Source organism: Pseudomonas sp. S1_E05, assembly GCF_056337105.1.
In genome coordinates this window covers 3588806-3701299 of the sequence record NZ_JBFRHM010000001.1, presented here as the reverse complement: position 1 = coordinate 3701299, position 112494 = coordinate 3588806, and the positions used below count along the sequence as shown (strand labels likewise).

Sequence of the window (112494 nt, the reverse complement as noted above, 5' to 3'; positions counted from 1 at the left end):
TCCGCACCAAATGGAATTGGTCTGTAACAAGGCCTTTGACCACGAATTCGAATAAGAACTCACCGCTAGCCCAGGATTTGTCGAACAGCGTCTGACGCGCGACGGGCCAGCCCTTATTCAATCCAAGAAAAATGCCAACCCTTGGCAGGGTGAAGTGTTGGCGATCAAAACCCAACTGCATTGCGCTTTAGAGGTCGTGAGATGAGTAAAAACAGGTACCCCAGATTACTAGGCCTCGTGCCGCTGCTCGGCACATTGTTGCTGGGAGGCTGCAACATGACCTTGCTCAATCCAACGGGCCAGGTTGGCCTGGAACAGCGAAACCTGATCATCACCGCGACGCTGCTGATGCTGTTGGTGGTGATTCCGGTCATCGTCATGACCTTCCTGTTCGCCTGGAAGTACCGCGCGTCCAACACTAACGCGACCTACACGCCGAAGTGGAACCACTCCACCAAGATCGAAATCGCGGTGTGGACTGTTCCGATCCTCATCATCATTGCCCTGGGTTACATCACCTACAAGTCGACCCACGAGCTGGACCCTTATCGTCCGCTGGATTCCGACGTGAAGCCGGTGACCATCGAAGTGGTCGCGCTGGACTGGAAGTGGCTGTTCATCTACCCGGAACAAGGCATCGCGACCGTCAACAAGATCGTGTTCCCGGCGCACACGCCGATCAACTTCAAAGTGACCTCCGACGCCGTGATGAACTCGTTCTTCATCCCGGGCCTGGGTGGCCAGATCTACGCAATGGCGGGCATGCAGACCAAGCTGCACCTGATCGCCGACCGTAATGCTGAAATGGAAGGCATCTCTGCCAACTACAGCGGCGCTGGCTTCACCGGCATGAAATTCAAGGCTACCGCCACTACCCAGGAAGAGTTCGATGCCTGGGTCAGCGAAGTCAAAAAGGCACCTAAAAAGCTTGAACAAGCTGAATACGCAGCCTTGGCCAAGCAGAGCCAGAACAACCCGGTCGAGCTCTACTCCTCGGTCACTCCGAACCTGTTCCAGATCATCGTCGACAAGTACGAAGGCATGAAACCAGGTCCGAAACTGAACCACGAGAAGAAAGAGAAAGAAGTGGCCGCCATGGACAACTCGCATCCAGCTGCCGGGGCAGAGGAGTAAACGATGTTTGGTAAATTAAGTTGGGAAGCGGTCCCGTTCCACGAGCCGATCGTGATGGTGACCATCGCCATGATCGCCCTCGGTGGTCTGGCGCTGTTCGCTGCAATCACCTACTTCAAGAAGTGGACCTACCTGTGGACCGAGTGGCTGACGTCGGTCGACCACAAGAAAATCGGCGTGATGTACATCATCGTCGCCATGGTCATGCTGCTGCGCGGCTTTGCCGACGCCATCATGATGCGTACCCAGTTGGCCATGGCCACCGAAGGTTCGCCTGGCTACCTGCCGCCTGAACACTATGACCAGATCTTCACCGCTCACGGTGTGATCATGATCATCTTCATGGCGATGCCATTCTTCACCGGCCTGATGAACCTTGCAGTGCCGCTGCAGATCGGCGCACGTGACGTTGCCTACCCCTTCCTGAACTCCCTGAGCTTCTGGCTGCTGGTTTCCGGCGTGGTGCTGATCAACCTGTCCCTGGGCGTCGGCGAATTCGCCAAGACCGGTTGGGTTGCCTATCCGCCGCTGTCGGGCCTGCAATACAGTCCGGGCGTGGGGATGGATTACTACATCTGGGCGCTACAGCTATCGGGGCTCGGGACAACGCTGACGGGGGTCAACTTCCTGGCCACCGTGCTGAAAATGCGCACCCCTGGCATGAAACTGATGGACATGCCGATCTTCACCTGGACCTGCACCTGGGCCAACGTCCTGATTGTGGCTTCGTTCCCGATCCTGACCGCTACCCTGGCGCTGCTGACGCTTGACCGTTACATGGATTTCCACATTTTCACCAACGAACTTGGTGGCAATCCGATGATGTACGTCAACCTGTTCTGGGCGTGGGGTCACCCTGAGGTGTACATCCTGATCCTGCCGGCGTTCGGTATCTTCTCCGAAGTGATCTCGACCTTCACCGGCAAGAAACTGTTCGGCCACCACTCGATGATCTACGCCTCGGGCGCGATCTCGATCCTGGGCTTCATGGTCTGGCTGCACCACTTCTTCACCATGGGTTCGGGTGCCAGCGTCAACGCCTTCTTCGGCCTGGCGACGATGCTGATTTCCATCCCGACGGGTGTGAAGCTATTCAACTGGCTGTTCACCATCTACCAGGGCCGTCTGCGCTTCACCAGCCAGGTGATGTGGACCCTGGGCTTCATGGTGACCTTCGCCATCGGCGGCATGACCGGCGTACTGCTGGCCATTCCGGGTGCTGACTTCGTGCTGCACAACAGCCTGTTCGTGATCGCTCACTTCCACAACGTGATCATCGGCGGCGCGGTATTCGGCTACATCGCCGGTTTCGCCTTTTACTTCCCTAAAGCGTTCGGCTTCAAGCTGCACGAAGGTTGGGGCAAGGCAGCATTCTGGTTCTGGATCACCGGCTTCTTCGTTGCATTCATGCCGTTGTATGTCCTGGGCTTCATGGGCATGACCCGTCGCCTGAACGCCACCACCAACCCTGAGTGGGTGCCGTACCTGTACGTCGCCATGTTCGGTGCGGTGATGATCGCCGTGGGTATCGCTTGCCAGTTGATTCAGCTCTACGTGAGTGTGCGTGACCGCAACAAGCCAGAGAACATGTGCGAACACGGTGACCCGTGGAATGGCCATACCCTGGAATGGTCGACTTCGTCGCCACCACCGTTCTACAACTTCGCCGTGCTGCCAAAAGCCGACGTGGTCGATCCGTTCACCGAAGCCAAGGAAAACGGCACTGCGTACCAGGCTCCGGCCAAGTACTCGCCGATCCACATGCCAAACAACACCGCTACTGGTGTGGTCATGGGCGCTCTGCTGACCGTGTTCGGTTTCGCGATGATCTGGCACATCTGGTGGTTGGCCATCGCCAGCCTCGCCGGCACCGTTATCTACTTCGCGATTCACGCGGCCCGTGATGATCAAGGCTATATGGTGCCGGTCGACGTGATCGAGCGCATCGAAGCCGAGCAGCACAAGCGTCTGGTAGCAGCAGGGAAAATCCCGGCCACTGCCACCCGTGTTGAAACCTCGTTGGAACAGGCTTAAACCATGTCGAACTTAGTGACCAATGCTGGACACACCCATGTCGATGAACATGGGCACGATGACCATCACCACGACTCGGGCGAGATGACCGTATTCGGTTTCTGGCTCTACCTGATGACCGACTGCATTCTGTTTGCGTCGATCTTCGCGGTATACGCGGTACTGGTTAACAACGTAGCGGGTGGCCCGTCGGGCCACGACATCTTCGAACTGCCATATGTACTGGGCGAAACCGCTCTGCTGCTGTTCAGTTCGATCACCTACGGCTTCGCCATGCTGGCGTTCTTCCGTGGCAACAAGAAGCAGGTGCTGGGCTGGTTGGGCATGACCTTCCTGTTCGGCCTGGGCTTTATCGGCATGGAGATCAACGAGTTCCACCTGCTGATCTCCGAAGGCTACGGCCCTAGCCGTTCCGGCTTCCTGTCCGGCTTCTTCACCCTGGTCGGTACCCACGGTCTGCACGTGACCAGCGGTCTGATCTGGATGGCGATCATGATGTACCAGGTCCAGAAGAAAGGCCTGACGGCGACCAACAAGACCCGTCTGAGCTGCCTGAGCCTGTTCTGGCACTTCCTGGACGTGGTCTGGATCTGCGTATTCACCGTTGTTTACCTGATGGGGACTATGTAAATGGCTAACCCAGCTCACTCCCACAATGGCCACGACGAAGCCGGCCACGGCAGCGTCAAGTCCTACGCCATTGGCTTCATCCTGTCGGTGATCCTGACCCTGATCCCGTTCGGTCTGGTGATGTACCCGACACTGCCGAAGTCGATCACGCTGATGATCGTCCTGGCGTTCGCCGTGATCCAGGTGCTGGTGCACCTGGTGTACTTCCTGCACCTGGACCGTTCGCAGGCGCAGCGTAACAACGTGATTGCCTTTGTGTTTGCCGCGATCGTGATTGTCCTGCTGGTTGGCCTGTCGCTGTGGATCATGTTCAGCATCCACACGTTCATGATGGCGAAGTGAGGTAAGTCCGCATGTCCTTGAAGCACTTTATCCAAATCACCAAACCGGGGATCATTTTCGGTAACGTGCTTTCAGTGGCAGGCGGATTTTTCCTGGCCTCTAAGGGCCATGTCGATCTGGCGGTGTTCCTGGCGGCCATGATCGGTACTTCGTTGGTGGTGGCTTCCGGTTGCGTGTTCAACAACTGCATCGACCGCGACATCGACGTCAAGATGGAACGCACCAAGAACCGGGCGCTGGTCCAGGGTCTCATTTCCCTGAAACTGGCGCTGGTTTACGCGACCATCCTGGGTGTCGCCGGCGTAGCGTTGCTCTACACCGTGGCCAATCCACTGGCAGCATTGTTTGCCGTGATCGGCTTCATCATCTACGTCGGCTTCTACAGCCTGTACCTCAAGCGCAAGTCGGTTCACGGCACGCTGGTGGGCAGTCTGTCGGGAGCGATGCCGCCGGTGATCGGCTACGTCGCGGTGAGCAACACCTTCGACATGGCCGCGCTGACCCTGCTGGTGATGTTCAGCCTGTGGCAGATGCCGCATTCCTACGCCATCGCGATCTTCCGTTTCAACGACTACCTGGCGGCCTCGATTCCGGTGCTGCCTGTGAAGCGCGGGATCCAGACGGCGAAGAAGCACATCCTGCTCTACATCCTGGCCTTCCTCGTGGCGACCTTGATGCTGACCTTCAGCGGCTACGCCGGCATGAGCTACCTCGCCGTCGCCGCCGCCATGGGCATGTACTGGTTGTACATGGCCTGGACCGGCTACAAAGCGGTGGATGACACGGTCTGGGCACGCAAGCTGTTCGTGTTCTCGATCTTCACCATTACCGCGTTGAGCGTGATGATGTCCCTGGACTTCAAAGTGCCGACCGAATTGCTGCTGACGTACGCGCACTAAGCGTCAGTTGCATGAGAAAAAAACCGCCCCTTGAGAGGGGCGGTTTTTTTATGGGCGCACCTATCGCAGGGATCGTTGGGCTGGCGTGGAGAGGAACGCTCTCTTCACACTGCGCCATGCGCTGTGAGCTACTCGGGATATCGGGTGGCGACCCATGCGTCGCAAGTCTCGTTCGGTTTCCCTGTAGAGGGCCTCGTATTTTTCCCTGTGTAAGGTCTCCATCGACTTCCTGCGACTGGGTGCAACGGTGATCGCAATCGAGTTTACATCCACCTTCCTTTGGGTATCTCGACTGACCACGATCTCGATGGCGGTCGCTTGCAGGCCAAGCGCATCCAGAATCCGTTGGGTAGACCGCCCATTATTCTTGCTGGCCAGGAAACGATCGAGCAAGCCTTCACTGCCACCTTTCTGCAACGAGGCTACGTACTCATCCTTGACGTCCCAGCGAACGATGAGTTTGGGCAGGACACCATGGAAGTCGTTCGCCGTCGAGATGATTCGGTACTGTTCGAGCGTCACGTCGGTAGCATGGACTTTGGTATCAGGGGCCCGATAGTTTTCCATCAGCCTCCAGCGTCCTGACAGGAATTCGTTCTCGAAGCGGTACGTTCCGCTCTCGTGTTTGTAGGCAGAGTAAACGGTATGTTGTCCTTCCCTGCTGTGAGTAAATTCCTCATCAACGGCTTTCTGCCGAGTCTGGGCGTCAGCAATGCTCAGGTCCCGGCGCCTGAATGGCCGTGAATCCTTGGGATATCCAGGCTCATCAGCACCCGGGAGATCATGAATATTTTCCTGGAAATCGCTAGGGTTCCGGCCGTCCACGTCACGAAAGCGCAGTGGATTGTTGCGCACCATCCGATACAGGTTCAGCCCGTCGATATCCCCCGCCGGGTCCGGGTTGATCCAGCGATTGAGCCACGGCGCGTAATAGCGCGCGTCAAAGTAGTAAAGCCCGGTCGGATCTCGTTCGCGGCCTGAATAACGGATCGTCTTGCCGCTGGCATGGGTCTGGCTTTTGGCCGCCCACCACGCGCTGCCGCCTGTGGGGTAATAGCCCTCGTGGCTGATCACCTCGCCGTCTTCATCGAGCTCCAGGGCGCAACTGCCCAGGTGATCGTCGACGCTGAAACGCGACTGCACGGGCGGCAAGGCCCGACGACCGTTTTCCCGCCATTGCAGTTGTTGCATCCGGCCGCGCCCGGTTTGCACCGAAATGACGTGCAGCACCTCGCCGGTGGCGGTGTCGCGTCGGATCTCCAACCCCGGCAGGTAGACGACTTGCGCGACATGCACGGCGGCCTTCGCCTGCTTGACGCTTATCTTGCGGACACGCTGGCCGTCACCGTGGTAGACGAACACGTGCTCATCATCGCCGCTGTCGCGGGTCACCTGGGTCACGCGTTGCAGTTGATTGCGGGCGTCCCACATCAAACCCTGTGTCCCCTCCAGGCACAGCAGATTGCCGTTGAGGTCAAAACTGGTGTCCAGGTCCGGCGGGTTGCTCGCATCGGCCATGTACAGGCTGCGATTGCTGTGTGCGGCGATCTTCATCACTCGTGTTGGCGCATCACCGTGCTTGAGCGTGCACATATTGCCAGCGGCGTCGTAGGTATAGAGCTGCCGATAATTGCGCAGGCGACTGGCGTCGCCCGCACCCGGTACGACCAATTCCGGCAGGCCCGGTTGGATGGAGGCCAACACGCTTTCCCGGCCCGTTGCCTGCACTAGCTGATCGAGGCTGTCGTACTGGTACGTGTTCACCGGGTCGATCTGCTGCGCGTCAAACCACTGGGTCGGTTGCGCCTTGTCTTCAATGCTCAACACGTTACCCACGGGGTCCTGGGTCATGTGCAGGTCCTGGAGGACCTTGTCGGGACGTGCCGTATGCAGGTGCACCAGGCGACCGCTATCGGCCTCATAAATCGTCTGGGTGGTGACTCGATTGCCGGTCGTTTGGGATTCGATCTGGCCCGCGACGTTGTAACGGGTGTCGCTGATGACGACTTGCCTGGCTTCGCCCTGCGGGATGAGGTCAACGTGTGCCAGTTGCCCCGCAACGTCGTAAGAAAAACACTGCTCGTTGCCGGCGGCGTCGACCTGGCTGAGCACCGCGCCCAACGCATCGTGGCGCCATTGCGTGAGAAACGGCGGGCCCGGCTCCAATAACGCATCGCGCTCGGCCAACGAGGCAGGCCAGTCGGGTGAATCGAGCTCCTTGAGCAACTGTTGGGTCTGCGCAACGTTGCGCCCGGATACGTCATAGTGAACGAATAGCCTTTTACCGGCGGTGTCATCGTGGCGGACCAGCCGGCCCCGGCAATTGTTCGAGTCGTCGCTGCCGGCATAAGTAAAGCGTTCGACGCACCTGGGCGCAGCGGGTGGCAACTGTTCATGCACGCTGAGCGGACGCATCAGTGGGTCGTAAGTGATCTGCCGAAAGGCGCCGCGCCCATCCCAACGCTCCTGTACCTGGCCGCCGCTGCCGAACAGCTCTGCGCACCAGCCGGCATCCACGCTGTCGAGGTTCAGTACCTGGCCGGACAGGCTGAGGTGCCGGCGCTGATTGGGCGTGCCGGACTCACCTTCCAGCGCCCCTAGCCGCGCATCCCATCGCGCGCGTATTCGCCCGGCAGCGTCGTAAGCCTGTCGCTCGGTGCGCGTTTGCGCAGGATCGCTGTCCTTGCCCCGGTAATAGGCCACGCTCGCCACGTGCAATTGGCGAGGATCGGTGACGGTCAGCGTGGGCGTATTCCAATGAATGGATGAGGTCATTGGGCGCGTCTCCAGAGGTGGAGCGCTAAGTGTAGTTGCGATGCAGCAAGTCCGCGGCTGGGCGAAAATGCCGGGAATGAACGTCCACGGGGATTGTTTTATCGTGGGGCGCCGCCATCGCCCAGGGCTCTTAACGGTCGAGCAACCGAAAAAACCGCTCCCGCACCTGGAAATTATCACTGTGCGCCACATTGAACCGCATGAACTGGCTCGCCTGCGGGGCCTTGCTCAGTAAGGTGCCGGGGGCCAGGACCAGGTCGATGTCCATGCCTTTGAGCGCGAGTGTTTCGGCATGCAGCCCATCGGGCAGGCGCGTCCAGATGTACAGGCCTTCATGGGGTCGTGATGACACCGAGCAGCCGGCCTCGATCAGCCAGCCGGACACGCGACTGCTCGATTCGTAGAGCCGGTCCAAGGTGCGACGGGTGTGCTTGGCGTAGCTGCCATCGCTGAGCATGGTGCAGACGATCTGTTCGGCCAGTTCCGACGTCATGCCGCCGCAGGCCATTTTCAGGGTGACCATCCGGGCCGCCAGTTGTGGCGACAGCACGGCGAAGCTGACGCGGCTGTTGGCCGTCAGGGTCTTGGAGAAACCGGAGATGTACGTGACGTTGTCCAGCCCGCCTGCGGCCAGGCGCGGGGTCATGCGCTGTTGCAGGTCGCAATACAAATCGTCTTCGACGATGTGGAAGCCATAACGATGGCTCAACTCCAGCAAGCGATACACCTGGGCCGGGGAGAACGAGTGGCTGGTCGGGTTGTGAAGAACGTTGTTGGTCAGGTAGAGCACGGGGCGCTGGCTGCTCACCAAATGCTCGAAGGCCTCCATGTCCATGCCGTCGGCACTGCGTGGAATGGTGATGACCCGGGCGCCGTGCAACGCCAGGTTGGTGTGCATGGTGATGTAGCAGGGGTCGTCGAGCAGCACCGTGTCGCCGGGTTTGACCAGCAGGCGCATCAGCATGTCGATGGCCTGCACGGTATTGGCCGTGGTCACGATCTGGTCCAGCGGGACCTCGATGCCGATGGCCGCCAGTTTGACGCGCAGTGCCTCACGCAATGGCACGTAGCCGGCGGCGACGCCGTATTCGCCCATCTGCAGCGATGCGGCGCGCAAGGTGCCGCGCACGGCCTTGAGCAATTCTTCGGCGGGCAGCCAGGACGAAGGCAAGAAGCCGGCGCCGGGGCGCAGGGCGCCGGTGTCCTGCAGCACGGCGCGACGCACCACGCTCAGGGTGTCCTGGGGTTGCAGGTCGGGGCCGGCATCGGTCTTGATCGTCAGCGTGGAGCGGTGCACGTAATGCCCCGAACCTTGGCGCGACACCACCAGTCCCTTGGCCCGTAGTCGGTCCAGCGCATCGACTACCGTGGATTTGCCCACGTTCATCAACTCGGAAAGTTCGCGAATCGGCGGCAGTCGCGAGCCATGAGGCAGCCCGCCCTGACTGATCGCTACCGACAATTGATCGACGATCTGCTGGACCAGCGGCACCCCCGGCTGGAACTCGAAGGCGGCGATCACAGCGCGCTGAACCTGCATTTTACTGGTCCTTTTGGCAGTAAAGTTCGTTTGATTCTATACGAACTTACTCTGATGAAAACAAACGGCTCTCTCTACCATCACCTCACAGACTACCCAGATTGTCGGCGCTCGTCGCCTGGACAATCGCTGGTTCCAGAGGTGTTGCATGAGCGTTCAAACAACGGCGGCCGTCGCCAAGCCGGTGATCAACGTCCGGCTGTTCCTGATCCGCATCATCACGGCGGTGTCGCTGTTCGCAGTACTGGGCAAGGCCAACGTGTGGCTCGATACGGCCACCAACAGCATCCTCGCCCTCGGGTATCGGGCGTTGCTGTTGCTCTTGCCGTTGACCTTGCTGGTGCTGGGCCGGCGTTCCCTGAGCGTGACCCTGACGTGCGCGGCCCTTGGCCTGGTGTTGTTGGCCGTTACCAGCAACCAGGGTGTGGTGATGTTCGCCGCGGCGTTGTTCGCCTACGGCATTGCGATTGCCGGCTACCTGATCAAGAGCGAAGCGGCGCAAACCAAGGAAGGCGCGGCGTACAACCGCGTGGCGATGAACATGGGCAGCCTGCTCGCCGGGCTGATCCTGCTTTCACCGCTGCTCACTCCGAGCATGTTCTTCCTCGGTGCGGCGGCGTTCGTCCTGCTGTGCCTGCCGATCGCGGCGGGTGCGACCTTCACCTCCCAGCCGGCGGTGACGAGCCCGGTCACCGTTGATGGCAGCGGCTGGCGCAACAAACTGCCGTGGGTGATCGCCGGCATCATCATGGGCATCAAGTTGTTTGGCGTGTTCTCGATCCTGCCGCAGGCAATCCTCCTGGAAACCGGTGAGTTGCCCGCCTGGTACGGCCTGATGCTGATACTCAACAGCGCCGTGGTGGTGTTTGCCCAGGTGCCGATGATGAAGCTGATCGAGCGCACCGGGCGCTTCAAGGTACTGGCGGTGATCGGGATCATTGCCGGCGGTTTTGCGGTGCTGTCGTCACCGGCGGCGTTCCACGTCCAAACCCTGGCCGGCGCGCTGATCTGGGTGGCGCTGCTGTCCCTCGCCGAATGTGCGTTCAGCTACCTCGACTACTTCTCGGTCAAGCAAAACAACATGTTCATCAAGGAAGTCTCCCTGGGCATCGGCGCCGGGCTGACGGTGCTCGTCATGCGGGTAGTGCCGATGCCGTACAACGCGTTGTTGCTGGCTGCCATCGGAGCTGCGGGCATCCTGGCGTGGTACTGGTTCAACCGTAAATCCATTGCGTCGCTGCATGACTGAACGTCTGCATCTTTCTTCTCCACAGGTCGGAGGCTTCATGAATACGACGTCATGCGTAGTAGTGGTCGGGTACAACGGCAATCGGGTACACGATATCCGCAAGCTGCGCGACCTTTGCAAGGCGCTCTATAACGCCCGGCTGATCCTGGTCGTCGAACGGATCCAGGCCGATGACGACCAGGTGGCGGATCACGTCTGCACGGCCTCGATGGCGACGCAGGACATCGCCGACTCGGTGGATCTGGTGGCCGGTTGCCTGGGCGTCGACCACTGGAAGCTGATAGGCGTCCTGCCGTTTTCCGACCGTGGCGTGCTGCTGGGGGCGGCCTTGGCGACCCATTTCGGCTTGCCTGGCATTACCTCCGGCGAGGCACGGGCGGGCCTGGACAAACAAATCTTTCGCCAGCTCGAAGTGGCGGTCGACCATGCGCCACAGGGTTACCGCCCGGTGTTCTCCGCTCGGGTCGAAAGCCTTGGCGAGCTGCGCCAGCGGGTGGTCGAGCTGGGCGGTAAAGCGTTCATCAAGCCGGCATGCGAAGGGGCGAGCCGGGGCTGCCGGGTGATTCATCATCCGTCCGAATGCGATGAGGTTTGGCAGGCGCTCAAACCCTACCGCGAGGGTGGCATTGTCCTCGAGGAGTTGATTCAGAACGCCCGGGAATATAGCTGGGATTATGTGGCGGGCAGCACCTGGGTCACTGAGAAAACCACCACCGAAGGTGCCTATCGGGCAGAGATCCAGCAAGTCGTACCGGCGCCGCTGGCCACGGATGTCCAGGCCCGCCTGGCTGCTGCCGGCCGACATATGGCCGGACTGGTGTCGCTGGACAACGGCGCCTATCACAACGAAATCTTCCTGCGCAGCGACGGCCTGACCTCGGCAGTGGAAACCAACATGCGCCCCGGCGGCATGCATATCTGGGACCTGGCGCGGTTGGCATTCGTCGACTTCGATCCCTGGGAGCGCTGGGTCAGGTGGGCCGTCGAAGGCACGGTCGAGCCTCACGATCCAGTGGCGCGTGGTTATTGCGGCATCCGCCTGTTGCGGGCGCCGGCCGGTGGTTTGTTGCGCTCGTTACCGGACATCGACGCGCTGGCCCGGGAGATGAACATTCAACTGGTCGAGGCGCTGTACAGCAAACGACTCGGTGATTCGGTCACCGCCCTGGTGAGGGACAACACCTCTTTTATCGGCCACATCGTGCTGTTCGACGAAGACTACGCGGCACTCAGCGCCAACCTGTTGCGCCTTGCCGAAGCCATCGAGTCGCGTGTCGAAATCACCGCACTGGCGGCACCGGCGAGAGCCGTGGGTTGAGTCGTCGGTATATCAAGTTTTGGGACAAGAGGATCGGTTCAGATGATTGTGCAAACAAAAATGTCTTGTGATGAACGCTTCATTGCCCTGGCAAAGGAACTCGACTACGACATTTACGGAGAGAACACCGTGGGCGGGCATTACTCGCCGCTGGTGAGGCATCACGATGAGCTGTACGTCAGTGGCCTGGTGCCGCGCACGAACGGCAGGATCCAGTATCCGGGCCGGGTAGGCTTGGAGCTCGGCATGGCGGACGCCCAGGCAGCGGCCAGCATCAGTGCCATGCGTGGCCTGGCGCTGATCGTCGACACCATCGGCTCTCTGGACAAGATCAAGTCGCTGATTCGCATCACGGTCTACGTAAAATGCACCGCGGATTTCGTTGACCTCAGCGAGGTGGCCAACGGTGCATCGGATGTCTTCAGCCACGTGCTGGGCGATGCCGGAAAACATACCCGCACCACGGTCGGGGTGTATCAGTTACCGAAGAATGCGGCTGTTGAAGTTGACATGATTGTGGCGCTTCGGCCGTCGGTTATATAAGTGTTAGTTGCCTGGCTTTACAGTGACTGATTGTTCGCCTAGTGTCTTGTCACTTGAGTCGATAATAAGTCGGTGTCTACAGATGAATAACACAAAAGGTGGTTTTTTTTCGTATAAGGATTTTCGCCAGAGCCTGGCTAATCCACCGATCAGTGCCAAAGTCTGGAAGGACAGCGAACTGGCCGACATTCGCCGCAGTCTGGGATCCAGCGAGATCGATATCGTCGCGCTGGCTCATGACAACAGTGTCGAAGGCTGCAAGCTGACGCCAGGGATGGCGGTGTCCATGCAATGGTTGAAGCCCGGTACGGCACTCAATGGCCATGCCCATTCGTGGTGGCACCTGTTCATCATCCAGTGCGGCAGTGGCGCGCTGACCCTGGGGGATGCCGATGCAGTCAGCGTCAGCCAGGGTGATGTCCTGCTGGTGCCCGCCTGGACCCGGCACGGTTTCGTCAACACCAGCGCCACCCAGCCACTGGCTATGCTCAACCTGAGCAACATGCCGCAAATCGCCCAGCTCTCCAGCTCAACAGACGCCGTGGCCTGATTTCCCCCCGCCCAGTTTTGCCCCGCTGCCTGCCAGGGAGTCCGCATTCGCCGACTCCCTTTTTGTTATTGGCAGACATTTTCTGTATCCGTATAAACAGATAATTTCTGTATCTGTTCAGACTTTAACCATCTAAATACGATCGCTCCCAAGGCAACGGATTATTGTGCTTAATGCAAGGGAGCGTTCTATGGAAAGTTCAAAGTTGAAGTTGTATGTTGGCGCCGATTTTGTCAGCGCCTTTGCGATGTCGGCATTTGTGGCGCTAAAGGAAAAGCAACTTTCATTTGAACTTGTCACGCTGGATTTAAAAGCGCGTGAGAACTATCAAGCCAGTTACCGTAATGTGTCGTTGACCTGCAAGATCCCGACCCTCGTGCACGAAGGTTTTGCCCTCTCGGAATCTTCCGCCATTGGCGAATACCTCGAAGAACTCGCGCCCGGGCATCCAAAGTTGTATCCCCAAGGCATCCAGCAACGTGCCCGTGCCCGTCAGCTACAAGCCTGGTTGCGCAGTGACCTGCTGGTGATCCGCAAGGAGCGCCCGGCTGATCTCATTTACTTCGGCAAAAAGAACACCGCGCTGTCCGACGACGCCCAGGCCGCGGTCGCCCGGTTGTTCTTCGTCGCCGAGCAGTTGCTGGAGGAGGGTGCCGATCATCTGTTCGGCAACTGGAGCATCGCCGACACCGATCTGGCGATCATGCTCAACCGCCTGGTGGCCAACGGTGATCCGGTGCCTGAACGTTTGGTGACCTACGTCCGTCGACAGTGGGACCGCGACAGTGTTCGCGCATGGATGGACATGGAGCGCGTAGCGCCAGCCATTGCCCCTTGAATCACCCGGATTTCGTGAGGCAATCACCAGGAGCGCTGCCATGCAAGGACTGGAGCAAGAACGATACAAAGCCTACAACTCACGCACCATACGCGACACGCCGTATTGGCAGAAACTGACACCCGCGTTGCAGGAAGCCATGGACGTGGTGGCGCGGGTCATGCCGTTTAGAACCAACGAATACGTGCTGGGCACGTTGATCGACTGGAACAACATTCCGGACGATCCGATGTTCCGCCTGACCTTCCCGCACAAGGACATGTTGCTGCCCGAAGAATATGCGTCGCTCAAGCAGTTGATCGAGCGCGACGATGCCGTCGCCATCAAGCGGCGGATCGAAGCGATCTGGCTGCGCATGAATCCGCATCCGGCCGGGCAACTCACGCACAACGCAGCAACTCTCGACGCAAAAGTCCTGCCGGGCCTGCAGCACAAGTACCGCGAGACCGTGCTGTTTTTCCCCGGCGCCGGGCAGACCTGTCACGCCTACTGCACCTTCTGTTTCCGCTGGGCACAGTTCATCGGCGAGGAAGAGCTCAAGTTCAACGCGCGTGAATCACAGGAGCTGGTGAATTACCTGCGGGTGCACACCGAGGTTACCGACGTGCTGATCACCGGGGGCGATCCGATGATCATGAACACCCGGTCGCTGGCAGGTTACATCGAGCCCTTGCTCGCGCTGCCGCACCTCAAGAGCATTCGTATCGGCACCAAAGCCGTGGCGTACTGGCCGCAACGTTTTGTCAGCGACAAGGATGCGCCGCAGCTGCTGGAGCTGTTTGAGCGCATCGTTGCAGCCGGCAAGCACCTGTCGGTGATGGGCCATTACAACCATCCGGTGGAGATCCGCCAGGACATTGCCCGTCAGGCCATCGAGCGAATCCGCTCGACCGGCGCGACTTTGCGCATGCAGGCGCCGGTGATCCGCCACATCAACGAAAACCCCGCCGACTGGGCTGCGTTATGGACCGAAGGCGTGCGGCTTGGGGCGGTGCCCTATTACATGTTCGTCGAGCGCGATACCGGGCCCAGCCACTACTTCGCGATGCCGCTGGCGCGGGCGTTCGAGATTTTCCAGGCGGCCTACAGGACCGTGTCAGGGCTGGCGCGCACGGTGCGCGGACCGTCCATGAGCACCTTCTACGGCAAGGTGTTGATCAACGGCATTGAGGTGGTCGCCGGGGAAAAGGTCTTCGTGCTGCAGTTCCTCCAGGCCCGCAATCCGCAGTGGGTATTGCGCACCTTTTATGCGCGCTTCGATCCGCTTGCGACCTGGTTCGATCAGTTACGACCTGCGTTTGGCGAGGCGTCGTTCTTCTTTCAACTGCCGCCGGCAAACGCGCCTGAATTGATACCGGTCCTGCTGGAAACGGCGTAGGACGATTCACCTGGAGACAAGGACATGAGCAGTATCGGGTTTGATCAGCGAGAAGGTTTTATCTGGCTCGACGGTGAGTTTGTCGAGTGGTCCCAGGCACGGTTGCACGTGCTGACCCACGGTCTGCATTACGCGAGCACCGTGTATGAAGGCGAGCGTGTCTACAACGGCAAGGTCTTCAAACTGCGCGAACACAGCGAGCGGCTGTATCGCTCGGCGCACCTGATGGATTTCGTCATCCCCTTTGAACGGGCCGAGCTGGAGTCGGCCAGCCATGAATTGCTGCAACGCAACAGCGTGGTCGACGGTTACCTGCGCCCCGTAGCATGGCGTGGCAGTGAAATGATCTCCACCTCGGCGCGTTTCAACCGTGTGCACGTGGCGATCGCCTGCTGGCAATGGCCGAGCTACTTCGATCCGGCGGCGCGCATGGCCGGCATCCGCCTGAAGACGGCGGCTTGGCGACGCCCGCCACCGGATACCAGCCCGTTCGAAGCCAAGGCCTCGGGGCATTACCAGATCGCCACGTTGAGCAAGCACGACGCGGAAAATCACGGCTATCACGATGCGCTGATGCTCGACTGGCGCGGTCATGTGGCCGAGGCCACCAGTGCCAACGTGTTTTTCGCCAAAGGCCGGACGCTGCACACGCCCAAGCCGGATTGTTTTCTCGATGGGATCACCCGCCAGACCGTCATCGAGCTGGCCAGGGCGCTGGATTACCAGGTGGTCGAACGCAGGATTCTTCCCACCGAGCTGGGTGATTTCGACGAGTGTTTTCTCACGGGCACCGCCGCCGAAATTACCCCAGTGCAGAGCATCGACGAGCAGCACTACCGACCGGGCACTGCCTGCCGCGACTTCATCGCCGCGTACACCCAAACCGTTAACGCCTGATAAACCACCAGGAACACCACCATGTCAGATCAAGGGACTCTTGTGTCTACACCTTACGTTTCGCTCGGCCATCGCCAAGAGGAATTGGCCTCGCGCGGCTGGACGGTGCTGACTGCTGGCGAATTTGCCTACGATGTTGTCGGCACATTGCAGGCGTTCGGCCGGATCATTCCGCAATTCAATGGGCAAACTGCCTACCCCATCACCCGTAAGCCAGGGTATGAAGCCTTGCCGTATTCCCAGAGCATGAATGGCATTGGCCCGCACACCGAGGCGCCGGTCTACGGCCCGCCGCCGCGTTACCTGGCGCTGCATTGTCATCAGCAGGCGACCTGCGGCGGTGGGCATACCGGGTTGGTGGACGGCATCGAGTTCCTGGCCCATCTGGAGCGCACCGAACCGGAATTGCGCGAGTGGCTCGACGAAACCCCGGTGGAATTTGTGGCCACCGCCAAACCGGGGGAAGCGGCACAGACGCGGGTCAAGGAATACATCCTCACGCCTACAGAAGATGGGGATATTTTCCGCTTCAGCTACAACCAGTTTCACTACGGCGATGTGAACCCGTCCGAGGAAGACCTGCAGCACTCGAACGTGACGAACAGCCGCTCGCCACTGGCCCGTTTTGCGACCCTGGGGGAAGCCTGGTTCGTCGAGCACAACACGCCGGTGCTGATCCCCGATGGCTGCATGTTGATCTGGGATAACTGGCGCATGATCCACGCCCGCAGCCGATACACCGACCCCGGACGAAACCTGACCCGCTACTGGCTGGCCTGACTCCCACTTTTTCCATTGGCGTACCCCTTACCGGGTACGCGTCCTACAGGTATCGCCTCATGCAAACAGCAATCGAGATCGCCAAGGTCGATCATCAACTGGTGGTCCGCCTCAACCAGGCCTGGACCCGACGCGCCACGGTGTGTTCGCCGGACAAGTCTGCCGTCGACGAAGTGTTCGATCCCGCTCGTCCGGATTATCCAGAGTGCATGGTGCCGTTTTTCCACCACCCGGAGTTCCAGGCGCTGGATGACGAGCTGAAAAGCAACGTCGTGACCTGGGGCTGGATTGGCTACAACCTGCGCACCGTGACCGCTGAAGAGCACGTGGTTAATCCGGCACTGAGCGTCATCGCCAACCAGTATCTGGGAAAGGACAACTGGCATTTTCGCGAGGCGATGCAACAGACACTGATCGACGAGCACTACCACACCCTCATGCACCTGCGAGCCATCGAGCGGACCCGAGAGGACCGTGCGCTGAACCACGACCTGGACCTGCCACCCTCAGTCACCTACCTGCGCCTTGTCGCATTGCAGCAAACCCTGACCGAACAATGGCAGCGCGACCTGGCGGCGATCACCTTCGCGGTGGTGGCCGAGATCAGCGTCAACGCCTACCTGGATCTCCTGGCCGATGACCAGAGTATCCAACCGCAAAACCGCCGGGTTGCCGAACTGCACAACCGCGACGAATATGCCCACAGCAAGGTACTCGCCGAAGTGGCGAAGGTCATGTACGCCAACATGGAATCCGAGCAACGGGTGTTTTTCACACAGACCCTGTCGGTAGCGCTGAGTGCATTCGTGGCACAGGACTACTCGATGTGGGAGGCGATCCTGACCCAACTGGGTGTCGCGCAGGCGGAGCGGATCATTGCCGACACCCGCGAGAGCAACCGGAACGCCACGATCATGCGTGACTACAGCGGGCTACAGCGGTTGGCCGAGGATCTGGGCATCCGCGACCAGATCGATTTCGACTTCCGACCGACACACAAATCGGCTGCCGTGGCCTGATCAGGAGATGAATATGTCCGTTCCTGAGTACGAAGTGTTCGCCATTCGCGTCGGCGCCAATGCCCAGCGCACGGCGCGGGAGAACTTTCTTTACGACGCCTGTTGTGGTGATCCGAACGCCTCGATGCCGCTGGATTACTACTTCTGGGTCATCCGCAACCCGCAGCAGGTGATCGTGGTCGACACCTGTTTCCAGCCGGCCACGGCGGATCGGCGCAACCGACAGATGTATTGCCTGCCGGAACAATCCCTACGCCAACTGGACATAGATCCGTCGCACGTCGAGAACCTGATCCTCACCCATTTGCACTGGGATCATGCCGGCAACCTGGGGTTGTTTCCCAACGCCACGGTGCATTTGCAGGAAGCCGAATTGCGTTTCTGCACCGGTCCGAAAATGGCACACCGTACGGTGAACAAAACCTATGAGGTGGAGGATGTGATGTCGGCATTGCCGCCGCTGTTCGAGGGGCGGTTGCGGTTGCATGGTGGCGTGGTCGAAGTGGCGCCGGGTGTGACGCTGCACCCGGTGGGCGGCCACACGCCGGGCAGCCAGGTGGTGCGGGTCAACACTGCACGCGGGTGGATTGTCCTGGCCTCGGATGCGGCGCATTTGTGGGCGAACATCCGCGAACGCAGCCCGTTTCCGATTCTGGATGACCTGGCGCAGACGCTGGAGGCGTTCGATGTGATCGACGCGCTGGCGGATGGCGAGGACCACGTCATTCCTGGGCATGATCCGCTGATCGCCGAGCGATTCCCGCGTTGGAATGGTGAGCCGCACATTATCTGTTTGCATCAAGCACCAATGCTCCACCCCCTGTAGGAGCGAGCGTGCTCGCGATGGAGGCCAACGATAACGCTGGCTGCCTGACACCCTGTGGAGTCCCGGCCACCATCGCGAGCGTGCTCGCTCCTGCAGCGAGGTGTTCAGGTCGGGTTTTTTAACATCTGCCCCAACGTCGCCAGCGCCTCATCGATCTTCGGCGAATACGGCATCCCGCAGCCGATCCGCACGAAATGATTGAAGCGTTGGTTGTTGGAAAAGACATCCCCAGGCGAGATCTGGATCCCCACCTTGAGCGCTTCATGGAACAGCCTCATGGATGAACAGTGTGGTGGCAGTTCCACCCACAGCAACGCGCCGCCCCGAGGTTCGCTGATGCCGGTGCCTGCCGGGAAATAGCGTGTGATCGATTCACTCATCTGCTGGCGTTGTAGCGTCAGGGTTTTTCTCAACCGGCGCAGATAACGTTCGTAGGAGGGTGTTTTCATGAACGCGCTCACCGCCAGTTGCGTCAACGCTTCGCAACCTCGGGACTGCGTGTGTTTGAGCATCTCGACGCGTTCGTGCCATTTCCCCCCGCTGATCCAGCCCAGGCGCATGCCCGGTGCCAGGGTTTTATTCAATGAGGCGCAATGGATCACGTTATCGCTGTGGTCCCAATGCTTGAGCGTCGACAGCGGCTGATCGGTCTCCACCAGGTCGCCGTAAGTGTCGTCTTCGATCAGCACCGTGCCGTGCTCGGCGCACAGTTGCACCAGCCTGGCCTTGTTAGCGTCGGGCATGATGCTGCCCAGCGGATTTTGCAGGTTCGGCATGACGACCACGGCGCGTATGGGCTGCGAGCCTTGCAGCAGTTGCTCCAACGCCAGCAGGTTGATACCCGATTGCGCCGTTGCCGGAATTTCCTGCACGTGCAGGTGGAGGCTCTCGAGAATCTGCAGCAGTCCATAGAAGGTCGGTGACTCCACGGCCACCGTGTCACCGGGATGGCTGACCGCGCGCAGCGCCAGCGTGAGAGCTTCAGTGGCGCCGTTGGTGATCACGATTTTCTCCGCGGGCAGAATGGCTTTGGCGGTCAGCGCACGTCGAGCGAGGACATTGCGCAACGCAAGGTTGCCGCAGGTCGAGCCTTCTGTATCAAGTAAATGCGCGTCCCGACGCAGCGCCTTGATCATCTGGTCCTGCAAGGTCTTCAAGGGGTAGAGCGATGGCGCGCAGTAGGCAGTGGCGAAATTGACCTTTACCGCCGCCTGCTCGCTGGCCTTGAACACCGATGACACCTGCGGGTGAATGCCCAGGTAAACACTGGTGTCCAGGGGCGGGGCAGGTGTGATCGCAACCTGTCTGGGCGAGGTGTCTGGCTGGCGAATGTAGTTGCCCGAGCGCGGTCGCGCTTCGAGGACGCCGCAGTCCTCAAGTTCGCGGCAAACCTGCACGGCCGTCGACAGGCTGACGGCATGTTTCTCCATCATCAGCCTGATAGAGGGGAAACGTTCACCGGTTTTCAAGGTGCCGCTTCGGATCGCGTCGAGATAGTGGTTGGCCAACTGACGGTACAAGGGCGTGGTGTGCATGATGACCTCAGCAATCGCACCACTGAAGTCTTGGGCTGGAAAGAAAGTCGATGTTCCCCGCAGGCGGACCCGTGGTGCTCAAGGGTGAAGGGAAGTGTTTAAGCATGTGTCGTTACTGTGAGAGTAATCGGGCTTTGGCAGGAATCGCGGGCAATAAAAAGCCCCGCTCTAGGGCGGGGCTTTCAGTCCGACGGTGGCGGGACTTCGAGGGAGTTACTGCGCGGTGATGCTATAGCCGTCGAAGGCTGTTTGCTGTTGGAGCGCGGTGATGATGTTCTTGCGGTTGACCGCTTGTTCGGTGCCCGCATTATCCAGGAAGGTCTCGCTTTCAAGCTCGGCTTCATCGCCTTCACCGACGAATGCAAAGCCGAGGAATTCCAGCGCTTCACGGTCAACGCTCAAGCGCGAGCGCGGGGTGCGCAGGGGCAGGGTGACACTGATGCCGTCCTTGCTGATGGTGAACACTTCGGCTTCTTTTTTGACTCGGGCAGCCTTGCTCTTGCCACCGCTCGGGTTGCTGATGGCCTGATGCGTCTGGTTCAGCACTTTGAGTGCCAGGCCGTAGACGATTTCCTGGAACGCCGGGTCGTCCTTGAACGCAGACAGGATGCGGCTGATCGGGAATTTGCTGCTCAGGTCTTCCAGCGCCGCCGTATCGGCTGCTTCGGCATCCTTGAGCTGTTTGAGCTGGCCCATCAGTTCATAGGCGGTATCGTCATCAAAGCGGTCATGCGCCTGGCGAATCGCGGCACGCAGCTCGCGAATCTGGTCACTTTCCCGAGTGGACTGGAAAGCGTCCAGCACCATCTCGCTAATGGTCTTGGCCTGGGACACATGTTGTGAAAGATTGATGGAGTTTTCGTATTCCGCTTTGGACGACAGGGTGACTACGGATTCAGCGGTATTGGAATCGGACATTGAAATTTCACTACTTATTTCAGCTTGAATAGAGACGAGAAAGCGCGCGGGCTTTTTCCGGCCGACTAATCTATTGGACCGGGGCGGGGTTGTCACCCCTGTAGGAGCGAGCCTGTCGAAACGTCGAAACGTCGCGATGGTCGTGAACGATGACGATGGCTGGCACCCTGCGGCGTCCTTGAGTCCATCGCGGACAAGTCCGCTCCTACAGGGGATGCGTTATCCCCGTTCCCACGATGGGGTTTACAGGGTTGGGGTGTTGAGGTTCATTGATCGCACTGCCCACTGTTCCGCTGTCTGTTGGTTTACCGCCAATGTGAAGCGAAAGGTCGCGCCGCGCCCGGGCACGTCGACCAGCTGGATATCGCGGCCATGCAATTGCAGGATCCGGTGCACGATCCTCAGCCCCAGTCCGCCGTCACGGCGCGCGCCGCCGATGTTGAACGGCCGCAGGAACAAGCCTTCGCGCAGTTCCGGGGCGATACCCGGGCCGGTATCGCTGACGGTCACCTCAATGAAAGCTCCCTGAGGTCGCAGGCTCAGTTCGATTTCTCCACCCTGCGGCGTATGGCGCAAGGCATTGTCGAACAGGTTGGTCAGCACCCTTTCGATCAAGCCCAGGTCGGCGCAGGCTGCCGCCACGTTGGGGGCGAAACTGGCCTTGAGCTCCACTTGGCGCGCCTCGGCGGTCAGTTCGAATTTCTGAAAAATGTCCTGAACCAGATCGGTCAGCGAAAAGCGCTCAAGCACCGGTTGCACAAAACCGTGTTCGAGCCTTACCAGTTCCAGCAGTGACTGCGCCAGGCCGCCTACCTTGCGGCTCTGATCCAAGGCGATGCCCAGGTAACGCCGCCGGTCGGCTGGGGACAGCGTCGTATCCTTCAGCGACAGGGTCTCCAGATAACCATGCAATGAAGCCAGCGGCGTACGCAGGTCATGGGAAATGTTCGCGACCAGTTCGCGTCGCTCCTGATCCTGGCGGGTCAGCGAGCGCCACTGTTCGCTAAGCCGTGCCTGCATCTGGCGGAAAGTCGCATCGAGAATGGCAATTTCGTCGTGGCTGGCGATCTTTTCCACAGGGAGTGCGGCAGCGGCTGCCATTGGCGTGCCATCAATGTCGAACCGGCTGACGGTTTCCGTCAAGCGGCGCAACGGCCGGGTGATCAACGCGAACGCGGTGAGACCTGCGATCAGGCAAAGCAGGGCGACCAGGGCGATGGACAGCAGTGCAGTGTTGAGGGCCGCGCTGGTGGCACCGCGTTCGGCCAGGCGATCATGATCTTCGCCCAGTAGCACCACATAGAGATAGCCGGCGGCTTTGCCGTCAACCTTGAGCGGCGCAGCACTGAACACCTTACGGGCATCGACGCTGCGCGGGTCGTCGCCCAGGATCGGCAGGGCATCGCCCTTGAGCAGGCGCTGGATAGGCGCCAGGTCGACACGCTCGCGGTGAATCCGTCCTTCGGGCGCCGCGCTGCCGACGATCTTGCCCTCGGTGTCGAGCAGATACACCTCGACACTCGGGTTGACCAGCATCAGCTTGCTGAACAGATCACGCACGGCATTGGGCATCAGGCCCTGGGTGTCCATCAGCACGGTGTCGCGGGCGATGTGCTGGGCGAGGTCGCGTGACAACCCCTGCACCACTTCCTGCTCGTGCATCTGGTTGGAGCGCACCTGCATCCATGCCGACGTGCCGCAGCACACCAGCAACAGCACGGCGAATACCAGCGACAAACGCTGCGTCAGGGTCAGCCTCATGGCTGTTCATCCGGGGCGGCGAATTTGTAACCCCGACCCCACACCGTGAGGATGCGCATCGGGTCTGCCGGGTCGGCCTCGATCTTGGCGCGCAGGCGGTTGATGTGGGTATTGACCGTGTGCTCGTAGCCTTCATGGCTGTAGCCCCACACGGCATTGAGCAGGTCCATGCGCGAGAACACCTTGCCTGGCTGGCGGGCGAAGAAATAGAGCAGGTCGAACTCCCTTGGCGTGAGGTCCAGTCGCCGGCCATCGAGGGCGACCTCGCGGGTGATCGGGTCGATGGACAGTCCGTCGATGATCAAGCTGCCGGCGTCCATCTTCAGGTTGCGCGCCATGGCGTCCACTCGCCGTAACAACGCCTTGACCCGGGCCACCAGCTCGAGCATGGAGAAGGGTTTGGCCAGGTAGTCGTCGGCACCCAGCTCCAGCCCGAGAATCCGGTGCACCTCACTGGAGCGCGCACTGGTGATGATGATCGGTGTGTAGCGGGCCATGGCGCGAGCGCGCCGACAGATTTCCAGGCCGTCGACACCCGGCAGCATCAAATCGAGAATCAATGCGTCCCAGCTTCCTTGCTCCAGCCGTCGCATACCTTCGTTGCCGTCGGCGCAGTGCACCACCTCGAACTGCTCGTCACGCAGGTGCAGGCAGATAAGGTCGGCGATATGCAGGTCGTCCTCGACCACGAGAACGCGTTTGGTCTGTTCCATCCAGTTCAATCCTTCGACGCAATGGGCACATTGTGCGGGTTTTCCAACGCCAGAGTTATCACGAATTATTTAACTTCTCGTGAGGATTTGGCGATCAACTCAAGCCTAGGCTGTGTTCCACGAAAGGCACTTTGTATTGTTGGAGGCGGCCATGTTTTCTCGGCGACATTTTCTTCTCGCGGGCGGTGGGCTGGGGGTTGCGGCGGTGGTCGTCGGTGTATTGCCAAAATTTGCCGCGATCAGCGCACTGATCAGCGAAGCCAATGCCGGGGAGGTCTTCGAGGTCACCCACAGCGACAGCGAATGGCGTTCAAAACTCAGTGCCGAGCAATACGAAATCCTGCGCGAAGAGGGCACGGAACGCGCCTACAGCAGCGCCCTGAACAACGAACACCGCGAGGGCACGTTCGCCTGTGCCGGTTGCGAGCTGGCGTTGTTTTCATCGGCGACCAAATTCGACAGCCGCACAGGCTGGCCAAGTTTTTGGGCGCCGCTGGACGGCGCCGTCGCGACGCGCCAGGACCGCAGCTTCGGCATGGTGCGTGACGAGGTCCACTGCCGGCGCTGCGGCGGGCACCTGGGGCACGTTTTCGATGACGGGCCGAAACCCACGGGCCTGCGCTATTGCATGAACGGCCTCGCCATGACATTCGACCCCAAAACCGTTTGATACGTTTTTTTCATTCTGGAGTAAGCCCATGAAATCCATGTTCACCTGGCGTCGTGCCCTGTTGGGCCTGGCCGCTGCCGGCGTTATCGGGCAGTGTTCGGCGTTTTCCCTTGGCGGGGCTGAAGAGGCGGTGCTTCTTCCTCCTCCCGCGATTGACGAAAACACCCAGGCCCACACTGAAACAGCGATCTTCGCCGGTGGCTGCTTCTGGGGTGTACAAGGCGTGTTTCAGCATGTCAAAGGCGTGAAGAGCGCGGTGTCGGGTTACGCCGGGGGGGCGGTCGGTACTGCGCAATACGAGCGGGTCAGTGAAGGGGATACTGGCCATGCGGAGTCGGTACAGGTGACTTTCGACCCCACGCAGGTGAGCTATGGCACCTTGCTGCAAATCTACTTTTCCGTGGCGCACAACCCCACTGAACTCAACCGCCAGGGACCGGACCACGGCACGCAATATCGTTCGGCAATCTTCGTGCAGAACAGCGAGCAGCAACGTGTCGCCCAGGCTTATATCGACCAACTGAGTGCGACGAAGTCCTTCGAGCAGCCGATCGTCACGCGGCTGGAACGCTACAACGGTTTTTACCCGGCGGAGGAGGAACACCAGGACTTCCTGACCGAGCATCCGACGTATCCCTACATCGTGATCAACGATCTGCCGAAGGTGGCGCAGTTGAAGCAGTTGTATCCACAGCGCTACCAGGAAAAACCGGTGCTGGTAAAAGCGGGGCCTTGAGGGCGGGAGTTCAACTGGAAATCACATTCTTGCCTGCCGTTTTCGACCGATACAACGCTTGATCGGCTCTGGCGAGCAAACCGGTCTGGTGTTCTTCGTCGAATCGCTGCACCACCCCGATGCTGAGTGTCAGTTGGAAATCGCCGACCGGGGGAAGGTCGGCAAGTTTGCTACGAATGGTTTCAGCAAGAGCCCTGGCGTCGGCCAGGCTCGTATTGGGCAGGACCATGATGAACTCGTCACCGCCCCAGCGCACCAGCAGGTCGCCTTCACGAACGCATTGTTTGACCTTATCGACCACCCGCACCAGCGCTGCGTCCCCAAGGGCGTGCCCGTAGTGGTCGTTGATCGGCTTGAAGTCGTCAATGTCCATGGCAATCAGCGACAGTGGCTGGCGAAAACGTTGGGCGCGCTCACATTCCTGGGGCAGGGCGGTGCTCAGCAGATGTCGGTTGGCGGTCGCTGTCAGCGCGTCGGTTTGCGCCAGTTTGCGGTTTTCTTCGAGCTGGGTTTGTAGCTGCTGGTTCACCCGGGACAGCTCCTGGGTGCGCGCTTCAACCATGGCTTCCAGGGATTCATTGCGTCGCTCGAGGGCTTCGACCAGTCGCTTCCTGTCATCGATACTGCGATGCGCGCCGACCATGCGCGCGACAGAGCCATCGTCATTGCGGGCAATCACGTAGCCTCGGTCTTCGATCCAGATATAGCGCCCATCTTTGGCGCGGCATCGGTACTCGGCCTGGTAACCGGTCGAGCGTCGTTCCAGGTAGGCGTCGAACAGGACCATGACCCGAGGATAGTCGTCGGGATGTATCACGCTTTCCCAGGTCAGCACGGTGTTTTCCAGGGAATGCGGTTCGTAACCCAACATTTCATACCAGCCAGGGTTGCGATAGACAAATCCGGAATTGGCGTTCCAATCCCAGATGCCATCGCTCACCAACTCCAGGATGGTGTGCAGCATGTCTTCGTTCAAATCCGATAGATTGAACTTCAGCGTTCCAATTTCCGACGCTCCATCCATCAACGTTCTCCCTGACGAAAATGTTCCGCGTGCCCAGCAGATTAGTCGAACAGTTGTTCAGCCGCCTAGTGCTTGCCCCACATCTGCATGGCGAAATCGACAAAGCGACGCAGTTTCGGCAAACGGTAGCGATCTTGCGCGTACATCAGGCTCATCGGCCGGCTAGGGGGCAAGAAGTCTGGCATCAGGGCAATCAATTTGCCGTTCTCCAGATCCTCCTCCACCAGCGCATCAGGCAACATCACGATACCCATGCCTGTACGGGCAGCCTGGTGTAGCCCGGCGGAACTATTGATCAGCATCGGTCCGTTGACCGCGACGGCAATCTCGCCATCGGGTCCACTCAGGCGCCATTGTTTTTCCACCGAGTGCCAGTCGTCGCCGGCCGGGTAGGCGAACGACAGACAGTCGTGCAATTGCAACTCCTCCGGGGTTTGCGGATTGCCACGTCGCGCCAGGTAGGCGGGTGAGGCGCACATGGTCAGTGGATAGTCGATCAAGGGGCGTACGATCAGATTGTGCTGTTCCATATGGCCAAGGCGAAAGGCCACGTCGAAACCGTTTTCCAACAGGTCAGGGCGGCGATTGGTCAGGACCACATCGAGTTTGACGTGCGGGTACAACAGCGTGAACTCGCTCAGGGCCGGTGCCAGTTTTTCCGTGCCGAACGTCAACGGGGCAGTGATGCGCAAGGTGCCGCTCGGCTCATCCAGTGCCTGCTCGGCCAGGCGCTCGGATTCGGCCACCAACCCCAGTACCTCCAGGCAGCGCTGATAGTACGCGGTGCCGAATTCCGTCAACCGCTGGCGCCGTGTCGTACGGTTGAGCAAGCGCACGCCAAGACGTTTCTCCAGGGCTCGCAGGTGATTGCCCACCATCGTGGTAGACATTTCGCACTGCAAAGCTGCGGCGGTCATGCTGCCTGTTTCCACCACTCTGACGTAAACGGTCATTGCCTGGAACAAATCCATTATCAAGCCTGACTTTTAAATGAATGAAGTTTTGCAGAGTTTATCCATTTCAGGTGGCTAACCATACTGGCAAAAACACCAACCTGATGGAGCCTGATGCCATGACCGCCGCCTGCCTGATGAGCACTTACCAACCACTGGCCCTGAGCTTCAGCAAAGGGCTGGGCACGCGTTTGTGGGACCAGGTCGGGCGAGAGTACCTGGACGCGGTGGCAGGGGTGGCGGTGACCAACGTCGGTCACTCACATCCGAAAATCGTCTCCGCCATCAGCGAACAGGCCGGCCTGTTGCTGCACACCTCCAACCTGTACAGCATCGACTGGCAGCAACAGTTGGCGCAGAAACTGACGCGATTGGCGGACATGGAGAAGGTGTTTTTCAACAACTCCGGTGCCGAGGCGAACGAAACCGCGTTGAAACTGGCGCGTCTGCATGGCTGGCACAAAGGTATCGAGCAACCGCTGGTGGTGGTCATGGAAAACGCTTTCCATGGCCGCACGCTCGGCACCCTGTCGGCCAGCGATGGCCCGGCAGTGCGCCTGGGCTACAACAAACTGCCGGGGGACTTCGTCAAAGTGCCATTTGGTGACCTCAAGGCGTTGGACAAGGTGCAAAAGGCCCATGGCCCGCGTATTGCCGCGGTCCTCATGGAACCGATCCAGGGCGAGAGCGGCGTACAGCCGGCACCACCCGGTTACCTCACGGCGCTACGCGATGTGTGCAGCCGGCACGGCTGGCTGCTGATGCTCGACGAAATCCAGACCGGTATCGGCCGCACGGGACAGTGGTTCGCCTTTCAGCATGAAGGCATCGTCCCGGACGTGATGACCCTGGCCAAGGGCCTCGGTAACGGCGTCCCCATCGGCGCCTGCCTGGCTCGTGGCCGAGCCGCCGAACTGTTCACCCCAGGCAGCCACGGCAGCACCTTCGGCGGCAACCCGCTGGCTTGCCGCGTGGGTTGCACCGTGCTGGAGATCATCGAGGAACAGGGGCTGCTGGAGAACGCCAAAGTGCAGGGCGTACGGCTGCTCGAAAAATTACGCATCGAGTTGGCCGACAACCCCAACGTCCTGGCAATTCGCGGCCAGGGCTTGATGATCGGCATCGAACTCAAGCAACCCATCCGCGACCTGGCCCTGATCGCCGCCCGGGACCACGGCTTGCTGATCAACGTCACACGCGGCAAGACCATTCGCCTGCTGCCGCCGTTGACGATCGATGAGCGGGAGGTGGATATGATTGTCAGAGGGGTGGGGCGGGTGGTACGGGAGGGGTGAATATCAGTAATGGTATCTGCACATGACGATGCAGATTTCACCGCCTTCGACGGCGTAGACCAATCGGTGCTCTGCCGTAATCCGACGTGACCAAAAACCGCTCAAGTTGTGTTTGAGCGGTTCTGGCTTTCCGAGACCATCGAACGGTTCGCGCTGAATTGATTTGATCAACAGATTGATGCGCTTCAAACCTGCTTTATCGTTTTGTTGGAACCACAAATAGTCTTCCCAACCTTCAGGAGTGAATTCGATGTTCATTCTTCGATAAGTTGCCTGGTTTTTGTTTTCCCTGCTCGCAGGTTGCTGATCGATTTGATCAGACGCTCAGCGTTGGCCGGTGAGCGCAGGAGATACGCTGTTTCTTCGAGGGCGTTGTATTCCGCCAGGGACATCATTACGACTGGCTCGCCTTTCTGGCGAGTCACCAGCAATGGTGCTCGGTCTTCGTTAACTCGATCCATGGTTTCGGCAAGGTGCGCGCGTGCGGTGGTGTAGTTAATGGTTTGCATATTGTCGTCCTCGCTTGATGCGACGAACGTACAGAAATGAGTACAGGTTGACAAGGCGATACCTACCAATGGTTGTTTCGCAGACGACGTATCTGCGTTCGCTCTGAAGTATCGCTCAAGCCGATTCGAGACGTTTCTGTGACTGATGTAGTCCAGGTCCTAGCGTAATCAAGCAGACAACACGGACAACTGTAGGAGCAAGCTCGCTCCTACAGGCCCTCGGGTTCAGGGGGGATCATCCGGGTTTTCGGTGCGCCGTTGGCATTGTGCTGGTAGATCGCCTGCGGTTGCCCCTGTTCATTGAAGAACACCTGGCCAATCCCCGCCGAGTTCCACAGGCGCTCGCCCGCTTCGGCATGCTCGGGCACATGCGGCACGATGCGCATGCGCCTGCGTTTGGTCAGCCAGTTCAGTGGCGAGCGTGGTGAGTAGAGCCAGCGGTTGAGGCGGTCGAACCATTCCAGCAGGGCGGGCGGGAATTCGTTCTTGATGCCGCTGCTGGTGATTTGCCAGATCCGTGGGCCGCCCTTGCGGTGGCGGATAAACACTTCGTAAACGAAGGAATAATGCACGTCGCCGGACAGCACCACGTAGTTTCCCGGTGTACGCGAGTGTCGGAAAATGTTCAGGATCACCTGCGCTGCGCCGCGATGGGCCATCCAGTTTTCCGCGTCCACCAGCAGCGGGTAACCCAGCCAGCTGAAGACCCGCTGCACGGTCTCGATCAGTTTGACGCCGAATATCGGAGCGGGCGAAACGATGATCGCCGAAGGGTGATCCAGCAGTTCCTGTTGCAGTTCACACAAGGCCTCCCAGTCCAGCAGACCCGAGGGTTGCTTGAGTGTCATTTCGCTGCGCCAGCGCCGGGTGCGGGTGTCGAGCACCACCAGCGCCGGGGTGGTGGGCAGCACGTAATGCCAGTGCTGGAACTTCAGCAGTTCGTCGATCAAGGCGTCCTGCACCGGGCTGTCGAGGTAGCCGTCGTCGCCGGTGGTACTGAAACCATCGGCCTTCTCAAGTAAGGCGCCGAATACATCCGGGTTGTTGCCCCAGCCCTGGCACAGCAGGTAGGCAATCAGCGCGTTACCGATGATGCGTTTGGAGAACGGATGCCCGTAGGCCGTTTCTTCCCATTGCGCGGAAAGGTTCCAGTCGTCGGTTATGTCGTGATCGTCGAAAATCATCAGGCATGGCAGGTGCGCGAAGGCCCGGGCGACACGGGGCAGGCCAGCCTTGAACGCATCGATGCGCGTCTGCTCCAGGGCATAACGCTCACGGCGCTCGGGGATCAGCTTCGGCGGTTTAGGCGCGATCAGCGTCCAGGGCACTGGAGACCAGACCAGCAGGTACATGGCCATGACTTCGGCGAAGGTCACCAAATGGTTGTCGGCACTGCTGCTGGTGAAAATCGGCTTACGTGTGCCGCCGAAAAATCGCTCGCGCAGGGTTTCGTTGCTTCGCAGCGCCGGTAGCAAATCCGCACGGTGGTAGTAGCTGGCCGGGTGTTCGTAGAGCTTGGCGCTGTCACTGACCACCGCGCCCTCCAGATGCTCGCCAAACAGGCCGAGGCGCTCGATCAACGCATGAATCGCCCGCAGCATCGGTCCGGCGACATCGTCGGCGTACACCTGATCGCCGCTCATCAGCAGCATCGCGGGCCGCTCTGTTGCTTCATGCGTCGAAGCCAGCAAGCCGTCCACACAAAGCAAACCGTCAACTGCCGGGTGATGCGGTTTTCGGCAGGAACCGTGCAACAACTGGTCGATACGCGAGCGCAGGACAACATTCGGACAAGTCGCCGCGCCGTACACCAGATGGGGCGCCCATTCAGCAATGCCGCTCAAGCCGTCGATCAGCAGGTCGTAATCGATCAACGTGTCGCAGGGCAGGGCGCTGTCCAGCGGCACATCGATCAAATGCACAAAAGCATGACGACCGACCGGGATCACCGTGCACTGCCCGGCATCCAGACGGATGTCGCCAACACCTTGCAGACGTAACGTCAGCGCCAGCGCCCGACTTCCTACGAGCCACAAGACCAGCCGCGTAGGCTCCAGCCGTCGCAGCATGGGCCCTGCGAGAACCGCTGGCAGTGAAGAATCATCGTCAGGTAATGGCAGAGATACGGACATCCGGGTTCAAGACTCGTGGCGCTTGGGTGGCCGATGATACCGCAGAGCGCAGAGGAGCCAGGAATGGCTGTGTTGAAACAGCATGATTCGCCGGTGATTCGTGGCGTCTTATTGCCGTTTCGCCATTGGCCACCAGCCAGCGAAACAACTCGCTGACTGACACCGTATGGCTGCGCTCGATCCAGCGTACCAGCGCCGGGCCGTAATGTTCGCTGTAGCGGCTGAGCACCAGTTGCCGGCAGTCCGGGGAAAACCGCAGGGTGATTTCCCGGCAGTGCAGCGCCGCCTCGTCCTCGCGGGTGGTGCGTTGTTGCAGCAGTTCAAAAACCATCAGCCGATGCTCCTGTGCAGTGTGGCTTGGATGCCTTTGGCGATCCCTGTTTGCCCTCAATCACAAAACCGGCGCGATGCTCGGCCACCACGTTGCGCAGCGCGCTGTAATAATCCGGCAGTTTTTTCAGGCTGTCGGTGAGCGGCAATGCCTCAGCGCGGCCGTCTACGATGTCACCCACGGTATTGACGGTCGAGAGCGTGTCCACGGTGTCGCTGTTGTCGCCAAACGGATCGACGACAAAACTCAGCACCCGACCGGCGGCGTCGCGGCTGTTGGAGGTGCCGAGCAGCGGCAGCTCGACGATTGGTCCGTTGCCGATACCCCACACGCCAAAGGTCTGACCGAAATCGGCCTGGTGACGGGCGATGCCCAGTTTGCCTGACACGTCGAACAGGCCCACCACGCCCACCGTGGTGTTGATCACGAACCGCCCCAGTGTGTTGGCCGAACGCTGCGGATTGCCTTGCAACAGGTCGTTGATGAACACCTTGGGTTCGCCGAAGTTGTTGACGAAGTTATGCACACCCGTCTGGAAAAAATCCGGCAGGTGACGGTAACCCCGGGCAACCGGCGCCAGGGCGTAGTCGTCCACCACTCGGTTGAAGGCGAAGATCCCACGGTTGACCGATTCCGCTGGGTCATACACCGAATAGTTCACATCGGCGCATCGAACATCGGCCTCCACCTCCGGGGCCGGTGGCTGGTTGCTGCAACCGGCCAGGCCAACGACGATCACGGCAATTGAAGTGTTGCGGGCCAGCCAGGGAGCGGGAGCATAACGCGACATTAGGGGCAAGTCTCGTGGGAAATTCGCCGAGATGCTGGGCCCAGAGCCTTGCGTAAAGATGTCCGCTTTATTGCGCCGCTGACGTTTTGTTGCACGATTGAAATATATGACGCGCCGCCGCGAATGGTTTTGAATGACGGTTCTATTCGCGCCTTTTAAGTGACCCTTGGTGAACAGCCTGTTGATTGTCGATGACGACGTTGAAGTCCTCGACCTGCTGAAAAAATTCTTCGTCCAGCACGGCTACCGCGTCGAAGTCGCCACCGACGGCGCGTCGCTGTGGGCAGCCATCGAGCGGCAGGCGCCGGACCTGATCATTTTGGACGTGATGCTGCCAGGGGACAGCGGGCTCATCCTGTGTCAGCAACTGCGCATCCGCCATGCGGTGCCGGTCATCATGCTCACCGCCATGGGCGAACTCAGCGACCGCGTGGTCGGGCTGGAACTGGGGGCCGACGACTACCTGACCAAACCCTTCGACGCCCGTGAACTGCTGGCCCGGGTGCGCGCCGTGCTGCGCCGCGTCGACGAACGCCGCCCTCTGGCCGAGGAGCGACCACGGCCACTGATCGACTTCGCCGACTGGCACCTGGACGTCACCCGCCGAGAACTGCGCTCGCCGGACAACGTGATGATTCCGCTGTCGGCGGGCGAGTTCGACCTGCTGCTGGTGTTTGTCGAGCATCCGCAGCGCATTCTCACCCGCGAGCAGTTGCTCGACCTGGCTCGGGGCCACAGCCACGACGCCTTTGATCGCAGCATCGACGTGCAGGTCAGCCGCCTGCGCCGCAAACTGGAGTCCGACACCAAGCGCCCGGCGATGATTCGCACGGTGCGCAACGGCGGCTATCTGTTCACCCCCAGCGTGACGCGGCGATGAACTGGCTCAAGGGATTTCGCCGCGACACGGTAGCGCGCTGGGTGGCGCTGACCATCATCCTGGCGATGCTGATTTCCCTGGCGCTCAACGGGTTGTTTATCCAGCTGGCCGGGGTGTGGGCCCGACCGCCATTGACCGAGGTCGGCATTCTGGAAAATGCCGCGACCGTTGCCCGCCTGATCGATGCGGCGCCGGTAGCGCTGCGGCCGCAATTGGCGCAGACGGTCACAGAGAGCGGCTTCGAGGTCAGTTGGCACGCTGATCGGCACGATCTCAGGTTACCGGAGGTGGACGATGACATCTCCGAAGAAGGCTCCAGAATTCTCCTGCCGTTGTTACACGCCACGAATCGACGCATTGAGGCCTATGAACCCGGCGAATGGCCCGAGGGCTCGGCGGATGCGCGGTATGTGCTGGTGATCGAACTGTCGGATGGTTCGTGGCTGACGTTCTCGGCACCGTCGCGCAGTTGGGGGCTCGATGAAACGCCGCGCACCTTGATCGTCGTTCTGCTGGTGCTGATCTCGACCGCGTTGGTGGCGCTGATCGCCACGCGGCGCCTGGCCAAGCCGTTGGAGCAATTCACCGAAGGCGCCAGACGTTTTGGCGTGGACTTCCGCGCCCCGCCCATCGAACCGCTGGGTCCGCAGGAAATCCGCCAGGCGATCCTCGCGTTCAATGCCATGCAGGCCCAGTTGCAACACTTTATCCGTGACCGTACACAGATGCTCGCCGCCATCTCTCATGACCTGCGCGCACCGCTGACGCGCATGCGCCTGCGAGGTGAGTTCATCGAAGACGCCGAGCAACAGCAGCGGCTGTTTCGTGATGTGGATGAAATGCAGGCGATGATCAACTCGGCGCTGGAGTTCTTCCGCGATGATGCGCGGTTGGAGCCGGCGACCCAGTTCGACCTGGCCGAATTGCTGCACACGCTCAAGGACGATTACCGCGACCAGGGCATCGAGGTCGCCTTCAGCGGTCCGCATCGGTTGGTGTATTTCGGTCGGCCGCTGGGGCTCAAGCGAGTGATGACCAACCTGCTGGATAACGCGATCAAGTACGGCGCGGAGCCTGAAATGAAGCTGGTGGCCGATGCCGGGGAAGTGCGGATCAAGGTGCTGGATCGCGGGCCGGGGATTCCAGAGCAGAGCCTTGAGCAGGTGTTCACGCCGTTTTTCCGCATGGAAGGTTCGCGTAACAAAAGCACCGGCGGCGTGGGCCTGGGCTTGTCGGCGGCGCGAGCCATTGTGCTGGAACACGGCGGCAAGCTGACGTTACGCAATCGCTACACGGGTGGTTTACAGGCGCTGGTGGTGCTACCAGAGGTGCACACATCCCTGTAGGAGCGAGCATGCTCGCGTTGCAGTAGTGTCTGGCCGGTTGCTATCGCGAGCAAGCTCGCTCCTACAGGTCCAGCGTTAACGCAGAACCATCGTAGGAGCGGGCTTGCCCGCGATGCGGTGTGCCCGTCACCACGGCAGTGTCTGGCCGGTTGCTATCGCGAGCATGCTCGCTCCTACAGGTCCGGCGTTAATGCAGAACCATTGTAGGAGCGGGCTTGCCCGCGATGCGGTTTGCCCGTCACCACGGCAGTCTCTGGCCGGTTGCTATCGCGAGCAAGCTCGCTCCTACAGGTCCGGCGTTAATGCAGAACCATTGTCGGAGCGGGCTTGCCCGCGATGCGGTTTGCCCGTCACCACGGCAGTGTCTGGCCGGTTGCTATCGCGAGCATGCTCGCTCCTACAGGTCCGGCGTTAACGCAGAACCATTGTAGGAGCGGGCTTGCCCGCGATGCGGTTTAACCCCTCACCACAGCAGTGTCTGGTCGGTTGCTATCGCGAGCATGCTCGCTCCTACAGGTCCAGCGTTAACGCAGAATCATTGTGGGAGCGGGCTTGCCCGCGATGCGGTGTGCCAATCACCACAGCAGTGTCTGGCCGGTTGCTATCGCGAGCAAGCTCGCTCCTACAGTGGTGGAGTCCTCACAGAGTTTGGCGAATACTCAAGCCTCCCAACCCGCCTCACTCACCGCCGTCTGCACCAGCGGGTGCAGTTCTGCCCCCTGGTGCTCGGTCTGCCAGGCCAGCAACTCTTTGCGCATGCCCGGGGTCCAGAACATCTGCAGGTGGTTGCGCACGCTGAGCACGGCCTGTTGCTGGTCCGGCTCGTTGGCGAAGTATTGGGCGATCTGGTTGGCCATCTTGATCAGGTTGGCTGTACTCATTGGCGCGCCTCCGCTTTATCGCCCCGTGCCTGACGGCGTTCCTTGAGCAGGCGTTGCTGTTCGTCACTGAACGCCTGGTAGCGTTTCTGCCATTCGGACGGGTGATAAACGCGGCTGACTTCCACCGCCGTGACCTTGTATTCCGGGCAGTTGGTGGCCCAGTCGGAGTTGTCGGTGGTGATCACGTTGGCGCCCGATTCCGGGAAGTGGAAGGTGGTGTACACCACGCCCGGCGCCACCCGCTCGGTCACCCGCGCGCGCAGCACGGTCTGCCCGGCGCGGCTGCCGATGCCCACCCAGTCGCCTTCGTTGATGCCACGGCTCTCGGCGTCGGTCGGGTGGATTTCCAGGCGGTCTTCGTCGTGCCAGGCCACGTTGTCGGTGCGCCGGGTCTGCGCGCCCACGTTGTACTGGCTGAGGATGCGCCCGGTGGTCAGCAGCAGCGGATAACGGCTGTTGACCTTCTCTTCGGTGGGCACATACCCCGTGAGCATGAACCGCCCTTTGCCACGCACGAATTCCTCGATGTGCATGGTCGGCGTGCCGTCCGGCGCCGCTTCGTTGCAGGGCCATTGCAGGCTGCCGTGGCGGTCCAGTTCGGCGTAGCTGACGTTGGTGAAGGTCGGCGTCAGGCTGGCGATTTCATCCATGATTTCCGATGGATGTTTGTAGTTCATCGGGTAACCCAGCGCATGCGCCAGGGCCACGGTGCCTTCCCAGTCGGCTTTGCCGCCCAGCGGTTCCATGACCTTGCGCACCCGCGAGATACGCCGCTCGGCGTTGGTGAAGGTGCCGTCCTTCTCCAGGAACGAGCTACCCGGCAAAAACACATGGGCAAACTTGGCGGTTTCGTTGAGGAAAATGTCCTGCACCACCACGCACTCCATCGCCGAAAGGGCCGCCGTCACGTGTTGGGTGTTGGGGTCGCTCTGGGCGATGTCCTCGCCCTGGCAATAAAGTCCCTTGAAACTGCCGGCCAGCGCCGACTCGAACATATTGGGAATACGCAGGCCTGGGTCGGGTTGCAGGGTGACGTTCCACGCCTGCTCGAACTGGGTGCGCACGCCGACGTTGGAGATGTGCCGGTAGCCGGGCAATTCGTGGGGGAACGAGCCCATGTCGCAGGAGCCCTGCACGTTGTTCTGCCCGCGCAACGGGTTCACGCCCACGCCTTCGCGGCCGATGTTGCCGGTGGCCATGGCGAGGTTGGCGATGCCCATCACCGACGTGCTGCCCTGACTGTGTTCGGTCACGCCCAGGCCGTAGTAGATGGCCGCGTTGCCACCCGTGGCGTAGAGGCGGGCAGCGGCGCGGATGTCGGCCGCCGGCACACCGCAGATCGGGCCGAGCACTTCCGGCGAGTTTTCCGCACGGCTGACGAACTCGCTCCAGCGGGCAAAATCACTGGCCTCGCAACGGGCGTCGATGAACGCCTGATCTTGCAGGCCTTCAGTGAGGATCGTGTGCGCCAGGGCATTGAGCATCGCGACGTTGGTGCCGGGGCGCAGCGCCAGGTGCAGCTCGGCTCGAGCGTGTACGGAGTCCACCAGGTCGATGCGCCGTGGGTCTATCACGATCAATCGTGCGCCCTCACGCAAGCGGCGCTTGAGCTGCGAGCCGAACACCGGGTGCGCATCGCTCGGGTTGGCGCCCATGACCAGAATCACATCGGCCTTCATTACCGAATCGAAGCTCTGGGTCCCGGCCGACTCGCCAAGGGTTTGTTTCAAACCATAACCGGTCGGCGAGTGGCAGACCCGCGCGCAGGTGTCGACGTTGTTGTTGCCGAACGCGGCGCGCACCAGTTTCTGCACCAGATAGGTTTCTTCGTTGGTGCAGCGGCTGGACGTGATGCCGCCAATGGAGTCGCGCCCGTAGGTTTGCTGCAAGCGACGGAATTCGCTGGCGGCGTAGGTCACCGCCTCATCCCAGCTGACTTCCTGCCACGGATCACTGATGTGCTTGCGGATCATTGGCTTGGTGATGCGATCCGGGTGGGTGGCGTAACCCCAGGCAAAACGACCCTTGACGCACGAGTGGCCGTGGTTGGCCTGACCGTTCTTGTCCGGCACCATGCGCACCAGTTGATCGCCCTTCATTTCGGCGCGGAACGAACAGCCCACACCGCAATAGGCGCAGGTGGTAATCACCGCACGTTCCGGCTGGCCCATCTCGACCACGCTTTTTTCCATCAGTGTGGCGGTCGGGCAGGCCTGCACGCAGGCGCCGCAGGACACGCATTCGGAGTCCAGGAAGTCCTCGCCACCGGCCGCCGAGATCCGCGACTCAAACCCGCGCCCTGTGACCGTCAGGGCGAAAGTGCCCTGGGTTTCTTCGCAGGCGCGCACGCAGCGGTTGCAGACGATGCACTTGCTCGGGTCGTAATCGAAATACGGGTTGGAGGTGTCTTTCACATCCGCCAGGTGGTTCTCGCCCTCATAGCCATAACGCACCTCGCGCAGGCCCACTTGCCCGGCGACGGTTTGCAGCTCGCAGTTGCCGTTGGCCGAGCAGGTCAGGCAATCGAGCGGGTGGTCGGAGATGTACAGCTCCATGACGTTGCGGCGCAGGGTCGCCAGTTTCGGCGTCTGGGTGTGCACGGTCATGCCTTCGGTGACCGGCGTGGTGCACGACGCCGGATACCCACGCATGCCGTCGATTTCCACCAGGCACATGCGGCAGGAACCGAAGGCTTCCAGGCTGTCGGTGGCGCAGAGTTTGGGGATGGTGGTGCCCATCAGCGCGGCGGCGCGCATCACCGAGGTGCCTTCGGGCACTGTGATGCTGCGGCCGTCGATATTCAGGGTGATTTGCACCTGGCTGTCGCGGGCGGGCGTGCCCAGGTCGATATCGGTTTTCGGGTCGAAGAGAGTGATCATTGCTCGGCCTCCGAGGCGTGCAGACCGAAGTCGGCAGGGAAATGCTTGAGGGCGCTGGCCACCGGATAGGAAGTCATGCCGCCCAATGCGCACAGCGAACCGTATTGCAGGGTGTCGCACAGGTCCTTGAGGATGATGGCCTGCTCATCGCGACCGCTCTGGTCCGGCGCTGCCAAGAGGCGGTCGATGACTTCGACACCCCGGGTGGAGCCGATCCGGCAGGGCGTGCACTTGCCGCAGGACTCCTCGGCGCAGAACTGCAAGGCGAAGCGCGCCATGTGCGCCATGTCGAGGCTGTCGTCCGCCACCACCACGCCACCGTGGCCGAGCATCGCGCCCATGGCGGCAAACGCTTCGTAGTCCAGCGGCGTATCGAATTGCCCCGGCGGCACCCAGGCGCCCAGCGGGCCGCCGACCTGAGCGGCTTTCAACGGCCGCCCACTGGCGGTGCCTCCACCGTAGTCCTCCACCAGCTCGCGCAGGGTCAGGCCAAAGGCCCGTTCTACCAGGCCACCGTGGCGAACATTGCCCGCCAGTTGGAACGGCATGGTGCCCAGCGAACGGCCCATGCCGTAATCGCGATAAAACTGTGCGCCCTTGGCCAGAATCAACGGCACCGACGCCAGCGTCAGCACGTTGTGCACGAGGGTCGGCAGGCCGAACAAACCTTTGAGCGCCGGAATGGGCGGCTTGGCACGCACGTAGCCGCGCTTGCCTTCCAATGAATCCAACAGCGCGGTTTCTTCACCGCAAATGTAAGCCCCGGCGCCCACGCGCACTTCCATGTCGAAGGTCAAACCGCTGCCACCGACGTTCGCGCCCAGGTAACCGGCCTGGCGCGCCAGGTTGATCGCCTGACGCAACACCGCCACCGCATCCGGGTATTCCGAACGCACGTAAATGTAGCCATAGGTCGCGCCGACGCAGAGGCCGGCAATCGCCATGCCTTCAACCAGCAAAAACGGATCGCCCTCCATCAACATACGGTCGGCAAAGGTGCCGGAGTCGCCCTCGTCGGCGTTGCACACAATGTACTTCTGCGCAGCCGGAGTGCCGCGCACCGTGCGCCACTTGATCCCCGCCGGAAACGCCGCGCCGCCCCGGCCACGCAGGCCGGAATCGAACACCGCCGTGGCCGTCTGCTCGCCGCCCAATTCGACGGCCCTTTTCAGCCCCTCAAAGCCTCCGTGGGCTCGGTAATCGTCCAGTGACAAGGGCCGGGTAATGCCGGCGCGGGCGAACAGCAAACGTTGTTGCGTCTTCAGATAGGGTAATTGCTCCACCAGCCCGAGGGCCAGCGAATGGTGGGAGGAAGGGTTTTGCAGGGCCTCGAGCACCGACGGCACGTCGGCGGCGGTCATCGGCCCGAAGCCGAGCCGGCCTTGCGGGCTGTCCACTTCCAGCAGCGGCTCCAGCCAGTACAAACCACGGGAGCTGGTGCGTTGCAGTTCCAGCGGCAGGTTGCTTTCTTTCGCCTGAGTGATCAGCGCCGTCGACACCTCATCGGCGCCCACGGCACGGGCCAGGGAATCGGCTGGCAAATAGAGAGTGGGCATCATGCGTCCTCCCGGCAGGCGTCCAGCAACGCATCCAGCCGCTCGGCACTGAGCCGCGCATGCACCCGGCCATCGAGCTCCAGGGCCGGCGAGCAGGCGCAGGCGCCCAGGCAATAAACCGGGCGCAAGCTGATGTTGCCATCGGCGCTGCTGCCGTGATCATCGAGCTGCAAGCGCTCGCGCAACTGCGCCGCCAGCTGCTCGGCCCCACGGCTCTGGCACGACTCGGCGCGGCACAAACGCAGAATGTGCCGAGCGGGCGGGGCGGTGCGAAAATCATGGTAAAAACTGATCACCCCGCGCACCTCCGCCTGACTCTGGTTCAGCGCGTGGGCAATCTCGGGCACGGCGGCATCCGGGATATACCCGATGCGTTCCTGAATATCATGAAGAACCGGCAACAGCGCCCCCGCCGAGCCCGCATGGCGCTCCAGCAGGCTGTTAACCACGGACAGGTGCAAACTCTCATCAGGCATTGCGCAATCCTCACGGTCACGGACACACCAGATGGTTGTCGGTTGTCCGAAAGTGTCGGCTGCGGCACTCGCCACGTCACGATTCGTGGCATCTAACGGCCGGCGGCCAGGGCACCCTGAGCGGGCATCTTGTTGTGCCCGGCACGGTCTTCGCCGCGCCTCTGAAGGGCATAAAAGCCAGATTGCCACGACGCCCTGGCTTTAAACGCACCAAAGCGACGTGCTCAGTTCTGTCTACGACTCTCCATTGAGTCTAGATGAGGACCCAATGCCCGGCAGGGCTTGTCGATATAGCCTGTATACCAACCGCCAGGCTTGATAAACAGCATCAGAAGGGTAGGCAAATCTACGGCGCAGAGCTGGCTGCGCAAAAACCTTGAAACACATTAGCCCCAACCCGTGGGGATCGCATCGCCCTAATCGCGAGCGGGCTCGCTTGTTCCACATTGCCCTGCGTTACACAGGGCCATTGTGGGAGCGGGCTTGCCCGCGATGGACTTCAACGATAACGCTGATAACCAGACACCCCGCAACAAAGCCCTTCCAGCCGGAACTACGCTTTCTAACGGGCGCTCACAGGATGTCCTTCAAATACTGCCTCAAAGCCCCCACCGGAACACCAAGCTCCCCCATCGTCCCCACACAACTCACCTCAGCCGCCAACCGCTGCAACTCCCGCCCCAACGGCTTCTCCACTCCACCCACAGCCTCCATCGCCAACCCTACGCATTCCCCCACCTTCATCTGGATCCCCGCCACATCGCCACGCTTTACCAGCAGCTCAAACACATCCCGCTGGTAATCCCCCATCACCAGGTCATCGCGCAAAATCGGGCTCTGGTCTTCCGATTCATAAGCCAGTTTCAGGGAGAAGAGGGCGACGGTTTCTAGCTGTGATTCCATGGGCCAGGCCTTTTCAAGGGGGTGGTGGGTTGTGGGCGCGCGATTGTACCGCTGTGGATAAAAACGTGGCACCGGGTTATCCACAGCCGCGTGATGGCCCGAAACCTGCCTGTCTGACCCGCGACAGGTCGTTACTGACTACGCGAACGGCACATCTGAGCCGAACCGCGTGGGTGGCTACCCCGATAATCGGACGTGAATGGACGAAATGGCGAGGTTCAGCATGACGAGTGTAACGACAGAGCAGGTCAGCCCGCAGACGCTGAGAAGGGTGATCGTGGCCGCCGGGATCGGCAATTTTGTCGAGTGGTTCGACTTCGCGGTCTACGGCTTTTTGGCGACCACCATCGCCCAGCAGTTTTTCCCCAGTGGCGACGCCAGTGCGGCGTTACTCAAGACCTTCGCCGTGTTCGCCGTGGCGTTTGCCTTTCGGCCGCTGGGCGGGCTCTTTTTCGGCATGTTGGGTGACAAGATCGGTCGCAAGCGCACCCTGGCGATGACGATTCTGTTGATGGCCGGGGCGACCACGTTGATCGGCCTGCTGCCCACTTATGCGGCGATCGGGGTGGCGGCGCCGATCCTGCTGTCGCTGATCCGTTGCGCCCAGGGCTTTTCTGCCGGGGGCGAGTATGCGGGCGCCTGTGCCTACTTGATGGAGCACGCGCCGAGGGACAAGCGCGCCTGGTACGGCAGCTTCATTCCGGTGTCGACGTTTTCCGCTTTCGCCGCAGCGGCGGTGGTGGCCTACGCACTCGAAGCCTCGCTGTCGGCAGAAGCCATGGGCAGTTGGGGCTGGCGCCTGCCGTTCCTGATCGCCGCGCCGCTGGGGCTGGTGGGCCTTTACCTGCGCTGGAAACTGGACGAGACGCCGGCCTTCCAGGCGGTGACCGAGGAACACTCCGTCGCGCATTCGCCGCTCAAGGAAACCCTGCGCAACCATGGTGCAGCCATCTGCTGCCTGGGCGCATTCGTGTCACTCACGGCGCTGTCGTTCTATATGTTCACCACCTACTTTGCCACCTACTTGCAAGTCGCCGGTGGGCTGAGCCGCGCCACCGCGTTACTGGTGTCGCTGATCGCCTTGTTGTTCGCGGCGGCGATCTGCCCGCTGGCCGGGCTGTATTCGGACCGGTTTGGCCGGCGAAAAACCGTGGCAACCGCCGGCGTCCTGCTGATTGTGGTCGTGTACCCCTCGTTCCTGATGGCCAGTTCCGGCTCGTTCGCCGCGTCCGTCGTCGGCGTGATGTTGTTGGCGATTGGCGCGGTGTTGTGCGGCGTAGTCACGGCGGCCTTGCTCTCGGAAACCTTTCCGACACGCACTCGCTACACCGCCTCGGCGATTACCTACAACATGGCCTACACAATCTTCGGCGGCACCGCGCCATTGGTCGCCACCTGGCTGATCACCACCACGGGCAGCAACCTGTCGCCGGCGTTTTACCTCATCGCGATTGCGCTGCTGGCGTTGGCGGGTGGGTTGGCGTTGCCGGAGACATCGCGCATTTCCTTGCATGACGTGCCGAGCGATGAAAAACGCGCCGGCATCAGCGCGACGGCGTAACGCCACTCAAAACCTGCGGGCGCACGGAGGCGCCTTCAGTCAGCGCAACGCTGTGAAGAGCTCGCCCGCACCTGCAATTGTGGGGCGAGGATGATCGATTTGGCGGGCTCGCCCTGGATGCGCTTGAGCAACAGCTCCACGGCGTGCCGGCCCATCTCCGCCAACTGCAAGCGCACGCTGGTGAGCGGCACGGTCAGTTCGTTGGCCAGGGTGATGTCGTTGAAACCCACGACGGCAATGTCCTTGCCCGGCATCAGTCCCTTGTCACGGGCGGCACCCATCAGGCCGATGGCCAGGAAGTCGTTGACCGCAAAAAACGCCTGAGGACGTGGGGTGAGCCCCAACAGGTACTCGCCTTGTTGATGGCCGGTAAGGCTGTCAAAAGGACCATTAACGGTCCACTGCGGATTCAACGTCAGGCCCTGCTCACGGTAGTAGCGAATGAACCCACGGGTACGATCAGCACCGGTGGACGCATGGCGCTCGCCCGCCAGTATGGCCACGTCACGATAGCCCAGCTCGAACAAATGTTGCGCCGCCAGCCAGCCGCCCAATTCGTCGTCGCTCGCTGCCGCCAGGTGGCCGGCAATCCGCCGGCTGGCCAGCACGTAGGGGATGTGTTTGCGTGTCAGCAAGTCCAGCAACGGCTGGCTGTCGCCCAGGTGCGAATCCGCCACGATCAGCCCGGCCACCGAACGGCGCAAGGCGTGCTCGGCACGGGCCAGTTGGCGGGGTTGCTGGTCGTCGGTATTGGAGACGAAGGTGAGGTAACCGGCCTGCTCGGCGGCAGTATCGATGCTGTCATAAATGGTCGCCATCACCAGGTCGGTGAGGCGGGGCATGAGCACGCAGATTTCCTGGCTCTTGCGCAATTTCAGGTTGGAAGCCTGGGTGTTTGGACGGTAATCCAGGGCCTCGGCCAGTGCGCGAATACGCGCCACCACCTCGGGCGACGCCGCACGCTCTACGCCGTTGGGGTCGCCATTGAGCACGCGGGACACCGTCGAGACGTGCAACCCGAGTTCAGCCGCCATGGATTTCAGCGTGGCGGGGCGAGATTGATTCGGCATGTGTGCGGGGCTTCCGACCGTCTGTTGTTAAGCCCCGGATTCTAACCCAAGGGCTGCATCCCCCCGGAAAAATCCTTTACCCAAACGATTGACTAAACGTTTTTCGGAATCTACATTCGGTCAACCCAAACGTTTGGGTAACACAATAAAAATACGCCGGACGCGGCCGACTTTTTGACCTCTGCCCTCATTTTGAAGAGTCAGACACCCATGAAAAGTGCAGCTATTCCGTCTTTCCGCTACCAGATTTTCTTCCTGATCATGCTGATGGCGTTGCTCAACTACATTGATCGCGGGGCCATTTCCTACGCTTCAGCGAGCATTCTTCCCGAGTACGGTTTCGACAAGGCTGACTGGGGCAACGTCCTGGGGTACTTCGGCTATGGCTACATCCTGGGCGCCTTGATTGGCGGCATCCTGGCCGACCGCTTTGGCGCCAAGCGCATCTGGCTGATCGCCGGCGCCACCTGGTCGATTTTCGAGATCTGCACCGCGTTTGCCGGAGACCTGGGGCTGGCCTTCATGGGCGGCTCGGCCATGGCGGGCTTCGCCACCATCCGCGTGCTGTTCGGCTTTGCCGAAGGCCCGGCCTATTCGGTGATCAACAAGAGCGTGGCCAACTGGGCGACCCCCAGGGAGCGCGGTTTTGTGGTGTCGGTGGGCCTGCTCAGCACGCCCCTGGGTGCGCTGTTGACTGCGCCGATTGCGGTCGGCCTGCAAACCCTCACCGGTGACTGGCGCAGCATGTTCGTGGTGTTGGGCGTGGTCAGCTTGGCGCTGTTGATCTTCTTCATGACGCGCTTCACCAACACCCCCGACGAGAACCCGCGTGTGTCCCGGGCCGAGCGCGACTACCTGCGCCAGGAACGCGCGGCGGCGGGCAATGCTTCAGCCCCTGCGGCGGCCACCACGTCGGTCTGGCATTTCTTCAAGAACAAGGACCTGCTGCTCAACGCGGTCGGTTACTTCTCGTTTGTGTACGTGACCTTTTTGCTGCTGACCTGGACGCCCAAATACCTGCAGGACCAGTTCCACTACAACCTGTCGTCCCTGTGGTACATGGGCATGATCCCCTGGACCGGTGCCTGCTTTACCGTGCTGCTGGGCGGCAAGATTTCCGACCTGCTGCTGCGCCGCACCGGCAACCTGAAAGTGGCGCGCAGCTGGCTGGCTGCGACTTGCCTGCTGTTGACCACCCTGTGCTTCATCCTCGTATCGCAAGCGCAGACCGTATGGGGCGTGATTGCCCTGATGACCGTGGCCAACGCCCTCAACGCGCTGCCCAATTCGGTTTACTGGGCCGTGGTGATCGACACCGCGCCGTCCAACCGCGTCGGCGCCTACAGCGGCATGACCCATTTCATCGCCAATACCGCGTCGTTCATCGCGCCCATGCTGACTGGCTACCTGACCTTGCACTACGGCTACTCGTCGATGTTCGTCGCGGCGGCGGTCGCTACGGCACTGGGCATGAGCGCGATGCTGATGGTGCGCCCGGGCGCTCGGCAGGTTGCCGCTTCCCCACTACCCGCCGCTGTTTGATGGAGTCGTTTTTATGAGCCTGGCCAAGCCCGTTCATGTTGGACCCTTTCACGGCCAGTCAGTCGTCACACTGGCCAAAGACTTGCGCGCCGGCACCCTGACCTGTGTGCAAATGACACAAGCCGCCCTGGACAGCATCGAACGCCTGAACCCGACGCTGAACGCCTTCGTTCACGTCGATGCCGCCGTGGCGCTGGCCCAGGCGCGCAAGGCTGACGCGTTGCTGGCGCAGGGCATCGACCTGGGCCCGCTGCATGGCATCCCGGTGGCGATCAAGGACAACATCGACACGTTCGACCACGTTACCACCTATGGCTCGGCGCATTTCGCCGGCTTCCGGCCCAGCCGTGACGCGTTGTGCGTACAACGCCTGCGTGAGGCGGGGGCGGTGATCCTGGGCAAAACCCTGACCCACGAATTCGCCTACGGCCCGACGGGTGATCGATCGCTGCAAGGCGCGGCACGCAACCCGTGGGACGCCACCTGCATCACCGGCGGCTCCAGCGCCGGCAGCGCGGCGGCGGTGGCCAGTGGCATGGTGCCCTTGGCGCTGGGCACCGACACGGGCGGGTCGATCCGCATTCCGGCGGCATTGTGCGGCGCGGTCGGCTTCAAGCCGTCGTTTGCCAGCGTGCCGCTGGACGGCGTGTTCCCGCTGTCCAGGAGCCTCGATCACGTGGGGCCCATCGCCAACCACGTCGAAGACGCGCGCGCGTTGTATGAAGTGCTGGCAGGGCGTCCATGCAAGCAATCGCCCCCGGATCGCCCGCTGCGGGTGGGCTGGATCACCACCGGCAGCTTCGGCTCGGTGGACCCCGAACTGGATCGACAAATCTACCTGGCGGCGTCGCGACTATTTGGCGACGCGCTACAGGAAACCGCGGAACTGCAACCCCTGGCCGCCGAAATGAAACAAGCCTTGCTGGCGCTGCAACGCGCCGAGGCCTTTGAGGTGCACGCCGAACGCATGCAACAGGCACCACAACAATTCGACCAGGAAGTGCGCGAGCGCTTGGAGTTATCAGCCGAAGTCCGAGGCTGGCAATACATCCGCGCCCAAGCAAAACAGGCCGCACTCAAAGCGACCATGGCACAGCTGTTTGAGCACTACGATTTGCTGGTCTCCCCCAGCGTGCCCATCACCGCAACACCCATCAATGCCCGCGAAGTGCAGGTCGGCAACCAGACCCTCGACGTTCGCGCCGCCGTCCTCAGCTACACCAGCCCCTGGAACCTCACTGGCCTGCCTGCCATCAGCCTGCCCGCAGGCCAGGTAAACGGAATGCCCGTCGGTCTGCAAATCATCGCCGCTGCCGGCGACGATGATCGACTGCTTCAAGGGTGAGCCGGCGATTTCAGGCGGACTGAAACCGCGCGACCGGTTCCTCGGTGGCATTAAACAACCATATCCGTAGGACTTTTGGTCGCTCCTACCGCGAACTTTCCTGTTCTTTCCTCAAGCCGCAGATTTCGTGCTGCATTGGCTTAAGCTCCCGCCGCATTATTCCCCCAGCAGCTTGATCAAGGCTCGCTGGGGGCTCTGTTTGAGATCCGAAAACGGAGAGTCGACTGACGGTCGCAAGCGTTCCGGACGCGACCGAATGCAAGGGAGAAAACACTTTGAACGAAGGCTATTTCATCGGTAAAGGCGACAAGACCACCTGCGGCGGCGTGGTCATGGATGGAAACTCTCGAATCAATATGCACGGCCTGTTGCAGTCCTTTGAGGGTGATCGGGTCTCCTGTGGAGTGGATGGGCAGACCTACGGAATCGTCGGCGGCATTCCTTTTATGAGCGGTAACGGTCGGCGGATGGCCGGCACCCTGCACAGCGCCAGCAATTGCCCCTGCAAAGCCCAGCTGGTGCCCTCTTTAACCGCGGCAAGCTACCGAACAGAGGGCCGTGCAGCGCAACCACACAGCCGGGCCACCCAATCGGTCTCGCCCATTGCGGCTCGGCACACCGCAGCACCACCACAATCCACATTCGCAGCAGCCACCCGCTCGACCCCGGCAACATTCGGTGGCCCAGCAGGCCAGGAACCCGGCTTCTACATCGTGCCCAAAAACACGACCCGTCAGGCGCTTGAGACCACGCTACTCCCCTCGCCCGACGCCGCCGTGATGAACAAATTCAGGACACTCAACCCGGGTCGTGAGGATGTCAAAGCGGGCTCGATGATCGTGCTCAGCGACCCGAACAACTTCCAGTGCACCCGTGAAGAAGCGTGGCTGATGGAAGCCGCCGCCAAGACACAGAACGCCCTCAAAACGCTGAGTGCCGATGAAGCGGACTTCATGGCTCGTCACTATGCAGAAATCTCCACGTTCCTGTCGCACGGCTCGACTGGTGTTGGCCTGGCCCCTGCCTCGTTTGCCAGCCACCTGAAAAACGTCGAGTACCTACTCAAAGACATGGAAAGCCTGCACCACAGATCATTCCAAACCCACGGCCATCTGCGATCGCCGGAGTTCTTCGCCGAACGCCAGCGCCTGCTGAAGATGCTGGACAACAGCCTGAACGGCCTGACCAAAATCAGCACCGGTTTCCCGGACCACCCTAACCTTAAAAGCGCGCTGGGCATCTCCACCAAAAGCCTGGTTCACCAGTGGAGCAAGGCTGGGATAGCAGGACAGATACCCGGTTACGCGACACATCTTGAGGGCGTGGCCAAGGCGTCCAGGTATGTTCAATACGGCGGATGGATTGGTACGGCGATTGGGGGTGGGGCTTCGTATATGAAGGTTCAGGATGTTTGCACGGCGGGGGAAGCTGAGGCTTGTGAGCGGGTGAAGTTTACGGAGACTGGGAGTTTTTCTGGTGGTTTCGCTGGAGGGGCTTTGGTGGGAATGGGTGTTTCGGCTGGATTACCGGCGACTATCTGCGTGGGACTAGGTGTGCCGACCGCGGGAGCTTCGTTAGCAATTTGTGGAGTACTAGTTGCCGGAGCGGCAGTTGTTGGAGTTGGTGCATTAGGAGAAACAATAGGAGAAAAGATAGGCGACAAAATTTACGAGGCGAGTAAATGAGTTTAAATACAGTTGATACCATATTCCTCACGGCAGGCCTGGTTAACTTTTTCGGAATATTTATTTGGTTTGGAATTGCGCTATACCTGTCTTACACTCATATGGAGAGTATGCTTATCTCTCTGAAAAATTGCTCAGCAATAACACGTCGAACGCCACTAAAACACTTTGGCCCGGTAGGCAGACTTCTATTGTTTGGGGGGATCTCAGGAATAGTGACCTTTCCCGGGTTTTATCTGAAACATGGTGGTGTCAGCCTGGACGATTTGAAAGCACTGCCTATCGCACTGAAGCGACAACTAGCACTAATGCAATGGACTTTATGGGCATTAATCGGCTTAATGCTTTTACTTTTCTTATTCGGGAAGTTTGCAGGAATTATCGATTGAATTCAGTAGAGATAGTGATTTCTGAAGATTCTGGACAACAGCCTGAACGGCCTGACCAAAATCAGCACCGGCTTCCCGGACCACCCCAACCTCAAAAGCGCGCTGGGCATCTCCACCAAAAGGCTGGTTCACCAGTGGAGCAAGGCTGGGATAGCAGGACAGATACCAGGTTACGCAACGCATCTTGAGGGCGTGGCCAAGGCGTCCAGGTATGTCCAATACGGCGGGTGGATTGGTACGGCGATTGGGGGTGGGGCTTCTTATATGAAGGTTCAGGATGTTTGCACGGCGGGGGAAGCTGAGGCTTGTGAGCGGGTGAAGTTTACGGAGACTGGGAGTTTCGTGGGCGGCGTTGTAGGAGGCGTAGCAGTAGGTGGAATCCTTTCAGCAAGTAATTTAGGTGGCCTTTGCATTGCTCTAGGCGTTCCATCTGGCGGTACAGGAACAATAGCGTGCGGACTCCTAATTTCTGGTGTTGGAGCCTTTGCTGGGGGAGTGTTAGGTGATAAAGGTGGCGAGGGTTTCGGGGAGATGATCTATGAGTATGTCAAATGACCACCGCCCTTTCCGTCGCAAGCCTTTTGTGTGGCGTAGTACTTATCGGGATGTTTTTTTGGATCGTTTTTGCGCTGTATCTTTATCGTACCAAGATAGAATTTTTATTAACTCTTCTCAAAAATAACGCAGCGATCAGGGAACGTATGATTTTCAATTTCGGCATCTGGGGAAAAATCGCACTTATTGGGGCGGTCGCTGGAATTGTTACGTTCCCTAGACTTTTCGTAATTAGCGGAGGCATCAGCAGTGAAGAACTGACAAGTATACCCCTGCCTCTCAAGAAAAAATTAGCACTGCTTTCTTGGAGTTCCGTGATATTGGTTACGTCCTTGATTTGCGCTGTGTCAATCACTGAGGTCATTAAAATGTACGGGATTTAAAACACCCGAAAGCCATTCGATATGCGCGCAGGTAGCAGTAACCGCTTTTATAGTCCGACGCGCCCACTTAAGATACTCCACAACAGCCTGAACGGGCCTGACCAAAATCAGCACCGGCTTCCCGGACCACCCGAACCTCAAAAGTGCACTGGGCATCTCCACCAAAAGCCTGGTGCATCAATGGGCCAAGGCTGGGGTAGCAACATGCCTTTTTTGTAGGAGCGAGCCTGCTCGCGATGGTCTTCAACGATAACGCCAATACCCAGACACGCCACCGTCCCCATCCCAACCAAACCCACCCCACAACCCAACGCCAGCCGCTACCCCGCAGCCTCTTCCCTCAGTCGCCCGCGTCGCCGCACGCCCCCCGATCCCACTCCAACACCTTCACCGCATCATCCACCAACGCCTTACTCATCGACGCCAGATAATGCGCAGCCCAAGCGTGATAATCCGAATACCGCGCATAAGCCGCATCCTTGCTCAGCGCCTTGGCCAGAAACAGAAAATCAGAAGCCATGCCCAACGCATCCACCAGCGGCACACCGCGAGTGACATGGAACAGCGGATCGTCAGAACCGGTGGAGTAAATGGCCGGGGTCAAACCGATGGTTTTGAGTTCGGATGGCTCGGTCATTCGACACCTCCGCAAATGCAGGGGTGATGGGGGAGGGTGATACGTGGACGGGAGAGCCAGATTACAGACGGATTTGTCTTGGTCATGATCAACTTCCTTGATTGAAAGAGCTGTCACGAGCCTTCTCACGGGCTTGGGTGACAGCCGTGCGCGGGGTGAGAAACCGGCAATCAAGGTAACCGGTAGACCCGAAGGTCTCCCACGCACGGCCGCCATAAAGCCTAATCGCGGACGAAAAAAAACGCCACGACAGGTTTTGCGGCGCTCTTGCGCCTTGATTGTTGCGGGCTCTCACACCCGGCCGCTGAATTGGCAGCGACGTAATGAGGTTATCGCGCAGATTCTATTCACGCAATCGTGGAAATGACTGGTCATCAACTGGCTTTTTTGCGCATAAAATCCAATTAAATCAATACATAAGCAGCGCTTTGGTAAACCGATCAAGGTCCGATACGAAACTCGTTGCAACAAACCGAACCACCTGTCGCGGGTTACATATTCCCACTTCGACGCGTTGCCGATTTACGCCATAATCTTGCGCTTCTTATCGAACTCTAAACCGGTGGTTTCGCCACTCGACTAGTCTGTAGTCGCCTCCACCCAATCTTTAACAGCCATGGAGAAAGGCAATGCCGGATAATGGGTACCCGCATCATCTAAAGGTATCGGCCAAGTATGTTTCCGGACGTCTCTGGGCATCTGACTTGCCTTCGACCCTATGAGCCAAGCCGCCCTGGTCAATCCGACCCTGCTCACCTGGTCCCGTGAGCGCGCAGGCCTCTCCGCTGAGCAGGTGGCGAAAAAACTGCCCGTGAAAGCGGATCGAGTGCAGGAGTGGGAAGCGGGCGAAACTAAACCGACATTTCTCCAGGCGCAAAAGTGGGCAAGCCTCGCTCATATCCCCTTCGGCTTTCTGTTTCTTCAAAAGCCGCCTGTCGAGCAACTACCTCTCCCTGATCTGCGGACAGTGGGCGGGTTAACCCCTGAACGTCCCAGCCTGGAATTGCTCGACACGGTAAGAGACGCCATACGCAAACAAGACTGGTACCTCGAATACCTGCAGCAGCACGAGCATCAACCGCTGCCATTTGTAGGTCGTTACACAAACCGATCCTCTGTCGGCGACGTCGTAAACGATATCCGCAAAACCCTGGGCGTAAATCCCGAAGCCACCAAGCTTGATTACGATAAATACAGCCGCGCCTTGATCGACGCTGCTGAAAAGGCCGGCATTCTGGTAATGCGCAGTGGGATTGCTCTGGGCAATACCCGTCGGAAACTTGAAGTCAGCGAATTCCGCGGCTTCGCGATCTCCAACACCTTTGCCCCGGTCGTTTTCATCAACAGCTCTGACGCTCCCGCCGCCAGACTGTTTACCCTGCTTCACGAACTGGCCCACATCTGGATCGGCAGCAGCGGCGTTTCGGACGGGGATAACGCAAACGGTCGAGACGAAGAACGCTTCTGCAATGCCGTCGCAGGCGAATTCCTGGCTCCCGAGACCCAGTTCCGCGCGCTCTGGAATGCTCATGCCGACTGGGAAGCCAACCTGGCGCCGCTATCCACCCGTTTCCACATCAGTAAACTCGCCATCGGCCGTCGTGCGTTGGACCTCGGATACATCAGCCAAATCCAATACAGCGATTACTATCGAAAAATCCTCAAAGCCTTTCAGGATAAAAAAGATGGCGCGGGTGACTACTACCGCAACGCCACCGCCAAAAACAGTCCGCGCCTGAGCAGGGCCGTGCTGACCGAGACAATGAGCGGCCGGATGCTGCTGCGCGATGCGGGCCATCTGCTCGGCGTGCAACCTGCCAAATTAAGGACCCTCGCCAGCAGAATCACGGAATGAAGCATCTACTCGACGCAAACACGCTGATTGAAGCCAAGAACCGCTATTACGGCATGACTATTTGTCCTGGCTTTTGGCAATGGTTGCTGCTGAAAAATGAAGCGCTGGATCTAGCCAGCATCGTGCCGGTCATGGATGAAGTGACAAAAGGGAATGACGAACTGGCGGGATGGGTGAGAGAGAACGCCGGATTCTTCCGAATCATTACCGACGAAGACACTCAGCAGGCATTTGCGCTGATCGCTGGGCTGGTGGCTGATCAATCCCCCAGGATGAGAGTTGGCGCCATGGAAGAGTTCCTCGCGGGTGCTGATCCGTGGTTGATTGCGAACGCAATGGTAACGGGTGCCACTGTCGTGACCCATGAGGTATTGAATCTCGAGTCCAAGCGGAAATTCATTATCCCCAATATATGCCAGCAACTCGATGTGCCTTTTCTAAACACCTTTGAACTGCTGCACAGGCTTGATGCGAGATTCGTGCTTTCAGCCTAAGCACAACGCGCCTCTGTAGGAGCGAGCATGTCGAGGCGTCGAACCGTCGCGATGGACGCCAACGATAACGCTGAAAACCAGACACCCCGACAGCGCATCCAACTCCAACACACCTTCATTGTGGGAGCGAGCCTGCTCGCGATGGTCTTCAACGATAACGCCAATACCCAAGCACGCCACCATCACCAGCCCACCTCAACCAACCCCGCCCCCACAGCCCAACGCCTGCCGCTACCCCTCAACCTCTTCCTCAGCCGCCGCCCGCGTCGCCGCACGCCCCCGATCCCACTCCAACACCTTCACCGCATCATCCACCAACGCCTTACTCATCGACGCCAGATAATGCGCAGCCCAAGCGTGATAATCCGAATCCCGCGCATAAGCCGCATCCTTGCTCAGCGCCTTGGCCAGAAACAGAAAATCAGAAGCCATGCCCAACGCATCCACCAGCGGCACACCGCGAGTGACATGGAACAGCGGATCGTCAGAACCGGTGGAGTAAATGGCCGGGGTCAAACCGATGGTTTTGAGTTCGGGTTGCTCGGTCATTGGACACCTCCGCAAATGCAGGGGTGATGGGGGAGGAGGAACGTGGACGGGAGAGCCAGATTACAGACGGATTTGTACTGCACATAGTGAAGCTCCTTAATTTCAAGAGCCGCCACAATTCGTTACCAAGCGAATGGGTGGCAGCTGTGCGCAGGTTGGTAAACCGGGAAATCAAGGAAACCGGCACGTCCGAAGACGTCCCACGCACAGCCGCCATAACGCAGATCGCAGGCGAAAAAAAAGCGCCTGCGAACGCAGAGCACTGTTGCGCAGTGATTTACCTCGGGTTACCAAGCCCGGCCGCTGAATTGGCAGCGACGTAAGGAGGTTATCGCCCGAAAGGCTTTCCCGCAACCGTCAGCATCACGGATGATAAATCAGCCCCACGCCGGAAAAAACTCAGAGGAATCAAGGCACAACAGCACTTCTGTAGGCATGCGGGTGTATATCACGAAAACCATTGAAACAAACCTCTGTCAGGTGGCAACACTTTGCCTCTACCGGCAAACCGCTGCACTTAAAACCCCCTGCCAATCAGCAAACGCCACGCAAAACAACACTCCAACCAATTGGCCTGCCTTTTGCTCAACCGCTCATTACCCACAAAGGAGCGGCAACATGATCGGAAGCAACCTCCCCATGCTGGACTACGTCAAAGAGTTCAGAAAGTCACTGGAAAACGGAACAGTAAAGACCGCCCGATTCGAGCTAACCAACGCGACCCCGGAAGCACAGGCGAAGCTCGATCAACGGTTTATCCAGGACGAGATAGACCTAAAACAGCTGATAAAACACCACCAGGCCAACCCAAGCTGGGCAACGTTCGATGATCAGAACAATTCCGTCGAATTCCCCGATGTGCAGTCCCTCAGCAAGAGCGATGCGTCGCACATATTAAACGGCCTCAAGCACCTGATGGAGATCGGACGTTTGGAGGGGAAAACCATCAACGCTACAAATGGCGGTCTGTCGACTAACGACGTAGCGGACTATAAAGACTGGTTGTTGGCTCGTATGGGGGTAGATGAAACGGCGTAAGCCCCGAGGCAGAAGCCAGCGTGCCGTCAGCGCAGCCCGGGATATTTCAAGTCAACATGAAGATGACTCAAGGTTTGAGAGCAACTCCCACGATGTGCACTAAGCTCGCCTAAAATTAAACCCGAGAGGCCGGCGTTTTCGGCTACCTATGAGTGGGACTGATTTGGGAAAGAACGCTCTGGATAGCAAGCGATTTATGGACGACTGCTCTTGGCTGACGGCAGGCTCCCACCAACGGCACTTTTGTGGGAATCATTCCAGAGAAGCAGTGGGTGTCTTTGATGCTTCTCTGGTAGCCCTATATTGACAACAGACGCCATCACACTCGGCTTTTCACTTATTTCGCAAGGAGCTAAGTCTTTTCAACGACCATCGTCTGACGCCTTCAGAAAATGTAGGACGAGGAGGCCAGACAGTGATTCTTTCGAAATCTATTTCTAAAGCGTCGCCGACAAAGCGCCCTCTAAAGGTGCGGACATCAGTGTAGACCGTATCACCCGTTCTACTTAGAAATGGGGTTCGCGAGACCGCGTTTAAGTCGTTTTCAGTTCGCGTGTATGGCACCGGGCTGCCAACATCGAGACCGGCGCCTTTCATGTAGGAGTCAAATTTTTTGAGTACATCATCCGGTTTTTCTACGGTGCGCCAATAGATGAAATGGCCGTCGTCAGTAAATACCAAATAAACGTGCCAAGGGGCGGTGGCTGGTCTCTCTCCTTCGGAATACCACACTCGCTCGCGCACATCAGAACTGACGCTTGTTGTGCAACCAGAGAGGAGCATTAGGCAAAACGTAGCAATCAATAAGCGAATCATATTTCCTTCCTTGAGTTAACTATCCAACTCGAAGCGTCGCACGCAGGCTGGCTCTAAGAATTTTTATCCACTTCTGCCTTGCCGATCCGTAAAAGTGGTTCAGTACTCTTAACTCAAGCACTGCCGCGAAAACGCAGAGCGCCAAAAGCCAAGACTGAAGACTCGCTTACGATGGAGTCACCCCGACAGACCTGCGCTTACAAAAGCGAGCTCAAAATCATCCCGAAGGATATATGGAACGCCTGGAAGCCGCGAGGACACTGACCTTAGCCACAATTGAGCGTTATACGTGCCAATCGATGCAGCTGCATTCGAGGTCCGTCAAGCGATGACACTTTGAACCTTTCATCTATTGGAGTATGGGGAATTGATCTTCATTCCTCCGTGCATTTTTTTTACACCCGGCTCCATACCCGCCGGGCACGCGCCCTGAAAGCTGCCATTAATCACTGTGTGTTGTCTTTCAATTTTTCCATTTAGCTCAAACGACGTATCGGCCGTCAGTACATAGGATTTCGCAAGGTCGCCTTTGAAAGATCCGGCCATAATCGCTTCAGGGCAGCGTGATTTGAAATTGTAGCTATCGGCGTTACCGCTTTTAGATTCGATTTTGCACTCCTGTTCGAAGTCACTCCACAGGTCGTCATCTATAAGCCTGTCTTTCTCATGGTCGACGCATATTTCCCAAGAAAACGGCGAGGTGGACGGAGTAACCTTCCACAAACCTGAAGCGCGTTGCAGACGCAGCGATGGTTCAGCGGCTGACGCCAACAATGTTACTGAGAAAGCAATTGCAGTCGACAACAATATGGCGAAGTACTTCATCCCGCATCCTATTTGTAGATGATCACGTTGAGCAGGAAACTTGAAAAACAAGTGCTCCTCGCTTGGAAAGAGTCATTGATTCACAGCTGCGCGCCTAAACTGCCCACGGCATGGTCAGCGTTACTCGCGTAGCCCGCAATTCTCAATGTGCCCCAGCGCATGCTCAACGAATTATCGCCATCACCGACGCCGGTGACCAAGGATTGATTGCGCTGCGGGCGTGCCAAGCGTACGTCAGAGTTGTGGCCCCCTGAGCACTTTAAGTTCCATGAGCAACCGTTGATTCTCCCTGAACAGGTGGTCGCGCTGTTCGGTAACAAGGTCGATGGGGCGAAAACTCACATTTTCGGACGCCTCATAGCTCCTGGATGATATGCGTCCAAGGGCTTCCCGCAGTTCTGCCTCTGTTGCGGCCTTCTCAGTAGCGAGCAGGTCGTTCATCTGAACAAGGCCAGCGACATTGGCTCTCGCTTTACGCAACATCACTCCAGCCTGGATGAGTTCGTCCTCAAGCAGGGCGCACGGGTGTTGGTACATTTCCAGGAGCGTAGGGCATCCGAGCCACTCGCAGGCGTTCTTTTCGCCTTCGGTTTCGCCCCATGCGACTGCTTGGGCGTAGGCCGTCGCTGCATCAGTGTCAGCTTGGCGAGCTTTGGTCATGACCTCCCGTTAGTCGGCCACGAGCGAATCACAGTTCAGGAGGTTTGCGCGACGTGCATTTCTTCGGGGGGATGGAAGACATCATTTACAGATGAATAGGAAGGTCGGGAGTCTCTTGAACGGGCGCCGGCTTTTTGGAAGTGCAAATGCCGTTTGCACGCGCCGCACTACCGCATGTGCTGAGAAAGTGCTCTCCCGTAGACCCTCCACTGGTAAAACGACTGAGAGAGACATCCAACCCGCTTCGCCTAACACGTCTCGACCGACGCTGACAGCACGCAAGCGAGGACCGACACAAAATCCAGACACAAAAAAACCGGCTCAACTGGCCGGTTTCTTCATTCCGAAAGCCCGGTAGTGGCTTTCGTCTACTGCTATATGGTGCCCCCGAGGGAGACTCGCTTTCACTAGATAAATCAAGGTCTGTAGCTTGATTCCAGCTTCTGGGATACACGTCGGGATACACAATAAAGTTTGCTAGTTGAGGCTCAGTCTAAAAGACCCTCATTCAGATATCGAGAGTTTCCTGGGTAAGAGGCGCAGTGGATACTCCTCGGCTGGACCTAGCGGTCGCAATTCTGCTCTGGGGAATTAAGAACTGTGGCGATCGCTGCCTCAAGGTCGTCAATCGACCATGGCTTCTCCAAATATAACGTCGAGGGAGGAACGACCACTGGCTCTAAACCGTACCCAGATACCAAGATTGCGGGTACGTAGGACCACTGTTCGTGAACATCTCTAATGAAATCGGCCCCCGAAAGCCGACCGGGCAGACCGTAATCTGTGATTATGAGCGGACACTGCTTTTCCGTTCGTTGCAGGTAGTTGAAAGCGTCATCAGCACTGGCAAATGAAATAGACGGGACGCCGAACTCCTCAAGCACCGTGCTCATAAGCACGCGCAAGGTGGGATCATCCTCAATGACGATCACATCTCCCTGTAAGCTTGCCAGCTCTTTCTTATTCACTCGGTGGATCCTGATCCGGGGCAAGACGAATAGCTGTTTGCTCAGCGGAAATATTCTGCATCCTCCTCCACAGCGCTTGCCAGCCCTTTTTCCTCAACTTCGGCTTTCTGAACATTAATTCTAGACGAGCCTCTTCGATTGCCAGACGACGGTGGCCGATAGCGCTGTAGGATCGTGCGAGCACTATGCTGCCAGGGGACTGCATGTGCGAAGCACTGCTGAATGGGGTTGGCCCAGCCAAAAAAAACGCCGGGGACCCTGAGGATATTTGAAGGGTACGGGGTCGGAAACCCGCGACATCTTGTTAGCGGCAGATCTCCCACCTTATTGAAATTTCAACGTTGAAATTGAAAGGATCCTGACGAAAAAGGGGCATCGTTACCGTGACGGCAAAGATGCCCCTTTGTGTTGCTGATAACGCACGCACGGTGCTCGTCAACAAGGTCAACTCCGTCAACCTGTCAACCAACTTCAAAAATCCAGCCGCTAACACGAACGCGCGGGTTCTTTGCCCCGTGTCCTTCGAGTTTCCTCAGGGTCCCCGGCAATTTTCCAAGACCCTGTGCATTTGCACTGGTGAACTGCTTGTTCACTCGGTTCACCTGTTCACTAAGCTGGGCGTTTTTGCGCTAACACGATCACGCGGGTTTCCGACCCCGTGTGTGTCTCAATGCCTCAGGGGCCCCCCAGTCCAGGCTCTCCATCGCTGAGGGAGCTATTTCCAACGGGGAGTGGGGTAGATGCCTGCCAAAAGCCGTGTAACGCGTGTTACAGGTGTAATGAAATCCGATATGTTATTGAAATATAAGGATAAAATACTAGTAACACCGGCGTCTGTTTTCTCGCAGGAGCGGTGTAACTTTCAGAATCGGTGTAACGCATTTGCCCAATACAGAGAAAGCGTATCTCAGGAGGTAATGGACGCTTGAGACTCAAGCGTGAACGGCAAGTGAACTCAAAGGTTGTGTTCAATATATGAATATGCGTATATTCGATTATCCATATGTTTGAGCGCAACACATGATTACTCCACCAGAAGTATTTAAGAGCTTGGCCGACGAGACTCGTGTCCGGGCCATTCTGCTCATCTCCGATCAGGGTGAACTTTGTGTCTGCGAATTAATGTGCGCACTTGACGACAGTCAACCAAAGATCAGCCGCCACCTCGCCCAACTGCGCGGCAGTGGTCTACTGCTCGATCGCCGTCAGGGTCAATGGGTTTACTACCGCCTCAATCCGGATCTGCCTGTGTGGATTCGCGAGATTCTGCAAGTGACGTCAAAGGCGAACGCCGATTGGCTCAAAGACAACTCTGCGCGCCTGCAAAGCATGGATGGACGACCTGTCCGAGATGCCGCCTGCTGCTGAATCCTGATCGAGTGAGGCCTCAATGTTCATTGCTGTTGCAGTTTTCGTCTTCACCCTAGTTTTAGTGATATGGCAACCCAAAGGGCTCGGTGTCGGTTGGAGCGCGACACTCGGTGCTCTGATTGCGCTGGCACTAGGTGCCGTTTCGCTTCAAGACATCCCCACAGTCTGGACCATCGTCTGGAACGCGACCGCCACCTTCATCGCGGTGATCGTTATTAGTTTGTTGCTGGATGAGGCAGGCTTTTTCGAGTGGGCTGCTCTGCATGTGGCGCGATGGGCGAAGGGGAGTGGTTATCGATTGTTCGCGTTTTGCGTGTTGTTGGGGGCGGCGGTGTCTGCGGTATTCGCCAATGACGGTGCGGCGTTGATCCTTACGCCTATCGTCATGTCGATGTTGCTCGCACTCCGGTTCTCACCGGCCGCAACGCTGGCGTTTGTCATGGCCGCCGGTTTCATTGCCGACACTGCGAGCCTGCCACTGGTGGTCTCTAACCTGGTCAACATAGTGTCCGCCGATTATTTCGAATTAGGCTTCGCCGAATACGCGTCTGTAATGGTGCCGGTGAGTCTGATCAGTGTCGCCTCTACCTTGTTGATGCTGTTTCTATACTTCCGCAAAGATGTACCGCCTAGCTACGCGCTGGAGGCTTTACAGGACCCAAAAGCTGCAATACGCGACCGCGCCACGTTCATCGTCGGTGGCTGGACGCTGTTGATTTTGCTTGTAGGATTGTTTGCCCTTGAACCGCTGGGCATTCCCGTTAGTGCAGTTGCGGCTGTGTGTGCGGCGACACTCTTCGCCGTTGCGGCCAGGGGCCACAAGATCTCGACTCGACGGGTGCTGCATGACGCTCCGTGGCAAGTCGTGGTGTTTTCTCTCGGCATGTATCTGGTGGTTTACGGTTTGAAGAATGCCGGCTTGACCGATTACCTCGCCCGCATACTTGGCGATCTGGCCGGGCAAGGTTTGTGGAGCGCCACTATTGGCACCGGCCTGATCGCTGCGCTGCTGTCGTCCGTGATGAATAACATGCCCAGCGTGCTGATCGGCGCGCTGTCGATTCAGGCCAGTGGAGCAGAAGGGCTCATCCGCGAAGCCATGATCTACGCCAACATCATCGGTTGCGACCTTGGCCCGAAGATCACTCCTATTGGTAGCCTCGCCACACTGCTCTGGCTGCATGTGTTGGAACGCAAAGGTGTGCGAATCACTTGGGGTTACTACTTCAAAGTGGGCGTCATGCTGACTTTTCCGGTTCTGTTGATCACCCTCTCGGCTCTGGCTCTGCGCCTAAGTCTCTGACGCCCGCTAAAAGCGGCAGGAGTAATCTATGCGTTTCCTGTTTATGTGCACCGCCAATAGCTGCCGGAGCGTGCTCTCCGAAGGCTTGTTCAACCACATGGCGCCGGATGGAATGAGCGCAATCAGTTCGGGAAGCTTCCCCAGTGGACGCCTTAATCCTCGGGCAGTCAGCACCTTGAAAAGTCTCGGCGTTGACACCTCGAAGCTGTATAGCAAAGGCTCTGATAGCTTCACTGAAAACCCGCCGGATATTGTGATTACTGTCTGTGACAAAGCAGGGGGCGAGCCTTGTCCAGTTTATTTCGGATCTGCAATCAAGAGCCATTGGGGCTTGTCTGACCCGTCAGACGTAGAAGGCAGCGACGAGGAGATACAGGCGGCATTTAACGCTACGGTAGCTAGAATCCGTCAACGATTCGCCGCGTTGTTTGCTCTCGATATCGCGTCCCTCAGTCAGATCGAACTCAAGCAGAAACTGGATGAGATTGGAGAAATTTGATGAACGAGTACTCCAGCGAAAATCCGAATGACTTTCCAGGGCTTGACCTATCGCTGCTTGATATACCAACCCCCGCAAGACTTACAGAGAGGGACGCGTCTGGGCACAAACCGCGCATTCTTTTGCTGTATGGATCGACGCGGGAACGCTCGTTCAGCCGGTTGCTAACACAAGAGGCAGCGCGTCTCTTGGAGCTCATGGGCGCAGAAACGGCTATTTTCGATCCCTCCGGGTTGCCACTGCCAGATGATGCCCCTGTCGATCATCCGAAGGTGCGGGAACTGCGTGATATGGTGATGTGGTCAGAGGGGCAGGTTTGGTGCTCGCCTGAGCGTCACGGCTCGATGTCAGCAGTGTTCAAAGCACAGATCGACTGGATTCCACTTGCACTTGGCGCAGTCCGGCCTTCGCAAGGAAAAACTTTAGCATTGATGCAGGTCTGTGGTGGTTCGCAGTCATTTAACACAGTAAATCAGCTTCGCGTCCTTGGCCGCTGGATGCGCATGATCACGATACCTAATCAATCATCAGTGCCAAAGGCATTCCTTGAGTTCGACGAAGCGGGGCGGATGAAACCTTCTTCTTATTACGACCGTGTTGTAGATGTGATGGAAGAGTTGATGAAGTTCACCTTGTTGGTGCGCGGCAAAGAAAACTATCTGGTTGATCGTTATTCAGAACGCAAGGAGAGTGCCGAAGAGCTTTCCAAGCGCGTTAACCAGAAGTCTATTTAAGTGAGACGCTTCGCCATATAAGTTGCGGTGGCGGGACAGAGACTGCGGAACTCAAGAGTGTTTTGAATGGCGGTGGGCGCAGTAGCTCTATCACAAGCTTGAAAGCCATGGCGCTCAAAGAATAGAGCGGCGGTGGTTGTGAGGAGATGCAACGATTGCACCCCTTTACTCATGAGAAGCGTCTCCACTGATTTCAGCGCCTCTGAGCCGATGCCTCCGCCTCGGTTTAATGGCAAGACAAAAAAAGAACGCAACAGGCGATCCGCGGTGGAACCCTCTACGCCCGCATACCCCACCAACTGATCGCCTTGCTCAAGCTGAAAAAACTCACGGTCGGGTTCGTCGAGGTCTGCATGAGGCAGTCCTTCGATTCGTAGCCACTCCGTTAGCGAGTCCAGGTCATAGGGGGGAAATATTCAGATGCTGGAATTTGCGCATGAAACATCACCTCGGGGCCACGAATGAATACAAGCTGCCAAGTCAGAATTGCCGTTCCATCGGATGCAGCCGCCATACAAGCGATCTATGCGCCATTTGTTGAGCGTACCGCAATTTCGTTTGAGCTCGACCCACCCAGTATTGAAGAAATGGCTCAGAGGATCTCATCGACACTGGCCACCTATCCGTACCTTGTCGCAGAGCAAAGCGGCGAAGTGGTCGGTTACGCTTACGCGAGCCAACATCGTGCACGCGAAGCGTATCGTTGGTCGGTCGATGTGACTGTGTATGTTTCGTCGCAAGCCCACCGTAAAGGGATCGGCCGAGGTTTATACAACCATCTCTTGTCAATCCTTCAGGACCAGGGCTTTCACGCCGCGTATGCCGGAATCGCTTTACCCAATGAGGGCAGTGTTGGTTTGCATGAGTCTATGGGTTTTACGCCCATAGGAATATATCCTGAAGTCGGATTCAAGTTCGGTAAATGGCACGATGTTGGCTATTGGCGCAAGTCACTCAATACAGCGATGCCGCCCCGGCCAATCGTAGAATTTAGTAGTAAGCGTCTACAGGAAGATGCAAAGTGAATTTAAACTCTTAGTTTAAATGCGCCGGGGTTTCTTGTTTTCTGTTGCTTGGTACGACTGGCTCCGTATGTCTTGCCCAGTTTTTGAAGTTGCCAATAAATACGTGCTGTTTTTTTGTTCTACTCTTTTTTTGCCATGCTCAATAGTTTCTTTAATTCTTCTAGGTCGAGCTTCTCAAGCAATCGATGTATAGGCATCTTCTCAGTATGTTTACCATCCAAAGTGATTGAGGCGTTGAATGAAATCGCTTCAATCGCTTTTGCGATTAGTTCTTTCTGAAGCGCATCTCCGTCAATTTGAAGCGCCTGTAGCTGCTTCTTGTAGCTTTCATAGGAGGATGCGAAAGCTTCTTTGTGGGCATATTCTTGCTGAAGTCGCTCATACTGGCTACGACGAGTCGCTGAAAATATTGCAATCCATATAATTGGAAGAATAATCGGAGCTCGCGTTAAAATCGTTCGCAGCATTTCCTCCCAAGTGCTTGTTTTCACAAACTCAATGTGAAATGGCGATAAGGTTATATTTTCCGATACGATTGTCAGCCCGCCCAGAAACAATGTCAGCATTGAGGCGTAGAACGCTATTGTGTAGCCAATGATAGGGATGTTGAATTTGTCTTTAAGCTTGTTATAGGCAGATGCAAGGCCCGCGCTGGTTGCTCCGGGCAGCAATGATTCAATGCTGACAAATAGTGCTTCTTGGCGTTCAGTCTGCAGGTCTTCGTGATCGCTAAGTTGCTGAAGCCTTAAGTCGAGTTCGCGCTTCAACCCGATTTCCTGGATTTCTTCGCCATCAACGGCTTGGCTGCCGAAGATTTGTTCATAAAAAGTCGCTATTTCTTCGTCTCTAGTTGTCGCCGAATTTAACATTTTATTCAGTGAGCGGTTTGTTTTTTCAGCCTCATCCGCATAGGATTTAATCTTTTGGGATGTTGATTCAGGGCCATCAAGTAGTGCTTTGTATAAAAGATCAATACTTTCCTGTTTTTCTTTTATTTCATTTACAAGTTCTTTGACGTATTTTTCTGCTGGGTTATTTCCGTTTATACCTTCAAATAAGTATTCATCGAAGTGTTTTGCTCGCTCCTCAATTTCCGCTATCTGCTGTTGCTGCTTGAGGGCGGCGATCATGGCGGTTTCAATGCTTTCCTGCGCCTTGGATGTTTGTGTTTGGAAGGACGTTACATACTGCGAGATCTGCTTGAAAAAAGCTCGCTGAGCTTTCCCGAAAGCTTCCATGGCCTGTTTTGGAATAACCATATAGGGCCGGACATACGTCAGGAGATTATCGGCGTGTTCGTTTGCCTGCTGAAGATGCCCTACGTTTCGGCTGTTAGCATATGCTCGCATTTGTTGCAGGCATGCCTCGGTTTGGCTGAAAGAATTTGCCCATACTGATTTCGGCGTAAGCTCAAGGTCAGCGTTGGAAATGATTGTATCTACGAATGCGAGCACCTTTTTCAGCCTCGCAAGCTCCTCAACCGTCGTCATAACTGTTTGATCATCGACGTCCAGGGTCTCGGCAGTGTCCATCAGTGATGCCCACATCGCCTTGAACGGATGCTGCTCAAACTCTTGGTTCCATCTTGTCATTTGGAATTCCTTTCTTCGTTGGATCCATATTACACACTGGCCAGAAGTAAGCGCTACATGGAGAACCGAACGTCGTTATCAAATGATTTGGGACTGGGAGTCTAAGTTGTATAAAGGGAGCCGCTTTCGTGGTGGAAAGTAAACGTACCGGCATGAGCGGAAAGTGGTGCGAGCTGAGGGGGAATGCCAATTTAATCAAAAGCCTGACTCTGAGAAGGGTGCGACTGAACCCTTCTCAGGTAAGGTAAATCACATCGTAAACCACGGTCTCGACGGACTATGTTCGTCGCTGGAGTTGACCTTCGATGTGCGCCATTTCTGCTTTAATCGCCTTAATGGTGAGCGTTTGTATCGGACTGGTTTTGCCCGTCCCTGCGCTGATGGTCTTCAGCAGGGCATTGAGGTGCGCCTTCCGAGTTTTGAGCGTGTCAGACCAACTGGCGCTGTTCTGTATCGGCTTTTTCATTGCGTTCGTCCTTAGGTTGTTCCAGGTTGCTCATGAATTCAGGTTGGTGCGGTGTCGGTATGCCGTCGAGCAGGATTAAGTCCCGCGCGCGGTATTGGCGGGAGCGAGCTGATAGCTCTTCCCATGTCCACCTCCCAAAGTTCTCGCCTTGCTCTGGAACCACCAGCTTCATGAGTCCAATCTGGTCGCGGCCAAGAAGGTTGTAGTTCGCCCACAGTTTTCCGCCCGCCTCAAACAACGCTTTAGCAGCCTCGTTCCACTTCTCTTCAAGCACTGTTTGCGAGAGCAACAGGGCGGTACGCTCCATCTCTTCATGCTTTGCCTGAGCCTCTGCGATGTATTTATCTACGGTGACCAGCTCCTGCTCCAGCGCGGCCATGATCAAGTGTTGCCGACGGTTATGTTCGGCGGCAGTTGTCAGGTTCTTTGCGGCCTTTTGTGCGTCGGCGTTCGCGGTTTTCTCGCCTTCGGTATCGCCCCATGCAACGGCCTGCGCGTACGCAGTGGCAGCGTCCGTTTCGGCCTGACGGGCTTTGGCCATATCCTCTTCCGCTTGTTGTTGAATCTGCTCCAGGCGGGTGCTGAGGCTCTGGCGCTTTTCGTTCAGCTCCTGCTCATCAGCCTTCCAGTTATCCATTGCCTCGATGTAAGACGTCATCAAGGATTCGCAATTGGCGAGGTTTTCACTGCGACTGATCCTCCGATCCAAAAGGTCAGCATTGAGATTGCGCGAATCGAAATTCCGTTTCAGCTCGTTGTACTTGTCGCGCAGTTCGCGCTCCTGAGTCGGCTCGATGGTTTCCTCACTTTCCAGCACCGCCTCAAGGGGCAGCAGTTCGGCGCGCAGTTGTTCTGCCTCGCTGCGCAGACGGTCGCGACGGTCTTTCAGGTCTTGAATCTCGTTCATGTGTTTAGTCTCTGTTCAATTCGATTGTGGGTTGGTTGATTGGCTGGCGAGGCCGGGATTTAGCCGGCGCTACCTCGATCAGCAGAGGTGCCCTCAGGCAGCCCGAGCCTCGCTCTCATCCATTCCCGGAATCGTCTTCACGATGTAGCAACGTTGCGTGCCCAGACCGGGTAACCGGATCAGGCTCGACGCCTTACCATCCTTGCCCGGCTCCAGAACACCTCGCTGCAACAGTTCCTTGTTCACCGCGTTGATGTTCATGCCTCGGAAAATCTCCGAGCGCCATAATTCGGGGAGCACGTAGTAAGTGTTGGTGGTGTGCAGGGAATCCCCCAGACCGTGCTCCAACGTCTTACGAAAACCGAGTCGGTCGATAGTGCGCGGACCGTGTTCGTCGATCTTTGCCGCCGTCGATTCCCAACGCGTGAAGCGGCTTTCACCGAAGCGCTCGATGATCTGTCTAAGTCGCGCCACGATTGCATCGCCCTCGAAGTTACCGGCGCCGCCGCGCTCGTTCATCCATGCGTTGAGGCACACGCGAGCAGCGGTGGTGGCGGTTCCGTCAGGCCAGCCGGTGATTCCCATCGCGGTGGCCAGCTCGCCTGCTGCAGCGGCGAGACCGAAGCGAGCGGCGGCACGGTGCGCTTGTCCACTGGCCGATGCTGGTAACGACTGGGCAATAAAACCTTCCAGCGTGCGGCGAAGGATGGCGGACCATCCGTGGCGCTTGCCGGGTTCACATAGCGCCGTCAGGAAGGCAGTGAGTGGTGTGCCGTAGTACTTCGCTACGCGAGCCTTGAGCGCGTCGGACAGGGCTGCGGCATCTTCAAAACCGTTAAGCGTGTCGAACATGCCGAGGCCTTTGCTGGCATCGGCAGGAACGGCAAGCATGCGTACTTCCATACCCGCTTTCAGTTCCTTGTTGGCTTCGGCCATGTGCTGGGCCAAGGTCTTCTCGCCGGTGGAGAGAAACAACAAGCGCCACTCTTGTACCTGTCGGCCAGCTTGCCCTCGATCGTTGGCGCGTGCCTTGCCGGTGCCGTTGCCGAGCATGTACACCGTTTCGCCGATGATGCGCGGGTCACACATGCCGATTTCATCCAAGACCAGAAGGCCGTCCGAATGCGCGGCGGCGATGGATTCGAGAGCGTTGTCAGTGGAACGCCAGGAACGCACCAAGCGTGGTCCACCGTATATCGAGGCGGCAACTTGCAGGTGCGTGGTCTTGCCGCCGGAGCTGTCGCCATACAGATGAAAGCCGCCTGATTCATGGCCGAGCATGTGCAGCAGCGGCCCTGCGAAGGCCACTCCAACGACAAATGCCAAACGATGGTTACCGACGCAAAGCGCGCCAATCTGCTCCTGCCATTGCTCAAGCGTGCCCGCTTCGCTGATAGGCGGAAGTTGGGAACCGGCCTCGTAGAAGTGCAGGTGCTCGCTGTGCGCGCCTACCTGCTGCTCGGGCAGTAGAAAGGCGGTGTCATGCCAGCCCAAGCGGGTGACCAGTCGTGCCCGTTGCGCGCTGTCGAAGCCGCCGAGGTAACTTTGCAGGTCGTTGCGTGCGTTACGTCCCGAGCGACTTCCGGCGAGGCGCAGCCCCATGTCCACCAACGGTCCGAGCACGTCTTTGCCGAAGTCGCCGGTCATGGTGCGAGCTGGGATGTTCCAGCGTTTTTTGGCGCCGTCGGGATCGTCGAACTCGACCAGCAGGCCCCAGTTCTGGCCTTTGTCGTCGCGAGTGCGGGCAAGGATTTCCAGAGGCGAACACACTGGCCGCGCTTCGCCGTCGTCGCCCGCATAAAAGACGCCTTCGTACGTGAGGCGAAAACCACCGGGCATCAGGTCATTCTTTGGTTTCGAGGGACGCTTGGCTGCCGCTTTTGCCTTAGGTTCCGGATTAGCCTTAACCTGCTCAGGCTCCGACTTTTCCACAACCAAACCGAACAGTTCACCGCTGCTTTCCAGCTTGGTGAAGTGGGGCGCTGTCCAGCCTTTGGCAAGCGCATCGGCTGCATCGTCGCCGTCGTCCCATTGACCACCTTTGGCGAAGTCAGCAGCGCCGTTCTTCAGCGTGGGCTTGCGTTTGAACACCTCCAGCGCGACGACTCGCACCGACGCGGCGCCGATCTTGCGCAGCTTGTCGGCTACGGTTTCCATGCAGGCTGTGCCGCTGACGTCATTGTCTGGCCACAACAACACGTCGCGACCTTTGAGCGGTGTCAGGTCGGCTTTGTGCCAGGAGTTGGAACCGTTAGGCCAGCAGGTGGCCACGTGGCCCGGCATCAGTTCTGCGGCGGCATCGGCAGCTTTCTCGCCCTCGCAGAGAACAACCGGTGCGTCAGCGCGTTGGACGAGTTTATCAAGGCGCAGCAGTGGACGCGGATCGGGCAGACCCTGCCAGCGCCATTGCATAGTTTGGGCATCGGTGCGCTGACACCATGTCAGGGGTGCAAAGACCTTCTTCGGTTTGCCATCCTCGTCAGGGGCGAGGTCGAAGCGGTAGAGCGCCATTAGCGGCTGGCCCTGAGCATCACGGTAGATCCAGACCATCGACGGCACGCCGTGCTGCCGATGCTTGGCAGGGCACTTGTTCATGGCCTCCACTGGTATCGGCTGAATGGCAATCCACTCAGGTGCTTTTGTTTTGGCGGGAGCTGTCTTCGCCTGGGCGCCGCCGGGCGAAACGTTGAGCAATTCTGCGAGTTGGTTGCAGGCCTCGATGTCGGTGCCGCCGTCCAGATAGCGCACCAGATCAATCAGGTCGCCGCCCTTGTCGCCGGTGGCAAAGTCGGACCATGTGCCTTTGCTCAGATTGATCTTGAGCGAACCGGCGCGCTTATCGCTGCGAGTCGGATTCGGAGCGGTGTATTCCTTGCCTCCGTCGACGCGCTTGCCGTTGGGCAGCCAGTGCGACAAGACACGATCAATGTCACTTAGTGCAGCGGCTTTCACGTCGGCGAAACTTGGACGTTTTGTGTTGCTATTCGGGCGCTGGCTCATGCGTCAGCCCTCGGCAGAAACAATGCGTCGTTGATGTCATCGATCAGCGCTTTGGCCATCTCGCCGAGGTACATGGCAGGCCAACTGAAACGCTCACCGCTGTCACTCATGGCGGCGTCGAAGTTAAGTTGGTTGGCGTGATGCTGCAGCAGAGAAACCATCTCCAGTGCATCCTCGACCGGTACTCCGGCATTGACCCGGAACAACTTCAAATCGGTGGCGTTCACGCGAGTAAATGTGGCGTGACCCAGCGTGGTGGACGTGGTCATAGCGCACCGCCTTTCTGCGCAGCAGGCATTGAGGTGGAGTCGCCGTGCAGGGTCAGCGTCTTGATCAAGCCAAGGGTGCCGCGCACGTCCCAGAGGACGGCCGCGATGACGTGATTAGCAAGGCGCGAGGAGTCGTTTTCGAAGTGTTCTTCAAGCAGCGTCAGAACCGAGTCGGCGCGAGCAATGGCGCAGGTGATGGCGTCGATGGGCACACCGGCTTCTGCGGTCGGATTCACGCAGAGCAGGTCTTCGGGCAGGGCGAAGCTCAAAGCATTGTTCATTGAGCACCGCCTGCGGTTTCGAGTGCGCGGGCTTTGGCCATGTGATTGTTGTAACGGGAAAGGCGTGTAGCGAGGCTGGAATTGGCGTGTAAAGCGGCGAGAGCCATTGCACGGTGTGCAGCGGCGCGAATTTTGGACGGATTTAGGGCGTGCATGAGTGGCGCTCCAAGTTTTGACTATGGAACTGCCACGATCCTTTCCACGGGATTGGGTGGCAGCTGTGCATGGGGTGGAAATACCGGGAAACTTGGAACCCGGCCAGGCCGAAGCCTGCCCACACACAGCCGCCATAACTCGAAATCGCAGGCGTAAAAAAAGACGCCTGCAATCGTAATGGGGGCGCCTGTGCGCCAAGTTTTCAAACGGGTTTCCACGCCCGGTCGCTGATTTTGCAGCGACGGTCAGAGAGTAACGTCCGTCTTTCGAAAGTGCAACTGCGCTGATGGCTTGCGGTTTTTTCAGGTGCGGCATAAATTGTTCGTGCATGTAGATTGACCTCAACGCCTCCGGATCGCCCCCGGAGGCGTTTTCGTTTCAGGCATGGGCTTCCCAGCGCAGGGATAGGAGGGGTAGGAAGCCGCCGCTGAGCATCGAGCGGGCGTCTTCGTAGGCTTGGGTTTGCTGCCCTTCGTCGACGATCACCGCGCCGGTTTTTTCGCAGTGGAGGGAGAGGGCGCACCAGGTGCCGTCGGCCCAACTCAGTACGCTGACCACGCGGCCTCGCTTTTCCTGTCGGCTGCGGTGGCGTTCAAGGCGTTGCATGAGGCGAGTAGAAAATCCGATCCGGCGCAGCACGGAGAACGGATGCATCAAGGCGTTATCAGCGATCTTGCGATTCATGCTACCTCCTGCGCATCAGCAAACAGTGGAGGCGGTGTTTCGCCTTTGAGCCAGGCTAGGATCTTGCTGTCTTCAACACAGCGGCGACGCTGTAAAACGGCCATTTGCTCGCGGCGTTGTGCAACACACTCCTCGACATAACCGTTTAGGTCGGAGGTCAGGCGCATATCTTGATGAGCGCGCTCGCTTGTCGTCTTCTCGACGGCAAGATCCTCATCCGTGATGCGTTGCCATACCGCCGGATCGTTCGCGAATCCTGCTGATTGATCGACGAGCCAGTAGGTAACCCAGTCGGTCATGCCGCGCGTTTTCAACGAGGCGAGTCGGCTTTCGCTCATAGCAAAATAGCCGGAGCCGTGAACGCTCGAAAACTCTCTGCGCACCGTATTTTTGCGGATGAGTTCGGGCAGTTCCCAAGGATTGGCTTTGAGTGGAAGCACGAGACCGTCAGGGCTGAAGAAGAACGCTTCTTGCTCTTCGCCGTTCCAGCTCACGGCCGCAATGGTGCGATGACGCCAGTTAATTTCACCAGGTTGATAGAGCCGGAATCCGATGCTGTATGAATCGAAGAATGGTCCCTTGAAAGGGCAGTAATTGCGCTTCATGCGGCCACCTGGTCACGTGCCTCAATGCGACTACGTGCCCAAGCTTGAACTTCGCCAAGTACCCACGCGACAGGAGCGCCGCGAGCATTGCTCATGCTTAATTTTACGGGGCGCGGAAAGCCGCTTTCAGCGCACTGCATAAGCTTGTAGATGGTGGGGCGAGCTAAGCCAATGATGGCCATGACCTCAGATATTCTGATCAGGGTCGTGGCTGGGTCGCGATGAGAAAGGGAGTTTGTTTCAGTAGCAATAGAGATAGTCATAGTCGTGCCTTTATGGTGAGAGACAGGCACAGACTAGGGGGCGAAAAAAAAGCAAACATGGTTTGCTTTTTGTGAACTTGAAAAATTATCGAGGAATAAATCCACCTTTCCTTAAGTGCTTCCTAACGGTCGGCGCAGATGCTTTGCCCTGCGCGACTATCGTTTTGACTAGCTCGGTTTCGGATATTTTTGGATTGCTGGATATTTGGCTTCTCGCGGCTGTACTAATTTCCTCGAAAAGTTTGTGGCTGTTTTCCTGCTTTATTGCGCCTGGATTTCTATTCGCCTTTCCAGCAGCTTGGGCTCTTGCTGAAGCTTTAGCCGCAAAGGCCTTATCCAAAGCACTTCTTAGAAAACTTGATGCCGCGAAATCGTTACGCAGACCATCGCTGAAATCAGCCTGTTGATAGAGAGAAGCTAGCATCAAGATCTTGGAGGCCTCGCCATTGAAAATGGCGAAGTCTTCCCGAGCAATGATTTCTGAGCTGCTATCTCGTCTTCGCGCTCGGTTTACGAGTGCAAGGTACTGCTGAGGATCAGTTTGTCTTAGCTGCTCTATCAGATCGACATCCAAGTCGTATAGAGATAGCTCTAAATCAAATAGCCAGTTTGCAAGGGCTTCGACCGCCTGAACTGCTTGTATGAGAGCGTAAGTCGCTACGAGCTGAGTGTCGCTTGCCGGATGATCAATCCCGAGGAAGCGGCGGACGACTCTCGGTAGTGACGTGGTTTCGGAAAAACTGAAGTGCTCTTCAATTGTGGTGCGGAGATGAAACATTGCTTTTGTCACTGAATCAGCACAATCAGCATACCGACCATCCTCTAGCCAGAAGAAGGTTGCGTTATCGACACACGCAAAAGCGTCGCGAAAGCTCTCAGCAAAATGGCTATACAACGCTAGCTCGCGGACGGCTTGTTCGACCTCCTCAAGATCCCAAAGAAGACTGGTCACATCTGCTCCGGCGATTTCAAGTTCCAGATCTCTGGTGCCAAGTGTGTGTTCCATCAGAGCGCCCCTCGCCCCCACAAAGTATGACTGACCCTGCGAGCAATGCCCTGGTAAGAGGTTGCCGACAGGGAGCATGTGGCTCCGTGTCCGTTACACACCCCGCCGACGTAACACGCGGTTGATGGGGGCATCAGATACGGTGTAACTCGATATAAGTTCAACGTTTTCAATGGGTTGATGTGGGGCGTTACACGCGTAACACCGGTTACACCGGTTTTAGGTGGGGTGCGTGTTTTTGCTCTCATACAACCTTTCCAAACTGTACCTGCGATACATTCCCTGCCTCTAATGCATCAAGATGATTCGCGTACCACTGCATCATTTTTACGCGTTGCTCAAGATATTGGGCTTTGTTGTACACGCCTGAGATTCCTTCTTCTTTGTGAGCAAGCTGTGCCTCAACATGTTCTTTCGGCCAACCATGTTCTCGAAGCAATGTGCTCGCTGTATGGCGAGTTCCATGCCCAACAAGGCGCCCCTTATAGCCAATGGTGGCGAAGACCTTGTTGATCGTGTTTTCACTGATGGTTGGATTTTTCGCTCCGACTCCGGGGAATAGCCAACGACTCCGTCCGGTTAAGCAGTGCAGCTCTTTAAGCGCAGCAACAGCTTGGTGAGGAAGGGGGCATACGAAATCCCGACGCATCTTCATCTTGGCGGCTGGTGTGGTCCAAATGGCTTTATCAAGGTCGAACTCCTTCCATTCAGCCAGGCGGACCATCCCCGGCCTTGATGCAGTCCATACACAAAGCCATGCAGCAGTGCGGGCCGTCAGCCTACTTGGAGTGTTTTTGAGTGCTTGGAGAAATTCAGCCAGCTCAGGCTCCAGCAGATGTGGGTGCTGTTGAGTCTTTGGGGCTTGGACCGCAATATCGCGAAGGCGACTGCCAGGATCGTTTTCGGTAAGACCCAAGCCGATGGCCCGCCCGAATATCTGATTTATCCATGTGCGGCACTTCTCTGCCACGTTGTGTGCGTCTCGGGCTTCGATTGATGCTTGGAGTTCTGCGCAGTCGGTACGGGTTATTTCGTCTAGCGGCTTATCTCCCAGTGCCGGGAGTATGTCTTTGTCGAGGTAGGTGCGGATTTTGTTGAGAGTGGAGGGTGCGAGACCCTTTTCCTCTTTTGCCTTCAGCCAGGCATCAGCGGCAGCTCGAAAGGTACGAGTCTTGGCCGCGTCGATAGCAGCTTTCGCTGATCTCTTCTGTTCAAGTGGGTCGGCACCGCTACTAACTACTTTGCGTAGATCAGCGGCTTTGTCTCGTGCCAGCGCGCCACTTACTTCCGGGTAACCCCCGAGCCCCATCCAAGCCCAATTGCCCGCCGGACGTTTGTAGCGAAGTTGCCAAGACTTGCCTCCATCAGGTTTGACCCTGAAATAGAGGCCGTTTCCGTCCAGCTCTCGGTATTCCTTTGATTCCGGCTCCAATCCCGCGAGTGTCGTGTCAGCGAGAGGGCGGCGCTTGATGTCTGCGCGCTTCATCCTTGTATCCCAAAGTTCGGTATTTTTCTCAGGATACAAGCAGGGATACAGGGATACAACGGATAGGGGGAGACTGGCATAAACAGACAAGCACAAAAAAACCGGCCAAGTGGCCGGTTTCTCTGGGTCTGAAAGTCTGATAGAGACTTTCAGATACTGCTATATGGTGCCCCGAGGGAGACTCGAACTCCCACTCCTTTCGAAAACGGATTTTGAATCCGCCGCGTCTACCAATTCCGCCATCAGGGCTCAATGGCGGCGAAGTATAGAGAGGTGAATACCGCTGGTCAATCAGGTACATGGAGAATTTTCGATAATTCCGCTAGACTTCCCGGCCCTGCTAGACGAACCCCATCATGCGTGTTTCCGACTTTACTTTTGAGCTCCCTGATTCGCTGATTGCCCGCCACCCGTTGGCCGAGCGTCGCAACAGCCGGCTGCTGACCCTCGATGGGGTCAGCGGTGCCCTGGCACACCGTCAATTCACTGATTTGCTCGAGCATTTGCGCCCGGGCGATTTGATGGTGTTCAACAATACCCGGGTGATTCCGGCGCGGCTGTTTGGCCAGAAGGCGTCTGGCGGCAAGCTGGAGATTCTGGTGGAGCGGGTGCTCGACACGCATCGCGTGCTGGCCCATGTGCGTTCCAGCAAGTCGCCCAAGCCTGGGTCGACGATTCTCATCGACGGCGGTGGCGAAGCGCAGATGGTGGCGCGCCATGATGCGTTGTTCGAGCTGGCATTTGCCGAAGACGTGTTGCCGCTGCTCGACCGCGTGGGGCACATGCCGTTGCCTCCTTATATAGACCGCCCGGATGAAGGCGCCGACCGCGAGCGTTATCAGACGGTGTACGCCGAGCGCCTGGGCGCGGTGGCGGCGCCGACGGCGGGGCTGCATTTTGATCAGCCGCTGCTGGAGGCGATTGCCGACAAGGGCGTCGAGACGGCGTTCGTGACCTTGCACGTGGGGGCAGGGACCTTTCAGCCAGTGCGGGTCGAGAAACTCGAAGACCATCACATGCACACCGAATGGCTGGAAGTCGGCCAGGACGTGGTGGATGCCGTGGCGGCCTGCCGCGCTCGCGGTGGGCGAGTGGTGGCAGTGGGGACCACCAGCGTGCGTTCCCTGGAAAGCGCCGCGCGCGATGGCGTGCTCAAGCCGTTCAGTGGCGACACCGACATCTTTATCTTCCCGGGCCGGCCGTTTCATGTGGTCGATGCCCTGGTGACCAATTTCCATTTGCCCGAATCCACGCTGTTGATGCTGGTTTCGGCGTTCGCCGGTTATCCCGAAGCCATGGCCGCCTACAAGGCCGCCGTTGAGCATCAATACCGCTTTTTCAGCTACGGTGATGCGATGTTTATCACCCGTAACCCCGCACCACGTGGCCCCGAGGACAAAGAATGAGTCGCCAATGTCGTATGTCGTTTGAGTTGCTGGCCACCGACGGCAAGGCTCGTCGAGGTCGCCTGACCTTCCCCCGTGGCACCGTCGAGACCCCGGCCTTCATGCCGGTGGGCACCTACGGCACGGTCAAGGGCATGCTGCCGCGTGATATCGAGGCCACTGGCGCCGAGATCATCCTGGGCAACACCTTCCACCTGTGGCTGCGCCCGGGCACCGAAGTGATCAAGAAGCACGGCGACCTGCACGATTTCATGCAGTGGAAAGGCCCGATCCTGACCGACTCCGGCGGTTTCCAGGTGTTCAGCCTGGGCGCCATGCGCAAGATCAAGGAGGAGGGCGTGACCTTCGCCTCCCCGGTCGACGGTGCCAAGGTGTTCATGGGGCCGGAAGAGTCTATGCAGGTCCAGCGCGACCTGGGCTCCGACATCGTGATGATTTTTGACGAATGCACGCCGTACCCGGCCGACGAAGACGTCGCGCGTGTCTCCATGGAGCTGTCGCTGCGTTGGGCCCAGCGCTCGAAGAACGCCCATGGCGACAACACCGCGGCGCTGTTCGGTATCGTTCAGGGCGGCATGCACCAGGACCTGCGCATGCGCTCGCTCGAAGGCCTGGACAAGATCGGCTTCGACGGACTGGCCATTGGCGGTCTGTCGGTGGGCGAACCCAAGCATGAAATGATCAAGGTGCTGGATTATCTGCCGGGCCAGATGCCCGCTGACAAACCTCGTTACCTTATGGGCGTTGGCAAACCGGAAGATCTGGTTGAGGGTGTGCGCCGCGGTGTGGACATGTTCGATTGCGTGATGCCAACCCGTAATGCCCGCAATGGGCATCTGTTCATTGATACTGGCGTGCTGAAGATCCGTAACGCGTTCCATCGCCATGATGATTCGCCGCTCGATCCGACCTGCGATTGCTATACCTGCCAGAACTTCTCCCGCGCTTATCTGCATCATCTGGACAAGTGCGGCGAAATGCTGGGGAGCATGCTCAATACCATCCATAACTTGCGCCATTATCAAGTGCTTATGGCTGGTTTGCGCGAGGCTATTCAACAGGGTACATTGGCCGCCTTTGTCGATGCCTTCTACGCCAAACGCGGGCTACCTGTTCCGCCTTTGGACTGAGTTTTCTGACCCCAAGATTCAACATTTGCAACTGGAGTGCTAAATGAGCTTTTTTATCTCGAATGCCATGGCTGACGCTGCTGCACCGGCTGCTGCCGGCCCAATGGGTGGCGGTTTTGAGTGGATTTTCCTGGTCGGCTTCCTGGTCATCTTCTACCTGATGATCTGGCGTCCACAGGCCAAGCGCGCCAAAGAGCAGAAGAACCTGCTGAGCAGCCTGCAAAAGGGTGACGAAGTCGTGACCACTGGCGGCATCGCCGGCAAGATCACCAAAGTGGCCGACGATTTCGTGGTTCTGGAAGTTTCCGACACCGTGGAAATGAAGTTCCAGAAAGGCGCCATCGCCGCCACCCTGCCCAAGGGCACGCTGAAAGCGATCTAAGTTTCAACTTCTACTCAATCGACGGGGCGCGCAAGGCGCCCCGCGTTCTAAACGGGCGGCGTGATGCTGAACAAATACCCTCTGTGGAAATACATTCTGATCCTGGCGGTGCTGGCGATCGGTCTGATTTATTCCGCTCCCAATCTTTATCCTGATGACCCGGCCATTCAGATCAGTGGCGCCAGCACGGCGTTGCAGGTCAACCAGGCTGACCTGGACCGCGTGAGCACGGCGCTCAAGGAATCCGGGATGGCGGTCAAGGCGACTTCGCTGACAGCCGGTGGCAAGGGCGGCTTGATTCGCCTGGTCAAGGCTGAAGACCAGTTGCCTGCCAAGGATGTCGTACGCAAGGCGCTGGGCGATGATTACGTCGTGGCCCTGAACCTGGCACAAACCACCCCGCAATGGCTGCGCAGCCTTGGCGCGCACCCGATGAAGCTGGGTCTGGACTTGTCCGGTGGTGTGCACTTCCTGCTGGAAGTGGACATGGAAAAAGCCCTCGATGCCCGCCTGAAAGTCTACGAAGGCGACGTCAAGAGCCTGTTGCGCAAAGAGAAACTGCGTTATCGCAGCCTGCCGCAACTCAACGGTGCCATTCAGCTGGGTTTTGCTGACGAAGCTTCCCGCGAACAGGCCCGTGCACTGATCCGCAAGAGCTTTACCGATTTCGACATCGTGCCGGCCGACCTCAATGGTCAGGCGGTACTGCGTCTGGCGATGACCCCGGCCAAGCTGGCGGAAATCCGCGAATACTCCATCAAGCAGAACTTGACCACGGTACGTAACCGCGTCAACGAGCTGGGTGTTGCCGAACCGATCGTCCAGCGCCAGGGCGCCAACCGTATCGTGGTTGAGCTGCCTGGCGTGCAGGACACCGCAGAAGCCAAGCGTATCCTCGGCAAGACGGCCAACCTGGAGTTCCGTCTGGCCGCTGAGCCGGGTGCTTCCAAGGCCACTTCCGAAACCTTCGAGTTCCGCGAAGGCAAGCGTCCGCCAGCCCAGATCGAGCGTGGCCTGATCATCACCGGTGACCAGGTGACTGACGCCAAGGCCGGCTTTGGCGAGCACGGCACGCCAGAAGTGAACATCCGTCTGGATGGCCACGGTGGTGAGCTGATGAGCCGCGCAACCCGCTCCAACGTCGGTCGCAGCATGGCGGTGATCTTCATCGAGCAGCGCCCTGTCACCACTTACACCAAGCAAGTGGTCGATGGCGTCGAAAAAGACGTGGCGGTGCAGACCTTCAAGGAAGAGAAGAAGATCATCAGCCTGGCGACCATTCAATCGCCACTGGGTGCTCAGTTCCGTATCACCGGCCTGAACGGCCAGGGCGAATCGTCCGAGCTGGCGCTGCTGCTGCGTGCCGGTGGTCTGGCGGCGCCGATGTACTTCGCTGAAGAGCGCACCATTGGCCCAAGCCTGGGTGCCGACAACATCACCAAGGGTATCGACGCGTCCCTGTGGGGCATGCTGTTCGTGTCGCTGTTCATCATCGCCATCTACCGCTTCTTCGGCATCATCGCCACGGTTGCGCTGGGTGTGAACATGGTGCTGCTGCTGGCCCTGATGTCCTTGCTGGGCGCCACGCTGACCCTGCCGGGTATCGCCGGGATCGTGTTGACCATGGGTATGGCGGTCGACGCCAACGTTCTGATCTTCTCGCGGATTCGTGAAGAGATCGCGGCGGGCATGACCGTTCAGCGGGCGATCAACGAAGGTTTCAGCCGTGCATTCACGGCGATTCTCGACGCCAACCTGACCACCTTGCTGGTGGGCGGTATCCTGTTCGCCATGGGCACCGGTCCGGTCAAGGGCTTTGCGGTTACCATGTCCCTCGGGGTTTTGACTTCGATGTTCACGGCCATCATGGTCACCCGCGCGATGGTCAACTTGATCTTCGGCGGTCGTGACTTCAAGAAGTTGTGGATTTAAGGGGCTGCCATGTTACGTACAATCAACTTCATGGGCGTCCGCAACGTTGCGTTCGGCGTCACAGTGTTCCTCACCCTGCTGGCGTTGTTCAGTTGCTGGCACAAGGGCATGAACTGGGGTCTGGACTTCACCGGCGGTACGCTCATCGAGCTGACCTACGAGCGTCCGGCTGACGTTACCAAGGTGCGTGAGCAGTTGGTTTCGTCGGGCTACCACGAAGCCATCGTGCAGAACTTCGGTGCGACCACGGATCTGTTGGTGCGCATGCCGGGTGAAGACCCGCAACTGGGCCATCAGGTGGCGGAAGCGCTGCAGAAGGTCGGCGGCGATAACCCGGCGACCGTCAAACGCGTCGAGTTCGTGGGCCCGCAGGTGGGTGAAGAGCTGCGCGACCAGGGCGGCCTGGGCATGCTGATGGCGCTGGGCGGCATCCTGATCTACCTGGCGTTCCGCTTTCAGTGGAAATTCGCGGTCGGTGCCATCGTGTCGCTGATCCACGACGTGATCGTGACCATCGGTATCCTGTCGTTCTTCCAGATCACCTTCGACCTGACGGTGCTGGCGGCGGTACTGGCGATCATCGGTTACTCGCTCAACGACACCATCGTCGTATTCGACCGGGTTCGTGAGAACTTCCGTGTACTGCGCAAGGCCAGCCTGATCGAGAACATCAACATCTCGACCACGCAGACCCTGCTGCGCACGATCGCGACCTCGGTGTCGACCTTGCTGGCCATCGCTGCCCTGTTGTTCTTCGGCGGTGACAACCTGTACGGCTTCTCGCTGGCACTGCTGGTAGGTGTATTGGCGGGTACTTACTCGTCGATCTATATCGCCAACGTGGTGCTGATCTGGCTGAACCTGAGCTCCGAAGACTTGATCCCGGCGGTGAACACCGAGAAGGAAGTCGACGACCGTCCCTGAGTGGCTTTGAGACCAAGGCTGCCCTCAGCGGTGTAATCAAAAAAGGCGCGAGTTGAACTCGCGCCTTTTTTTATGCTCCAAGGCTGGGAGAAGCGCGGGCGCGTCCCGCATGTGATGGTCAGGAGGTTCATGTGAACAAGTCGTTGCTGGTTGGTGCGGTATTGGGTGCTGTCGGTGTGACTGCCGGGGGTGCTGTTGCCACCTACAGCCTGGTTAAAAGCGGCCCTGAGTATGCGCAAGTGTTGGCCGTCGACCCGGTCAAGACCCAGATCAAAACCCCACGTGAGGTCTGCAAGGACGTCACCGTCACCCGGCAGGCGCCGGTGAAAGATCAACACCAGATCGCCGGTACGGTGGTGGGTGCCCTGGCCGGCGGCCTGCTGGGCAACCAGATCGGCGGCGGCACCGGCAAGAAGATTGCCACCGTGGCCGGCGCAGTCGGCGGCGGCTATGCCGGCAACAAGGTGCAGGAAGGCATGCAGGAGCGTGACACCTACACCACCACTCAGACTCGCTGTAACACCGTGAATGACATCAGCGACAAGGTTGTGGGTTATGACGTGCGTTACTCGCTGGACGGCAAGGAAGGCAAGGTTCGCATGGATCGTGACCCTGGGAACCAGATCCCTGTGGACAAGGAAGGCAAGCTGATCCTGTCGCAGGCGCAGCCTGGGCAGTAAGGCTCAGAGTTGGATCGAAGGGGGGCACTCCATTGGGGTGTCCCCCTTTTTTGTGCCTGGAATTTCATTCTGAATCCACCGCAAATCCCCTGTAGGAGCGAGCTTGCTCGCGATGGTCGTCAACGATAACGCTGGGAATCTGATGCCCTGCGGTGTCTGAGCCACCATCGCGAGCAAGCTCGCTCCTACAGGGGAGGGTGGGGATTTGCGGGCATAAAAAAAGCACCCCGAAGGGTGCTTTTTGGTATCGCGGGAAGCTTATCGCTTCAGCGATGCCGGCAGGTGCGGCTGGATGGCGGTGAGCACGGCCTTGAAGCATTTGGTATTGCCGGCAACGACGTGGCCTTTTTCCAGGAAGTCGTGACCGCCGGTGAAGTCGCTCACCAGGCCGCCGGCTTCCTGGATCAGCAGGGCGCCTGCTGCCATGTCCCACTCGGACAGGCCCGACTCCCAGAAGGCGTCGAAACGGCCTGCAGCCACGTAGGCCAGGTCCAGGCTGGCGGAACCTGCGCGGCGGATGCCGGCGGTCTGGCCAACCAGGGCGCGGAACATGCCCAGGTAGTTGTCGAGGTTGTCCATCTGGTCGTCACGGAACGGGAAACCGGTACCCAGCAGCGCGCCGTCGAGGCTGGTGCGGCCGCTGACGCGCAGGCGACGACCGTTCAGTTGGGCGCCACGGCCACGGCTGGCGGTGAATTCTTCCTGGCGAACCGGGTCCAGGACAACGGCGTGTTCCAGGCGACCACGGTATTTGCAGGCGATGCTGACAGCGAAGTGAGGGATGCCGCGCAGGAAGTTGGTGGTGCCGTCCAGCGGATCGATGATCCACAGGTATTCTTCGCCTTCGATGCCGGTGCCGGCGTGCAGGCCGGTCTCTTCACCCATGATCGAGTGGTTCGGGTAGGCCTTGCGCAGGGCATCGATGATTTTCTGTTCGGCAGCGCGATCCACCTCGGACACGTAGTCCTTGGCGTCTTTTTCGTCAACCTTGATGGTATCCAGGCGCTCGATGGAGCGGAAGATCAGTTCACTGGCGCTGCGGGCGGCGCGCAGCGCGATATTCAGCATGGGCTGCATGGATGTGTCACCTAAGGTTGTTAAAGAAAGCCGCGCATTCTATCAGAAACTTTCTACAGGTGAAGGTCAGTAATCGCATTCATGGCTTAACGGTCGCTTGGGCTGTAGTATTTGCCTCCCGATTATCGTGTTCGAGAGCGCCTCCCTTGCTGCAAAACATTCGTGTCGTCCTGGTCAATACCAGTCATCCAGGCAATATCGGCGGGGCTGCGCGTGCCATGAAAAACATGGGGCTGTCGCGGCTGGTGCTGGTCGAACCACGCGTGTTCCCGCATCACGAGGCCGACGCCCGTGCTTCCGGTGCCGGCGATATCCTTGAAAAAGCGCAAGTCGTCGCCACCTTGGAGGATGCCCTGGTCGGCTGCAACCTGGTGCTGGGCACCAGCGCCCGCGACCGTCGCATCCCCTGGCCGTTGCTGGATCCTCGCGAGTGCGGGACGAAAGTGGTCGAGGAAGCCGGGCAGGGCGCAGAAATCGCCCTGGTCTTTGGTCGTGAAGATTCCGGCCTGACCAATGAAGAGCTGCAGCGATGTCATTATCACGTGCACATCCCATCCGACCCTGAGTTCAGTTCGCTGAACCTCGGGGCGGCGGTGCAGGTGTTGAGCTATGAAGTGCGCATGGCCTGGCTCGCAGCCCAAGGGCAGCCGAGCAAGGTCGAGAAGGAAGAAGTGGCCTCGGTCAAAAGCGCAGAGCTGGCGACCATGGACGAGTTGGAGCGATTCTATGAACACCTGGAGCAGACCCTGGTGGCCATCGAGTTCCTCGATCCTGAAAAACCACGGCACTTGATGGCGCGCCTGCGTCGGTTGTACGGACGCAGCTCGGTCAGCCGGGCGGAAATGAATATATTGCGTGGCATCCTCACGGAAACCCAGAAAGCGGCCCGTGGCGAGCTTCTTAAGCGGAAGGATTGAAAGATGTTCGAGCGTTTGCGTGAAGATATCCAGAGTGTTTTCCATCGTGACCCGGCGGCGCGTAACGCTTTTGAAGTCCTGACCTGCTACCCGGGCATGCATGCCATCTGGATTCACCGTTTGTCGTCGGTGTTGTGGCGTGCGGACCTGAAATGGCTGGCGCGCCTGGTGTCGAACCTTGGTCGTTTTCTGACCGGGATCGAAATTCACCCAGGCGCCAAGGTCGGTCGTCGATTCTTCATCGACCATGGCATGGGCATCGTGATCGGCGAAACCGCCGAGATCGGCGATGACGTGACGATCTATCAGGGTGTGACCCTGGGTGGCACCAGCTGGAACAAGGGCAAGCGTCACCCGACCCTGGAAGATGGCGTGGTGGTGGGGGCGGGCGCCAAGGTGCTCGGCCCGTTCACCGTGGGCGCCGGGGCCAAGGTCGGTTCCAACGCCGTGGTGACCAAGGCGGTACCGGCCGGGGCGACCGTGGTCGGCATTCCGGGACGGATCATCGTCAAGTCGGACGAAGAGCAGGACGCCCGGCGCAAGGCCATGGCCGAGAAGATCGGCTTCGACGCCTATGGCGTTGGCGGCGAAGACATGCCGGACCCGGTGGCGCGCGCCATCAACCAATTGCTCGATCACTTGCAAGCCGTCGATGGTCGCCTGGAGGGCATGTGCGGTGCGCTGACCGAACTGGGCAGCAACTATTGTGCGAAAGACCTGCCTGAGCTGCGTGAAGAAGATTTTGCCTGCGTAAAAGACAAGGACCAGACCCAGGCGAGCTGATCACCACCAGCCTGTAGGAGCGAGCATGCTCGCGATGGAGTCTCAGGCACCGCTGGGTATCAGGTGTCCAGCGTTATCGTTGGCGACCATCGCGAGCCTGCTCGCTCCTACAGAGGAATGGGTTGAGCATTCGCTGGCCCTACACCCCCAGCCTTTGCTATGATTTGCGCGCTGTTTTGCGGGTAAACCTGACTAAAGTACTAGGTCTTATAGTTGACTTAAATACTCGGGAATTGCATACTCGCCTCAATTCCGAAACTCCGTGGTAACTGTCCATGCGACTGACTACAAAAGGCCGATACGCCGTGACCGCCATGCTTGACCTGGCGTTACATGCGCAGCACGGGCCTGTGTCCCTCGCCGATATCTCCGAGCGCCAGGGCATCTCCCTGTCCTACCTCGAACAGCTTTTTGCCAAGTTGCGCCGCAGCAATCTGGTGTCGAGCGTGCGGGGGCCGGGCGGTGGCTACCAACTGTCCCGCGACATGCAGGGCATCCAGGTGGCCCAGGTGATCGATGCGGTGAACGAATCGGTGGATGCCACCAAGTGCCAGGGCCAGGGCGATTGCCATTCCGGTGACACCTGCCTGACTCACCACTTGTGGTGCGACCTGAGCCTGCAGATTCACGAATTTCTGAGCGGTATCAGCTTGGCTGATCTTGTCACTCGCCGTGAGGTACAAGAAGTAGCCATGCGTCAGGACCAACGCCGTTGCAACAGCAAGGCGCCACGCCTGGACAAGATTGAAGCGTCCGCCGTCGAATGACAGCCATTAGAGCTAACGGCGTGCCAGCCAGCCTGATTTAGGAGAAAGTCCATGAAATTGCCGATTTACCTTGATTACTCTGCGACCACCCCGGTTGATCCGCGTGTTGCGCAAAAAATGAGTGAATGCCTGCTGGTCGACGGAAACTTCGGTAACCCGGCGTCCCGCTCCCACGTGTTTGGCTGGAAAGCCGAAGAATCGGTGGAAAACGCCCGTCGCCAAGTGGCTGACCTGGTCAATGCCGACCCGCGTGAAATCGTCTGGACTTCCGGTGCCACCGAGTCCGACAACCTGGCAATCAAGGGTGCGGCACATTTCTACGCCACCAAAGGCAAGCACCTGATCACCTCCAAGATCGAGCACAAGGCTGTCCTGGACACCATGCGCCAACTGGAGCGTGAAGGGTTCGAAGTGACCTACATCGAACCTCAGGAAGACGGCCTGATCACCCCGGCGATGATCGAAGCCAACCTGCGCGACGACACCATCCTGGTTTCGATCATGCACGTGAACAACGAGATCGGCACCGTCAACGACATCGCCGCCATCGGCGAGCTGACCCGTTCCAGGGGCATCCTGTTCCACGTCGACGCCGCTCAGTCCACTGGCAAGGTCGATATCGACCTGCAGAAGCTGAAAGTCGACATGATGTCGTTCTCTGCCCACAAGACTTATGGCCCTAAAGGCATCGGCGCGCTGTACGTGAGCCGCAAGCCTCGCGTGCGCATCGAAGCGACCATGCACGGCGGCGGTCACGAGCGCGGCATGCGTTCGGGCACCCTGGCGACCCACCAGATCGTCGGCATGGGTGAAGCGTTCCGCGTGGCCAAGGAAGACATGGCTGCCGAAAACGTGCGCATCAAGGCCCTGAGCGACCGTTTCTTCAAACAGGTCGAAGGCCTGGAAGAGCTGTACGTCAACGGCAGCCTGACCGCCCGCGTTCCGCACAACCTCAACCTGAGTTTCAACTACGTTGAAGGCGAATCGCTGATCATGGCCCTCAAGGACCTGGCGGTTTCCTCCGGTTCGGCCTGCACCTCGGCGTCCCTGGAGCCTTCGTACGTGCTGCGCGCCCTGGGCCGCAACGACGAACTGGCACACAGCTCGATCCGTTTCACCTTCGGTCGCTTCACCACCGAAGAAGAAATCGACTACGCCGCGCAGAAAGTCTGCGAGGCCGTTACCAAGCTGCGCGCACTGTCGCCGCTGTGGGACATGTATAAAGACGGTGTCGACATTTCGAAAATCGAGTGGGCGGCACACTGATTTCAAGTCGCCGCGAACCAGCCCCGCGACCGATGTTCCGGGGCCCAAAGAGCGACTCTCTGATGAGTGAGGAATAAGTACCATGGCTTACAGCGAAAAGGTCATCGACCACTACGAAAACCCGCGCAACGTCGGCAAGATGGACGCGGAAGATCCGGATGTTGGCACTGGCATGGTCGGCGCTCCGGCGTGCGGCGATGTGATGCGCCTGCAGATCAAGGTCAACGAACAAGGCATCATCGAAGACGCCAAGTTCAAGACTTACGGCTGCGGTTCGGCCATCGCCTCCAGCTCCCTGGCGACCGAGTGGATGAAAGGCAAGACTCTGGATGAAGCAGAGACCATCAAGAACACTCAGCTGGCCGAAGAACTGGCCCTGCCGCCAGTGAAAATTCACTGCTCCGTACTCGCCGAAGACGCCATCAAGGCCGCCGTCCGCGACTACAAGCAGAAGAAAGGCTTGATCTGATTTTCCAGGTTTGCGACGAGTAAGGAGTCACCGATGGCTATCAGCATGACAGAAGCGGCTGCTCGACACGTGCGACGCTCCCTCGACGGGCGCGGCAAAGGTGAAGGGATTCGTCTGGGTGTTCGCACCACAGGCTGTTCCGGCCTTGCCTACGTGCTGGAGTTTGTCGACGAGGTGGTTGCGGAGGATCAGGTTTTCGAGAGTCACGGCGAGAAAGTGATTATCGATCCCAAGAGCCTCTCGTACCTTGACGGTACCGAGCTCGATTTCGTCAAGGAAGGATTGAACGAAGGCTTCAAGTTCAACAACCCCAACGTGCGCGGTGAATGTGGCTGCGGCGAAAGCTTCAACATCTGAGGCTTGTCGTGGGTACTCCTTGTCATTTCGCTTTATTCGAGCTGCAACCGAGTTTCAACCTGGACCTCGATCAGTTGGCTACGCGCTACCGTGAGTTGGCGCGCAATGTTCACCCGGATCGTTTTGCGGACGCTTCCGAGCGCGAGCAGCGCCTGGCGCTGGAGCAGTCGGCAAGCCTCAATGAGGCCTACCAGACGCTCAAAAGCCCTCCCAAACGCGCGCGTTACCTGCTCGCGTTGAACGGTGGCGAGCTGCCGCTGGAAGTCACGGTGCATGATCCGGAGTTTCTCCTGCAACAGATGGAGTTGCGCGAAGAGCTTGAACACCTGCAGGACAGCGCCGATCTAGCCGGTGTTGCCGCGTTCAAGCGTCGCCTCAAGTCCGCCCAGGAAGAACTGAACCAAAGTTTCGCCGCTTGCTGGAACGATGCCGAGCACCGCGAGCGCGCCGAGCGCCTGATGCGACGCATGCAGTTCCTCGACAAGCTGACCTACGAAGTGCGCCAGTTAGAAGAGCGCCTCGACGATTAACCCAGTGCCGCTCCGGTCGCACGCCTGATATACAGATAAGTCCTGATCACGATGGCCCTACTGCAGATCGCCGAACCCGGCCAAAGTCCTCAACCGCACCAGCGTCGCCTGGCTGTGGGGATCGACTTGGGTACTACCAATTCGCTGGTCGCTGCATTACGCAGTGGTCTTTCCGAGCCGCTGGCCGATGCTGACGGGCAGGTCATCCTGCCGTCCGCCGTGCGCTACCACGCCGACCGCGTCGAAGTCGGCGAGTCGGCCAAGCTTGCCGCCTCTGCCGATCCGCTGAACACCGTGCTGTCGGTCAAGCGCTTGATGGGTCGTGGTCTGTCCGACGTCAAGCAATTGGGCGAGCAACTGCCGTATCGCTTTGTCGGCGGCGAGTCGCACATGCCGTTCATCGATACCGTGCAGGGTCCAAAAAGCCCGGTCGAAGTCTCCGCCGACATCCTCAAGGTGCTGCGCTTGCGCGCCGAGGCCACCCTGGGTGGTGAATTGGTCGGTGCGGTGATCACCGTGCCGGCGTACTTCGATGACGCTCAGCGCCAGGCCACCAAGGACGCGGCGAAACTCGCCGGCCTGAATGTGCTGCGCCTGCTCAACGAGCCGACCGCTGCTGCCGTGGCGTATGGCCTGGATCAACATGCCGAAGGCCTGGTCGCGATCTACGACCTGGGCGGCGGCACCTTCGATATTTCCATTTTGCGCCTGACTGGCGGCGTCTTCGAAGTGCTGGCCACCGGTGGCGACAGCGCCCTGGGGGGCGATGACTTCGACCACGCCATCGCTGGCTGGATCATCACCAGTGCCGGTTTGTCCGCCGACCTCGATCCGGGCGCGCAACGCAATCTGCTGCAAACCGCTTGCGCGGCCAAAGAGGCGCTGACCGATGCGGCGTCGGTTGAAGTCGTCTATGGCAACTGGAAGGCCGAACTGACCCGCGAAGCCTTCAATGCGCTGATCGAGCCGATGGTCGCCCGCAGCCTCAAGGCCTGCCGACGCGCCGTGCGTGACTCCGGTGTGGAACTGGAAGACGTGCACGCCGTGGTCATGGTCGGTGGCTCCACCCGCGTACCTCGTGTGCGTGAAGCGGTCGCCGAAGCCTTTGGTCGTCAGCCGCTGACCGAAATCGATCCGGATCAAGTGGTGGCCATTGGGGCCGCGATCCAGGCCGATACGTTGGCTGGCAACAAGCGTGATGGCGGCGAATTGCTGCTGCTCGACGTGATTCCGTTGTCCCTGGGGCTGGAAACCATGGGCGGCCTCATGGAGAAGGTGATTCCGCGCAACACCACCATCCCCGTCGCCCGTGCCCAGGACTTCACCACGTACAAGGATGGCCAGTCGGCCATGGCGATTCACGTGTTGCAGGGCGAGCGGGAGTTGATCAGCGACTGCCGTTCCCTGGCGCGTTTCGAATTGCGCGGCATTCCTGCCATGGTGGCGGGTGCGGCGAAAATCCGCGTGACCTTCCAGGTCGACGCCGATGGCCTGCTCAGCGTTTCGGCCCGGGAAATGGGTTCGGGCGTTGAAGCCAGCATTCAGGTCAAGCCGTCCTACGGTCTGACCGACGGCGAAATCGCCAAGATGCTCAAGGATTCGTTCCAGCACGCCAATGATGACAAGGTCGCTCGTGTGTTGCGTGAACAGCAGGTCGACGCCCAGCGCCTGATCGAGGCGGTGCAGGCTGCGCTTGAGGCGGACGGCGAGCGTCTGCTCGATGCCGAGGAGCGCATGGTCATCGACATGCAGGTGCAGGAACTGACCGAACTGATGAAAGGCACCGATGGTTATGCCATCGAGCAGCAGACCAAGCGTCTGTCGCAAGTGACCGACGCCTTTGCCGCCCGCCGCCTGGATTCGACGGTGAAAGCCGCGCTGGCGGGGCGCAACCTGAATGAGATTGAGGAGTAACGATGCCGCAGGTCATTTTTCTGCCACACGAAAAGTTTTGCCCCGAAGGCATGGTTGTGGAGGCTGAGCCCGGTACGTCTATCCTCGAACTGGCCCATGAGCACCATATCGAGATGGAAAGTGCCTGTGGTGGCGTCTGCGCCTGCACCACCTGTCACTGCATCGTTCGCGAAGGGTTCGATTCGCTGGAAGAGGCGGATGAGCTCGAGGAAGATTTCCTCGACCGCGCGTGGGGCCTGGAAGCGCAATCGCGCCTGGCCTGTCAGGCCATTGTCGGGACTGAAGACCTGACCGTCGAGATTCCGAAATACTCGCTCAACCACGCCGCCGAAGCGCCGCACTGATTCAAGGAACTATCATGAGTCTCAAGTGGACTGATGTGCTGGAAATTGCTATCCAGCTGGCTGAAAGCAAACCTGAAGTTGATCCAATGTCGGTCAACTTCGTCGATCTGCGTAAATGGGTGATGGAATTGCCCGAGTTCGACGACAAGCCTGAGCATTGTGGCGAAAAGATCCTCGAGGCCATTCAGGCCAACTGGATCGAAGAACGCGACTGAGCCACGCTGCAGGTTAGGCAATACCCAAGAACCCGCGTATAATTCGCGGGTTTAATTTTTCACAAATTACCGTTTCTGGAGTTACACCATGGCTGTTCAACGCACTTTCTCCATCATCAAGCCTGACGCCGTTGCTAAAAACGTGATCGGCGAGATCACCACCCGTTTCGAAAAAGCCGGCCTGCGCGTTGTAGCTTCGAAACTGAAGCAACTGTCCAAAGCCGAAGCTGAAGGCTTCTACGCTGAGCACAGCGCTCGTGGTTTCTTCGGCGACCTGGTTGCCTTCATGACCTCCGGTCCGGTTGTCGTTCAGGTTCTGGAAGGCGAAAACGCCATCGCTCGCAACCGTGAGCTGATGGGCGCTACCAACCCTAAAGAAGCGGCTGCCGGCACTATCCGTGCTGACTTCGCTGAATCGATCGACGCCAACGCTGTACACGGTTCGGACTCCGAAGCCGCTGCTGCTCGCGAAATCGCATACTTCTTCGCAGCTACTGAAGTAACCACTCGCTAAGCATTGGCTTAAAGAGTGAAGGTGAATCCATGACGACATCGACTGTAAAAACCAACCTGCTGGGGCTCACCCAGCCGGAAATGGAGAAATTCTTCGACTCAATCGGGGAGAAGCGTTTCCGTGCCGGTCAGGTAATGAAATGGATTCACCACTTTGGCGTCGATGATTTCGACGCCATGACGAACGTCAGCAAGGCCCTGCGCGAAAAGCTCAAGGCTGTTGCTGAAGTTCGCGGCCCCGAAGTGGTCAGCGAGGACATCTCCAGCGACGGCACCCGTAAATGGGTGGTGCGCGTGGCGTCCGGCAGCTGCGTCGAGACCGTGTACATTCCCCAGGGCAAACGCGGCACCTTGTGCGTTTCGTCCCAGGCAGGCTGTGCCCTGGATTGCAGTTTCTGCTCCACCGGCAAGCAAGGCTTCAACAGCAACCTCACCGCCGCCGAAGTCATCGGCCAGGTGTGGATTGCCAACAAATCCTTTGGCAGCGTCCCGGCGACCGTCGACCGTGCCATCACCAACGTGGTGATGATGGGCATGGGTGAGCCGCTGCTGAACTTCGACAACGTCATTGCGGCCATGCACCTGATGATGGACGACCTGGGCTACGGCATTTCCAAGCGCCGCGTGACCCTGTCGACCTCCGGCGTGGTGCCGATGATCGATGAGCTGTCCAAGCACATCGACGTCTCGCTGGCGTTGTCCCTGCACGCACCGAATGACGCATTGCGTAACCAATTGGTGCCGATCAACAAGAAATATCCGCTTAAGATGTTGCTCGAGTCCTGTCAGCGTTACATGTCCGCCCTCGGCGAGAAGCGTGTGCTGACCATCGAGTACACCTTGCTCAAGGACGTCAACGACAAGCTTGAGCACGCCGTGGAAATGATCGAGTTGCTCAAAAACATCCCGTGCAAGATCAACCTGATTCCGTTCAACCCGTTCCCGCATTCCGGTTACGAGCGTCCGAGCAACAACGCGATTCGTCGTTTCCAGGATCAGCTTCATCATGCAGGTTTCAACGTCACCGTGCGCACCACCCGTGGTGAGGACATCGACGCCGCCTGCGGTCAATTGGTAGGGCAGGTGCTGGATCGCACCCGTCGCAGCGAACGTTATATTGCCGTGCGCGAATTGAGCGCCGACAGCGATATGGCGCAAAACGCCGCGAAATAATAGAGAGGATCTCCATGTCCCTGCGCTTCGCGCTGCTTGTGCTGTTGGCCAGTCTTTGCACTGGCTGCGTCCTGTCGGGCGATTACAACCCGATGAAGACCAGCAAGGGGCGTGACGAGGCGCGGGTTGCCTATGTGCAATTGGGCCTGGGCTACCTCCAGCAGGGCATGACCGAGCGCGCCAAGGTGCCGTTGAAGAAGGCGCTGGAGCTGGACAGTTCGGATCCGGACGCCAATGCGGCGCTGGGGCTGGTGTTCCAGGCCGAACGGGAGCCGGAGCTGGCGGACGAGCACTTTCGCAAGGCGCTGTCGGCCAGCCCCAAGGACGCACGAATCCTCAATAACTACGGCAGTTTCCTCTACGAGCAGAAGCGCTTCAAGGAGGCGTACGAACGCTTCGAACAGGCCGCCGCCGATACCTTGTATCCTGAGCGATCACGGGTGTTCGAGAACCTGGGGATGACCGCTTCCATGATGGGCCAGCGTGAGTTGGCCCAGCAGCAACTGGATAAAGCCCTGCGTTTGAATCAACAACAACCCCGTGCCTTGCTGGAAATGGCTGAGTTGTCTTACGAAGACAGGCATTATGTGCCGGCGCGTGACTACTACGACCGTTTCAGCCAGCTCACCGAGCAAAATGCACGTAGTCTGTTGCTTGGCGTTCGGTTGGCAAAAGTATTTGAAGATCGCGACAAGGCCGCCAGTTACGGCCTGCAACTCAAACGACTCTATCCCGGTACGCCGGAATATCAGCAATACCTGTCGGAGCAATGATGAAAGCGGCGCATCCTGAAGTTGTAGCAGCGAATCGCGTTAACCCCGGTGAGACTTTGCGCCAGGCCCGCGAAAGCAATGGCTGGTCGCTGGCCGAAGTGGCCCTCAAGCTCAACCTCACGGTTACCTCATTGAGCAACCTTGAAGCAGGCGCTTTCGACAAGCTGCCTGGGCATACCTTCGCTCGCGGTTACATTCGCGCTTATGCCAAATTGCTGGGCATGGACCAGACCGTTCTGGTCCAGCAGTTCGACCAATCCACCGGCACCGACTCCCAAGGCAGCAGTGTCCACGCCTTGGGGCGAATCGAAGAGCCGGTGCGGGTTTCCCACACCATTTTGCGTATCGTCAGCCTGTTGCTGCTGATCGCCGTGATCGGCGGCGGTTTTGTCTGGTGGCAGGATCAGACATCGCTGCGCACCAAGGACCTGATCAGCCTGACCCCGGAACACGTTGAAGTCGAAGGCGCGGACGGCACTACTCAGATTCACCCGCTGGACGAGCCGGAAGACCAGGCTGTCGCCGAAGCCCAGACTGACAACTCCACCGCCCTTGCATTGCCGCAAGCCGAGACCTCGGCTCAAGCGCCGGCCGAAGCGGCAACCCCTTCCGCTGAGCCGACTGCTCCGGTTGCGCCAGCAGCGCCGGCCCCTGCCGCACCGACACACAACGCTGCACCAGCGGTCACCACGCCGGTTGCGCCTGCTCCGACCGCTCCAGTGGTCTCGACGCCGCCTGCGACGGCTGCGGTGACGCCGACCATTCCAGCCCAGACAGCCGCTGCCACCACCGCAGGCCAGGGTCAGGTGCAACTGCAATTCACCGCCGATTGCTGGACGCAAGTCACCGATGGCGCAGGCAAGGTGCTGCTTAGCGGCCTCAAGCGTAAAGGCGACAGTGCGAGCCTCAGCGGCAAGCCACCGTTTACCGTGCGTCTGGGGTATGCCCGTGGCGCGCAGGTCAGCTACAACGGTCAGTCGGTTGATGTCACTCCGTTCACCAGTGGCGAGACTGCTCGCCTGAAGTTGGGTCAATAAGTCATGCACGGCGAATCTCCAATCAAACGTCGCGAATCACGCAAGATCTGGGTGGGTAACGTGCCCGTGGGCGGCGATGCGCCTATCGCTGTGCAAAGCATGACCAACAGCGACACCAACGACGTAGCGGCTACCGTCGCCCAGATCAATCGTCTGGAGGCCGCTGGCGTCGACATCGTGCGCGTGTCCGTGCCGGACATGGACGCCGCCGAGGCGTTCGGCAAGATCAAACAACTGGTCAAAGTGCCACTGGTGGCCGACATTCACTTCGACTACCGCATTGCCTTGCGCGTGGCCGAACTGGGCGTCGATTGCCTGCGGATCAACCCCGGCAACATCGGTCGTGAAGACCGTGTGCGTGCGGTGGTCGATGCCGCCCGCGACCGCGGCATTCCGATCCGCATCGGCGTCAATGCCGGTTCGCTGGAAAAAGACCTGCAAAAGAAATACGGCGAGCCGACCCCGGCCGCGCTGGTCGAGTCTGCGCTGCGTCACGTCGAGCACCTGGAACGCCTGAATTTCCAGGACTTCAAGGTTAGCGTGAAGGCCTCCGACGTGTTCATGGCCGTCGAGGCTTATCGCCTGCTGGCGAAGGAAATCGTCCAACCCTTGCACCTGGGCATCACCGAAGCCGGTGGTTTGCGTTCGGGCACGGTGAAATCCGCGGTGGGCCTCGGTATGCTGCTCGCCGAAGGGATTGGCGATACTATCCGCATCTCGCTGGCCGCTGACCCGGTCGAGGAAGTGAAAGTCGGGTACGACATCCTCAAATCGCTGCACCTGCGTTCCCGTGGCATCAACTTCATCGCCTGCCCGAGCTGCTCGCGGCAGAACTTCGATGTGGTCAAGACCATGAACGAACTGGAAGGACGTCTTGAAGACCTGCTGGTGCCGCTGGATGTGGCGGTGATCGGTTGCGTGGTCAACGGGCCGGGCGAAGCCAAGGAAGCCCACGTGGGCTTGACCGGCGGCACGCCGAACCTGATTTACATCGACGGCAAGCCGTCGCAGAAACTGACGAATGACAATCTGGTGGATGAGCTCGAACGCTTGATCCGCGAGAAAGCGGCCGAAAAGGTCGAAGCTGACGCTGCGCTTATCGCGCGCGGCTGAGCCCGACGGCCCAACGAATTTAAGGATTGATAGTGAGCAAGTCTCTGCAAGCCATTCGTGGCATGAACGACATCCTGCCCGAACAGACTCCCCTGTGGCGTCACTTCGAAGGCACCGTTGCGCGCCTGCTGGATAACTACGGTTACAAGCAGATCCGCATGCCGATCGTCGAGTTCACCGAGCTGTTCAAGCGCTCGATCGGCGAAGTGACCGACATCGTCGAAAAGGAGATGTACACCTTCGACGACCGCAACGGCGATTCCCTGACCCTGCGCCCTGAAGGCACGGCGGCCTGCGTGCGTGCCGTGCTCGAGCACGGCATCACCGGCGGTGGCCAGGTGCAGAAGCTGTGGTACATCGGTCCGATGTTCCGCCACGAGCGCCCGCAAAAAGGCCGTTATCGCCAGTTCCACCAGATCGGTGTCGAAGTGTTCAACCTCGACGGTCCGGACATCGACGCCGAACTGATCGTATTGACCTGGCGCCTGTGGGGCGAGCTGGGCATCCGTGATGCGGTCAAGCTCGAACTCAACAGCCTAGGCACCAGCGAGTCCCGTGGCCGTTATCGCGAGGCGCTGGTGGCGTTCCTGTCCCAGCACATGGACAAGCTCGACGAAGACAGCCAGCGTCGTCTGAAGACCAACCCGCTGCGGGTACTGGACACCAAGAACGCTGACACGCAGGCCATCCTGGTCGATGCGCCGAAAATGGCCGACTACCTGGACGACGAATCCCGCGCGCATTTCGAGGGCCTCAAGGCTCGTCTCGATGCAGCCGGCATTCCGTATGTGATCAATCCGAAGCTGGTACGCGGGCTGGATTACTACAGCAAGACCGTTTTCGAATGGGTCACCGACCACTTGGGCGCCCAGGGCACCGTGTGTGCCGGCGGCCGTTACGACGGTCTGGTAGAGCAGATGGGCGGCAAGCCGACCCCGGGCGTAGGTTTTGCCATGGGCATCGAGCGCCTGGTGCTGCTGCTGGAAACCCTGGAGCAGATCCCGCAAGAGATCTCCCGCCAGGTCGACGTTTACCTCTGCGCCTTCGGTGAAGAAGCCGAATTGGCTGGGCTCAAACTGGCCGAGCGTGTGCGTGATCAACTGCCCAGCCTGCGCCTGCAAGTGAATGCCGGCGCCGGCAGCTTCAAAAGCCAGTTCAAGAAAGCCGACAAGAGCGGTGCGCTGTTTGCATTGATTCTCGGTGACGACGAAATGGCCCAGCAAGTGGTAGGTTTCAAACCCCTGCGTGGCCAGGGCGAACAACAAAGCATTGCCTGGGATGCGCTTGCCGCACACCTGGCCACCTGCGTCGTGCAGGGTTGAAGCTGTCTAAACAGCCGATTTAGCGATTAAGGAGTATTGGGGTGTCGAGTACCGAAGACGAACAGCTGGCGGATTTGAAGGACTGGTGGTCACGCAACGGCAAGCCCCTGGTCACTGGCGGCCTGTTGGCGCTGGTCATTGTGTTCGGCTGGCAGGCTTTTCAGAAGTATCAGAGCAACCAGTCGCAAGGCGCTTCGGTGCTCTATCAGCAATTGCTCGAAACCACGCTGACGCCTGACGGCAAACCGGATGCGGCACGTGTTTCGGACCTGGCCGGCAAGCTCAACAGCGAATTCGGCGGCAGTGCCTACGCGCAGTATGGCAGCCTGTTCGTGGCGAAAGTCGCGGTCGACAGCGGCAAGCTGGACGACGCAGCCAGCGAGCTGAAAGCCATCGTTGCCAAACCCGCCAACCCGGCACTGGGTGAAATCGCCCGTCAGCGCCTGGCGCAGGTGCTGGGTGCGCAGAACAAGGCCGATGAAGCCCTGAAACTGCTCGAAGGCGATGCCGACAAGTCGTTCCTGGCCACTCGCGAAGAGCTCAAGGGCGACTTGCTGGTGCAGCTGGGTCGTACCGACGAAGCGAACACGGCGTATCAAAAAGCCAAGGCGGCACTGTCGGATGAAGCGGCAGTCGGTGGCCTACAAATCAAGCTGGACGACCTGGCCAAAGGGGATGCGTGACGTGATCCGTTGGAAACATGCAGCATTGCTGGCTCTGGCCATTCTGGCCGCGGGTTGCAGCAGCAACAGCAAAAAGAATTGCCACCGGCTGAACTGACCGACTTCAAAGAAGAAGTGGTTTTGCAGAAGCAGTGGAGTCGTTCGATCGGTGACGGTCAGGGCGAAACCTACAACATGCTCGTTCCGGCAGTTGAAGGCAGCACTATCTACGCCGCCGACGTAACGGGCGTGGTGGTGGCGATGGACCGCATGAACGGTGATGTCATCTGGAAAAAAGATCTCGAACTGCCTGTTTCCGGCGCCGTTGGCGTGGGTTACGGCTTGCTCCTGATCGGTACGACCAAAGGCGAAATCGTTGCGCTGGACTCGGTCAACGGTGAAGAGAAATGGCGCGCTCGCGTGTCCAGCGAAGTACTCGCGCCACCGGCCAACAACGGTGACGTTGTCGTGGTGCAGACCCAGGACGATCGCGTGATCGGCCTGGACGCCGCTACCGGTAACCAGCGCTGGTTGTATGACAGCACTCCGGCGGTCCTGACCCTGCGCGGCACCAGTGCGCCGATCGTCACCAACCGTATGGCGGTAGCCGGTCTGTCGACGGGTAAAGTCGTCGCTCTGGACATTTCCAACGGCGTGCCGGTATGGGAACAACGGGTTGCGGTTCCACAAGGTCGTTCGGAACTGGAACGCGTGGTGGACATCGATGGTGGCCTGCTGCTGTCCGGTGGTACGTTGTATGTTGCCAGCTACCAGGGGCGCGTAGCGGCCATCGACCTGGAAAGCGGCCGTCCGCTGTGGCAGCGTGATGCTTCCAGCTACGCCGGCCTGGCCCAGGGTTTCGGTAACGTCTATGTCAGCCTGTCTTCGGGCACGGTAGAAGGCATCGACGAGCGTTCGACCACCGCGTTGTGGAGCAACGACGCTCTGGCTCGCCGTCAACTGTCGGCGCCGGAAGTGTTCTCCAGCTACGTTGCAGTGGGTGACCTGGAAGGTTACCTGCACCTGCTGAGCCAGGTCGACGGCCGTTTCGTCGGCCGCGAGCGTATCGACAGCGACGGCCTGCGTGCCCGTCCGCTGGTGGTAGATAACATGATTTATGTGTATGGCAACAGCGGCAAACTGGAAGCCCTGACCATCAAGTAACAACTATGCTTGGGGGTGATACCCCAGGCGGCTATACCTGTCGGCACGACTGTAGCTGTAACTGTCACTGTAGGAGCGAGCTTGTCGAGGCGTCGAACCGTCGCGATGGACGTCAGGATAATGCTGGCGTCCTGGATGAACGCGGTGTCTGTGCGTTCATCGCGAGCAAGCTCGCTCCTACAGGTACAGGGATCGCAGGCGTGCCGGGGAAGCCCACGAGCACCAGCCGCTGCCTAGCAGCGGCTTTTGTATTTTCTGAAATAACGAAGTGGAGAGCCGCATGGTTCCCGTAATCGCCCTGGTGGGTCGACCGAACGTCGGCAAGTCCACCTTGTTCAACCGCCTGACCAGGACTCGCGACGCCATCGTCGGCGACTTGTCCGGTCTGACCCGTGATCGCCAGTACGGTGAGGCCAAGTGGCAAGGGCGTTCCTACATTCTGATCGACACCGGCGGTATCTCTGGTGACGAGCACGGTATGGACGAAAAAATGGCCGAGCAGTCGCTGCTGGCCATTGAAGAAGCGGATGTTGTCCTGTTTCTGGTCGACGCCAAGGCGGGTTTCACCGCCGCCGACCAGATGATCGCCGAGCACCTGCGCAAGCGTAACAAGCGTTCTTACGTGGTCGCCAACAAGGTCGACAACATCGACCCTGAGATGGCCCGCGCCGAGTTCGCCCCGCTGGGCATGGGGCACGCGATCCCGATCGCCGGTGCCCACGGTCGCGGCATCACGCAGATGCTGGAAACAGCCCTGAGCGACTTCCCGAAAGACGATGACGAGCAGGAAGAAGGTGAGGAAGAGGAAGTAGCCGAAGGCGAAGAAGCCAAGCGCATTCCTGGTCCGAGCGAAAAAGATGGGATCAAGATCGCCATCATCGGTCGCCCGAACGTCGGCAAGTCGACGCTGGTCAACCGTATGCTCGGTGAAGATCGGGTCATCGTCTATGACCAACCCGGCACCACTCGCGACAGCATCTACATTCCCTTCGAGCGTAACGAAGAGAAGTACACGCTGATCGACACCGCTGGTGTGCGCAAGCGCGGCAAGATCCACGAAGAAGTCGAAAAATTCTCCGTGGTCAAAACCCTGCAGGCGATCAAAGACGCCAACGTGGTGATCTTCGTCATGGACGCCCGCGAAGGCGTGGTGGACCACGACCTCAACCTGCTGGGCTTTGCCCTGGAAGCGGGTCGTGCGCTGGTCATCGCGATCAACAAGTGGGACGGCATGACGCCGAGTGAACGTGATTTCGTGAAGATCGAGTTGCAACGTCGGCTGTTCTTCGTCGAATTCGCCGACATCCACTTCATCTCGGCGCTGCACGGCACGGGCGTGGGTAACCTGTACGCCTCGGTACAGAACTCGTTCAAGTCGGCGGTGACCCGCTGGCCAACCAGTCGCCTGACCCAGATTCTCGAAGACGCGGTCACCGAGCACCAGCCGCCGATGGTCAACAGCCGCCGGATCAAGCTGCGTTATGCCCACTTGGGTGGCGCCAACCCGCCGATCATCGTGATTCACGGTAACCAGATCGAGAAGGTGCCAAAGTCTTACGTGCGCTACCTGGAAAACACTTATCGCCGTGTCTTGAAGCTGGTCGGTACGCCGATTCGCATCGAGTTCAAGGGCGGTGAGAACCCGTACGAAGGCAACAAGAACTCGCTGACCGACCGCCAGGTCAACAAGAAGCGTCGTTTGATGTCGCACCACAAGAAGGCTGACAAGAAGCGCCGCGATAAGAAATAGGGGCAGCTTCGAGCGCCAAGCTTCAAGTGAAAGCAAAAGAGGGTCCTCAGCGGGGGCCCTTTTTTGTGGGTGGGACTTTGAGGCTTGACCGCTTGCGGCTTGTCGCTTGAAACTTGGGGCTCACCTGCCGAGGCCCACCGATGATCACCAGTAAGTTGCCGAATGTCGGCGTCACTATTTTCACGCAGATGTCTCAGCTCGCGGCGCAGACCGGGGCGATCAACCTGTCCCAGGGTTTCCCCGATTTCGACGCACCGCAGGCGTTGTGCGATGCGGTCGGCCGACACATTGCCCAAGGCCATAACCAATATTCGCCCATGACCGGTTTGCCGGCGCTGCGTCAGCAGGTATCGGCCAAGATTGCTCGCAGCTATGGCGTGGCTGTCGATGCCGACGCCGAGGTGACCATCACCCCCGGCGCCACCCAGGCGATCTTCTGTGCGATTCAGGCAGTTATCCACAGCGGCGACGAGGTGATTGTGTTCGACCCTGCCTACGACAGCTACGAGCCGTCGGTGGAGCTGGCCGGTGGCCGTTGCGTGCACGTGCAACTGGGCCTGAATGACTTTTCCATCGACTTTGAACGGCTCGCGGCAGCCATCACCCCGCGCACTCGCATGATTGTGCTGAACACGCCACACAACCCGAGCGGTGCGTTGATCAGTCGTGCCGAGTTGGACCAGTTGGCGGACCTGATTCGTGATCGCGATATCTATCTGGTCAGCGATGAAGTCTACGAACACCTGGTGTTCGATGGCGTGCCCCACGTCAGTGTGTTGAACCATGAAGAGCTCTATCAGCGCGCCTTCGTGGTCAGTTCGTTCGGCAAGACCTATCACGTTACCGGTTGGAAAACCGGCTATGTGGTCGCGCCGCCGGCCCTCACGGCAGAGCTGCGCAAGGTCCATCAATACGTAAGCTTCTGCGGCGTGACGCCGCTGCAATTCGCCCTCGCCGATTTCATGGCCGAGCACCCGGAACACATCGATGAGTTGCCGGGCTTTTATCAGGCCAAGCGCGACCTGTTCTGTGATCTGTTGACGCCGTCGCGTTTCAGCTTCACCCGGGTGACCGGCACCTACTTCCAATTGGTCGATTACTCGCAGATTCGCCCGGACCTCAATGACGTCGAGATGTCGTTGTGGATGACCCGCGAGCACGGCGTGGCGAGCATCCCGATCTCGGTGTTCTACCAGACCCCACCGCAAGGCCAGCGCGTGGTGCGCCTGTGCTTTGCCAAGCGCGAGGAGACCCTGCGAGAAGCAGCGGCAAAACTATGCGTGATCTGAGTGCATTGCCCAACCTGAACATTGCGCTGATCCAGACCACCCTGGCCTGGCATGACCGGCAGGCGAACCTCGATCACTTCGAGCCGTTTCTGGAGCAGGCGCGGGGTGCGGACCTGATCATCCTGCCCGAGATGTTCACCACGGGTTTCTCGATGGAATCTGAAACACTCGCCGAAGCGGAAAACGGCCCCACCAGCAAATGGCTGCGCGCCCAGGCGGCAAAGCTCGATGCTGTGATCACTGGCAGCTTGATCGTTCAGGCTGGCGACGGCAGTCATCGCAACCGGTTGCTGTGGGCTCGTCCGGACGGCGAAGTCTGGCACTACGACAAGCGCCACTTGTTCCGCATGGCGGGGGAGCACAACCACTACACCCCGGGTGAACGCCAGGTGCAATTCGAGCTAAAGGGTTGGCGGGTGCGGCCCCTGATTTGCTACGACCTGCGCTTCCCTGTGTGGAGTCGCGATGCCCAGGACACCGATCTGTTGTTGTACACGGCGAACTGGCCGGGAGCCCGGCGCCAGCACTGGAATCGCTTGCTGCCGGCCCGTGCGATTGAAAACCTGTGTTATGTGGCAGCGGTGAACCGCATTGGCACCGACGGCAAGGGCTTTGCCTACACCGGCGACAGCCAGGTGCTGGACTTCCAGGGCGAGACCTTGCTCAGCGCCGGGGATGCGGATGGCGTGTTCAAGGTGGTGCTGGATGCGGCAGAGCTGCAGGCGTACCGGACTCGGTTTCCAGCGAATCTGGATGCTGACACGTTCGAATTCACCTGAGATTCTGGTTGTCTGACGGGCCGCCATCGCGGGCAAGCCCGCTCCTACAGGTTATATGAGTACCCTGTAGGAGCGAGCTTGCTCGCGATGAGGCCTTCAAGGCCACCGAAATCACCCGCCCAACAAAAAGGCCCCAAGGTTCACACCCAGGGGCCTTTTGTATTACAGCGACTGCTTACGCCGCCTTCGCCTCAGTCTGGCTCAGCGAACGGTTCAGCGCGCTGAACAATGCCTTGAAGCTGGCCGTGGTGATGTTTTCATCGATGCCAACGCCATGCACCGCACGCTCGCCGTTCACCCGCAGTTCGATGTAGGCCGCCGCCTTGGCGTTGGTGCCCGCGCCGATGGCGTGTTCGTTGTAGTCCATGATCTCCACCGGTACCGGCAAGCCGGCCACCAGGGCTTCCAGTGCACCGTTGCCCTTGCCGCGCCAGTGCAGGTTGGTCTCGCCCTGGCCTTTGCTGGACACTTCCACTTCCACGGCGCTGTGACCGTTTTCCTCCTGCAGGCGATGGCTGACCAGCGCATACGGAGTGTTGGCCTGCAAGTATTCGCTGTGCAGCAGACCGTGGATTTGCTGGGCCGTCATTTCCAGGCCCAGGCGATCGGTTTCGCGCTGCACGACCTGGCTGAACTCGATCTGCATGCGACGTGGCAAGCTGATGCCGTATTCCTGCTCCAGCAGGTAGGCGATACCACCCTTGCCCGACTGGCTGTTGACGCGGATGACCGCCTCGTAGCTGCGACCGATGTCCGCCGGATCGATCGGCAGGTACGGCACTTCCCAGAGGGCGTCCGGTTTCTGCTGGGCGAAGCCCTTGCGGATGGCGTCCTGGTGCGAGCCGGAGAACGCGGTGTGTACCAGGTCGCCGACGTACGGGTGACGTGGGTGCACCTGGATCTGGTTGCACTCTTCGACGACCTTGCGCACGCCGTCGATGTCGGAGAAGTCCAGCTCAGGGTTCAGGCCCTGGGTGTACATGTTCAGTGCCACGGTGACCAGGTCGACGTTACCGGTGCGCTCGCCGTTGCCGAACAGGCAGCCTTCGACGCGATCGGCGCCGGCCATCAGGCCCAGCTCGGTGGCTGCAACGCCAGTGCCACGGTCGTTGTGGGTGTGCAGGCTGATGATCACGCTGTCACGACGGTTGATGTGACGGCCGAACCATTCGATCTGGTCAGCGTAGATGTTCGGGGTCGCGCATTCCACGGTGGCCGGCAGGTTGAGGATCATCTTGTGCTCAGGCGTCGGGTTCCACACCTCGATCACCGCGTCGCAGACTTCCTTGGCGAATTCCAGTTCGGTGGCGCTGAAGGTTTCCGGCGAGTATTCGAACGTCCACTCGGTTTCCGGCTGCTGGGCGGCGTATTTGACGAACAGCTTGGCCGCGCTCACGGCGATTTCCTTGATGCCGTCCTTGTCCTGGTTGAAGACGATGCGACGGAAGGAAGGGGAGGTGGCGTTGTACAGGTGAACGATGGCTTTCTTCGCCCCGCGCAGGGATTCGAAGGTCCGCGCGATCAGGTCTTCACGGCCCTGGGTCAGCACCTGGATGGTGGTGTCGTCCGGGATGTGGCCGTCTTCGATCAGAGTGCGCACGAAGTCGAAGTCGGTTTGCGAAGCGGCCGGGAACGAGGCCTCGATTTCCTTCACGCCGACCTGCACCAGGGTTTTCCAGAAGCGCAGTTTCTTCGCCGCGTCCATCGGTTCGATCAGCGACTGGTTGCCGTCACGCAGGTCGGAGCTGCACCAGATCGGCACCTCGGTGATGGTTTTCGACGGCCAGGTGCGGTCCGGGAGGTTGATGGCCGGGAACGCGCGGTATTTCGAAGACGGGTCTTTGAGCATGCTCATCGCAGTAATCCTTGTTGTGTGGGCCGAGAAGAGGCGGCCTGCCCGGTGGAACTGTTCTTGGGGAAAAGCGTAGGACGAGGCGTCGCGATTCAGCCCGGCAGTCGTGCGCTGACTAGGCACAGGCTGCGGTGCTGGCGAAGCTGAATGAGGGTGTGAGAGGTTTTCATGCCCTCAACCCTAACCGCGAGGGGAAAGGATGGCAAGCAGTGGAAAAAAATTGGGAGAAGTTCTGCTTTTAGGGTTTTTGTCGCGATTTTATCGCGGCTTGGAGGGTTTGGGGCGTGGATGATTGCGCTGATGATCTGGCGTCCGCAATTTGGTTTTTGCGTGAGCCTGCTGGCCCCATCGCGGGCAAGCCCGCTCCTACAGTGGTCGGTGGTGGGCACAACTCTTCTGTTCACCCGGCCCCCTGTAGGAGCGAGCTTGAACTGGTCAAGTAATCTTGGACACTGATTACGGTTCACGCCGCCAATCTTTCCTTCACGACCGGCGACCTGTAGTCGTTATAGCTGTGAGGCCTGCTGATGTTGTAGCGCGAGACATAGCGCTGCACATCTGCCCGGGCCTCATGCTCCAGTTTGTAGCCCGTTTCAGGCACCCACTCGGACTTCAAACTACCAAAGAAACGCTCCATCGGGGCATTGTCCCAGCACTCGCCTTTACGGCTCATACTTTGCCTGAACCGATGTTTCACAAGCGCATTTCGGAATTTATGGCTGGTGTACTGGCAACCTTGATCAGAATGAAACAACACATCCTGGGGATGGCCGCGCAGCTCAACCGCCATGCGTAGCGCTTCGCAGGTCAGGTTGGCATCAGAAATCATCGAAAACGACCACCCTACGATCCTGCGAGCGTACAGATCCAAAACGGCGGCGAAGTACATCCACCGCTTGCCGACCTTGATGTATGTCACGTCGCCACACCACACCTGATTAACCGCCGTCACATCAAATTTTCGCTTGAGCACGTGCGGCGCCACCAAGGCCTCCACACCCGGCGACTTGTACTTATGGCGCCGGCGCTGACGACTAGCGATGCCAGCTTCGCGCATCAAACTGCGAGCCATATAACGCCCGATACGATGCCCTTTGGCTTGTAGCTCCTTGGACAAAGTACGTGCGCCGGCCGACTCTCTGGACGCCTTGTGGTGCCTGACCAGCGCGGCTTTGAGCTTGTCCCGTTCAGGATTTGCTCTGCCTTGGCGCTGGCGCCAGGCGTAAAAGCTACTGCGGTTGCCCCCAAACGCCCGGCAACACTTTTTAACGCCGTACTGCTCGCCCAGCTCATCGATCAGCGTGAATGATCTTTGGCGTCCAAAAGCAGGAGAGCACTGGCCTTTTTTAGGATTTCGATATCCAGGTCTTTCTCTCTGAGCAGAGCTTTGAGTCTCTGGATTTCTCGTTGATCAGCGGTAATCGCCTTGGCCCCCACCGGAGTCGAGCCCAAGCGCTCTTTTTGCACTTGATCAACCCAACGGCGCAGGGCTGTGGGGCCGATATCCAGGCTGGCACAGACTTCGGTAACCGGCTGACCTTCATCCAACACCATGCTGGCAGCCTTGAGCTTGAACTCACTCGAATAGGATTTACGCATATCCAAACACCTCAGATTTGGGCGCTATCATAGCGCCCGATTGAAGTGTCCAAAATCATTAGGCCAGTTCAACTTGCTCGCGATGAGGCCTGCAAGCTCACCCACAAACTAAGGCTGGAAAGCCCCAATAAAAATCGCCGGATCCACCCGCGCATCATTCAGGCTGACATTCCAGTGCATGTGCGGCCCGGTCGCTCGCCCGGTAGCCCCGACCTTGCCCACCACGCCACCGCGAGCCAGCTGTTGGCCGACCTTCACGTCGATTTTCGACATGTGGCAGAACATGCTGATGAAGCCCTGGCCATGGTCGACGAACACGGTGTTGCCGTTGAAGAAGTAATTGCCGATCAGGATCACCTTGCCAGCGGCCGGGGTTTTGATCGGTGTGCCGGCGGGCACCGCGAAATCCAGGCCCGAGTGCGGATTGCGCTCTTCGCCGTTGAAGAAGCGGCGCACGCCGAACTTGCTCGACAGCGGGCCGTTGACCGGCTTGTCCAGCAGCAGGTTGCTCGGTGTGTTCGGGCTGAAGGTGCGATAGGCGGCAATCTGTTCGGCCAGTTCGCGCTCGATGCGCTTGAGGTTGCTCTGGTCCGGATTGACCTGCTGAGTGTTCTTCAGGGTGATGCGTTGTTCCGGGTACTTCTTGCTGCCAACGCTGAAGTTGAGGGTGCGACCGCCGCTGCTGATGGACTGCACGCCCGGCTTGACCGTCAATGGCACACCGACGATGGCGCGCCAGTTGTCCTGCTCCTTGACCACCAGGACCGGTTTGCCCTGATAACTGGCGGTTGGTGTCTGCGCAGCGGTGCCCAGATCGATCACGGCCACGCCGCCCGGCACCGGTTTGTTCAACAGGCGGGTGATGTAGCTGTCGGCATGGGCGTTGAAGGTCAGGCACAGCAAGAGCAGCGAAGCTAAAAAGCGCGGCATGGATCAGTCCAGTAAAGAAAGGGTGACGGGCGTCAGGTGATTGTCTTCGACCCGCACTTGCAGTTCGCCTTCGCCGAGTTTGGCTTTCAGGCGCTGGCCGTTGTGGGTTTGCGCGGCGTTGCGGATGGCATTGCCGCGCTCGTCCAGCAGAATGCTGTAGCCACGGCCCAAGGTCGCCAACGGGCTGACCACGTGTAGCGTCTGCATCTGCGCGTGCAGTTGTTGACGGCGATCCTTGAGCCCTTCGCGCATGGCCCGAGGCAAACGTTCGGCGAGGCTGTCCAGGCGTTGGCGCAGCATCGCCAGCTGGCGTCCTGGGTGTTGCCCGGCGAGGCGGGTTTCCAGGCGCATCAGCCGTTCGCGACGGGTATTGAGGCTGCGCTCGAAGGCGCGGCGCATGCGCATGTCCAGATCATCCAGGCGCTGAGCCTGCTGGCGAAGGCGTTCGCCAGGGTGGCGCAGGCGGCGGGAAACGCCTTCGAGGCGCAAGCGCTCACGCATCAAGCGGTCGCGCATGCGCATCACCAGCCGGCGATGCAGGCTTTCGACCTGACGCACCAGATGGCTGGAGTCCGGGGCGAGCAGCTCGGCGGCAGCCGACGGCGTCGGGGCGCGAACGTCGGCGACGAAGTCGCTGATGGACACATCGGTTTCATGGCCGACGGCACTGACAATCGGCGTCACGCAGGCATCCACGGCGCGGGCCACGGCTTCTTCGTTGAAGCACCAAAGGTCTTCCAGCGAGCCGCCGCCACGGGCCAGGATCAAGGCATCGAAACCACGGGCGTCCGCCAGCTTCAGCGCGCGGACGATCTGCGCGGTGGCTTCGCGGCCTTGCACGGCGGTGGGGATCAGCGTCAATTGCACCTGCGGCGCGCGGCGGCGGAATACGCTGATGATGTCGCGGATCACCGCGCCAGTGGGCGAGCTGATGATGCCGATGCGTTGCGGATGCGCGGGCAGTGGCACCTTGCGCTCGGCACTGAACAGGCCTTCGGCGCTGAGCTTTTCTTTCAGGGCATCGAAAGCCATGCGCAGCGCGCCGTCACCGGCCGGTTCCACGGTGTCGAGGATCAACTGATAATCGCCACGGCCTTCGAACAGCGAAACCTTGCCGCGCACCTTCACCGCCAGACCATCCTTCAACGCCTGGCGCACGCGCTGTGCGTTCTGGCGGAACAATGCGCAACGCACCTGGGCGCCGCTGTCCTTGAGGGTGAAGTACACGTGCCCGGACGCCGGGCGGGCGAGGTTGGAGATTTCGCCTTCGACCCAGATATTGCTGAACACATCTTCCAGCAACACCCGCGCGCGGCCATTGAGCTGGCTGACGGTAAGGATTTCCCGGTCCAGGCCGAGTCTTGCAAAGGGATCTTTAATCATGGGCGCAGTTTAAAGGCTTCGCTGATCCGAGGCTAACGCAAATCCTGTAGGAGACAAGCTCGCTCCTACAGGATTCGGTGAACAGGTAAAGTAGGTGCCGAACTCAAGGATGACACCCAATGAATGTATTCGAACTGTTGCAGCAATGGCCCTTTGGCCTCACGGATTGGCTGGTGATCGGCCTCGGCATTGCCCTGGCCTACATCGTGTTCGGCATCGCTGGTTTTGGCACCGCGCTGGTGGCAGGGCCGATTCTGATTCTGTTCATGCCGTTGTCCAAGATCGTGCCGTTGCTGGTGCTGCTGGATTTCATCGCGGCATTCGGCAACTTGCTGCCTTCGCGCAGGGATGTGGCACGGCCCGAGTTGCTGCGGCTGCTGCCTTGCATGGCGATCGGGTGCACGCTGGGGGTAATTTTCCTGCTGAACCTGCATTCTGATGTGTTGCTGCTGTTGATGGGGCTGTTCATCAGTGCCTACGCCATTTACAGCCTGTGGGTCAAAGCCCGCCCGGCCGAGCTCTCGGCCGCTTGGGCGGTGCCGATGGGCACGATCGGCGGGATGTTTGGTGCGCTGTTCGGCAGTGGAGGGTTTCTCTACGCGATCTACCTCAACAGCCGCCTGTCGAAAGAAGCCGCGCGGGCCACCCAGAGTGCGCTGATCAGTTGCAGCACCGTGGTTCGGCTGAGTCTGTTTGTCGTCGCGGGGGTGTATGCCGAGCTACGCTTGTTGGTGTTGGCGGTGTGCTTGCTGCCGGCCATGGCGCTGGGCTTGTGGATCGGGCGGCGGCTGACCATGCGCCTGTCCCGCGAGGCGTTCGTGCGGCTGGTGACCTGGTTGGTGCTGGCCAGCGGGATTGCCTTGATCGGGCGGTACCTGAGCACTTGACCTCTGGGTGTCAGGGATTAAGCTGCCGGCCTTTAGGGCCTCATCGCGGGCAAGCCCGCTCCCACAGGTTTTGTGAACGCCGCTGAACCCTGTGGGAGCGGGCTTGCCCGCGATGGCGTCAGTCCGAACACTGCAAATGCGCCAGGCCCACCCCATGAACTCCCAAAGCATCATCGTCCCGAAAATCTCCACCTTGCCGGTTCACGAGCCCCGGGCTCGGGCAATCGTGCGCTGGCTGGTGCGTAAGAACATCATCCACGAAGAGTTGACCACCTGTGGGCGTACCGGCAACCGCATGGGGCACGCCATTGCCGAGGGGGCCCGCGCCGTGGTGCTGCACCCCGAGGCGCTTCCGTTTGGCGAGCCGGTCAATGGCCTGGAGATCGTCACCAAACGCTGCATTTACACGCCGGCCAAGGGGTTCCTGGGGGAGGCGGGCTGCGCCGAGTGCCGCCAGGAAGTCGGCGAGGCGCTGTTCGAAAGCCTGGAAGACTGGATGCCGGGGCGCACCGATAACTTCACCTGCCCCGAATGCGGTCATGAAGACGACATCAATGGCTTTCTGTTCCTGCAGGAATGCGGGTTTTCCAACCTGGGTTTCATCTTCAACAACTGGGCCGAGGCCGGGTTCAAGCAAAGCTTTCTCGACGAGTTTGCCGACTGGCTGGACCAGCCTGTCAGTTGCGTCAAGGTCGAGCTCTAAACAGGCACTTTGGGCCGGGAAAAGCTCCGTCGATCACCACATCGAATATAGACAGAGTTTTACATTGAACAGGGCAGGGTGTCTGACTATAATGGCGCGCTTCCATTTTCCCGCTCGGGAGCCCCCGCGATGCTGCGTATCAGCCAAGAAGCTCTGACATTCGACGACATTCTCCTAGTGCCCGGTTATTCCGAGGTGCTTCCTAACGAAGTCAGTCTGAAGACCCGCCTTACCCGTGGCATCGAGTTGAACATTCCTCTGGTTTCTGCCGCCATGGACACCGTTACTGAAGCCCGTCTGGCAATCGCCATGGCTCAGGAAGGTGGCATCGGCATTATCCACAAGAACATGACCATCGAGCAGCAAGCTGCTGAAGTGCGCAAGGTCAAGAAGTTCGAAGCCGGCGTGGTCAAGGACCCGATCACCATCGAGGCAGATGCCACGGTACGTGACCTGTTCGAATTGACCCGCCTGCACAATATTTCCGGCGTACCGGTCCTGCACGATGGCGACCTGGTCGGCATCGTCACTTCCCGTGACGTGCGTTTCGAAAGCCGCCTGGACGTCAGCGTCCGTGAAGTGATGACGCCGAAAGAGCGCCTCGTCACGGTCAAGGAAGGCGCCAACAAGAACGACGTTCGCGAGCTGCTGCACAAGCACCGCATCGAACGCGTCCTGATCGTCGACGACAAGTTCGCCCTCAAGGGCATGATGACCGTCAACGACATCGAAAAAGCCAAGGCTTACCCGCTGGCCAGCAAGGACGATCAAGGTCGCCTGCGCGTAGGCGCTGCCGTCGGTACCGGTAAAGACACCGGTGACCGCGTTGCCGCCCTGGTCAATGCCGGTGTGGACGTGGTGGTGGTCGACACCGCCCACGGTCACTCCAAAGGCGTGATCGACCGCGTTCGCTGGGTCAAGCAGAACTTCCCTGACGTGCAGGTCATTGGCGGCAACATCGCCACCGGCGCCGCCGCCAAGGCCCTGGCCGAAGCCGGCGCTGATGCGGTCAAGGTCGGTATCGGCCCTGGTTCGATCTGCACCACCCGTATCGTCGCCGGGGTCGGCGTCCCGCAAATCAGTGCCATCGCCAACGTTGCCGCTGCCCTTGAAGGCACTGGTGTTCCGTTGATCGCCGACGGCGGCATCCGTTTCTCCGGTGACCTCTCCAAGGCCATCGTTGCCGGTGCCTCCTGCGTGATGATGGGCTCGATGTTCGCCGGTACCGAAGAAGCACCGGGCGAGATCGAACTGTTCCAGGGCCGTTCGTACAAGGCTTACCGTGGCATGGGTTCGCTGGGCGCCATGTCCCAGGCTCAAGGCTCCTCCGACCGTTACTTCCAGGACTCCTCGGCCGGCGCCGAGAAACTGGTTCCGGAAGGCATCGAAGGCCGTGTGCCTTACAAGGGCACCCTGAGCGCGATCATCCACCAGTTGATGGGCGGCTTGCGTTCCTCGATGGGCTACACCGGCAGCGCCGACATCGAGCAGATGCGCACCATCCCTGAATTCGTGCGGATCACCGGCGCAGGCATGGCCGAGTCGCACGTACACGACGTACAGATCACCAAGGAAGCGCCAAACTACCGGGTCGGCTGACGCCTCCAGCTAGAAGCCACAAGTTACAAGCTGCAAGCGGTGCTGTGTTTGTGCAGCCACCGCGCAGCCTCCGATTACTTGCAGCTTGCAGCTTGAAGCTTGCAACTGCTTTGAGAGTTTTTTTCCATGGCCCTCGATATTCACGCTCACCGCATCCTGATCCTCGACTTCGGTTCCCAATACACCCAACTGATCGCCCGCCGCGTGCGTGAAATCGGCGTGTACTGCGAACTGCATCCGTTCGACATGGACGACGAAGCGATCCGCGAATTCGCGCCAAAGGGGATCATCCTCGCGGGCGGCCCGGAATCGGTACACGTGGCCGATAGCCCACGCGCACCACAGGCCGTCTGGGACCTGGGCGTACCGGTTTTCGGCATCTGCTACGGGATGCAGACCATGGCCGAGCAACTGGGCGGCAAGGTTGAAGGTTCCGAGCTGCGTGAGTTCGGTTACGCCCGTGTCGACGTGGTCGGCAAGAGCCGCCTGCTGGATGGCATCGAAGACCACATCGACGCCGACGGCCTGTTTGGCCTCGACGTGTGGATGAGCCACGGCGACAAGGTCACCAAAATGCCTGGCGACTTCCACATCCTCGCCAGCACCCCAAGCTGCCCGATCGCCGGCATGTTCAGCGACGCGCGCGGCTACTATGGCGTGCAATTCCACCCGGAAGTGACTCACACCAAGCAGGGCGGTCGCATCCTGTCGCGCTTCGTCCTCGACATCTGCGGCTGCGAAGCCCTGTGGACCCCGTCGAAAATCGCAGAAGACGCCATCGCCCAGGTGCGCGCTCAAGTGGGCACCGACAACGTGCTGCTGGGCCTGTCCGGCGGTGTCGACTCCTCGGTCGTTGCTGCATTGCTGCACAAGGCCATCGGCGACCAGTTGACCTGCGTGTTCGTCGACAACGGCCTGCTGCGCCTGCACGAAGGCGAGCAAGTGATGGCCATGTTCGCCGAGAACATGGGCGTCAAGGTCATCCGCGCCAACGCCGAAGACCAGTTCCTGAACAACCTGGCCGGCGAAGCCGACCCGGAGAAGAAGCGCAAGATCATCGGCCGTACCTTCATCGATGTGTTTGATGCCGAATCCTGCAAGCTGGACAACATCAAGTACCTGGCCCAGGGCACCATCTACCCGGACGTGATCGAGTCGGCTGGCGCGAAAAGCGGCAAGGCCCACGTGATCAAGTCGCACCACAACGTGGGTGGCTTGCCGGAAGAAATGAACCTGAAACTGGTCGAGCCCCTGCGCGAACTGTTCAAGGACGAAGTGCGTCGTCTGGGGCTGGAACTGGGCCTGCCGTACGACATGGTCTACCGCCACCCATTCCCGGGCCCGGGCCTGGGCGTGCGTATCCTGGGTGAAGTGAAGAAGGAGTACGCCGACCTGCTGCGTCGCGCCGACCACATCTTCATCGAAGAACTGCGCAAGGCCGATTGGTACCACAAGGTCAGCCAGGCCTTCGTGGTGTTCCAGCCCGTGAAATCGGTAGGCGTGGTCGGCGACGGCCGCCGTTACGCCTGGGTCGTGGCCCTGCGTGCGGTGGAAACCATCGACTTCATGACCGCGCGTTGGGCACACCTGCCTTACGAACTGCTGGAAACCGTCAGTGGCCGTATCATCAACGAAATCGAAGGCATCTCGCGCGTGACGTACGACGTGTCGAGCAAGCCGCCGGCGACGATTGAGTGGGAATAACCCGCAGCGCTGCATGAAAGAACCGGCTCCGGCCGGTTTTTTCATGCCCGCGTAAAGTGCGACTACTTGCGCAGCAGCGGCATGCTATGAGCGGTCTACCGGCGACCTTCGCACACGGGTGATTCGCCAATGCGGCCTTCTTTGCACAGGTCAATGTTATCTGTGCGCGAGAACCCGGCGTCCTTCATGCAATAGAACCGCGTGAGTACCTGGTCAATCGGCGTCTTGTCTCCCGTCCCCACCAGGTTGGTATAACCACAGGCGGTCATGGCGCTCTTGACGCCGTCTTGCGAGACTCCGCTTTTTTTCCAACTGGTAAATTCCGGCGGCGGCGGTTGAAAGCCCCGGCCCGTGCAGCCAACCAGTAACACTGTGCAAAAACTTATCAACAGCTTCCTTGTGAACATGGCGTTCTTCCCTGAAGGATCAGTGTGGCATCGGCCGACGGGTCAATCCCTGTCGGCGTGTCTATTTCAAACAGTGGGCGTTGGGTGGCTGATGGGATCATCGCTGATCACGGATGTACTCGAGGAAAGCTCGCACGGCTGCACTGGGGTGTCGCCGGCTCGGGTAGTACAGGTACCAGCTCGGTAGCGTCTGCTGCCAGTCGTTGAGCAATTCGACCAGCCTGCCTTGTTCGATGTCTTCACGCACATAATCCTCGAACAGGTGAGCGATTCCCGACCCGGCCAGCGCGGCCTGGCGTTCCTGATGCGCTGAACCCAGCGTCAGCCGGCCCTCGGGGGCGATTTCCACTTTGTCGTCATCCTTCTCGAATTTCCACGTCACCAGGGTACCGCCGGGGAAACGGCGACGGATGCAGTCGTGTTGCAGCAGATCTTGCGGAACCTGCGGCTGACCGCGCTGCTGGAGATAATCGGGCGCGGCCACGATTGCATAGCGCAGGGCCGGGCCCAGGGGCACGGCGATCATGTCCTGAGCGAGCTGGTTGCCAAAGCGCACGCCGGCATCAAAACCTTGTTCCACGATATCGATGATCGCGGCATCGCTGACGATCTCAATGTTGACCTCGGGATAGAGCTTCATGAACTCAAAGGCCAGGGGACACAGCACGTGATCGGCCGCCGGCCCCGGCGCATTGATGCGCACGGTGCCGGAGGGGCGGTCGCGAAGCTGATTGAGGTCGTCCAACGCCGCTCTTATTTCGTGTAAAGCGGGCCCCAGTCGCTGCAGAAGTTGCTCGCCCGCTTGGGTCAGCGCGACGCTGCGTGTGGTTCGGTTCAGCAGCCGGATGCCCAGCGCTTCTTCGAGGGCGCTGATCGATTGGCTGATGGCGGATGACGAAACACCCCTGCCCAGCGCTGCGGCTCTAAAACCACCCGAGCGAACGACGTCCTCAAGGATCTCCAGGCTGTCCAGGCGTAATGGCGGCATTGTTAAGGCCTGCTTATCAAGTTGATCGGTTTTGATCAGCTTATCTGTGCAGTCGATGTGTGTCACTTATAGGCAAACGGCAAGCGGGCGCAAACGTGTCCCGTGCATGAAGACACAACAGGAGACTGACGGATGAGTGAACAACAGCAGCCCGGCCTTAATCGGCGCGGCTTTATGGGGGCCATGGGCGCAGGCGCCACACTACTGGCGGCAACCCACTTGTTTCCCGCCGAGGCTCACGCTCAGGCGCCAGCGGGTTCGCCGGTAGCGGCGGCCGCCACACCTGTGCGGACCCGCACGATTGCGCGAACCCAGCAGACGCTGACTTCGCTTGGCCTGGGCACGTTCCTGACGTTTGACGCTCGCCCGGGTGGCGACCGCAGCCATCTACGCGAGGTCTTCCGGCGCTATGTCGCGGGCGGTGGTCGAGTGGTCGACACGTCGCCCCTCTACGGTTCGGCGGAAGTCTCGGTGGGGGCGTTTCTGGCCAGCACACCACAGGCCTCCGAGATCTTCATGGCCAACAAGATCTGGTCGACCGGCGAATACCTCGGCGACGAAAGCCATGCAGTGGCAAGTTTCGAGCAGTCGAGGCTGCGTGTCTGGCGCGATACGATCGACCTCATGCAGTGCCATACCCTCATCAATGCACCGGTAATCGTCCCGCTCATGCAGGCGTGGAAGAAAGAGGGTCGCATTCGCTACGTTGGTGTCA

The 112494-nt window shown here is 59.2% G+C and carries 108 protein-coding genes, 1 tRNA gene and 5 pseudogenes (2 of these 114 only partly in view); 67 read left to right on the top strand and 47 right to left on the bottom strand.

All coding sequences use genetic code 11. The annotated features are described in order from the left end of the window. A pseudogene (locus AB4N33_RS17190) lies at nucleotides 1-181 on the bottom strand (hypothetical protein); its annotated part reaches 29 nt to the left of the window's first position; the annotation flags it as partial. A 20-nt stretch (nucleotides 182-201) separates the two neighbouring features. On the opposite strand from AB4N33_RS17190, the gene cyoA reads away from it, so the two are divergent. From cyoA to cyoE, 5 genes are read left to right on the top strand one after another with little or no spacing between them, the layout of a single operon-like run. Then, the gene (gene cyoA, locus AB4N33_RS17185) at nucleotides 202-1134 is read left to right on the top strand and encodes a ubiquinol oxidase subunit II (protein WP_460117874.1); all 933 of its coding nucleotides are present in this window, start codon (nucleotides 202-204) and stop codon (nucleotides 1132-1134) included. Between the two features lie 3 nt (nucleotides 1135-1137). Further along, nucleotides 1138-3168 carry a cytochrome o ubiquinol oxidase subunit I gene (gene cyoB / locus AB4N33_RS17180; protein ID WP_460117872.1) on the top strand — a complete coding sequence of 677 codons (2031 nt, stop codon included), beginning with the start codon at nucleotides 1138-1140 and terminating at the stop codon, nucleotides 3166-3168. Nucleotides 3169-3171: 3 nt separating this feature from the next. Beyond that, nucleotides 3172-3798: a cytochrome o ubiquinol oxidase subunit III gene (locus AB4N33_RS17175; RefSeq protein WP_460117870.1), complete on the top strand. Its 627-nt coding sequence runs from the start codon at nucleotides 3172-3174 to the stop codon at nucleotides 3796-3798. Further along, the gene (cyoD, locus tag AB4N33_RS17170) at nucleotides 3799-4140 is read left to right on the top strand and encodes a cytochrome o ubiquinol oxidase subunit IV (RefSeq protein WP_368557154.1); all 342 of its coding nucleotides are present in this window, start codon (nucleotides 3799-3801) and stop codon (nucleotides 4138-4140) included. An 11-nt stretch (nucleotides 4141-4151) separates the two neighbouring features. Then, nucleotides 4152-5039: a heme o synthase gene (gene cyoE, locus AB4N33_RS17165; RefSeq protein WP_460117868.1), complete on the top strand. Its 888-nt coding sequence runs from the start codon at nucleotides 4152-4154 to the stop codon at nucleotides 5037-5039. A 60-nt stretch (nucleotides 5040-5099) separates the two neighbouring features. Here cyoE and AB4N33_RS17160 read toward each other — a convergent pair whose 3' ends face one another. Together AB4N33_RS17160 and AB4N33_RS17155 are read right to left on the bottom strand one after the other, a co-directional pair. Then, entirely contained in the window at nucleotides 5100-7814 is a 2715-nt protein-coding gene (locus AB4N33_RS17160) for an RHS repeat domain-containing protein (protein ID WP_476457837.1), read from the bottom strand. A 130-nt stretch (nucleotides 7815-7944) separates the two neighbouring features. Then, entirely contained in the window at nucleotides 7945-9354 is a 1410-nt protein-coding gene (locus tag AB4N33_RS17155; RefSeq protein ID WP_476457836.1) for an aminotransferase-like domain-containing protein, read from the bottom strand. A gap of 148 nt (nucleotides 9355-9502) precedes the next feature. Here AB4N33_RS17155 and AB4N33_RS17150 point away from each other — a divergent pair, with 148 nt between their 5' ends. The 10 genes from AB4N33_RS17150 to AB4N33_RS17105 all read left to right on the top strand — a co-directional run bounded on the left by AB4N33_RS17150 (nucleotide 9503) and on the right by AB4N33_RS17105 (nucleotide 18752). Beyond that, nucleotides 9503-10603, top strand: coding sequence for a hypothetical protein (locus AB4N33_RS17150; RefSeq protein ID WP_476457835.1), 1101 nt, complete (start codon nucleotides 9503-9505; stop codon nucleotides 10601-10603). Between the two features lie 37 nt (nucleotides 10604-10640). Continuing rightward, nucleotides 10641-11921 carry a biotin carboxylase gene (locus tag AB4N33_RS17145; protein WP_476457834.1) on the top strand — a complete coding sequence of 427 codons (1281 nt, stop codon included), beginning with the start codon at nucleotides 10641-10643 and terminating at the stop codon, nucleotides 11919-11921. Nucleotides 11922-11963: 42 nt separating this feature from the next. After that, on the top strand, nucleotides 11964-12464 hold the full coding sequence (locus tag AB4N33_RS17140; protein WP_460140231.1) for a RidA family protein: 501 nt from the start codon (nucleotides 11964-11966) through the stop codon (nucleotides 12462-12464). A gap of 82 nt (nucleotides 12465-12546) precedes the next feature. Further along, a complete protein-coding gene (locus AB4N33_RS17135) occupies nucleotides 12547-13014 on the top strand; it encodes a cupin domain-containing protein (RefSeq protein ID WP_476457833.1) in 468 nt (155 codons plus the stop codon). Between the two features lie 190 nt (nucleotides 13015-13204). Next, nucleotides 13205-13852, top strand: a complete 648-nt coding sequence (gene yfcF / locus AB4N33_RS17130) for a glutathione transferase (protein WP_476457832.1) — start codon at nucleotides 13205-13207, stop codon at nucleotides 13850-13852. 40 nt (nucleotides 13853-13892) lie between these two features. Then, nucleotides 13893-15230, top strand: coding sequence for a KamA family radical SAM protein (locus tag AB4N33_RS17125; RefSeq protein WP_476457831.1), 1338 nt, complete (start codon nucleotides 13893-13895; stop codon nucleotides 15228-15230). Between the two features lie 24 nt (nucleotides 15231-15254). Then, nucleotides 15255-16127, top strand: a complete 873-nt coding sequence (locus AB4N33_RS17120; protein ID WP_460117846.1) for a branched-chain amino acid aminotransferase — start codon at nucleotides 15255-15257, stop codon at nucleotides 16125-16127. A gap of 21 nt (nucleotides 16128-16148) precedes the next feature. Further along, nucleotides 16149-16907, top strand: a complete 759-nt coding sequence (locus AB4N33_RS17115; protein WP_460140227.1) for a TauD/TfdA family dioxygenase — start codon at nucleotides 16149-16151, stop codon at nucleotides 16905-16907. Nucleotides 16908-16966: 59 nt separating this feature from the next. Further along, nucleotides 16967-17926, top strand: a complete 960-nt coding sequence (locus AB4N33_RS17110) for a diiron oxygenase (RefSeq protein ID WP_476457830.1) — start codon at nucleotides 16967-16969, stop codon at nucleotides 17924-17926. Nucleotides 17927-17939: 13 nt separating this feature from the next. Beyond that, nucleotides 17940-18752 carry an N-acyl homoserine lactonase family protein gene (locus AB4N33_RS17105; RefSeq protein WP_476457829.1) on the top strand — a complete coding sequence of 271 codons (813 nt, stop codon included), beginning with the start codon at nucleotides 17940-17942 and terminating at the stop codon, nucleotides 18750-18752. Between the two features lie 104 nt (nucleotides 18753-18856). Here the strand turns inward: AB4N33_RS17105 and AB4N33_RS17100 are convergent, their stop codons facing one another. The 4 genes from AB4N33_RS17100 to AB4N33_RS17085 all read right to left on the bottom strand — a co-directional run bounded on the left by AB4N33_RS17100 (nucleotide 18857) and on the right by AB4N33_RS17085 (nucleotide 23679). Next, nucleotides 18857-20287, bottom strand: coding sequence for an aminotransferase-like domain-containing protein (locus AB4N33_RS17100; RefSeq protein ID WP_460140224.1), 1431 nt, complete (start codon nucleotides 20285-20287; stop codon nucleotides 18857-18859). A gap of 213 nt (nucleotides 20288-20500) precedes the next feature. After that, a complete protein-coding gene (locus AB4N33_RS17095; protein ID WP_460117837.1) occupies nucleotides 20501-21205 on the bottom strand; it encodes a hypothetical protein in 705 nt (234 codons plus the stop codon). Nucleotides 21206-21448: 243 nt separating this feature from the next. Then, the gene (locus AB4N33_RS17090; RefSeq protein WP_476457828.1) at nucleotides 21449-22966 is read right to left on the bottom strand and encodes a sensor histidine kinase; all 1518 of its coding nucleotides are present in this window, start codon (nucleotides 22964-22966) and stop codon (nucleotides 21449-21451) included. Further along, on the bottom strand, nucleotides 22963-23679 hold the full coding sequence (locus AB4N33_RS17085) for a response regulator transcription factor (RefSeq protein ID WP_460117833.1): 717 nt from the start codon (nucleotides 23677-23679) through the stop codon (nucleotides 22963-22965). Before AB4N33_RS17085 ends, AB4N33_RS17090 begins: the two co-directional genes overlap by 4 nt. Nucleotides 23680-23830: 151 nt before the next feature. On the opposite strand from AB4N33_RS17085, the gene msrB reads away from it, so the two are divergent. Both msrB and msrA read left to right on the top strand, forming a co-directional pair. After that, on the top strand, nucleotides 23831-24349 hold the full coding sequence (gene msrB, locus AB4N33_RS17080; protein ID WP_476457827.1) for a peptide-methionine (R)-S-oxide reductase MsrB: 519 nt from the start codon (nucleotides 23831-23833) through the stop codon (nucleotides 24347-24349). A gap of 28 nt (nucleotides 24350-24377) precedes the next feature. Then, nucleotides 24378-25085, top strand: a complete 708-nt coding sequence (msrA, locus tag AB4N33_RS17075; RefSeq protein ID WP_476457826.1) for a peptide-methionine (S)-S-oxide reductase MsrA — start codon at nucleotides 24378-24380, stop codon at nucleotides 25083-25085. A 10-nt stretch (nucleotides 25086-25095) separates the two neighbouring features. Here msrA and AB4N33_RS17070 read toward each other — a convergent pair whose 3' ends face one another. Beyond that, the gene (locus AB4N33_RS17070) at nucleotides 25096-26109 is read right to left on the bottom strand and encodes a sensor domain-containing diguanylate cyclase (RefSeq protein WP_460117828.1); all 1014 of its coding nucleotides are present in this window, start codon (nucleotides 26107-26109) and stop codon (nucleotides 25096-25098) included. 65 nt (nucleotides 26110-26174) lie between these two features. Continuing rightward, complete coding sequence (locus AB4N33_RS17065; protein ID WP_476457825.1) at nucleotides 26175-27080, bottom strand: LysR family transcriptional regulator; 906 nt, start codon at nucleotides 27078-27080, stop codon at nucleotides 26175-26177. 101 nt (nucleotides 27081-27181) lie between these two features. Between AB4N33_RS17065 and AB4N33_RS17060 the strand changes: the two genes are divergently transcribed. Then, nucleotides 27182-28357, top strand: coding sequence for an acetylornithine transaminase (locus tag AB4N33_RS17060; RefSeq protein ID WP_476457824.1), 1176 nt, complete (start codon nucleotides 27182-27184; stop codon nucleotides 28355-28357). 3 nt (nucleotides 28358-28360) lie between these two features. On the opposite strand, the gene AB4N33_RS17055 is transcribed toward AB4N33_RS17060, so the two are convergent. The 5 genes and pseudogenes from AB4N33_RS17055 to AB4N33_RS17035 form a co-directional block, all read right to left on the bottom strand. Next, nucleotides 28361-28615: a Txe/YoeB family addiction module toxin gene (locus AB4N33_RS17055; RefSeq protein WP_460117823.1), complete on the bottom strand. Its 255-nt coding sequence runs from the start codon at nucleotides 28613-28615 to the stop codon at nucleotides 28361-28363. After that, nucleotides 28612-28866 carry a type II toxin-antitoxin system prevent-host-death family antitoxin gene (locus AB4N33_RS17050; protein ID WP_460117821.1) on the bottom strand — a complete coding sequence of 85 codons (255 nt, stop codon included), beginning with the start codon at nucleotides 28864-28866 and terminating at the stop codon, nucleotides 28612-28614. Before AB4N33_RS17050 ends, AB4N33_RS17055 begins: the two co-directional genes overlap by 4 nt. A gap of 209 nt (nucleotides 28867-29075) precedes the next feature. Continuing rightward, complete coding sequence (locus AB4N33_RS17045; protein WP_476457823.1) at nucleotides 29076-30998, bottom strand: alkaline phosphatase D family protein; 1923 nt, start codon at nucleotides 30996-30998, stop codon at nucleotides 29076-29078. A 94-nt stretch (nucleotides 30999-31092) separates the two neighbouring features. Next, nucleotides 31093-31329: pseudogene (locus AB4N33_RS17040) on the bottom strand (hypothetical protein); the annotation flags it as partial. Next, the gene (locus AB4N33_RS17035) at nucleotides 31319-32119 is read right to left on the bottom strand and encodes an MlaA family lipoprotein (RefSeq protein WP_476457822.1); all 801 of its coding nucleotides are present in this window, start codon (nucleotides 32117-32119) and stop codon (nucleotides 31319-31321) included. The gene AB4N33_RS17035 and the pseudogene AB4N33_RS17040, both read right to left, overlap by 11 nt. A 169-nt stretch (nucleotides 32120-32288) precedes the next feature. Between AB4N33_RS17035 and AB4N33_RS17030 the strand changes: the two genes are divergently transcribed. After that, nucleotides 32289-32999: a response regulator gene (locus AB4N33_RS17030; RefSeq protein WP_476457821.1), complete on the top strand. Its 711-nt coding sequence runs from the start codon at nucleotides 32289-32291 to the stop codon at nucleotides 32997-32999. Further along, a complete protein-coding gene (locus tag AB4N33_RS17025) occupies nucleotides 32996-34345 on the top strand; it encodes an ATP-binding protein (RefSeq protein ID WP_476457820.1) in 1350 nt (449 codons plus the stop codon). The genes AB4N33_RS17030 and AB4N33_RS17025 overlap by 4 nt, the downstream gene beginning before the upstream one ends. Nucleotides 34346-35004: 659 nt before the next feature. Here AB4N33_RS17025 and AB4N33_RS17020 read toward each other — a convergent pair. The 5 genes from AB4N33_RS17020 to AB4N33_RS17000 form a co-directional block, all read right to left on the bottom strand. After that, on the bottom strand, nucleotides 35005-35226 hold the full coding sequence (locus AB4N33_RS17020) for a formate dehydrogenase subunit delta (protein ID WP_460140214.1): 222 nt from the start codon (nucleotides 35224-35226) through the stop codon (nucleotides 35005-35007). Next, entirely contained in the window at nucleotides 35223-38105 is a 2883-nt protein-coding gene (gene fdhF / locus AB4N33_RS17015) for a formate dehydrogenase subunit alpha (protein ID WP_476457819.1), read from the bottom strand. Before fdhF ends, AB4N33_RS17020 begins: the two co-directional genes overlap by 4 nt. Next, nucleotides 38102-39664, bottom strand: coding sequence for a formate dehydrogenase beta subunit (locus AB4N33_RS17010; protein ID WP_476457818.1), 1563 nt, complete (start codon nucleotides 39662-39664; stop codon nucleotides 38102-38104). The genes fdhF and AB4N33_RS17010 overlap by 4 nt, the downstream gene beginning before the upstream one ends. Next, complete coding sequence (locus AB4N33_RS17005; RefSeq protein WP_460117806.1) at nucleotides 39661-40137, bottom strand: formate dehydrogenase subunit gamma; 477 nt, start codon at nucleotides 40135-40137, stop codon at nucleotides 39661-39663. Before AB4N33_RS17005 ends, AB4N33_RS17010 begins: the two co-directional genes overlap by 4 nt. Nucleotides 40138-40710: 573 nt before the next feature. Continuing rightward, nucleotides 40711-41040: a hypothetical protein gene (locus AB4N33_RS17000; protein ID WP_476457817.1), complete on the bottom strand. Its 330-nt coding sequence runs from the start codon at nucleotides 41038-41040 to the stop codon at nucleotides 40711-40713. Nucleotides 41041-41263: 223 nt separating this feature from the next. Between AB4N33_RS17000 and AB4N33_RS16995 the strand changes: the two genes are divergently transcribed. Continuing rightward, a complete protein-coding gene (locus AB4N33_RS16995; RefSeq protein ID WP_476457816.1) occupies nucleotides 41264-42601 on the top strand; it encodes an MFS transporter in 1338 nt (445 codons plus the stop codon). Nucleotides 42602-42636: 35 nt separating this feature from the next. On the opposite strand, the gene AB4N33_RS16990 is transcribed toward AB4N33_RS16995, so the two are convergent. Beyond that, a complete protein-coding gene (locus AB4N33_RS16990) occupies nucleotides 42637-43671 on the bottom strand; it encodes a LacI family DNA-binding transcriptional regulator (protein WP_476457815.1) in 1035 nt (344 codons plus the stop codon). 210 nt (nucleotides 43672-43881) lie between these two features. Here AB4N33_RS16990 and AB4N33_RS16985 point away from each other — a divergent pair, with 210 nt between their 5' ends. The 5 genes from AB4N33_RS16985 to AB4N33_RS16965 all read left to right on the top strand — a co-directional run bounded on the left by AB4N33_RS16985 (nucleotide 43882) and on the right by AB4N33_RS16965 (nucleotide 49570). Continuing rightward, the gene (locus tag AB4N33_RS16985; protein ID WP_476457814.1) at nucleotides 43882-45213 is read left to right on the top strand and encodes an MFS transporter; all 1332 of its coding nucleotides are present in this window, start codon (nucleotides 43882-43884) and stop codon (nucleotides 45211-45213) included. Nucleotides 45214-45226: 13 nt separating this feature from the next. Continuing rightward, entirely contained in the window at nucleotides 45227-46558 is a 1332-nt protein-coding gene (locus AB4N33_RS16980; protein ID WP_476457813.1) for an amidase, read from the top strand. 275 nt (nucleotides 46559-46833) lie between these two features. Further along, nucleotides 46834-48243 (top strand): PAAR domain-containing protein, encoded by a 1410-nt coding sequence (locus AB4N33_RS16975; protein ID WP_476457812.1) that lies wholly within the window; start codon nucleotides 46834-46836, stop codon nucleotides 48241-48243. Continuing rightward, nucleotides 48240-48632 (top strand): hypothetical protein, encoded by a 393-nt coding sequence (locus AB4N33_RS16970; RefSeq protein WP_476457811.1) that lies wholly within the window; start codon nucleotides 48240-48242, stop codon nucleotides 48630-48632. Before AB4N33_RS16975 ends, AB4N33_RS16970 begins: the two co-directional genes overlap by 4 nt. 551 nt (nucleotides 48633-49183) lie before the next feature. Continuing rightward, complete coding sequence (locus tag AB4N33_RS16965; protein WP_460117794.1) at nucleotides 49184-49570, top strand: hypothetical protein; 387 nt, start codon at nucleotides 49184-49186, stop codon at nucleotides 49568-49570. A gap of 340 nt (nucleotides 49571-49910) precedes the next feature. Here AB4N33_RS16965 and AB4N33_RS16960 read toward each other — a convergent pair whose 3' ends face one another. Then, a complete protein-coding gene (locus tag AB4N33_RS16960) occupies nucleotides 49911-50207 on the bottom strand; it encodes a DUF3077 domain-containing protein (protein WP_476457810.1) in 297 nt (98 codons plus the stop codon). A 718-nt stretch (nucleotides 50208-50925) separates the two neighbouring features. Between AB4N33_RS16960 and AB4N33_RS16955 the strand changes: the two genes are divergently transcribed. Next, nucleotides 50926-52062 carry an ImmA/IrrE family metallo-endopeptidase gene (locus tag AB4N33_RS16955; RefSeq protein WP_476457809.1) on the top strand — a complete coding sequence of 379 codons (1137 nt, stop codon included), beginning with the start codon at nucleotides 50926-50928 and terminating at the stop codon, nucleotides 52060-52062. Then, nucleotides 52059-52556 (top strand): DUF4411 family protein, encoded by a 498-nt coding sequence (locus tag AB4N33_RS16950; RefSeq protein WP_476457808.1) that lies wholly within the window; start codon nucleotides 52059-52061, stop codon nucleotides 52554-52556. Before AB4N33_RS16955 ends, AB4N33_RS16950 begins: the two co-directional genes overlap by 4 nt. Before the next feature lie 231 nt (nucleotides 52557-52787). On the opposite strand, the gene AB4N33_RS16945 is transcribed toward AB4N33_RS16950, so the two are convergent. Next, complete coding sequence (locus AB4N33_RS16945; protein WP_476457807.1) at nucleotides 52788-53105, bottom strand: DUF3077 domain-containing protein; 318 nt, start codon at nucleotides 53103-53105, stop codon at nucleotides 52788-52790. 618 nt (nucleotides 53106-53723) lie between these two features. Here AB4N33_RS16945 and AB4N33_RS16940 point away from each other — a divergent pair. Continuing rightward, nucleotides 53724-54143: a hypothetical protein gene (locus AB4N33_RS16940; protein WP_476457806.1), complete on the top strand. Its 420-nt coding sequence runs from the start codon at nucleotides 53724-53726 to the stop codon at nucleotides 54141-54143. A gap of 333 nt (nucleotides 54144-54476) precedes the next feature. Here the strand turns inward: AB4N33_RS16940 and AB4N33_RS16935 are convergent, their stop codons facing one another. Together AB4N33_RS16935 and AB4N33_RS16930 are read right to left on the bottom strand one after the other, a co-directional pair. After that, nucleotides 54477-54959 (bottom strand): hypothetical protein, encoded by a 483-nt coding sequence (locus AB4N33_RS16935; protein WP_476457805.1) that lies wholly within the window; start codon nucleotides 54957-54959, stop codon nucleotides 54477-54479. Nucleotides 54960-55304: 345 nt separating this feature from the next. Then, nucleotides 55305-55784: a DUF3617 domain-containing protein gene (locus AB4N33_RS16930; RefSeq protein WP_476457804.1), complete on the bottom strand. Its 480-nt coding sequence runs from the start codon at nucleotides 55782-55784 to the stop codon at nucleotides 55305-55307. 143 nt (nucleotides 55785-55927) lie between these two features. Here AB4N33_RS16930 and AB4N33_RS16925 point away from each other — a divergent pair. Beyond that, nucleotides 55928-56038, top strand: a pseudogene (locus AB4N33_RS16925) (lysis protein); the annotation flags it as partial. Here the strand turns inward: AB4N33_RS16925 and AB4N33_RS16920 are convergent. From AB4N33_RS16920 to AB4N33_RS16910, 3 genes and pseudogenes are all read right to left on the bottom strand, one after another. Next, nucleotides 56019-56321 (bottom strand): hypothetical protein, encoded by a 303-nt coding sequence (locus tag AB4N33_RS16920; RefSeq protein WP_476458833.1) that lies wholly within the window; start codon nucleotides 56319-56321, stop codon nucleotides 56019-56021. The pseudogene AB4N33_RS16925 and the gene AB4N33_RS16920 overlap by 20 nt on opposite strands. Before the next feature lie 33 nt (nucleotides 56322-56354). Next, a pseudogene (locus AB4N33_RS16915) lies at nucleotides 56355-56453 on the bottom strand (chromosome segregation protein SMC); the annotation flags it as partial. 554 nt (nucleotides 56454-57007) lie between these two features. Further along, nucleotides 57008-57412 carry a response regulator gene (locus AB4N33_RS16910; protein ID WP_460117786.1) on the bottom strand — a complete coding sequence of 135 codons (405 nt, stop codon included), beginning with the start codon at nucleotides 57410-57412 and terminating at the stop codon, nucleotides 57008-57010. Between the two features lie 1020 nt (nucleotides 57413-58432). On the opposite strand from AB4N33_RS16910, the gene AB4N33_RS16905 reads away from it, so the two are divergent. The 4 genes from AB4N33_RS16905 to arsH are packed head-to-tail and all read left to right on the top strand — an operon-like array spanning nucleotide 58433 to nucleotide 61319. Next, nucleotides 58433-58780 (top strand): metalloregulator ArsR/SmtB family transcription factor, encoded by a 348-nt coding sequence (locus AB4N33_RS16905; RefSeq protein WP_460117784.1) that lies wholly within the window; start codon nucleotides 58433-58435, stop codon nucleotides 58778-58780. A gap of 22 nt (nucleotides 58781-58802) precedes the next feature. Next, nucleotides 58803-60086: an arsenic transporter gene (locus tag AB4N33_RS16900; RefSeq protein ID WP_460117782.1), complete on the top strand. Its 1284-nt coding sequence runs from the start codon at nucleotides 58803-58805 to the stop codon at nucleotides 60084-60086. Between the two features lie 28 nt (nucleotides 60087-60114). Then, entirely contained in the window at nucleotides 60115-60585 is a 471-nt protein-coding gene (locus AB4N33_RS16895; protein ID WP_460117780.1) for an arsenate reductase ArsC, read from the top strand. Next, a complete protein-coding gene (gene arsH / locus AB4N33_RS16890; protein ID WP_460117779.1) occupies nucleotides 60585-61319 on the top strand; it encodes an arsenical resistance protein ArsH in 735 nt (244 codons plus the stop codon). Before AB4N33_RS16895 ends, arsH begins: the two co-directional genes overlap by 1 nt. Here the strand turns inward: arsH and arsN2 are convergent. Then, nucleotides 61316-61717, bottom strand: coding sequence for an arsenic resistance N-acetyltransferase ArsN2 (gene arsN2, locus AB4N33_RS16885; protein ID WP_476458832.1), 402 nt, complete (start codon nucleotides 61715-61717; stop codon nucleotides 61316-61318). The two genes, arsH and arsN2, sit on opposite strands and share 4 nt — an antisense overlap. A gap of 63 nt (nucleotides 61718-61780) precedes the next feature. Here arsN2 and AB4N33_RS16880 point away from each other — a divergent pair, with 63 nt between their 5' ends. Further along, nucleotides 61781-62344 carry an arsinothricin resistance N-acetyltransferase ArsN1 family B gene (locus AB4N33_RS16880; protein ID WP_460117775.1) on the top strand — a complete coding sequence of 188 codons (564 nt, stop codon included), beginning with the start codon at nucleotides 61781-61783 and terminating at the stop codon, nucleotides 62342-62344. A 119-nt stretch (nucleotides 62345-62463) separates the two neighbouring features. Here AB4N33_RS16880 and AB4N33_RS16875 read toward each other — a convergent pair whose 3' ends face one another. The 11 genes from AB4N33_RS16875 to AB4N33_RS16825 all read right to left on the bottom strand — a co-directional run bounded on the left by AB4N33_RS16875 (nucleotide 62464) and on the right by AB4N33_RS16825 (nucleotide 73308). Continuing rightward, entirely contained in the window at nucleotides 62464-63936 is a 1473-nt protein-coding gene (locus tag AB4N33_RS16875; RefSeq protein ID WP_460117773.1) for a hypothetical protein, read from the bottom strand. A gap of 428 nt (nucleotides 63937-64364) precedes the next feature. Continuing rightward, a complete protein-coding gene (locus AB4N33_RS16870) occupies nucleotides 64365-65309 on the bottom strand; it encodes a chromosome segregation protein SMC (RefSeq protein WP_476457803.1) in 945 nt (314 codons plus the stop codon). 93 nt (nucleotides 65310-65402) lie between these two features. Next, on the bottom strand, nucleotides 65403-68309 hold the full coding sequence (locus AB4N33_RS16865; RefSeq protein WP_476457802.1) for a DUF927 domain-containing protein: 2907 nt from the start codon (nucleotides 68307-68309) through the stop codon (nucleotides 65403-65405). Further along, a complete protein-coding gene (locus AB4N33_RS16860; RefSeq protein WP_475272590.1) occupies nucleotides 68306-68578 on the bottom strand; it encodes a DUF3077 domain-containing protein in 273 nt (90 codons plus the stop codon). The genes AB4N33_RS16865 and AB4N33_RS16860 overlap by 4 nt, the downstream gene beginning before the upstream one ends. Continuing rightward, nucleotides 68575-68859: a hypothetical protein gene (locus tag AB4N33_RS16855; protein WP_083354188.1), complete on the bottom strand. Its 285-nt coding sequence runs from the start codon at nucleotides 68857-68859 to the stop codon at nucleotides 68575-68577. Before AB4N33_RS16855 ends, AB4N33_RS16860 begins: the two co-directional genes overlap by 4 nt. A gap of 534 nt (nucleotides 68860-69393) precedes the next feature. Further along, nucleotides 69394-69699 carry a hypothetical protein gene (locus AB4N33_RS16850; RefSeq protein WP_099757109.1) on the bottom strand — a complete coding sequence of 102 codons (306 nt, stop codon included), beginning with the start codon at nucleotides 69697-69699 and terminating at the stop codon, nucleotides 69394-69396. Further along, the gene (locus AB4N33_RS16845) at nucleotides 69696-70304 is read right to left on the bottom strand and encodes a hypothetical protein (RefSeq protein WP_476457801.1); all 609 of its coding nucleotides are present in this window, start codon (nucleotides 70302-70304) and stop codon (nucleotides 69696-69698) included. Before AB4N33_RS16845 ends, AB4N33_RS16850 begins: the two co-directional genes overlap by 4 nt. Continuing rightward, complete coding sequence (locus tag AB4N33_RS16840) at nucleotides 70301-70567, bottom strand: helix-turn-helix transcriptional regulator (RefSeq protein WP_064364333.1); 267 nt, start codon at nucleotides 70565-70567, stop codon at nucleotides 70301-70303. Before AB4N33_RS16840 ends, AB4N33_RS16845 begins: the two co-directional genes overlap by 4 nt. An 85-nt stretch (nucleotides 70568-70652) precedes the next feature. Then, nucleotides 70653-71573 carry a hypothetical protein gene (locus tag AB4N33_RS16835; RefSeq protein WP_476457800.1) on the bottom strand — a complete coding sequence of 307 codons (921 nt, stop codon included), beginning with the start codon at nucleotides 71571-71573 and terminating at the stop codon, nucleotides 70653-70655. 244 nt (nucleotides 71574-71817) lie between these two features. Further along, nucleotides 71818-73059: a tyrosine-type recombinase/integrase gene (locus AB4N33_RS16830; RefSeq protein WP_476457799.1), complete on the bottom strand. Its 1242-nt coding sequence runs from the start codon at nucleotides 73057-73059 to the stop codon at nucleotides 71818-71820. Between the two features lie 164 nt (nucleotides 73060-73223). Continuing rightward, a tRNA-Leu gene (locus AB4N33_RS16825) sits at nucleotides 73224-73308 on the bottom strand. 107 nt (nucleotides 73309-73415) lie between these two features. Here AB4N33_RS16825 and queA point away from each other — a divergent pair. The 6 genes from queA to AB4N33_RS16795 all read left to right on the top strand — a co-directional run bounded on the left by queA (nucleotide 73416) and on the right by AB4N33_RS16795 (nucleotide 79513). Continuing rightward, nucleotides 73416-74465 (top strand): tRNA preQ1(34) S-adenosylmethionine ribosyltransferase-isomerase QueA, encoded by a 1050-nt coding sequence (gene queA, locus AB4N33_RS16820; RefSeq protein ID WP_476457798.1) that lies wholly within the window; start codon nucleotides 73416-73418, stop codon nucleotides 74463-74465. Between the two features lie 14 nt (nucleotides 74466-74479). Further along, nucleotides 74480-75595 carry a tRNA guanosine(34) transglycosylase Tgt gene (gene tgt, locus AB4N33_RS16815; protein WP_162130405.1) on the top strand — a complete coding sequence of 372 codons (1116 nt, stop codon included), beginning with the start codon at nucleotides 74480-74482 and terminating at the stop codon, nucleotides 75593-75595. A gap of 43 nt (nucleotides 75596-75638) precedes the next feature. Next, a complete protein-coding gene (yajC, locus tag AB4N33_RS16810; RefSeq protein ID WP_007916913.1) occupies nucleotides 75639-75977 on the top strand; it encodes a preprotein translocase subunit YajC in 339 nt (112 codons plus the stop codon). A 63-nt stretch (nucleotides 75978-76040) separates the two neighbouring features. Next, a complete protein-coding gene (gene secD / locus AB4N33_RS16805) occupies nucleotides 76041-77909 on the top strand; it encodes a protein translocase subunit SecD (RefSeq protein WP_460117765.1) in 1869 nt (622 codons plus the stop codon). Between the two features lie 9 nt (nucleotides 77910-77918). Continuing rightward, nucleotides 77919-78833, top strand: a complete 915-nt coding sequence (secF, locus tag AB4N33_RS16800) for a protein translocase subunit SecF (protein ID WP_460117763.1) — start codon at nucleotides 77919-77921, stop codon at nucleotides 78831-78833. A gap of 131 nt (nucleotides 78834-78964) precedes the next feature. Continuing rightward, the gene (locus tag AB4N33_RS16795; protein WP_371049206.1) at nucleotides 78965-79513 is read left to right on the top strand and encodes a glycine zipper 2TM domain-containing protein; all 549 of its coding nucleotides are present in this window, start codon (nucleotides 78965-78967) and stop codon (nucleotides 79511-79513) included. A 258-nt stretch (nucleotides 79514-79771) separates the two neighbouring features. Here the strand turns inward: AB4N33_RS16795 and suhB are convergent, their stop codons facing one another. Continuing rightward, the gene (gene suhB / locus AB4N33_RS16790) at nucleotides 79772-80590 is read right to left on the bottom strand and encodes a type III secretion system regulator SuhB (protein WP_007941397.1); all 819 of its coding nucleotides are present in this window, start codon (nucleotides 80588-80590) and stop codon (nucleotides 79772-79774) included. Nucleotides 80591-80736: 146 nt separating this feature from the next. Here suhB and trmJ point away from each other — a divergent pair, with 146 nt between their 5' ends. The 21 genes and pseudogenes from trmJ to AB4N33_RS16685 all read left to right on the top strand — a co-directional run bounded on the left by trmJ (nucleotide 80737) and on the right by AB4N33_RS16685 (nucleotide 99727). Beyond that, nucleotides 80737-81507 carry a tRNA (cytosine(32)/uridine(32)-2'-O)-methyltransferase TrmJ gene (gene trmJ / locus AB4N33_RS16785; RefSeq protein WP_460117761.1) on the top strand — a complete coding sequence of 257 codons (771 nt, stop codon included), beginning with the start codon at nucleotides 80737-80739 and terminating at the stop codon, nucleotides 81505-81507. Nucleotides 81508-81510: 3 nt separating this feature from the next. After that, nucleotides 81511-82290: a serine O-acetyltransferase gene (cysE, locus tag AB4N33_RS16780; RefSeq protein ID WP_476457797.1), complete on the top strand. Its 780-nt coding sequence runs from the start codon at nucleotides 81511-81513 to the stop codon at nucleotides 82288-82290. A gap of 275 nt (nucleotides 82291-82565) precedes the next feature. After that, complete coding sequence (iscR, locus tag AB4N33_RS16775) at nucleotides 82566-83057, top strand: Fe-S cluster assembly transcriptional regulator IscR (RefSeq protein ID WP_192302621.1); 492 nt, start codon at nucleotides 82566-82568, stop codon at nucleotides 83055-83057. A 51-nt stretch (nucleotides 83058-83108) separates the two neighbouring features. After that, a complete protein-coding gene (locus tag AB4N33_RS16770) occupies nucleotides 83109-84323 on the top strand; it encodes an IscS subfamily cysteine desulfurase (RefSeq protein ID WP_460117757.1) in 1215 nt (404 codons plus the stop codon). 82 nt (nucleotides 84324-84405) lie between these two features. Continuing rightward, nucleotides 84406-84792 (top strand): Fe-S cluster assembly scaffold IscU, encoded by a 387-nt coding sequence (gene iscU, locus AB4N33_RS16765; RefSeq protein ID WP_003443374.1) that lies wholly within the window; start codon nucleotides 84406-84408, stop codon nucleotides 84790-84792. Between the two features lie 33 nt (nucleotides 84793-84825). Continuing rightward, on the top strand, nucleotides 84826-85149 hold the full coding sequence (gene iscA / locus AB4N33_RS16760; protein WP_028620147.1) for an iron-sulfur cluster assembly protein IscA: 324 nt from the start codon (nucleotides 84826-84828) through the stop codon (nucleotides 85147-85149). Between the two features lie 8 nt (nucleotides 85150-85157). Further along, a complete protein-coding gene (gene hscB, locus AB4N33_RS16755; protein WP_476457796.1) occupies nucleotides 85158-85679 on the top strand; it encodes a co-chaperone HscB in 522 nt (173 codons plus the stop codon). Between the two features lie 51 nt (nucleotides 85680-85730). Further along, entirely contained in the window at nucleotides 85731-87593 is a 1863-nt protein-coding gene (gene hscA / locus AB4N33_RS16750; protein ID WP_476457795.1) for a Fe-S protein assembly chaperone HscA, read from the top strand. Nucleotides 87594-87595: 2 nt separating this feature from the next. Further along, nucleotides 87596-87937 (top strand): ISC system 2Fe-2S type ferredoxin, encoded by a 342-nt coding sequence (fdx, locus tag AB4N33_RS16745; protein WP_192302617.1) that lies wholly within the window; start codon nucleotides 87596-87598, stop codon nucleotides 87935-87937. Between the two features lie 14 nt (nucleotides 87938-87951). Continuing rightward, on the top strand, nucleotides 87952-88152 hold the full coding sequence (gene iscX / locus AB4N33_RS16740) for a Fe-S cluster assembly protein IscX (RefSeq protein ID WP_368557203.1): 201 nt from the start codon (nucleotides 87952-87954) through the stop codon (nucleotides 88150-88152). 88 nt (nucleotides 88153-88240) lie between these two features. Continuing rightward, nucleotides 88241-88666, top strand: coding sequence for a nucleoside-diphosphate kinase (gene ndk / locus AB4N33_RS16735; RefSeq protein WP_192302616.1), 426 nt, complete (start codon nucleotides 88241-88243; stop codon nucleotides 88664-88666). A gap of 29 nt (nucleotides 88667-88695) precedes the next feature. Continuing rightward, nucleotides 88696-89838 (top strand): dual-specificity RNA methyltransferase RlmN, encoded by a 1143-nt coding sequence (rlmN, locus tag AB4N33_RS16730; protein WP_460117749.1) that lies wholly within the window; start codon nucleotides 88696-88698, stop codon nucleotides 89836-89838. Nucleotides 89839-89852: 14 nt separating this feature from the next. Continuing rightward, nucleotides 89853-90611 (top strand): type IV pilus biogenesis/stability protein PilW, encoded by a 759-nt coding sequence (pilW, locus tag AB4N33_RS16725; protein WP_460117747.1) that lies wholly within the window; start codon nucleotides 89853-89855, stop codon nucleotides 90609-90611. Then, on the top strand, nucleotides 90611-91648 hold the full coding sequence (locus AB4N33_RS16720) for a RodZ domain-containing protein (protein ID WP_460117745.1): 1038 nt from the start codon (nucleotides 90611-90613) through the stop codon (nucleotides 91646-91648). Before pilW ends, AB4N33_RS16720 begins: the two co-directional genes overlap by 1 nt. A gap of 3 nt (nucleotides 91649-91651) precedes the next feature. Next, nucleotides 91652-92761, top strand: coding sequence for a flavodoxin-dependent (E)-4-hydroxy-3-methylbut-2-enyl-diphosphate synthase (ispG, locus tag AB4N33_RS16715; protein WP_460117743.1), 1110 nt, complete (start codon nucleotides 91652-91654; stop codon nucleotides 92759-92761). Nucleotides 92762-92793: 32 nt separating this feature from the next. After that, nucleotides 92794-94083, top strand: a complete 1290-nt coding sequence (gene hisS / locus AB4N33_RS16710) for a histidine--tRNA ligase (protein ID WP_476457794.1) — start codon at nucleotides 92794-92796, stop codon at nucleotides 94081-94083. A 41-nt stretch (nucleotides 94084-94124) separates the two neighbouring features. After that, nucleotides 94125-94766, top strand: coding sequence for a YfgM family protein (locus AB4N33_RS16705; RefSeq protein ID WP_460117739.1), 642 nt, complete (start codon nucleotides 94125-94127; stop codon nucleotides 94764-94766). Beyond that, a pseudogene (gene bamB, locus AB4N33_RS16700) lies at nucleotides 94759-95909 on the top strand (outer membrane protein assembly factor BamB). Before AB4N33_RS16705 ends, bamB begins: the two are co-directional and overlap by 8 nt. Before the next feature lie 280 nt (nucleotides 95910-96189). Then, a complete protein-coding gene (der, locus tag AB4N33_RS16695; RefSeq protein WP_460140189.1) occupies nucleotides 96190-97659 on the top strand; it encodes a ribosome biogenesis GTPase Der in 1470 nt (489 codons plus the stop codon). 140 nt (nucleotides 97660-97799) lie between these two features. Further along, a complete protein-coding gene (locus tag AB4N33_RS16690) occupies nucleotides 97800-98948 on the top strand; it encodes a pyridoxal phosphate-dependent aminotransferase (RefSeq protein WP_460117733.1) in 1149 nt (382 codons plus the stop codon). Further along, nucleotides 98936-99727, top strand: coding sequence for an amidohydrolase (locus AB4N33_RS16685; RefSeq protein ID WP_476457793.1), 792 nt, complete (start codon nucleotides 98936-98938; stop codon nucleotides 99725-99727). The genes AB4N33_RS16690 and AB4N33_RS16685 overlap by 13 nt, the downstream gene beginning before the upstream one ends. A 175-nt stretch (nucleotides 99728-99902) precedes the next feature. Here the strand turns inward: AB4N33_RS16685 and leuA are convergent, their stop codons facing one another. From leuA to xseA, 5 genes are all read right to left on the bottom strand, one after another. After that, nucleotides 99903-101582, bottom strand: a complete 1680-nt coding sequence (gene leuA, locus AB4N33_RS16680) for a 2-isopropylmalate synthase (protein ID WP_460117729.1) — start codon at nucleotides 101580-101582, stop codon at nucleotides 99903-99905. 460 nt (nucleotides 101583-102042) lie between these two features. Continuing rightward, a complete protein-coding gene (locus tag AB4N33_RS16675) occupies nucleotides 102043-102867 on the bottom strand; it encodes an IS3 family transposase (protein WP_460142112.1) in 825 nt (274 codons plus the stop codon). A gap of 8 nt (nucleotides 102868-102875) precedes the next feature. Beyond that, nucleotides 102876-103178, bottom strand: coding sequence for a transposase (locus AB4N33_RS16670; protein ID WP_014717988.1), 303 nt, complete (start codon nucleotides 103176-103178; stop codon nucleotides 102876-102878). Between the two features lie 108 nt (nucleotides 103179-103286). Beyond that, on the bottom strand, nucleotides 103287-104108 hold the full coding sequence (locus AB4N33_RS16665; protein ID WP_460140185.1) for a peptidoglycan DD-metalloendopeptidase family protein: 822 nt from the start codon (nucleotides 104106-104108) through the stop codon (nucleotides 103287-103289). Between the two features lie 3 nt (nucleotides 104109-104111). Next, nucleotides 104112-105491, bottom strand: a complete 1380-nt coding sequence (gene xseA, locus AB4N33_RS16660; RefSeq protein WP_476457792.1) for an exodeoxyribonuclease VII large subunit — start codon at nucleotides 105489-105491, stop codon at nucleotides 104112-104114. A gap of 119 nt (nucleotides 105492-105610) precedes the next feature. On the opposite strand from xseA, the gene AB4N33_RS16655 reads away from it, so the two are divergent. The 4 genes from AB4N33_RS16655 (at nucleotide 105611) to guaA (ending at nucleotide 110384) form a co-directional block, all read left to right on the top strand. Continuing rightward, nucleotides 105611-106378 carry a sulfite exporter TauE/SafE family protein gene (locus AB4N33_RS16655; RefSeq protein ID WP_476457791.1) on the top strand — a complete coding sequence of 256 codons (768 nt, stop codon included), beginning with the start codon at nucleotides 105611-105613 and terminating at the stop codon, nucleotides 106376-106378. Nucleotides 106379-106532: 154 nt separating this feature from the next. Next, the gene (locus AB4N33_RS16650) at nucleotides 106533-107081 is read left to right on the top strand and encodes a sugar ABC transporter ATPase (RefSeq protein WP_460117723.1); all 549 of its coding nucleotides are present in this window, start codon (nucleotides 106533-106535) and stop codon (nucleotides 107079-107081) included. Nucleotides 107082-107210: 129 nt separating this feature from the next. Beyond that, complete coding sequence (guaB, locus tag AB4N33_RS16645) at nucleotides 107211-108680, top strand: IMP dehydrogenase (RefSeq protein WP_460117721.1); 1470 nt, start codon at nucleotides 107211-107213, stop codon at nucleotides 108678-108680. A 126-nt stretch (nucleotides 108681-108806) separates the two neighbouring features. Further along, complete coding sequence (gene guaA, locus AB4N33_RS16640; protein ID WP_476457790.1) at nucleotides 108807-110384, top strand: glutamine-hydrolyzing GMP synthase; 1578 nt, start codon at nucleotides 108807-108809, stop codon at nucleotides 110382-110384. A gap of 95 nt (nucleotides 110385-110479) precedes the next feature. Here the strand turns inward: guaA and AB4N33_RS16635 are convergent, their stop codons facing one another. Further along, on the bottom strand, nucleotides 110480-110791 hold the full coding sequence (locus tag AB4N33_RS16635) for a hypothetical protein (RefSeq protein WP_476457789.1): 312 nt from the start codon (nucleotides 110789-110791) through the stop codon (nucleotides 110480-110482). A 97-nt stretch (nucleotides 110792-110888) separates the two neighbouring features. Next, nucleotides 110889-111779, bottom strand: a complete 891-nt coding sequence (locus tag AB4N33_RS16630; protein ID WP_476457788.1) for a LysR family transcriptional regulator — start codon at nucleotides 111777-111779, stop codon at nucleotides 110889-110891. Between the two features lie 132 nt (nucleotides 111780-111911). On the opposite strand from AB4N33_RS16630, the gene AB4N33_RS16625 reads away from it, so the two are divergent. Further along, on the top strand, nucleotides 111912-112494 hold the 5' portion of the coding sequence (locus tag AB4N33_RS16625; protein ID WP_476457787.1) for an aldo/keto reductase. The gene runs 515 nt beyond the window's last position; 583 of the gene's 1098 nt are visible here — the first part of the coding sequence; it begins with the start codon at nucleotides 111912-111914; its stop codon lies beyond the right edge, outside the window.

Bases quoted from the DNA above. Each gene is read 5' to 3' on its own strand.
- cyoA (WP_460117874.1), top strand. From the start codon at position 202: ATGAGTAAAAACAGGTACCCCAGATTACTAGGCCTCGTGCCGCTGCTC.
- cyoB (WP_460117872.1), top strand. From the start codon at position 1,138: ATGTTTGGTAAATTAAGTTGGGAAGCGGTCCCGTTCCACGAGCCGATC.
- AB4N33_RS17175 (WP_460117870.1), top strand. From the start codon at position 3,172: ATGTCGAACTTAGTGACCAATGCTGGACACACCCATGTCGATGAACAT.
- cyoD (WP_368557154.1), top strand. From the start codon at position 3,799: ATGGCTAACCCAGCTCACTCCCACAATGGCCACGACGAAGCCGGCCAC.
- cyoE (WP_460117868.1), top strand. From the start codon at position 4,152: ATGTCCTTGAAGCACTTTATCCAAATCACCAAACCGGGGATCATTTTC.
- AB4N33_RS17160 (WP_476457837.1), bottom strand. From the start codon at position 7,814: ATGACCTCATCCATTCATTGGAATACGCCCACGCTGACCGTCACCGAT.
- AB4N33_RS17155 (WP_476457836.1), bottom strand. From the start codon at position 9,354: ATGCAGGTTCAGCGCGCTGTGATCGCCGCCTTCGAGTTCCAGCCGGGG.
- AB4N33_RS17150 (WP_476457835.1), top strand. From the start codon at position 9,503: ATGAGCGTTCAAACAACGGCGGCCGTCGCCAAGCCGGTGATCAACGTC.
- AB4N33_RS17145 (WP_476457834.1), top strand. From the start codon at position 10,641: ATGAATACGACGTCATGCGTAGTAGTGGTCGGGTACAACGGCAATCGG.
- AB4N33_RS17140 (WP_460140231.1), top strand. From the start codon at position 11,964: ATGATTGTGCAAACAAAAATGTCTTGTGATGAACGCTTCATTGCCCTG.
- AB4N33_RS17135 (WP_476457833.1), top strand. From the start codon at position 12,547: ATGAATAACACAAAAGGTGGTTTTTTTTCGTATAAGGATTTTCGCCAG.
- yfcF (WP_476457832.1), top strand. From the start codon at position 13,205: ATGGAAAGTTCAAAGTTGAAGTTGTATGTTGGCGCCGATTTTGTCAGC.
- AB4N33_RS17125 (WP_476457831.1), top strand. From the start codon at position 13,893: ATGCAAGGACTGGAGCAAGAACGATACAAAGCCTACAACTCACGCACC.
- AB4N33_RS17120 (WP_460117846.1), top strand. From the start codon at position 15,255: ATGAGCAGTATCGGGTTTGATCAGCGAGAAGGTTTTATCTGGCTCGAC.
- AB4N33_RS17115 (WP_460140227.1), top strand. From the start codon at position 16,149: ATGTCAGATCAAGGGACTCTTGTGTCTACACCTTACGTTTCGCTCGGC.
- AB4N33_RS17110 (WP_476457830.1), top strand. From the start codon at position 16,967: ATGCAAACAGCAATCGAGATCGCCAAGGTCGATCATCAACTGGTGGTC.
- AB4N33_RS17105 (WP_476457829.1), top strand. From the start codon at position 17,940: ATGTCCGTTCCTGAGTACGAAGTGTTCGCCATTCGCGTCGGCGCCAAT.
- AB4N33_RS17100 (WP_460140224.1), bottom strand. From the start codon at position 20,287: ATGCACACCACGCCCTTGTACCGTCAGTTGGCCAACCACTATCTCGAC.
- AB4N33_RS17095 (WP_460117837.1), bottom strand. From the start codon at position 21,205: ATGTCCGATTCCAATACCGCTGAATCCGTAGTCACCCTGTCGTCCAAA.
- AB4N33_RS17090 (WP_476457828.1), bottom strand. From the start codon at position 22,966: ATGAGGCTGACCCTGACGCAGCGTTTGTCGCTGGTATTCGCCGTGCTG.
- AB4N33_RS17085 (WP_460117833.1), bottom strand. From the start codon at position 23,679: ATGGAACAGACCAAACGCGTTCTCGTGGTCGAGGACGACCTGCATATC.
- msrB (WP_476457827.1), top strand. From the start codon at position 23,831: ATGTTTTCTCGGCGACATTTTCTTCTCGCGGGCGGTGGGCTGGGGGTT.
- msrA (WP_476457826.1), top strand. From the start codon at position 24,378: ATGAAATCCATGTTCACCTGGCGTCGTGCCCTGTTGGGCCTGGCCGCT.
- AB4N33_RS17070 (WP_460117828.1), bottom strand. From the start codon at position 26,109: ATGGATGGAGCGTCGGAAATTGGAACGCTGAAGTTCAATCTATCGGAT.
- AB4N33_RS17065 (WP_476457825.1), bottom strand. From the start codon at position 27,080: ATGGATTTGTTCCAGGCAATGACCGTTTACGTCAGAGTGGTGGAAACA.
- AB4N33_RS17060 (WP_476457824.1), top strand. From the start codon at position 27,182: ATGACCGCCGCCTGCCTGATGAGCACTTACCAACCACTGGCCCTGAGC.
- AB4N33_RS17055 (WP_460117823.1), bottom strand. From the start codon at position 28,615: ATGAACATCGAATTCACTCCTGAAGGTTGGGAAGACTATTTGTGGTTC.
- AB4N33_RS17050 (WP_460117821.1), bottom strand. From the start codon at position 28,866: ATGCAAACCATTAACTACACCACCGCACGCGCGCACCTTGCCGAAACC.
- AB4N33_RS17045 (WP_476457823.1), bottom strand. From the start codon at position 30,998: ATGTCCGTATCTCTGCCATTACCTGACGATGATTCTTCACTGCCAGCG.
- AB4N33_RS17035 (WP_476457822.1), bottom strand. From the start codon at position 32,119: ATGTCGCGTTATGCTCCCGCTCCCTGGCTGGCCCGCAACACTTCAATT.
- AB4N33_RS17025 (WP_476457820.1), top strand. From the start codon at position 32,996: ATGAACTGGCTCAAGGGATTTCGCCGCGACACGGTAGCGCGCTGGGTG.
- AB4N33_RS17020 (WP_460140214.1), bottom strand. From the start codon at position 35,226: ATGAGTACAGCCAACCTGATCAAGATGGCCAACCAGATCGCCCAATAC.
- fdhF (WP_476457819.1), bottom strand. From the start codon at position 38,105: ATGATCACTCTCTTCGACCCGAAAACCGATATCGACCTGGGCACGCCC.
- AB4N33_RS17010 (WP_476457818.1), bottom strand. From the start codon at position 39,664: ATGATGCCCACTCTCTATTTGCCAGCCGATTCCCTGGCCCGTGCCGTG.
- AB4N33_RS17005 (WP_460117806.1), bottom strand. From the start codon at position 40,137: ATGCCTGATGAGAGTTTGCACCTGTCCGTGGTTAACAGCCTGCTGGAG.
- AB4N33_RS17000 (WP_476457817.1), bottom strand. From the start codon at position 41,040: ATGGAATCACAGCTAGAAACCGTCGCCCTCTTCTCCCTGAAACTGGCT.
- AB4N33_RS16995 (WP_476457816.1), top strand. From the start codon at position 41,264: ATGACGAGTGTAACGACAGAGCAGGTCAGCCCGCAGACGCTGAGAAGG.
- AB4N33_RS16990 (WP_476457815.1), bottom strand. From the start codon at position 43,671: ATGCCGAATCAATCTCGCCCCGCCACGCTGAAATCCATGGCGGCTGAA.
- AB4N33_RS16985 (WP_476457814.1), top strand. From the start codon at position 43,882: ATGAAAAGTGCAGCTATTCCGTCTTTCCGCTACCAGATTTTCTTCCTG.
- AB4N33_RS16980 (WP_476457813.1), top strand. From the start codon at position 45,227: ATGAGCCTGGCCAAGCCCGTTCATGTTGGACCCTTTCACGGCCAGTCA.
- AB4N33_RS16970 (WP_476457811.1), top strand. From the start codon at position 48,240: ATGAGTTTAAATACAGTTGATACCATATTCCTCACGGCAGGCCTGGTT.
- AB4N33_RS16965 (WP_460117794.1), top strand. From the start codon at position 49,184: ATGACCACCGCCCTTTCCGTCGCAAGCCTTTTGTGTGGCGTAGTACTT.
- AB4N33_RS16960 (WP_476457810.1), bottom strand. From the start codon at position 50,207: ATGACCGAGCCATCCGAACTCAAAACCATCGGTTTGACCCCGGCCATT.
- AB4N33_RS16955 (WP_476457809.1), top strand. From the start codon at position 50,926: ATGAGCCAAGCCGCCCTGGTCAATCCGACCCTGCTCACCTGGTCCCGT.
- AB4N33_RS16950 (WP_476457808.1), top strand. From the start codon at position 52,059: ATGAAGCATCTACTCGACGCAAACACGCTGATTGAAGCCAAGAACCGC.
- AB4N33_RS16945 (WP_476457807.1), bottom strand. From the start codon at position 53,105: ATGACCGAGCAACCCGAACTCAAAACCATCGGTTTGACCCCGGCCATT.
- AB4N33_RS16940 (WP_476457806.1), top strand. From the start codon at position 53,724: ATGATCGGAAGCAACCTCCCCATGCTGGACTACGTCAAAGAGTTCAGA.
- AB4N33_RS16935 (WP_476457805.1), bottom strand. From the start codon at position 54,959: ATGATTCGCTTATTGATTGCTACGTTTTGCCTAATGCTCCTCTCTGGT.
- AB4N33_RS16930 (WP_476457804.1), bottom strand. From the start codon at position 55,784: ATGAAGTACTTCGCCATATTGTTGTCGACTGCAATTGCTTTCTCAGTA.
- AB4N33_RS16920 (WP_476458833.1), bottom strand. From the start codon at position 56,321: ATGTACCAACACCCGTGCGCCCTGCTTGAGGACGAACTCATCCAGGCT.
- AB4N33_RS16905 (WP_460117784.1), top strand. From the start codon at position 58,433: ATGATTACTCCACCAGAAGTATTTAAGAGCTTGGCCGACGAGACTCGT.
- AB4N33_RS16900 (WP_460117782.1), top strand. From the start codon at position 58,803: ATGTTCATTGCTGTTGCAGTTTTCGTCTTCACCCTAGTTTTAGTGATA.
- AB4N33_RS16895 (WP_460117780.1), top strand. From the start codon at position 60,115: ATGCGTTTCCTGTTTATGTGCACCGCCAATAGCTGCCGGAGCGTGCTC.
- arsH (WP_460117779.1), top strand. From the start codon at position 60,585: ATGAACGAGTACTCCAGCGAAAATCCGAATGACTTTCCAGGGCTTGAC.
- AB4N33_RS16880 (WP_460117775.1), top strand. From the start codon at position 61,781: ATGAATACAAGCTGCCAAGTCAGAATTGCCGTTCCATCGGATGCAGCC.
- AB4N33_RS16875 (WP_460117773.1), bottom strand. From the start codon at position 63,936: ATGACAAGATGGAACCAAGAGTTTGAGCAGCATCCGTTCAAGGCGATG.
- AB4N33_RS16870 (WP_476457803.1), bottom strand. From the start codon at position 65,309: ATGAACGAGATTCAAGACCTGAAAGACCGTCGCGACCGTCTGCGCAGC.
- AB4N33_RS16865 (WP_476457802.1), bottom strand. From the start codon at position 68,309: ATGAGCCAGCGCCCGAATAGCAACACAAAACGTCCAAGTTTCGCCGAC.
- AB4N33_RS16860 (WP_475272590.1), bottom strand. From the start codon at position 68,578: ATGACCACGTCCACCACGCTGGGTCACGCCACATTTACTCGCGTGAAC.
- AB4N33_RS16855 (WP_083354188.1), bottom strand. From the start codon at position 68,859: ATGAACAATGCTTTGAGCTTCGCCCTGCCCGAAGACCTGCTCTGCGTG.
- AB4N33_RS16850 (WP_099757109.1), bottom strand. From the start codon at position 69,699: ATGAATCGCAAGATCGCTGATAACGCCTTGATGCATCCGTTCTCCGTG.
- AB4N33_RS16845 (WP_476457801.1), bottom strand. From the start codon at position 70,304: ATGAAGCGCAATTACTGCCCTTTCAAGGGACCATTCTTCGATTCATAC.
- AB4N33_RS16840 (WP_064364333.1), bottom strand. From the start codon at position 70,567: ATGACTATCTCTATTGCTACTGAAACAAACTCCCTTTCTCATCGCGAC.
- AB4N33_RS16835 (WP_476457800.1), bottom strand. From the start codon at position 71,573: ATGGAACACACACTTGGCACCAGAGATCTGGAACTTGAAATCGCCGGA.
- AB4N33_RS16830 (WP_476457799.1), bottom strand. From the start codon at position 73,059: ATGAAGCGCGCAGACATCAAGCGCCGCCCTCTCGCTGACACGACACTC.
- queA (WP_476457798.1), top strand. From the start codon at position 73,416: ATGCGTGTTTCCGACTTTACTTTTGAGCTCCCTGATTCGCTGATTGCC.
- tgt (WP_162130405.1), top strand. From the start codon at position 74,480: ATGTCGTTTGAGTTGCTGGCCACCGACGGCAAGGCTCGTCGAGGTCGC.
- yajC (WP_007916913.1), top strand. From the start codon at position 75,639: ATGAGCTTTTTTATCTCGAATGCCATGGCTGACGCTGCTGCACCGGCT.
- secD (WP_460117765.1), top strand. From the start codon at position 76,041: ATGCTGAACAAATACCCTCTGTGGAAATACATTCTGATCCTGGCGGTG.
- secF (WP_460117763.1), top strand. From the start codon at position 77,919: ATGTTACGTACAATCAACTTCATGGGCGTCCGCAACGTTGCGTTCGGC.
- suhB (WP_007941397.1), bottom strand. From the start codon at position 80,590: ATGCAGCCCATGCTGAATATCGCGCTGCGCGCCGCCCGCAGCGCCAGT.
- cysE (WP_476457797.1), top strand. From the start codon at position 81,511: ATGTTCGAGCGTTTGCGTGAAGATATCCAGAGTGTTTTCCATCGTGAC.
- iscR (WP_192302621.1), top strand. From the start codon at position 82,566: ATGCGACTGACTACAAAAGGCCGATACGCCGTGACCGCCATGCTTGAC.
- AB4N33_RS16770 (WP_460117757.1), top strand. From the start codon at position 83,109: ATGAAATTGCCGATTTACCTTGATTACTCTGCGACCACCCCGGTTGAT.
- iscU (WP_003443374.1), top strand. From the start codon at position 84,406: ATGGCTTACAGCGAAAAGGTCATCGACCACTACGAAAACCCGCGCAAC.
- iscA (WP_028620147.1), top strand. From the start codon at position 84,826: ATGGCTATCAGCATGACAGAAGCGGCTGCTCGACACGTGCGACGCTCC.
- hscA (WP_476457795.1), top strand. From the start codon at position 85,731: ATGGCCCTACTGCAGATCGCCGAACCCGGCCAAAGTCCTCAACCGCAC.
- fdx (WP_192302617.1), top strand. From the start codon at position 87,596: ATGCCGCAGGTCATTTTTCTGCCACACGAAAAGTTTTGCCCCGAAGGC.
- iscX (WP_368557203.1), top strand. From the start codon at position 87,952: ATGAGTCTCAAGTGGACTGATGTGCTGGAAATTGCTATCCAGCTGGCT.
- ndk (WP_192302616.1), top strand. From the start codon at position 88,241: ATGGCTGTTCAACGCACTTTCTCCATCATCAAGCCTGACGCCGTTGCT.
- rlmN (WP_460117749.1), top strand. From the start codon at position 88,696: ATGACGACATCGACTGTAAAAACCAACCTGCTGGGGCTCACCCAGCCG.
- pilW (WP_460117747.1), top strand. From the start codon at position 89,853: ATGTCCCTGCGCTTCGCGCTGCTTGTGCTGTTGGCCAGTCTTTGCACT.
- AB4N33_RS16720 (WP_460117745.1), top strand. From the start codon at position 90,611: ATGAAAGCGGCGCATCCTGAAGTTGTAGCAGCGAATCGCGTTAACCCC.
- ispG (WP_460117743.1), top strand. From the start codon at position 91,652: ATGCACGGCGAATCTCCAATCAAACGTCGCGAATCACGCAAGATCTGG.
- der (WP_460140189.1), top strand. From the start codon at position 96,190: ATGGTTCCCGTAATCGCCCTGGTGGGTCGACCGAACGTCGGCAAGTCC.
- AB4N33_RS16690 (WP_460117733.1), top strand. From the start codon at position 97,800: ATGATCACCAGTAAGTTGCCGAATGTCGGCGTCACTATTTTCACGCAG.
- AB4N33_RS16685 (WP_476457793.1), top strand. From the start codon at position 98,936: ATGCGTGATCTGAGTGCATTGCCCAACCTGAACATTGCGCTGATCCAG.
- leuA (WP_460117729.1), bottom strand. From the start codon at position 101,582: ATGAGCATGCTCAAAGACCCGTCTTCGAAATACCGCGCGTTCCCGGCC.
- AB4N33_RS16670 (WP_014717988.1), bottom strand. From the start codon at position 103,178: ATGCGTAAATCCTATTCGAGTGAGTTCAAGCTCAAGGCTGCCAGCATG.
- AB4N33_RS16665 (WP_460140185.1), bottom strand. From the start codon at position 104,108: ATGCCGCGCTTTTTAGCTTCGCTGCTCTTGCTGTGCCTGACCTTCAAC.
- xseA (WP_476457792.1), bottom strand. From the start codon at position 105,491: ATGATTAAAGATCCCTTTGCAAGACTCGGCCTGGACCGGGAAATCCTT.
- AB4N33_RS16655 (WP_476457791.1), top strand. From the start codon at position 105,611: ATGAATGTATTCGAACTGTTGCAGCAATGGCCCTTTGGCCTCACGGAT.
- AB4N33_RS16650 (WP_460117723.1), top strand. From the start codon at position 106,533: ATGAACTCCCAAAGCATCATCGTCCCGAAAATCTCCACCTTGCCGGTT.
- guaB (WP_460117721.1), top strand. From the start codon at position 107,211: ATGCTGCGTATCAGCCAAGAAGCTCTGACATTCGACGACATTCTCCTA.
- guaA (WP_476457790.1), top strand. From the start codon at position 108,807: ATGGCCCTCGATATTCACGCTCACCGCATCCTGATCCTCGACTTCGGT.
- AB4N33_RS16635 (WP_476457789.1), bottom strand. From the start codon at position 110,791: ATGTTCACAAGGAAGCTGTTGATAAGTTTTTGCACAGTGTTACTGGTT.
- AB4N33_RS16630 (WP_476457788.1), bottom strand. From the start codon at position 111,779: ATGCCGCCATTACGCCTGGACAGCCTGGAGATCCTTGAGGACGTCGTT.